This window comes from Neopoerus faecalis, assembly GCF_029218125.1.
Lineage (GTDB): Bacteria > Bacillota > Clostridia > Oscillospirales > Oscillospiraceae > Oscillibacter > Oscillibacter faecalis_A.
This window is the reverse complement of the sequence record NZ_JARFXX010000001.1, coordinates 342,420-457,762: the sequence shown is the minus strand read 5'-3', so window position 1 is coordinate 457,762 and position 115,343 is coordinate 342,420. Positions and strand designations below refer to the sequence as shown.

The window sequence follows — 115,343 nt, the reverse complement described above, 5'->3', positions numbered from 1 at the left end:
AAACACCTTGGCCTGCGCCTGATTTGCAAACATGGCGAACATTCCGCCGCCGACACCGGCAAAAAACGAGCTGATGCAGAAGGCCAGCCGCTTATGGCGGGCCAGATTGATGCCCATGGCCTCCGCCGCCACTTCATCGTCCCGGATGGCCTTGAAAGCACGGCCGTAGGTGGAGTTGATCAGCAGGAGAATAACGCTGATGCACACCGCCGCCAGCAAAAACGGCACAAAGGTGGAAAGCCGCAGCAGCACCTTGCCGCTGCCATCCTGGATATTGAAGCTGGAAAACGTGGGGAAATTCTTCAATGCGTTGGCGCCGTTGGTCACAGGCCCCAGCGGGTCCCACTGGAACACAGCCCGGATGATCTCCGCAAAGCCCAGCGTGGCAATGGCCAGATAATCGCTTTTCAGCCGCAGCACCGGCAGACCGATGAGCCACGCCACCAGCGCCGCCGCGCAGCCGCCCAGCAGCAGGGCCAGCAGTACGCCCAGCACCAGTCCCACAGCGCCGCCGCCCAGCAGCTCCGGCAGGGAGAAGTTGATGACCGAGCCGTTATAGAGATAGTACACCGCCTCCCGGTCCGCCGTGGGGATGGTGAGAATGGCATAGGTATACGCGCCCAGCAGCATAAAGCCCGCCTGCCCCAGAGAAAACAGGCCCGTAAAGCCGTTGAGCAGGTTCATGGAGGACGCCACCACCGCGTACACCGCGCCCTTTTTCAAAACCGTGAACAGCATCCCGGTGGGCTTCATGGTGTTCTCCAGCACAATGACCAGCGCCAGCAGCGCCGCCGTGCAGACAAGGGCGATCACCATGCCCCTTCTGCTCTTTTTTTCCTTCAGCACAACGCTCCCCCCTTACACCTTATCCGTGACCTTTTCGCCGAACAGACCCGTGGGCTTCACGCACAGCACCACGATGAGCAGCGCAAAGGTAAAGGCATCGGAAAATACGCTCCAGTCGGAGCCCTTGATCACACTTTCGCAGATGCCGATGAGGAACGCCCCCACCACGGCGCCGGGAATGGAGCCGATACCGCCGAACACCGCCGCCACAAAGGCCCGCAGCCCCGGCAGAGAGCCGGACAGCGGCACGATGGACTGGTAATTGGTGAAATACAGCAGCGAGCCAATGGCCGCCAGCAGCGAGCCGATGATAAACGTGACGGAAATGACGCTGTTGATGCGGATACCCATCAGCTGCGCCGTTTCAAAGTCCCGGGACACCGCCCGCATGGCCATGCCGATTCGGGTGTGGTTGATGAGCTGCGTCAGCGCCACTACCAGCACCACCACCAGCACCGGTGTAATGACGGTGACATATTTCGTGGATACCCCGGCAATGGTCAGCTGGGCGGACAGGCCCGGAATCGCGGGGTACATCTGGGGCAGACCGCCTGTAACATAGGTGGCCAGATTTTGCAGCAGATAGCTCACACCGATGGCAGAGATCATCACGGACATCCTCGGCGCTGTCCGCAGCGGCTTATAGGCCGCCCGCTCAATGATAAAGCCCAGCAGCACCGTCAGCAGCACCATCAGCGGAATGGCCGTGGCCAGCGGCAGGCTGGCGCTGAGATAGACCAGCATCAGTCCCGCCACCATAAATACATCGCCGTGGGCGAAGTTGATGAGCCGCAGAATGCCGTATACCATGGTATAGCCAATGGCAATCAGGGCGTACTGCCCGCCCAGCGAAATGCCGGAGAGCAGAATGGAAATGCCGTATTGCACGGAGGAACCCTCCCTTTTTTCATAGTTTGTTCGAAAAAGCGGAAATCCGTCTTGAAAAAAGCCGCGAAGCGGCTGTTTTCAAGGCGGTCCCCGGCCCATCCGTCATTTGTAAGACACGCCAGCGGCGGATGGGAACGCGCCTGCCGGACGGGGACACCCGTCCGGCAGGGCGGAAGTCTTCTTGGCTCAGCCGGCCTTCTGCATGGTCTCCAGCGCCCATGCGCTGTTGGCAGTGTCCGCCACCTTGATGTAGGCGGTGTCGCGGATAGCGTCGCCGATGTCGTCAAAGGCGATGACGCCGGTCACGCCGGTGTAGGTCACGCCGGGCAGAGCCGCCTTCACGGCGCCGGCATCGGTGGAGCCTGCGGCCTTCAGGGCCTCCAGCGCCACATAGTAGGCATCGTAGCCCATGGCGGTGACAGCGGCGATGGTATCGTTGCCGCCGTTGTTGGTCATGGCGGTGGAATCCTCGTTCAGCCATGCCTTGATACCGTCATCAAACTCCGGAGAGCCGCCCTCCTGATAGAACGTGGAAACATACAGCTGCACATCGGAACCGGCAGCCGCCTCCAGCACCTTGTTGCTGTCCAGCGTATCGGAGCCGAGGATGGGGATATCCAGACCCATGGACGCGGCCAGCTTGATGATCTGTGTCGCATAGGCAATGGACACCGGGCAGAAGATGACCTCAGCCCCCTGATCCTTTGCCTTGGCAAGATACGTGCTGAAATCGGAGGTGTTGGTGGGGAAAGCATCGGTGATGACCTCACCGTCAAAGGCATCGGTGAAGTATTTCACAAGGCCCTGATCGTAGTCATTGCCCAGCTCGCCCAGGCAGTAGGCCTTCTTGGCGGAAAACTTATCCTGTGCGAAGTTGGCCAGCACCGTCCCCTGGAACGGGTCAAGGAAACAGATACGGAAATAATAATCGTTGCCCGCGGTAACATTGGGGTTCGTGCAGGTCACACCGATGGCGGCAAGGCCCGCTTCACCGAAAATGGGGCCGCCGGCAATGGCGGAGCTGGAACCATAGGTACCCAGCACCAAGGAAACGTCCTTGCTCACCAGCTCAGAGGCGGCAGTAGGCGCCTTGGCGGAGTCGGAGCCGTTATCGGCGTAAACCAGCTCTACCTGATAGGTCTCACCGCCGATGTCCACCGTAGGGGTGATGTGGTTTGCATACTGCATACCCAGCATCTCCTGCTTGCCGCCGGCGCCGGAATCGCCGGTAGCCGGCTCAAACACGCCGATCCGCACCACCTTGTCCCCGGAGGCAGCGTCGCCGCTTTGGCTGCTGTCACTGTCGGAGTTGCTGGAGCTGCCGCCGCAGGCGGTCATGCCTAAGGCCATGGATAGGGCCAGCAGCATTGCAAAAAACTTTTTCATACAATTCATCCTCCTCTATCATATTGACCGCGGTTTATTCCGCGATACACGCACAAATGTCTTTGCATTTAGATATTCTGTATTTTATGCAAGTCCTTTCCTGTGTGCAAGGTCAAACCCGCACAAAATATTTTCCACATTTCCGCGCTGTCTGCTTCTCTTTTGTTTGCACAATAAGCACATTTGTTTTTTGTGCAAAGACAAACACACCCATTTATGCAATACAGTTCTCATTTTGTCCTCTCGATGAAGACATTTGTGTTCGTTATTTTGATGAATGGCCTTCCGAATTTTTTCCCGTCCCGCTTTCCTATCATTCTATTCGGCTTTTGACAAAAAAATCCCCGGAGCTTTACTCCGGGGATTTTTATACCTTTATTTACTTACCGCTTTCCGTCCATCAAAACGCGGGCAGCTTGGCTGCCACGGCGGCACAGCGGGGACACAGGCCGTTCTCGTCGGCCTTGGTGCTGTGCTTCCAGCAGCGGGGGCACTTGGTACCGGTCGCCTCGCTGACGGATACCGCCAGCTCGCCGCCCACCGTGACCTCCACCTGAGAGACAATGAGCAGGTCTGCCAGCACGGCGCTGTCCATCTCGGCAAGGAAGGCATCCTCCGCCGGAACAGTCAGGGCCACATCGGCCTCCAAGCTCTTGCCGATCTTCTTCTCGGCACGGGCGGTCTCCAGCGCGCCGTTGACGGCGTCACGAACCTCGATGATCTTTTCCCACTTGGTCATCTCGTCAGCGGAGAGGGCATAGTCGGCAAACACGCTGTTCATATCGTTGAACAGCACGTTCCGGTCGTCGTCACCCGCCTTGTGGGGCATGGCCAGCCAAATCTCGTCACCGGTGAAGCACAGGATGGGGGCCATGATCTTGGTGATGGTATCCAGGATCAGATACAGGGCCGTCTGGGCGCTGCGGCGGGCCAGACCGTCGGTCTCATCGCAGTACAGCCGGTCCTTGATGATGTCCAGATAGAAGTTGGACATCTCCACCACGCAGAAATCGTTCACCGCATGGGTGATGACCAGGAACTCATAGTCATCATACGCCTTGGCGCACTTTTCAATCAGGGCGTTCAGACGGGTGACGGCCCAGCGATCCAGCTCCAGCATATCGGCGGGAGCCACCAGGTTGTTGGGATCAAAGCCCTCCAGATTGCCCAGGCAATACCGGGCGGTATTGCGGAACTTCAGGTAGTTCTGGGAGAGCTGCTTGAAGATGGCGTCGGAGCAGCGGACGTCGGCGTGGTAATCGGCAGAAGCCGCCCACAGACGCAGGATGTCCGCGCCGTACTTGTTGAAGATATCAGCGGGGTCCACACCGTTGCCCAGAGACTTGTGCATGGCCTTGCCCTCGCCGTCCACGGTCCAGCCGTGGGTGACACACTCCTTGAAGGGCGCACCGTTGCCGAAGGCGCCCACGGCGGTCAGCAGAGAGGACTGGAACCAGCCGCGGTACTGATCGAGGCCCTCCAAATACATATCGGCAGGCCAGAAGCCCTGATCCCGCTTCATGGACGCCATGTGGGTGGAACCGGAGTCGAACCAGCCATCCAGCGTATCGGTCTCCTTTTCAAAGCCGCTCTTGCCGCCGCAGTGAGGGCAGGTCATACCGGCGGGCAGGAAATCGGCAGGGTCCTTATCAAACCACGCGTTGGAGCCCTCCTTGCCGAACAGGTCGGAGATAGCGGCGATGGTCTCGTCGGTGCACACCGGCTTGCCGCAGTCCTTGCAGTACACCACAGGGATGGGCAGACCCCACCGGCGCTGGCGGGAAATGCACCAGTCGGCGCGTTCGCGAATCATGGACTTCATGCGGTCAACACCCCAGCCCGGGACCCAGCGGACCTCGTCGCAGGCGGCGCAGGCCTCGTCCTTGAAGGCGTCCACGGAGCAGAACCACTGGGGGGTAGCACGGAAGATGATGGGCTTCTTGCAGCGCCAGCAGTGGGGATAGCTGTGGACGATCTCCTCGCTGGCCAGCAGCGCGCCGCTCTCCTTCATATCCTTCAGGATGACCGGGTTGGATTCCTCCACCAGCATTCCGGCGTACTTGCCGGCATAGTCGGTGTGGCGGCCCTGATCGTCCACAGGCACCACCATGTCCATGCCATAGCGCTTGCAGGTCTGGTAGTCATCCGCGCCGAAGCCGGGAGCGGTGTGGACGCAGCCGGTACCGGACTCCATGGTGACGTAATCCGCCAGCACCAGACGGCTGGTCTTGGGCAGGAAAGGATGGTCCGCCAGCATATTCTCAAAGAAGGCGCCCTCGTGGGTCTCCACGATCTCGTAATCGGAGATGCCCGCCACACCCATCACCTTGTCGGTGAGGGCCTCAGCCATGATATACATCTCGCCGCTGCCGTTGTCCTTCACCACGGCGTAGCTCTCGGAGGGATGCAGCGCAATGGCCAGGTTGCCGGGCAGGGTCCAGATGGTGGTGGTCCAGATCACAAAGTTCAGCTTGGACTTGTCCAGATGGCTCAGCTTGCCCTGATCGTCATGCATGGGGAACTTCACATACACGGTGGTGCAGGGATCATCCTGATACTCGATCTCGGCCTCAGCCAGAGCGGTCTCATCGTGATAACACCAGTATACGGGCTTCAGGCCCTTGTAGATGTAGCCCTTCTTGTACATCTCGCCAAAGACCTTGACCTCCTCGGCCTCAAAGCTGGGGTTCATGGTCTTGTAGGGGTGTTCCCAGTCGGCCACCACGCCCAGGCGCTTGAAGCCCTCCATCTGGATGCCGATGTACTTCTCAGCATACTCATGGCAGGCAGTACGGAAATCGGACACGCTCATGGCCTTGCGGTTGAGCTTCTGCTCCTTGATAATGGCGCTCTCGATAGGCATACCGTGGTTATCCCAGCCGGGGATATACGGGGTGTACCGGCCCCGCATGGCGTAGGAGCGGGTGATGATGTCCTTCAGGGACTTGTTCAGGGCATGGCCCATGTGCAGGCCGCCGTTGGAGAACGGAGGGCCGTCATGCAGGGAGAAACGGGGCTTGCCCTCGTTCTTCTTCAGCAGCTCGTTGTAGAGGTCCATGTCCTGCCAGCGCTTGAGCATTTCCGGCTCCCGCTTGGGCAGGCCCGCCCGCATGGGGAAGTCGGTCTTGGGCAGATTGATGGTCTTGTTGTAATCCATGATGCGTCTCCTTTTATATTTGTAAGTCTTTCTTAGTATTTGATCGTAACTGTCCGGCAGTCCCGGCAGAGGTAGGCTGCGGGCCTCATCAGCCCCATAGCTTTTCCCAGCAGCACGTCTCCCGGCCGGGTGGGCAGCGAAAAACCGGTGACCTCCTCAGACCAGAACACCGGCCCCCGGCTGGACAGGTATCCGCGCTCCATCTCTTTTCCGCAAATGGGACACTCCATCGGCTTCCTCCTTTTTGCAGTAAAAAAAGCACCCTGTCTCCTAAGAGACAGGGTGCTGAATGCACTCTGCGGTACCACTCTTCTTGTCGCCTCCCTTACGGGACACGGCCCCTCACGCCTGCCAATACAGGCTGACGGAATAACGCCCGTCACTCGTCCACGCTTACTCGCGTCGTCTTTCAGCAGGAGGCTCCAAGGGGATATTCGCCGCCGCGCCTCACCGCCTCGCACCAAACGGCGGCTCTCTTTGGGGGTCAGCAAACGGGTACTTGTCCTTTTCCACGCCGGATATTCACTTTACCGGGCTATCATACCACATTTTCGCCGTTTGTCAACCGATTTATGCGGAAAAATCAGCTCATCCGCCGCTTCCTCCCCCATCGGCCGCCTATTGATACCTGTAAAGCTGCGCCGTGTAGCCGTCAATGCACCGGAGAAACAGCTCCCGGTCCCGGAATTCCAGCAGCTCTGCTCCTCGTTCCGGGTGAAAGGACACGATTCGCCGGGCCGTGTCCACCCACAAACGGTACACCGCCTCTGCTCCGTCCTCTCTGATACGCGCCGCCCCCTTTTCGCGTTTTCTCCTATTTTATGCAAAAATCGCATAAAAGTCAATATGCGTTTTCTGCATATATTACCCTCAGACTATCCGATAGCAGGAGGTGACGCCATGTATCCCCGTATCCGGGCGCTGCGGGAGGACCGGGATTTGAAGCAGTCCGCCGTGGCCGCTCTGCTGCACATTTCGCAGGCCACCTACTCCCGCTACGAATCCGGCGCGCTGGACATTCCCACCGGAGTCCTGATCGCTTTGGCCGCCTTTTACGGCGTCAGCACGGATTACCTTTTAGGGCTGACCGCCCGCCCGGAGCCATATCCGCCCAAATAGAAAAAAGAGCGCCGCACAGCGCTCTTTTTATTTGCTCTCTATGCTTTCACTGATAGCGGTACAGCTGATTGGTATAGGAATCCACACACCGCAAAAACATTTCCCGGTCCCGGAATTCCATAAGCTGCGCCCCGGCCTCCTCGTGAAAGGAAACCACACGGCGCCGGGTATCCACCCACATTTTCCAAATCGGCTCTCTGGTCATCGTATGTTCCATCATGCAGCTCCTTTCTCCTGTTTTCGACCCGTTTACTTATAAGACGTTTTTACGCGCGGTTTTGTTGCACATTTTTGAAAAATTTCTCAAAATATTTTCACGCTATGGGGCGGCGCTCCATTTTCCGCCCCATAGCAGCGCCAAAAAGCGGGCCGGATAAATATATTCAGGCCAGCAGCGGGCGAAGCACCATGTCATTGACGATGGCGAAGCTCTCCCGCAGATAGTAGTTGGCGTCCAGCCACCACGGCAGCTTGGCCGGGACCTGCACCAGCTCTGTCGGCAGATCCCACAGCAGCCCTACCCGAGCCATGTGAAAGCCGTTGGTGATGACCGCCAGCCTTCCGCCATAGCTGTCAAAGCCCTGCTTTTCCAGCAAGGGCAGGGAATTTTTCAGATTTTGCCGGGTATTGGCGGACTGCTCCTCTAAGATCAGCCGTGCCGGGTCGATGCCCCGCTCCGTCAGGGCATCGTACATGACCCGGGCCTCGGAGATATCCTCCCCCGGCCCCTGTCCCCCGGACAGCACCGCCGGGATGTCCGGATGCGCCTTGAGATACCGCTCCGCCGCGTCGATGCGGGTCTGCAGGGCCACGGAGGGCGTGGTGCCGTTGACCCCGGCTCCCAGAACGATCACAGCGTCCGCCGGTTGGGCTGACTCGTCCCGGCAGCCGATCTGAATGACCCAGACCTCCACCGCCGACAATCCCAGAACCAGCACCGCCAGTCCTGCTTGGGCGATCCGCAGCAGGAGCTTCCATCCCCGGTGGCGGCGGCTCAGCCGGCTCAGGCCCAGCAGCACCAGACAGACCAGCGCCAGTCCCCAGCTCAGCTTTCCGGAAAAGCCCACCCCCGGCAAGCGCTGAAGTCCCAGTCCCAGCAGGCAGAACACCAGCGCCAGCACCGCCGTCAGTCTTTCGGAGCGTTTCCACTCAAAAAACGTATGCTCATTCATATCGTATATTCTCAGATCCTGTCTCCCCGGCGGTCTCCCGCCGGGGAGAGACTGTCGATAAAGTGATAAATCCTCCGCGACGGTAAGGAAGGGTGTGCGCGGGAAACCCAAGAAGGGTGTCCTGCGCCATTGAAATCCCAAGTTTTCAGAATTTTTATGAAGTTCTGAAAACTTGCTCAGCGGGGCGAAAAGACTTTTTCGACACGCTGTCCCCGGCGGTCTCCCGCCGGGGAGCGTCCTTGCGGTACAATTCTATGTCAGGCCGCAGTCGTCACCATCACCGTGGGGCCGTCCGCCCCGCCGATGATGCCGAGACCGGTGGCCTCCGCCCCGGCGGACATGCTGGGGCTGTGGCTGTTGTCCACAGTGGGAGCGGTTTCCGTCTCCGTGGACGAATCATCGCTCTCCGTGCCGAACCACCCCGCCGGGTACTCGCCGTACCGGTCATAATATTCCTCGGGGCTCATATGGAACTGCCCATAGAACTGCTCATATTGGTCCCAGCCGCCCGCGGCGTACTGCCACGGATACCGTTCCCGGTTGGTGACCAGATCGGCGTCGGTGATCAATTTCAGCTCCTTCAATGTCTGGATCGTCTCCGTCATGCCCTCCTTGACGTTGACTTGGATCTCACCATAGGCCCTGTCGAACTGGCTCTCCGGCACCTTGTATTGGAAATGAATTTGGATCTCATAGCTGTCGGCGTCATTATCCACCCGGAACCAGTTATACACGCCCCAGTCCCCATTTTCCGCGTCCTTTGCCACGGCGTCTAAGATCAGGCCCACCTCCCGGCTGCTGAGATCGCTGTAATCCCTCCATGTGTCGATCCACGCTCCATCCAGCTGGAACCCCTCATCCCGCCAGCGGATACGCTTCTGGCGCATCTCCGGGCTGTTGATGAGCTGATCCAGCAGATGGTCATAGGTGTCCTCCCGTGCCATGCGGTCAGGGGTCAGATACAGGCTGTACCGCCGCTCCACCTTCAGCCCGCTGTTGAGCATATAGGTGATCCGGATATTGCTTATGGTTGACTGCGCCCCGGCGTCCTCCACGGCCATATCCGTACTGGCAGTATCCTCATAGTAAGCTCTCGAACTGTATCCCAGAATGTAATCCTTATCGTCGATAATGGTCTGGTGCAGCGTCCGGACCTTCTCGATGAGGGCGTCGTCCTTCCCGGGTGTCAGGTAATAATTGCTGCCGGCGGCGTAGACGTTCACCAGCTTCACGCTGTCCGGCGCGGGGATGCGGCGGGTCACGCCGAACAGATCGTACTTCATGGCGCCGCACAGGGCCGCGCAGCCCAGCGCCACCGCCAGCATCCCCTTCCATGTGGTCTTGAACACCCGGGGCGTTTTCGCCAGCAGCATGGACGCCGCGTAATAGCCCACGGCGCCGCCCGCGATCATGCACAAGATCATGGGCAGAAGCGCGAAGTACTGGCCGTTCTGAAAACTCTCCCACAGCAGGGCGTACAGCAGCCGTCCGCCTAAAATGGCGGCGTAGGCGGCGCAGCCGTACCGGAACACCGGCTTCATCCAGCCCACGGCCACCACGTCCCCGGCGCTCTCGCTGCGGCGTCTGCGGTACAGCAGCCACGCCAGTCCCAGCAGCGCCGCGCCTGCGGCGGCATAGGCGGCGATGAGCCAGCCGTTTTCCAGCGTCACGGAGGTCAGCACACTGGTCTCATACCGCTGACCGCCCAGTCGATCCGTCACCCACTGGGTCTCGTAGGTGCTGTTGGGAGAGATCTTCTGTATGAGGTATACCACGGGGCTGAGCCACTCCACGGTACCGGAATAGCTGCTGTTCAGGCCAAAGCAGAAGCCCTGCGCCAGCAGGTTCACCATGAAGTCCGTCAGCACGGCGATAAAGTTCAGCAGTCCGTAAAGGGCGGGCAGCATGAACACGTTGCCCACGATGAAGGCGCAGAAGGTAGCAAGGCCGAAGAAGAACAAACTCTCCCCCATAACGCCCAAGACCGTCACCAGCACGCCCACCGGCTCAAAGCCGCCAAACAGCATCGTCACCAGCACCAGCAAAACGCCGGTGACGGTGTAGGGAATGGCCATCATCGTCAGGCCGGACAGCACATTGGTGACAAACAGCCCCTCCCGGCGGACGGGCAGCGTGTGCATCATTCCCACGCTGCGGGCGTTGTAAAGATAGTTCCACACCGCCATGGCGCACAAAATGGCGTACACGATGGAAATAACCGGCACTCCATAGGACAGCACAGTGTAATACGCCTGTCTGGTCTCCAGAGGCGACCAGAACTGGAACCCGTTGTGCAGCAGCTCCAGCAGCATCGCCAAGGGGAACATGGCCCCGCCGAAAGAGGCCAGACCCCACAGCGGCCAGTACCGGGACAGGTTTTTCTTAAAAAGCGTACCGTTAAAGTACGATGTCTTTGACCGCATAATCCGCACCTCCCAATTCGTAAATAAAGATCTCCTCCAGCGTCAGGGGCACCGCGTCCACCAGCAGCGGGTTGTAGGCCATCAGCCGCTCCGTGGCCTCCTGCGCGTTCATCCGCATGATGAGGGTATGCACCCGGCCGAGCTTCGAGGCGTGAAGCACCGGCAGCTCCGCCGGAACGTCCTCCATTCCGTCAGGGAACACCACCTGCAATTTCACCATGTTATCCTGCAACTGGGCCAGACTCCGCTCCAGCAGCACATGGCCGTGATCCATGATGCCCACGTGGTCGCACACGTCCTCCAACTCCCGGAGGTTGTGGCTGGACACCAGCACCGTAGTGCCCCGCTCCGCCACATCGCCCATCATCAGGCTCCATACCTGCCGGCGCATCACCGGATCAAGACCATCCACCGGCTCATCTAAAATAAGGTAGTCCGGCATGGCGGACAGCGCCAGCCAGAAGGCTGCCTGCTTCTGCATTCCCTTGCTGAGCCGCCGAATCTGCCGTTTTTCGTCCAATTCAAAAACTTCCTTCAGCTTTTCGTACCGCTCTGTGGAGAACTGGGGATAAAACCCCCGGTAAAAAGTCATCATATCCCGGATGGTGGCGGAGTTAAAATAGTACCAGTCGTCGGGAATGGCGGCGATTCGCGCCTTCAGCGCCGCGTTTTCCCACACATCCTCCCCGCCGATGCGGACGGTGCCGCTATCCTGTCGGAAAATGCCGGTGAGATGGCGGATGATGGTGGATTTACCCGCGCCGTTAGGGCCTACCAGCCCATAGACCGCCCCGGTGGGGACGCTGAGCGTCGCGTCATTGAGCGCCGCAAAGCCGCCAAAGCGCTTTGTGACGTTTTTCACCTCGATCATTGTTCATATACCTCCTTGATCAGCGTCATGGCCTCCTCGGCGGTCACGCCCAAATAGCGCAGCTCACCCATCAGCTTCCGCAGGTCCCCCGTCAGGGATGCCCGCCTTGCGGCGTCGGCGTCCGCCGTGCCGCTGACAAAGCTCCCCTTTCCGGCCACGGAGTAGATATAGCCCTCCGCCTCCAGCTCATTGTAGGCCCGCTGGATGGTATTGGGGTTGATGGAAAGCTGCGTGGCGAGGGACCGCACCGATGGCAGCTTTTCGTCCTGCTTCATGGCCCCGGTGACGATCATCCGCCGCAGCCCATCCTTGATCTGTTCGTAAATGGGCCGCGAATCCCTGTAATTCAGTGTCAGCACAGCAGCATTGCTCCTCCTTTTCCATAGCTTTGTCCGCCCGGTCCGATGGGCGGGTCAGCGGTGCAAAAGCACGGCGGTCAGCGAAATACCGACACCCCCGCGCCCGCAGCGCTCAGTAAAAAGCATGGCGCTCACAGCGCCCCCCTTCCTTCAGGGCTGCAAAGCCACAGCCACAAGGCCCGCGCCCGCTAAAATCAGCACCGCAAAGGCGGCGATGCCCGCAAATCCGATACTCATTCCTTCAGCGCTCCCTTCTGTCCCGGCTTCAGTAAAACGCCCACCGTCAGCGCCGCCACGGCACCCAGCACCATAAGCGCGGCGATGAGCTTTCTTACGATTTTCATATTGCTCCTCCAAACCGTATTAACTATACTATGTGTGTTAGTACAGTTAATATAACACGATGCCGCGCCCCTGTCAATCCCATTTCAAAAAATATTTTCCAATCGCTCTCCGCCCGTTTTCGCTCCCCTTTTCACTTTACATGATAAAAAATAAGAGGTTTTTTGCATTTTTCTCTTTACAACAGGATATTCCTATGATAAACTTGTTCAGCACGTAAACCGTGCACACTTCCGTGGCTTCGTTTTGCGGAGGCTTTCACCACTCCCATGGCGCAGTCTGCGGAGAATATTTTGAAAGGTGGAAATACACTATGCTGCGTAAAGATCAGAAAACGGCCGTGATCGAGGCCAACCGTACCCACGAGACCGACACCGGTTCCCCCGAGGTCCAGGTTGCCATCCTCACCGAGCGCATCAACATCCTCACCGAGCACATGCGCGCCAACCCCCAGGACAAGCACTCCAACCGTGGTCTGCTGAAGATGGTCGGTAAGCGCCGCAGCCTGCTGGACTATCTGCAGAAGAAGGATATCGAGCGCTATCGTGCCCTGATCGCCAAGCTGGGCATCCGTAAGTAAGAAGCAACGAGGGTGACGGAGCAGTTCTCCGTCACCCTTTTCTGCGAATTTCAAGCATTTCCGCCGGGGGCCGTTGCTTTTTGTGTTTGAAACTGTGCCCGAAGCTCGGACATGGTTTCAAATACGAAAAGAGCCGCTCCCGAGCACCAAAGAAAAGGAGCAATCTTATGTCAACCATTATCACCCATCGTCAGTTCCCCGGCTACCACAAGTACGAGATGGAGCTGGCGGGCCGCCCCCTGACTCTGGAGGTCGGCAAGCTGGCGGAGCTGGCCAACGCCGCCGTTATGGTGGGCTACGGCGACACCCGCGTGCTGGTGTGCGCCACCGCCTCCGCCCGTCCCCGGGACGGTATCGACTTCTTCCCCCTGAGCGTGGATTTTGAGGAGAAGATGTACTCCGTGGGCCGTATCCCCGGCAGCTTCAACCGCCGTGAGGGCCGCCCCGGTGAAAAGGGCATCCTGACCTCCCGCGTCATCGACCGCCCCATCCGTCCCCTGTTCCCCTATGACTTCCGCAACGATGTGTCCATTATGGCCACCGTCATGAGCGTGGACCATGACTGCTCTCCCGAGATTGCCGCCCTCATCGGCACCTCCGCCGCCCTCGCCATTTCCGACATTCCCTGGAACGGCCCTGTGGGCGCCGTGAAGATGGGCCTTGTGGACGGTGAGCTGGTCATCAACCCCACCAGCGAGCAGCGCAAGGTCTCCGATCTGGACGTCACCGTGGTCTCCACCGGCAAGAAGGTGGTCATGATCGAGGCCGGCGCCAACGAGGTTCCCAACGATAAGATGTTCGAGGCCATCCAGAAGGCCCACGAGGAAAACCAGAAGCAGATCGAGCTCATCAATAAGATGGTCGCCGAGATCGGCAAGCCCAAGTTCGACTATCCTCACGCCGACTTCAACTACGAGCTGTTCAACAAGATCACCGCCGACTTCATGGACGAGGCCAAGGCCGCCATGGATACCGACGATAAGAACGTCCGCGAGGCCCGCTGGAACGCCATGATCGAGCACTGGCACGAGAAGTACCTCGAGGAATATCCCAACATGGACCAGTACCTTGAGGAAATCACCTATAAGTTCCAGAAGATGATCGTCAAGGAGTGGCTGCTGCAGGGCCACCGCGTGGATGGCCGCCAGAAAAACGAAATTCGTCCTCTGGCCGCCGAGGTGGGTGTACTGCCCCGGGTCCACGGCTCCGGCCTGTTCACCCGCGGTCAGACGCAGGTGCTCTCCGTCTGCACGCTGGACACTCTTTCCGCCTGCCAGAAACTGGACACCATCTGGGAGGAGACCGAGAAGCGCTATATGCACCACTACAACTTCCCCGGCTACTCCGTCGGCGAAGCCAAGCCCGCCCGTTCTCCCGGCCGCCGCGAGATCGGTCACGGCGCTCTGGCCGAGCGCGCCCTGCTGCCCGTGATTCCCTCTGTGGAGGACTTCCCCTACGCCATCCGCGTGGTGAGCGAGGTCGTCTCCTCTAACGGCTCCACCTCTCAGGGCTCCATCTGCGGCTCCACGCTGGCCCTAATGGATGCCGGTGTGCCCATCAAGGCTCCTGTGGCCGGCATTTCCTGCGGTCTTATTCAGGACGATGACGGCGGTTTCACCACGTTTATCGACATTCAGGGCGTGGAGGACTTCCACGGCGAAATGGACTTCAAGGTGGCCGGCACCAAGAAGGGCATCACCGCTATCCAGATGGATCTGAAGAATGACGGTCTGACCATGGAGATCATCAAGAACGCGCTGGACATCACCTATGATGCCCGCTGCGAGATTCTCGACCAGATCATGCTACCTGTCATCTCCGAGCCCCGCAAGGAGGTCAGCCGCTACGCACCCAAGATGATCGTCATGCACATCAATCCCGACAACATCCGGGACGTCATCGGCAAGGGCGGCTCCGTCATCCAGAAGATCGTGGCCGATACCGGCGCCAAGATCGACATTGACGATGACGGCACCATCCACATCGCCGCGGCGGATGCCTCCGCCTGTGATGCCGCCAAGAAGTGCATCGATGACATCGTGTTCGTCCCCGAGGTAGGCAAGCTGTACTACGGCCGCGTGGTGCGCCTGATGACCTTCGGTGCCTTCGTGGAGCTGGCTCCCGGTAAGGACGGTCTTGTGCACATCTCCAAGCTGGCCGACCACCGCATCGAAAAGGTGGAGGACGCCTGCAAGATCGGTGACATGATGTGGGTCAAGGTCACGGACATTGACGAAAAGGGCCGTGTGAACCTCTCCCATAAGGATGCCATGCGTGAGATCGCCGCCAAGGAAGCCGTCGGCGAGCGCGTGAAGTAATTTTTCTCTATCAAAACAGCAAAACGCCGGACGGGGCGGGCAGTTCGCCCGCCCCGTCCTTTTCCGTTTCGGCGCAGCACAGCCCGCCCCACAACCTCCCAAGAAAAGGAGCCGCCTATGCACTCTGCCTTGGAGATCACCCTGCTCAACACCGTTTTCTGGACAGCGCTCCACTTCGGCACGGCGGAGCTGGTCACACATCTCCCTCTTGACGTCCAGCACCGCCTTTTCGATTGGCAGCGGCCCTTTTTCCATGTGTCCGAAAAGGAAATGACCCTGTACCGCCGCCTCCGGCTCCCCCGCTGGAAGGACCGTTTACCCCAGTTCAACCCGGAGTTTGATAAGCGCCATCTGGCCGCCTCTCTCACTCCGGCCTATCTGCGGGAATTTCTGGGCGTTACCTGCCACGCCGAAATTATCCACGAGCTCATCGCCCTGCTGGGCTTTTTCTCCCTGTTTTTCTGCCTGCTGTGTGAGCGCCCTCTGGATTGGCTGCCCCTCTTTTTTCTCATAGCCCTGTTCATCGGGCTGTGCAATCTGCCCTTTGCCGCTATCCAGCGCTACAACCGTTACCGCCTGCTCCGTCTGCTCCGGCGGGTGGAAGCACATGAAAGGACTTGACTCTATGGACCTCATCGCCGCCATTGCCACCGGCAGCGCCGCCACTGCCATCGGCATCGTCCGCGTGTCCGGCGCGGGGTGCTTTGCCGCCTGTGACCGGGTATTCCGCCCCCGGAACGGCAGACCCTTCGCCGACCAGCCTTCTCATAGGCTGATGTTCGGTGAAATGCTGGATTCCGCCGGTGCGGTCATTGACCGCGGCCTTGCCGTTCGCTTTGACGGAAGCCACAGCTACACCGGCGAGGATTCCGCCGAGTTCCACTGCCACGGCTCCCCGGTGGTGCTCCGGGAGCTGCTCTCCGCCCTGTTCGCCGCCGGAGCCCGGCAGGCCCGGGCCGGGGAATTTACCCGCCGCGCCTTTTTGAACGGCAAAATGGATCTGACGGAGGCAGAGGCGGTCATCGACCTCATTGACGCTCAGTCCGCCGCCGCCGCAAAAAACGCCGCCGCCCAGTTGGACGGTGGTCTCCGCCGCCGGTTAGAACCAGTGCAGGAGGCCCTTATTGACGTCACCTCCCGCTTTTACGCCGTGGTGGACTACCCGGACGAGGACATCGAGGATATCCGCCCAGAGCAGATCGAAGCCGCGCTTCACACGGCCGAATGCACCCTTTCCGCCCTGCTGGACACCGCCGGACGGGGCCGGGTACTGAAAAACGGCGTCCGCACCGCCATCATCGGTCGCCCCAACGCCGGGAAATCCTCCCTGCTCAACGCGCTGGCCGGCTATGACCGCGCCATCGTCACTGACATTCCCGGCACCACCCGGGACACGGTGGAGGAAACCGTCACCTGCGGCGGCGTGCTCCTGCGGCTCATTGACACCGCCGGCATCCGCGATACCGCCGATGCCGTGGAGCAGATCGGCGTGGACCGCAGCCGGCAGGCGGCGGAAACGGCCGATTTAGTCATTGCCGTGGCGGATGGCGGACAGTCTGTCCCCGCCGTTGACCCGGACATTCTCTCCCTTGCTGCCAAGGCCCCCCACTGGATTCTGGCTGTCAGCAAAAATGACCTGAACCCCACCGCCCCGCTGCCCCGCTGCCCGGAGGGGCTGCGCCCGCCGGAGGCCGTTCTGACCTTCAGCTCCGTGACGCCGGAGGGCCTGAAGCCGCTGATGCGCGCCATAGAACGCTGCTTCCCCGCCGGCTCTCCCGCCGAGGCCGGGTCGCTTCTGACCAACGTCCGGCAGGAATCCGCCGTTCGCCGGGGGCTGGTGGCCGTTCGCCGCGCCGCCGCCGCGCTGAAAACGGGCCTGACGCCGGACGCCGTGCTGACGGACGCCGAGGAAGCTCTGAACGCCGTGGGCGAACTGACGGGCCGCACCGCCCGGGACGAGATCGTAAACGCGGTATTCAGCCGCTTCTGTGTCGGAAAATAACGGATTTTGCCGAAAACGTTTTCCGTTCTCCTCATTCGGCATTTTATTGAACGCATGATTTCGTTTACAAAACCATACAGCCGTGCTATACTTTTCTTGATTCCAACGAAAGGAGCACCAATATGGAAGACATGACCGATTTTCGCCGCCAACTATCCTCCCGCCGCCCGTCGGACTGGGAGCATCTGCCTGATTTCCCGCTGTACATGGATCAGGTCCTCTCCTATATGGAGCGGCAGACCGTCCGGCTGGATGAGGATGACGCCCTCACCGCCTCCATGGTAAATAATTACGCCAAAAATGCCCTGCTCCCCCGGGCCGAGGGCAAGAAATACAACCGGGAGCATCTGGCCTATCTCACGTTTATCTGCATTCTCAAGCAGGTGATGTCCGTTCGGGACATGGACCTGCTCATCCGCGCTGAGCTGAAGGATGACCGCTCCGTGGAGGATGGCTACGGCGCCTTTCTTGATAGTCTTGACAGCGCCCTCACCGCCGCCGCGCAGGAGATGGAGCCCTATGAGTCCGGTGCCGACCCGGCGGACGCCGCCGTGCACTTCGGCCTTCTGAGCTATGCCGCCGGGCTTGTGAGCCGGCATTATGTGGCGCAGCTCCGCTCACAGGCCCCCACAGTCGACAAAGCCGCCAAGGCCGGAAAGGAGCGGAAGGACCATGCGTGATTACGTGCTGCTCACCGATAGCTGCTGCGACCTCTCCGCGGAAATGGCCGCGGAGCTGGGCGTGGAGATTCTGCCCCTGAGCCTTGAAATGGGCGGAAAAAGCTACCGCAACTACCCGGACGGACGGGACATCGGCTTTCAGGAGTTTTACACCCGGCTCCGCGCTGGGGAGCTGGCCACCACCTCCGCCGTGAACGTGGGCGAATTTGAGGATAAAATGCGGGCCCTCCTGCAAACCGGGCGGGACATTCTCTGCCTCAGCTTTTCCTCCGCCCTCTCCACCACCTACCAGTCCTCCGTCATTGCAGCGGAGGAGCTGCGAAGCGAATTTCCCGATGCGCGCATTGAAACGGTGGACACCCTCTGCGCCTCCTTGGGGCAGGGACTTTTGGTATACCTCTGCGCCATGGAAAAGCAGAAGGGCCGCAGTCTGGACGAGGTAAAGACCTTTGCGGAGCAGACCCGCCTCCACGTCTGCCACTGGTTTACGGTGGACGATCTCAACCACCTCAAGCGCGGCGGCCGTATCAGCGCCGCCACGGCGCTGTTCGGCACCATGCTCTCCATTAAGCCGGTGATGCACGTAGATGATGAAGGCCGCCTCATTCCCGTCAGCAAGGCCCGGGGCCGCAGGGCGTCACTGCTGGCGCTGGTGGACCGCATGGCGCAGACCGCCATCGACCCGGCAAACCAAACCGTATTCATCAGCCATGGCGACTGTCTGGAGGACGCCGAATTTGTAGCGTCGGAGCTGCGCCGCCGGCTGAACGTCCAGACAATTCACATCAACTACGTGGGACCGGTCATCGGCAACCATTCCGGCCCCGGCACCATGGCGCTGTTCTTCCTCGGCACCCAACGCTGAGAGGCGCCCACAAAAATCAGAGATAAATCGAGGCGATATCAATGGAATGGCTGGAGCTGCACATTGACACGAATCACGCCGGTCTGGAGCCGTTGGAGATCTTCCTCTCCGCCAACGGCGTAGACGGTGTGGTCATTGACGATGAACAGGATTTCCAGAGCTTTTTGGAAAACAATCATCAATACTGGGACTATGTGGACGAGGATTTAGAGGCGTCCATGAAGGGCAAGTCCCGCATCACATTCTATCTCCCGGCGGACGACGAGGGCTTTGCCCGTCTGGGCGCCCTCCGCACAGCCCTTCAGACCTTTAAAGAGGCCCACGCCGGGCAGTACGGCTCTTTGCTGATGACCATGGAAAACCTGAAGGACTCCGACTGGGAAAATAACTGGAAGCAGTATTATAAGCCCATGGAGATCGGCCAGCGCCTGCTGGTGATTCCCGAATGGGAGCAGGAAAATGTTCGCGGACAGGCGAAATACGCCGGAAAGGTCCCCCTGATTTTAGAGCCGGGCCTGACCTTCGGCACCGGCAGCCACGCCACCACCCGCCTGTGCCTCACAGCTCTGGAGCAGGCGGTCCACGGAGGGGAAAGGGTCCTCGACCTTGGCTGCGGCAGCGGCATTTTGTCCATCGCTGCCCTGACACTGGGCGCCGCCTCCGCCGCCGCTGTGGATATTGACGACAAGTGCCTGACCGTTGCCTATGAAAACGCGGCTCTCAACGGCATCGGCCGCGACCGCTACACCGTTCTCGTGGGAGACGCCGTGTCCGACCGCGCCCTGAAGGCGCAGCTTGGCGGCGGCTATGACATCGTGGTGGCCAACATCGTGGCGGACGTCATCATCGGCCTTGCCCCCTCCGTCCGGCAGTTTTTGAAGCCCGGCGGCCTGTTCCTGTGCTCCGGCATCATCGATACCCGCGCCGACGAGGTGGCAGACGCTCTGCGTCATGCCGGCTGGACCATTGAGGATACCCGCTCTGGCGAGGGCTGGTATTCCTACACTTGCCGCTGATTGGAGATGAGCCTAAACCGGTGAACCTGCAGAAAGTCAACGATTGGGTCTCTAAAAATATTCCCTTTCTCATCTTAGGTACTCTGCTTCTGGGCCTGCTTTTCCCAAAGCAGCTCGGCGCCTTCTCTCCATACGTCAGCTGGATGATGGTCTTCCAGACCTTTGCCAACAGTCTTGGCGGCGGCTTCCGGGACCTCGGGCGGGCACTGACCCACCCCAAGCCCGTGCTGCTGACGCTGGGAATCCTCCATCTGCTCATGCCCCTGATCGCTCTGGGAATCGGCTCGGCGCTGTTTCCGCAGGACCCGCTGTATACCCTGAGCCTCGTGCTGGTGGAAAGCTCCCCGGCAGCGGTCTCCACCCTCATCTGGATGACCATTGGCGACGGGAATACCGAAGTGTGCCTTTCCACCGTCCTGCTGGATTCTCTTATCTCCCCCATTGTCCTGCCCCTGACGCTGCGGCTGCTGTGCGGCTCCGTGGTGGAGCTGGACACCATGGGCCTTGTCCGCAGCCTGCTGTTCATGGTGGTGATTCCCGCCGCCGTTGCCATGCTGCTGTGCCGCTTTTGGGGCAAGGAGCCCTGCACCCGGCTCAAGCGCCGGCTGGCGCTGCCCTCCAAGCTGATGCTGCTGCTGATCGTGGGCTCCAACATCACCCGCTGCGCCGATAAGCTGCACCATCTGGACAGCGCCCTGCTGTTTTTGATGCTGGCCTCCATCCTCATGCGAATCATCGGCCTCTGCCTGGGCTATTTTGCCGGGCGGCTGTTCCGTCTGCCCTACGGCACCGGCCTTGCCGTGACCGTCAGCAGCGGAATGCGCAATAACTCCGCCGCAGCCGCGCTGGCCGCCCAGTATTTCCCTGCCGATGTGGTGTTCTCCCCCTCTATCTCCCCGGTATTTTCCCAGCTTTCGGTTTCGATTGCCATGCGCTTTCTCGTGCGCGGACGCCCGCAGCCGGAAAAAACGAAGCATAACACCCCTCAAAGCGCGGATTCCTCCGCGCTTTGATAGTTTTCCGGAATTTCCCGACAGTTTTCCCGCCATTTCCCGCCTCCTTCCGCTGTATAATCGCCTTATCAGCAGAAAGGAGGCATTTTTGTATGTTGGACACGCAGGTACTTTGGCTCCCGGTGGAGGCTATCGCCCCCAATCCCGCCCAGCCCCGGCGGGACTTTGACCCCGTTCCCCTCTCCGAGCTGGCAGACTCCATCCGCCGCCACGGGATTCTTCAGCCCCTGTCCGTCCGCCGGACGGAGGCGGGCTGGGAGCTGGTAGCGGGCGAGCGCCGCCTTCGGGCGGCAAAGCTGGCGGGCCTTTCAAGCGTCCCCTGTCTCCGGGTAGAGGCGGAGGCAGACGAATCCGCCCTGCTGGCCCTTATCGAAAATATCCAGCGCCGGGACCTGCACTACCTGGAGGAGGCCGCCGCCATCGCCGCCTATCTCCGCCGCTCCGGCGCCACGCAGGAGGAGGCCGCCGCCCGATTGGGCCGTTCCCCCTCTGCCCTTGCCAATAAGCTGCGGCTGCTGCGGCTCTCCCCGGAATGCTGCCGCCTGCTGGTGGAAAACGGCCTCACGGAGCGCCACGCCCGGGCGCTGCTGCGGCTGGAGGACGAGGAGGAACGGCTGGACGCCCTTCGTCACATGATCCGCGGCCATCTCAATGTGGCCCAGACGGAGCAGTACATTGAAAAGCACCTTGCCCGCCTTCAGGCCACGCCCCCAGCGGGCCGCCGCATCTTTCTTCTGAAGGATGTCCGCCTGTTCCTCAACTCGCTGGACCGGGGCCTTCGATTGATTCGTGAGGCCGGTGTCGGCGCGGAATCCCGCCGGGAGGACACGGAGGACGCCATTTTACTCACCATCCGCATCCCAAAGGCCGCCGGACACCCGCCCGCCCCGTGATTTTTTCGCATTTTCCCCTCTGCCCGCCTGTACTGTTACCGGATTGTAACAGCTTTTTTCCAAAAAGAATGGTATGATAGCGTTAAATGGGAGATTGTTACCAACATTGACAGGGGTAAATGATGGTCCCCACTTCACACAACCATGAAACAGGAGGGCTTCCCTATGGAACCGATCCGTGAAGCCGATGTGCAGACCCAGCCGGGAAAGCGGCTGGCGGAGAAAACAGAAAAACGCGGAAGTAAGCGGCCATGGATGATCGCCGTGGTCATTGCGGCAGTGCTGGTTGCGGCCTATCTGGCCCTGTGCGCCTACGCCGGCTCTCTCGATACCTTTTACCCCAACCGCCATATCAACGGCATTGACGTAGGCGGCCTCACCGTCAGCGAGGCCCAGTCCGCGCTGGAAACCCGGCTCCCGGCGCAGACGATCATCCTTGTCAACGAGGAACGGCAGCTTCAAACCACTCTCACCGTGGCGGAGCTGGGCTATACGGCAGAGTCCTTTGCTGGGGACGCGCAGTTCTGGATGGACGCGGAGCGGGACACGCCGTTTCTGCGGCGGGGCTGGGCCTATCTTGCCACGCTGTCCGGCCATTGGCCCGGCGGCGCTCATTGGCCGGACATGAACGAGGCCGTGCTCACAAAAACCGTCGCCCGCCTGACAGAGGTGCTGACGGAGCCTCCGGCTGACACCTCCGGCGAGCTGGACGGTCAGACCCTCCGCATCACCAAGGCCCATGACGGTTACGCCCCGGAGTCTCTCCGCCCTCTGTTATCAGACATCGCCTCGTACAGCCAGAGCGGCTACACGATTCCCGTTACCCTTGAGACCCTCCCCGCGCGGGACCTCACCGCCCAGCAGCTCCATGACCGGCTCCATGGCGAAATGAAAAACGCCTCCTACGATGCCGCCTCCGGCTCCATCGTGCCCGAGCAGTTCGGCGCGGATTTTGACGTTGCCGCCGCGCAGACCGCGCTGGATGGCGCCGTCCCCGGCGAAACAGTCTCCGTCCCCGCCGTCATTGAAGAACCTGAGGTCACCGCCTCCGATTTGAAGATGCTCCTGTTCCGGGACGTGCTGGGCGAGGCCCGCACCCACGTTTCCGGTTCCGCCGGACGCATCGGCAACGTGAAGCTCTCCGCCAAGCTCATCAACGGCATCGTCCTCAACAGCGGCGATACGTTCTCCTATAACGATTCTGTCGGCAAACGCACGGAGGCCCGGGGCTTCAAGCCCGCTCCCGCCTATGTCAAGGGCGAGACTGTGGACGAGGTGGGCGGCGGCATCTGCCAGACGTCCTCCACACTGTACTTAGCCTGTCTTTTGAGCAACATGGAAATCACGGAGCGCTATGCCCACCGCTATGTCCCCGCTTACATCGACTGGGGCATGGACGCCACCGTTTCGTGGGGCGGCCCGGACTATAAATTCACCAATAACACCCTTTACCCGGTGAAGATCGTCACCGAATACAGCAAAGGCTACCTTACCATCAAGCTCCTTGGCACCAACATCGACGGTATCCGGGTGAAGATGACCAACGAGGTTCTCTCCAAAACGCCGTGGGAAACGGTCTATCAGGAGGATTCCACCATGGCCCCCGGCTCACCGGACGTGGTGAAGGTCACGCCCTACACCGGCTATAAGGTCAAGACCTATCAGACGATTTACGATAAAAACGGCAGCGTGATCGACAGCCATTTCGAGGCCGCCAGCGACTATAAGGTGCGGAACAAGGTGGTGCTTCAGGCCCCTGCCGCCGCGCCCGGCAGCGCCCCGGCGGACCTTCCCGCCGACACGCCCGCACCGTCGGATACCCCGGCGGAAACGCCCCAGCAGCCGGAGCCTGCCCCAACTCCCGACCCGGAACCGGAGACGCCCACCATTGTTGTCACACCGGATTCTCCATCGGAGACATGAATTTTTCCATTGCAAAAAAAGAAGCGGAGGCTTACAGCCCCCGCTTCTTTCAGCGTGTCGAAAAAGTCTTTTCTCCCCGCTGAACAAGTTTTCAGAACTTCATAAAAGTTCTGAAAACTAAGGATTTCAATGGCGCAGGACACCCTTCTTGGGTTTCCCGCGCACACCCTTCCTTACCGTTGCGGAGGATTTACCACTTTATCGACAGTCTCAAAGAAGCGGAGGCTTACAGCCCCCGCTTCTTTTTCAATGTCCGAATGTCCTCGCCCACAAAGGGCAAAAGCTGATATTCCCCCTCCACGCGGGAGGCGATCTGCTCGGAGTACCGCTGTCCCAGCGCTTCCGGCATCAGGTTCGTGCTGATAATGGTGGATTTCTTTTCCAGCAGCCGCCCGTTTATGATCTGGTACAGCGCGCTCTGGACAAAGGCGGTCAGCATCTCCGTCCCCAGATCGTCCAAAATCAAGAGGTCGCAGCCCATGACCCGCTCCACATCCCGGTCGGCCTCGTCCCGGCCGAACTTCTGAGCCTCAAAGCGCTCAAAAACGTGCCCCGCCGTGTCATATACCACGGAAAAGCCCTTGCCGCTGACCTCCCGGGCAATGGCGGCGGACAGATGCGTCTTTCCCAGCCCCGGCCGCCCGAACAGTAGCAGGTTTGCCGGTTTTTTCCCGAAATTATGGGCGTATTCCACACAGGTGTCATATACCCACTCCATGTGCTCCCGGGCGGATTTGCTCTTTCCCGGCGCCCGCTGCCCATCGTACCAGTCTGTGTCAAAGGTGTCAAAGCTCTGCCCGCCCAAATCCAGCAGACGGGAAAGCTCCCGGCGCTGCTCCTCCACATAATAGGTCTTCAGGCAGCGGCACAGCTCGCCGCCCCGGAACCCGGTGTCCCCGCACAGCGGACAGGCCGGGGTGTCCTCCAGCGCGTCCTCCGGCAGTCCCAGCTCCGATAAAAGCTGCCGCCGCTCCGCCTGCAGGCCGAGATTTTCCTCCCGCAGCCGCGCGATCTCCGGCAGCGGGTCCTGTCCCCGCCGCAGCGCGGCGGCCATCACGCGGCTGGCCGTGCGGCGCAGCTGCTCCTGAATTTCCCGCAGCCGGGGGCGGCGGGCATAAATTTCCTCCCGCTGGGCGGCAAGCTCCGCCTCCCGCCGGGTGCGGTCCGCCTCATAGCGCTCCTGCGCCAGGCGCAGCAGCCTTCCGTCATATGCCATGCTGCCCCTCCCTTACACGTATTTCCACGCATCGCCGGTATCCCGGACCGGCGCCTTGCCTGCCGGGGGCCTGTCCGCGCGCTGAACGTCCTCCGGCGTATGTAGTCCCGCCTCGTGCCACCGCTTCAGAATACCGTTGCAGTACGCCCACTTCAGCTCGTGGCACTTAAGCACCGTCTTGTCGCAGGCCAACGCCACCGTTTCCGGCGGAAAGCCCATCTCCTGCCACGCCGCAAGATACTTTTCCTCCGACGCCACCGGCATCCGGTCGCCAAGGCCCAGTGCCCGCATATACTGCGGGATGGCTCCCTGCCGCTCCGTATACTTTTTCAGGTACTCCACCGCCGCCCGCTGGGTGTCGATACCTCTGCGGGCCCATGCGTAGCCCTCTTTTTCAATCTGTCGCAGCGTGGGCCGCCGGCCCGCGCCGTACTTCCGGGTAATGCGCTCTACGCAGTGGTTCACCAGCAGGAAAATAACGTCCGCCGGCAGGCCCAGATAGTCGTTCAGTCCCAGCAGCACGCCCACATCCGGCGTGGTGAGGCGCTTGCCCAGCTTTTTTTCCACCTCGGCGGTGAGCATACGGAACTCCTCGCTGCTCTCCAATCGGCGGGCAATGTCCTCCCGCTGATAATCCGGCCGCTCGTCCGCCGGCTCCGGAACGTCCTCCGCAGCCGGGGCCAGCAGCCGCAGCTCCCGCAAAACGCTCTCCGCAGCCTCGATGCGGCTCCGCTCCCAGCGCAGCTCACCGGCCAGTGACCGGGGCTGTACGCTGCCGTGGTGCCGCAGGAGCGCCAGATATAAAAGCGCCGCGTCGCCGTCGCCCCGCTCCAGCAGCCGCTTTGCGGCCTGCGCTGTCAGCGTGACGGGCTCCTCCGCCGTGTGGATGAGAATACTTGCCATCTGCCGCTCCCTCCTTTCCGCCTGTTTCTTCGGTCTTCTATTCTACACGAAATTTTCCTCCGGGGCAAGTATCTCCCACCCGGTTGTAAACTTTTTCATTTTTTTCATTTTTTGCTGATTTTACTGGAACGCTGCGCTAAATCATGTTATACTGGAAACTGTAATATCATGTGCTTTCCGCACAGAAGGATAGAAGGAGGAAGCGCGTATGGCAAACCGTGTCACCATCACGATCTGCGGAGAGGAGTACACCCTTGTGGCGGACGAATCCTCCGCTTATATGCAGAAGGTCGGCAGCTATGTCAGCGATAAGATGACGGAGGTGCTGGAGGGCGCCAAGGTCGCCCGCACCGACGCGGCGGTGCTCACCGCCGTAAATCTGGCGGACGAGCTGTTCAAGTCCCAGACCGCCGCCGAGCAGCTCCGGGTGCAGATCAAGGGCTATCTGGACGAGGCCTCCAAGGCGCAGAACGAGGTCAGCGAGCTCAAGCGGGAGGTTTTCCGCCTCCAGCAGCGCTTGGACGCCCGGAAGTAATGGCGTTGGAGCTTCTATCCCCCGCCGGTTCGCCGGAGGCTCTCCGTGCCGCCGTGCAGAGCGGCTGCGGCGCGGTGTATCTGGGCTGGGGCGCGTTCAACGCCCGCCGGGGCGCCAAAAATTTCACGGATGAGGAATTTGCTGCCGCCATTCGGTACTGTCATGTCCGGGGCGTTCGGGTCTTTCTCACCCTGAATACCCTTGTAACGGACCGGGAGCTGCCCGCCGCGCTGGACGCCGCCCGCACCGCCTGCCGTTTGGGGGTGGATTCCGTTCTCGTGCAGGACTGGGGCCTTTTTTCCCTGCTCCGGGAAACGCTGCCGGACCTCCCCCTCCACGCCAGCACGCAAATGAGCCTGTTCACCTCCGGCGGCGCCAACGAGGTGTATCACGATGGCTGTGAGCGGGTGGTGCTGGCCCGGGAGTGCTCCAAGGAGGACATCGCCGCCGTGTGCCGTGCCTGTCCTGCCGAGGTGGAGGTTTTCGGCCACGGCGCTCTTTGTATGTGCTATTCCGGCCAGTGTGCTTTCAGCGCCCTCATCGGCGGCCGCAGCGGCAACCGGGGCACCTGCGCCCAGCCCTGCCGCCTGCCCTACGGCTTCAACGCCCCCGCGAAAAACACCTACCCCCTCAGCCTGAAGGATAGCTGCCTTGCCTCCCGTCTTGAGGACATGGCGGACATGGGCGTTTCCTGCGTCAAGTTAGAGGGCCGCATGAAGCGCCCGGAATACGTGGCAGTGGTCACGGACATCTACGCCCGCTTGATTCGCGAGCGCCGCCGCCCCACTCCTGCCGAAGCGCAGGCACTGGAGCTGGCCTTTTCCCGCTCCGGCTTTACGGAGGACTACTGGCTGGGCCGCCACGGCCCTGCCATGTTCGGCATCCGGCCGGAAAATACCCCGGAGCCGAAAGAGTTGTTTGCCGCTGCCCGGGCCCGCTGTGAAAAGGACGATGCCCGGACGGTCCCCATTCACTTTTCCTGTATTTTAGCGGCGGAGACCCCCGCCTCTCTCACCGTTTCGGATGGAGACGGTCACACCGTTACCGTTTCCGGCCCCACCCCGGAGCTGGCCCAAAACAAGGCCCTGACCGCCGCCGAGGTCTCCGCCCGTCTGCAAAAGACCGGCGGCACCGCCTTCCGCTGCGCGGACTGCGCTGCACAGGTCGCGGGCGGTCTGTTCCTCTCCGCCGGGGCGCTGAACGCCCTCCGGCGGGACGCCCTCTCCGCGCTGGAGGAGGCCCGCTGCGCCGTGCCGCACCGCCGGGAGCTGCCGGTGCCGCCTTTGCCGGACCTGGACTGCGCCGCCCCCTCCCCGGCCCTGACGGTCTCCGTCGCCTCATGGGCACAGGCCGAAGCGCTGCTGCCCCTTTCCCCCGCACGGCTCTGCGTCCCCCTTGAAATTCTGGCGGAGCAAACGGCCCTCCCCGCCTTTTCCGGGGAATGGTGCGCCATTCTCCCCCGCGTCTGGCGGGATTCTGACGAACCGCAGCTCCGCGCGTGGCTGGCCCACGCCAAGGCCATGGGTGTCACCGCCGCGCTATCGGGCAACCTCGGCCACCTGCCGCTGCTGCGGGACAGCTGCCTGACCGTTTCCGGCGATTTCGGCCTCAACGTGTTCAACAGCCGCGCTCTGGACTATCTCCGGCGCAAGAATCTTGCCGCCGCCTGCCTGTCCTTTGAGCTGCGCTTCCCCCAAATGCGGGATATGCAGAAGGTGATTCCGGCAGAGGCCATTGTCTATGGCCGCCTGCCGCTGATGATCACGGAAAACTGCCTCGTGCAGAACGGTACCGGCTGCCGCCTCAGTGAACGCGGCGCCGCCGTTCCGCAGGACGCCCCCTGCCGCAAACCCAACTACCTTCAGGACCGCACCGGCGCCCGCTTTCCTCTTCTCCCGGCCTACGGCCACCGGACGGAGCTGCAAAACAGCGCCCCCCTCTGGCTTGCGGACAAGCCGGACTGGCGGCACTGCGGCCTTCGCTTTGCCCGCCTCCGCTTCACAACGGAGTCTCCGGCAGACTGCGCCGCCATTTTCCGGGCCTATGAAAACGGCGCTCCCGCCCCCGCCGCCTTTACCCGCGGGCTGTACTACCGCGGTGTGGATTGACTCTTTGCGGGCCTTGCCTGCCCAAAGTGCCGCCATGCGGCACAAAATTGTACCTCCATTTTCTTTTGCCCGGCAACATACAGCGATTCGCTGTGCGAATGCGGCGTTTCGCCGCAGAAATGCACCCCCCATTTTCTTTTTGAGACATCAAAAAGAAAATACGCCGTGCACGGTGGAAAAGAAAAAATGTTATATCCAAACTTGCACCGCTGTGCAAGTTTGGGGAAACGTGTTCTGTGAGAACTGCTATACAGATGAAAAATTGCCTGCTAAATCACGGGCGGGGTGCAAATTTTTTCCGGCCCGGTACACCGTGACGATAAAGCATCAGATTCCGGGGTGTAAGAGGACACACGCTACTACTCTTTCCGCTGCCGCTCCTGTCTATCCCGCGGTACAGACCAGCGCTTAGCGAAGCGGAAAGCTATGCTGAATCAAGTCCGATTCTCCACCACAATTTTCAACCGCACTTCCAACTGCGGGCGTACACCCCTTCGCGGAACCTTTACCAGCGCAGCCGGTAGTAGACTTCTGGATTTTCTCGCCACTCCATACCGATTATCCCCTATCCTCGGGAGGGGTTTCCAAAGGGGAGGGCCGCCGCCCGCCCCTTTGTGCCCAGAGGGGGTATGGGGGACGGCGGCGTCCCCCATGTTTCTCTTTCGGGGGTCGGGGGGACATTCTCTTTTCAAAAGAGAATATCCCCCTGACTTCGTGTGCCGCATCGCGGCACTTTCTACAGCAAACTGCTGTATTTTCAGCGCCCTTTCAGTTCTATCCGTATAATATATACGTTATAATACAAAAAGTTTTCAATTTTGGAGTTTCATATGAAAGAGATCAAGGTAAAATATTTTGTGGACGGTATCGACGAGCTGTGCTACGTGGCCGGAAAGTCGGACTGGATCGACCTTCACGCCGCCGAGGACGTGGATATGAAGGCCGGTGAGTTCCGCCTGATTCCCTTAGGCGTGGCCATCGAGCTGCCGGAGGGGTACGAGGCCCATGTGGTGCCCCGCAGCTCTACGTTTAAAAATTACGGCCTGCTGCAAGCAAATTCCATGGGCGTGGTGGACTACACCTACCGGGGAGACAATGACCAGTGGCACGTTCCCATGTACGCCACCCGGGATGTCCACATCGACAAAAATACCCGCATCTGCCAGTTCCGCATCATGGAAAACCAGCCCGCGCTGGTCTTTACCCGGGTGGAGCGCCTCACCGGCCCGGACCGGGGCGGCTTCGGCTCCACCGGCAAATAAGGAGGATCGTATGCCGCATATCGTTTTGGCCTCCGGCTCCCCCCGGCGGCAGGAGCTTCTGCGCCGCATCGGCGTCACGGAGTTCGACATTCGGGTGCCCCGGACCGATGAGCACTATCCCGCCGGGCTGACGCCCCAAGGCGTTGTAGAATATATCTCCCGGGAAAAGGCGGACGCCGCCGCAAAGCTCTGTACCCCAGAGGAAGTGGTCATCACCGCCGATACCATGGTCTTTTTAGATGACCAGCGTCTCGGCAAGCCCCGGGACGAGGCCCACGCGCTTGAAATGCTCACGGCGCTTCAGGGCCGCCGCCACACCGTCTGCACCGGCGTCACCGTCCGGCAGGGGAACCGCAGCCTGACGGAAAGCGAGTCCACCGCCGTGATCTTCCGTCCCGCCACAGAGACGGAGCTTCGCAGCTATATCGCCACCGGCGAGCCCATGGACAAGGCCGGGGCCTACGGCGTGCAGGGCAAGGGCGCTCTGCTCGTGGAGCGGCTGGAGGGGGACTTTTTCAACGTCATGGGCCTCCCTGTCCTTCGTCTGAGCCGGATGCTGGCGCAGTTCGGCATCCGCCTGCTGTAAGCGCGTTCCCGCTCATTTTTCCTGAAATTTTGAAGGAGACCTTCATTTGAAAGACTTTCTGAAAAACAATGGGCTTTGGATTCTCTTTGCCGGGGCGATCATCGCCGTGGCTCTGGCGCTGCTGTCCTACTTCAGCACCAACTCCTCCCCGTTGGTGAATTTGGCAAACACTGTCACTGCCCCGTTCCGGGCGGTCTCCGCCTCCGTTTCCGGCTGGTTTGCGGATAAGCAGAATTACTATGCCGACAACAAATCGCTGAAGGAGGAAAACGAAGCGCTGAAGCAGCAGATTGCGGAGATGGAGGCCACTGTCCGGCAGGGCGAGGCCGCCAGCCGGGAAAATGCCTTTCTCCGGGACCTGCTGGACCTGCGCCAGCAGCGCCGAGACCTCAGCGACTTTGAGACCGCCACCGTCACGGAGCGCAGTGTCACCAACTGGACGTCCTCTCTGACGCTGGACAAGGGCTCCGCCCACGGCGTCGAGGTGGGCGACTGCGTCATTGACGGCGCCGGTGCGCTGGTTGGCCGCGTTTCGCGGGTGGGCTACAACTGGTCCACGGTACTGACCGTTGTGGATACGGACACCTCGCTGGGTGCCCGGGTCTACCGCACACAGGACATCGGCATCGCCGCCGGCGATTTTGCCCTCATGGGAGACGGTCTTTTGAAGCTGGACTCCCTTCCCGCCTCCGCCCAGCTTTTAGAGGGCGATCTGGTGGTGACCTCCGGCTTCGGCGGCTATATCCCCCCCGACCTTGTTATCGGCTCCGTCACAGAGCTCCGGGCCGAGGATTCCGACACCACCGTCTACGCTGTGCTCACCCCCGCCGCGGACCTCGCGTCCTTAACAGAGGTCTGCATCATCAAATCCTTTGAGGTGGTCAACTGACCGCTTCCCCCGATTTCCCGAAAAGGAGTGATTTCCATGCTGGCCCGCAGCGCCACGATTTTTAAATGGACGCTTTACGCGCTGGCCGGTCTGGTCTGGGCCGCAGTGCAAGGCGCCGTGCTCCGGCGCTTTTCGGTGTTCGGCGTCCTCCCCTTTCTCTATCCCCTTCTGGCCGCCATTCCCGCCACGCTGGAGGGTCCCGCCCCCGGCGCGGTGTACGCCCTCGTCTGGGGCGTGGTCTGCGATTTGCTGCTGCCCTCGTCCCTCCCCTGCTTTTATACCCTGATCTTCCCGTTGGTGGGGCTGGCTGCCGGCCTTTTGTCCAAGAGCCTCATCCCCGCCGGCTATCTCTGCTCCGCCGCCTCGGCCCTCCCGGCCTATCTTCTTACCGGCGTGTTCCACTGCATCGTCCTCTGGGCGCAGGGCCACGCCGCCTGGAGCGCCGGAATGTCCGTTACCCTCCGGGAGCTGTGCGCCTCCCTTTTGTGGAGCCTTCCGATGACATGGCTGTTCCTCCGCGTCTTCCGTCGGGTCCACGCGGACGATTGACCTTTCCCCTTAAACCGATCAGCGAGGTATCTCCATGAATCAACGCCCAACTCAAATCACCCGGTTCCACATCATCGCCGCGCTGTCGCTGGCGCTGCTGTGCGTTTATCTGGTGGTGCTTTTCAATATTCAGGTTGTCCACCACAAGGATTATCTGGCCCAATCCATCCAGACCATCACCCGCGTGGAAAACGTCAAGGCCTCCCGAGGCATCATCACGGACCGTTCCGGCCGCACCCTTGTCTCCAATCAATACACCTACAGTCTGACGTTTGACCCCACCCTTCTCCGCTCCGGCGAGGACCAGAACGAGGCCATTCTCCGCCTTGTCACCCTCTGCCGGGAGCAGGGCGTCGCGTGGGAGGATAACCTCCCCCTGTCCCTCTCCGCTCCGGCCCAGTTCACGCTGGACGGCTTTACGGACACGCAGAAGGCCCGCTTTTTCGCCTATCTCCGGGATCTGAAGCCCGCCCAGTCCCTTCTGGCCGCCTACGCCCGGACACATACCGAGCTGCTCAAGCCCCCGGCAGAAGGCTCAGAGCCGCAGGACCTCACGCTCTTAAAGGATGCGGAGCTTGCAAAGCAGATCGACTCCTCCCTTCTCACCACCGCGCTGCTGGAGGACATGGGCTTCGCTCCGGCGCTTTTGATGCAGTGGATGCGTGCGGACATGAGCCTTTCCGAAGACTATACCGATGAGGAGGCCCGCCTGATTTTGGGCGTGCGGTACGAGCTGAAGCTCCGCAAGCTGGGTGCCAACAACAACGCCTACGTTTTAGCGCAGAATGTGGATGTCCCCTTCTGCTCCCTTATCAGCGACGGTGACTTCCGCGGCGCCCGCATCATCCGCTCCTCCACCCGAGCCTACAGCACCACCTACGCCGCCCATATTCTCGGCACGGTGGGCGGCATTTCCGACTATACGGACGAGCTGAAGGCACAGGGCTACAAAATGAACGATACCGTCGGCCTCACCGGCGTGGAGGCCGCCTTTGAGCAGTACCTCCGGGGCACGGATGGAAAGCAGATGATCTCCGTCAACAGCGACGGGAAGATCACCGGCGAATACTATAGCGTAGAGCCCCGCTCCGGCTACACCGTGGAGCTGACGATAGACCTGGACCTTCAGCAGTCGGTGGAGGACGCTCTGGCCTCCGCCGTGGAATCCCTGAACGCCAAGGATGGGCTGGACAGCCGGGGTGCGGCCGCCGCCGTGGTCAAGGTGGGTACCGGCGAGATTCTCTCTCTTGCCTCCTACCCCACCTTTGACCTTTCCACATGGCGGCAGGACTATGCCGAGCTTTCCTCGGACCCCGCCACCCCCATGCTCAACCGCGCCGCCTCCAGCGCCTACGCCCCCGGCTCCACCCTGAAGCCCGCCACTGCTGTGGCCGCACTGGAATCCGGCGCCACTACCCCCTCGGAAACTCTGTTCGATACCGGCTACTGGAAGTACCCCAGCACCACATGGAACGGCGGTACCTGGTGCTGGAAGCACAGCGGCCACGGCAAGGTCAACGCCACCACCGCCATCACCAATTCCTGCAACTATTACTTCGCCGAAATGGGCTACCGCATGGGGCTGGACACCCTGAACGAATACTACTCCGCCTTGGGTCTCGGTGAGCCTACCGGCATTGAGATCGGCGAGAAAACCGGCCGTCAGGCCACCAACGAGGGCGGCAGCAATCAGGCTCCTTGGGCGGCCTACGGTCAGGCAGATCAGCTTTACACCCCCTTGCAGTTGGCCAATTACATCGCCACGCTGGTCTCCGGCGGACAGCACTGCCCCGCGCATCTGCTCAAGAGCGTAAAGTCCTATGACAATTCCGAGATCATCGCCACCGGCGATACCACGCCGCTCAATACCCTGAACATCAGCGATTCTACGCTTCAGGCCGTGAAAAAGGGAATGTACGGCTACACCCAGCCCGGCGGCATGGTCTATTCCTACTTCAAGGACTGCATCGTTTCCGCCGGTGCCAAGACCGGCACGGCCCAGTTGGGCGGCGGCCTGAAAAATAACGGCGTGTTCGTGGCCTTCGCCCCCTACGATGACCCGGAGATCGCCATTGCCCTCGTGCTGGAAAAGGGCGATGCCGGCGCGGCGCTGGCCTCCACCGCCGTGACCATTCTCAATTCCTACTTCAGCCGGGAGTCCACCGGCTCCATTCTCTCTGACAACGAGCTCATTCCTTGATTTGGGAGGGTTTTCCATGCGTGACCCCTTTGTATTCGATTCCCGCAGCGAATTCTGCAAATCCCCCTACGGTGCCGCCCCCTGCGGCGGCCGTGTTACATTTCATGTCCGTCCGCTGTACGCGGAGGGCTATTCCCGCTGTGTCCTTGTGGCATGGCGGGAATTTTCCAATTCCGCCGATACGCTGGAGCTAATGCCGGAGGGTACGGACGGAGACCGCACCCGCTTTTCCGGCGTTCTCACCGTTCCCCAAGAGCCGGAGCTGATCTGGTATTATTTCCGCCTGTTTCGCCCGGATGGTTCCACCCGCGTGTTCGACCGCTCCGGCTGGCGGGACGATGGCACACCCCAAAGCTGGCAGCTCACGGTCTACGAGCCATGCCCTACGCCCCGCTGGCTGTCTCAAGGCGTGATTTACCAAATTTTTCCAGACCGCTATTGCCGCCTTTCCGGCCCGGACCCCACCGGCCTTGTGGGAGACCGCACAGTGCACGAGAACTGGTCCGACTGCCCGGACTGGCGGCCGGACGAACACGGCGAGGTCCGCAACCGGGACTTTTTCGGCGGCTCACTGGCCGGCATTACCTCTCGCCTGCCGGAGCTGGCGGCTATGGGCGTCACCGTCCTTTACCTCAATCCGATTTTTGAATCCGCCTCCAACCACCGCTACAATACCGCCGATTACTGCGCCATCGACCCTATGCTGGGTACGGAGGCAGACTTCCGGCGGCTCTGCCAAAGGGCAAAGGCTCTGGGCCTCCGCGTCATTTTAGATGGCGTTTTTAACCATACCGGCTCCCAGAGCCGCTATTTCAACGCCGATGGCTTCTACCCGGATACCGGCGCGGCTCAAAGCCAAACTTCCCCCTATTTCGACTGGTTCAGCTTTCACCCGTGGCCCACGGACTATGACGCATGGTGGGGCATCAAAACCCTCCCCGCTGTCCGGGAGGACTGCCCCTCCTACCGAAACTTCATCATCCATGACGAAAACGCCGTGGTGCGCCGCTGGCTCCGGGCCGGGGCCTCCGGCTGGCGGCTGGATGTGGCCGATGAGCTGCCGGATGATTTCATCGCCGCCCTCCGCGCCGCCGTGGAGGAAACAGACCCGGACGCCGCCCTCATCGGTGAGGTCTGGGAGGACGCCACCACAAAAATTGCCTATTCTCAGCGCCGCCGCTATCTTCTGGGCCGGGAGCTGCACAGCGTTATGAACTACCCCTTCCGCACAGCCCTCATCGCCTATCTCACCGGCGTCGATGCCGATGCGTTCCGTGAAACGCTGGAGGCTCTGCGGGAGAGCTATCCCCCGGAGGCGTTTCTCTCCCTGATGAACTTTCTCGGCACCCATGATACGCCCCGTATTCTCACGGTGCTGGGTGCCTCCGCCGTTCCGACGGAGAAAGCTGAGCGGGCCGTATACCGCCTCTCCCCCTCCGAACGCTCACTGGGTCTGGAGCGTCTGCGCCTCGCGGCGCTGGTGCTGTTCACATTCCCCGGCGTTCCCACGGTCTACTATGGGGACGAGGTCGGCATGGAGGGCTGGGAGGACCCCTTTAACCGCGCCTGCTATCCCTACGGCCATGAGGACGCGGAGCTGAAGGCCTATTTCTCCGCACTGGCCAATTTTCGCCGCCGCACAGCGGCCCTTCAGCGCGGCGGCCTCCATTGGCTCTACACCGCCGGGCCGCTTCTCATTTTTGCACGAAAACAGGGCGGACTTTCCCTCATCACCGCTGTCAACGCTGCCGACATGCCACAGAGCGTGTCGCTGCCGCAGCTTTCCTCCGCGCAGCTTTTGCTCTCCACTCGCGGGCATCTGCTTCCCGCCCCGCTCTCTGCCGCCGAGAACTCCACGCCTGACCGCGCCGCCAACGCCGCCGCACCCGATACCACCCGAACTGCCATCGCGCCCATTTCTGCCGCGCCCGGCGCCGCCCCGAACGCTGCTGTGCCGACTTGTGCCGCATCCGCATTTTCCCCTTTGTCGGATTCCGGCGATTTTCCCGCGCCGCTTTCCGGCGCCACGCTGACGCTGCCGCCCCGCACCGGCTTCCTGTTCCGCTCCAATTTCTGACTCTACGCCCCCTTTCAGCTCTGTCAACGTTACCGCGCCCAATACCACTCTGAATATCGCCGCGCCCACTTCGGTTCCAATTCATACCGCGCTCGACACCGCTCCGATTACTTCTATGCCTGCTTCAGATTCGCTCAATGCCTCCCAAAATGTCATTGTGTCCGCTTACGCTGCGTCCGCACTTTTCTCTGCGACAGTTTTCTGCGATTTCTCCGCTCCACTCCCCGGCGGTACGCCGATGCTGTCCCCCCTCTCATCCTTGGCAAAATTTTGCGCTTTTCCTCCTCGACTACCACACCGCAATTTTGCGTTCTTTTTGCGCTTTATCGCCGTTTTCTCCCATTTCTCCCGGTGCACTTCTTATAAACATCACACTACAGTTTTTCGTCTGAGGTCTTTCGCCCATTCTCATCTCTCTGAACATTGCATTGCTTTTCTTCGTTTGATTTTGCCGCATAGACCTGCAACACCCTGCCGCGCCCATTTTTTCCATTTTCCGCATCTCGCTTGTACTTTTGTCTTAGTCACAAGCCCAACAACAACCAAGATAGCTCCGCGCTCAACCCGTGCCCCCTGCAATATTCGTCATTTTTTGCACTGTTTCCAAAATGTTTCACGTGAAACCTCTCCGTCCCAGCGGAGAGGTCCTCTTTTTTGCCGCCGCAATGTTTCACGTGAAACATTGCGATCCGAACCATCTGCATATCACAAGTTTTTTTCGGATTCAGCTTGAAACGTCAGGTGCGGCTTGCTATAATAGTCTTGCTGTAAAAATTGAGCTTCGGCTCGGAAAGCAGGTGGCCTGTGGCAAAAATCATTTCCATAGTCAATCAAAAGGGCGGTGTCGGCAAGACCACCACCTGCGTCAGCCTCACCGCGGCGCTGGCAGAACAGAAAAAGCGCGTTCTGCTGTGCGATTTTGACCCGCAGGCCAACTCCACCTCCGGCATGGGCGTGGACAAAACTGTTTCCAAAGGCGTTTACGAGGTGCTGGTCTCCGACATTCCGGCGGCAGAAGCCGTAGCGCACACGCGGTTCGGCGATGTGCTGCCCTCCAACAAGGCGCTGGCAGGAGCCGGTATCGAGCTCATCGGCATGGAAAACCGGGAATATCTGCTGCGGGACGCTCTGGAAACGCTGCGGCCGCAGTACGATTACATTTTCATCGACTGCCCGCCCTCTCTGGAGCTGCTGACCCTCAACGCCCTCTGCGCATCCAACAGCATTTTGGTGCCGGTGCAGGGCGAATACTTTGCGCTGGAGGGACTCAGCGACCTGATGAACACCGTCCGCATTGTGCGGCGCTCTCTGAACCCACGGTTGGAGCTGGAGGGTGTGCTGCTGACCATGTTCGACGGGCGGACAAACCTCGCCATGCAGGTAGCGGAGGAAGTGAAGCACTACTTCCCCGGCAAGGTCTACGCCACGGTGATTCCCCGCAACGTCCGGCTCTCCGAGGCGCCCAGTCACGGAAAGCCCATCACGGCCTATGACCGCTCCTCCCGGGGCGCAGAGGCTTATACAGCACTGGCAAAAGAATTTTTATCCAAGCAGTGAGTCCATATAGAAAGGAGTGTTTCTATGGCATCAAAAAAGCCCTCCGGCCTCGGCCGCGGCCTTGGCGCTCTGTTGGGCGACGATGCAGTAAAAGCAGAGTCCAGTGGAAGCCTTTATCTGCCTATCTCACAGGTAGAGAGCTGTTCCTCTCAGCCCAGGAAGCACTTTGACCCGGAGTCGCTTCAGGAATTGGCGGATTCCATCACAGAGCACGGCATTATCCAGCCCTTGACCGTCCGCAGGCTGGCCTCCGGCTATTATCAGATCATCGCCGGTGAGCGGCGCTGGCGCGCCGCTCGGCTGGCAGGTCTCACCGAGGTGCCTGTCATCGTCATGGAGGCGGATGACCGCAAGGCGGCTGAGCTGGCCATGATTGAAAACCTTCAGCGGGAGGACCTCAACCCCATGGAGGAGGCCGCAGGCTTTCAGGCTCTCATCGAGTCTTATCACATGACACAAGACGAGGCCGCACAGCGGGTGGGAAAATCCCGCAGCGCCGTGACCAACGCGCTGCGCCTGCTGGCGCTGTCGCCGGAGGTGCGGCATCTGGTCGAAATCGGGCAGCTGTCCGCCGGACACGCTCGGGCGCTGGTCCCCCTTTCCCCTGCTTTGCAGCTGCGGGCCGCAGACACCATCATCAAGGGAAACCTGTCCGTGCGGCAGACAGAGTTGCTGGTAAAGCGGCTCTCCGCCGAGGCAGAGCCCGCCAAAAAGCCGAGGGACGCGGACACAGTGGATTATCTCACTGAAGCGCAGAACGATTTGAAGGCATGGCTGTGCCGGGGTGTGAAAATCGTTCCGGGACGCAAAAAGGGTAGAATCGAGCTGGAATACTACGGCACGGATGACCTCAACGATTTGCTGGAGGCGCTGTCGGTGATGAAGGTCAAAAAAACATCGAAAGGATCATCACAGGCATGAAATTTGAAAAACGCGCTGCCGCCGGGGAAACACCCACGGAACAGGAGCCGCAGGAGACTGGCAAAAAGCCAGTGATCGTCTACATCCTGATTTTGTTTTTGGCAGCATTCCTGCTGATGTTCCTCTCCCTGTTAGCGCACCAGCGCAGCAATTCAGAAGCGCTGGGAAAGCTGCAGAATTCCGTTTCCGCCATTCAGGAAATTCAGGCTACACAGGAGCAGATCATTGAACTGCAGGAAAAGGTAGACGCGGTGGAAAAGGAGCGGGACGAAGCCGAGGACAAGCTGAGGACCTCCGAGGACAGCGCTGCGGCTCTTGAAAAAGAAAACAATGCACTGCTGGCGCTCTACACGCTGCAGCAGGAGTATCTCACCGGGAATTTAGATGGCTGCCGCCTGACATTGCAGGAGTTCAGCGACCAGAAGCTGGACGAGCTGCTGCCGGACACCGCCCCGGAGGGCGTCACCACCCCGGCGCAGCGGTATCTTGAACTGAAGGAAGTCATTTTAAATCATCAATAAAATCATTTAATCTTAATTTAAGGAGAAAAGAAGTATGCTGGACATCAAGTTTATCCGGGAAAATCCGGAGCTGGTGAAGGAAAACATCAAGAAAAAATTCCAAGACGAGAAGCTGCCTATGGTGGACGAGGTCATTGCGCTGGACGAAAAGCGCCGCGCCAACATTCAGGAGGCGGACCAGCTCCGCGCCGACCGCAACCGCCTGAGCAAGCAGGTGGGTATGCTGATGGGTCAGGCCAAGAAGGACCCCAGCAAGCTGGCGGAGGCCGAGGCTGTGAAGAAGCAGGTCACGGATGAGGCCGAGCGGCTGGCAGCCCTTGAGAAGCTGGAGGCCGAGCTGGACGAGAAGGTCCACCACATCATGCTCCAGATTCCCCAGATCATTGACCCCTCTGTGCCCATCGGCCCGGACGACTCCGCCAACGTGGAGGTCCAGCGCTTTGGTGAGCCCAAGGTGCCCGACTTCCCCATCCCCTACCACACCGACATCATGGAGAGCTTTGACGGTATCGATATGGACGCCGCAGGCCGCGTATCCGGCTCCGGCTTCTATTATCTGCTGGGCGACATCGCCCGCCTGCACGAGGCCGTGCTGGCCTATGGCCGGGACTTCATGATCTCCAAAGGCTTTACCTACTGCATCCCGCCCTTCATGATTCACGGCAACGTGGTGGAGGGCGTCATGAGCCAGACGGACATGGACGCCATGATGTACAAAATCGAAGGCGAGGACCTGTACCTCATCGGCACCTCCGAGCACTCCATGATTGGCCGGTTCATCGACCAGATCATTCCCGCCGAGAAGCTGCCTCAGACGCTGACCTCCTACTCCCCCTGCTTCCGCAAGGAAAAGGGCTCTCACGGCATTGAGGAGCGCGGTGTGTACCGCATCCACCAGTTTGAGAAGCAGGAGATGATCGTGGTCTGCAAGCCCGAGGACTCCAAGGCGTGGTACGATAAGCTGTGGAACTTCTCCGTGGAGCTGTTCCGCTCCATGGACATCCCCGTGCGGCAGTTGGAGTGCTGCTCCGGCGATCTGGCCGACCTGAAGGTGAAGTCCTGCGACATTGAGGCATGGTCTCCTCGTCAGCAGAAATACTTTGAGGTCTGCTCCTGCTCCAACCTGGGCGATGCTCAGGCCCGCCGCCTGCGTATCCGCTACAAGGACGAAAACGGCAAGATGCAGCTCTGCCACACGCTGAACAACACCTGCGTAGCGCCTCCCCGGATGCTGATCGCCTTCCTTGAGAACAATCTGCAGGCTGACGGTACGGTGAAGATTCCCGAGGTCCTGTGGCCCTACATGGGCGGGACGAAGGTTCTGGTTCCCAAGAAGAAATAATTTTTCTGCATTTTGCAAAAATAGCATGAATCGGCCATAGTGCTACAATTTGTATTATTTCATTTAAATAATACAAATTGTAGCAGGCCGATACAGCGTATAGAGCGGGCCGGAATACATCAAAGGTACAGTTTCGCCTCTGAAAACGGCCCCATTCCGGTCTGCGCCCTGAACCCGCTGCGGCGCAACGGGTTCACGGTTTCCCATTTTTCGATAAAAAAGGAGGCTCTCCCTATGTCCTCTCCCGAAAAGGCAAAAGGCTTTATGGGCGAGTTCAAAGCGTTCATTGCCCGGGGCAATGTGCTGGATATGGCAGTCGGCGTCATCATCGGCGGCGCGTTCGGCAAAATCTCCACCTCACTGGTCAATGACGTCATTATGCCCCTGATCTCCGTGCTCACCGGCGGCGTGGATTTTTCCAACTGGAAGATCGTGCTGAAGGCCGCCGCGGCCGGCGCCGATGGCGCCATTGACGCCTCGACGGAAATTGCCATCCGATACGGCGCGTTTTTAGCGACCATTTTAGATTTCCTGATTATCGCCTTCGCGGTGTTTCTGATGCTTAAGGCCATCAACGGTTTCCACGATAAGCTGAAGAAGGCTGAGGAGGAAGCGCCCGCCAAGGAGCCCGTGCCGCCGGAGCCCTCTAACGAGGAAAAGCTGCTGACGGAGATCCGGGACCTGCTGAAAGCCCGGAAATAATGGAAGCACTTCTGAAAAAGGGCTTGGCGGAGCTGAGGCTGGACGAGGGCGCCACCCCCTCCCTGCTGCGGTTTGGAGAACTGCTGCTGGAAAAAAACAAGGTGATGAACCTCACTGCCATCACGGAGCCGGCAGATGTGGCGGCGCTGCACTTTCTGGACTCCGCCGCGCTGCTGACACTAACGGACTTTAAGGGGAAGTCCGTGGTGGATGTCGGCACCGGGGCAGGCTTTCCCGGAATGCCGCTGAAAATTTTAGAGCCGACCATCCGCATGACGCTGCTGGATTCCCTTGGAAAGCGCATCACGTTTTTGCAGGAGGTCTGCGATAATCTGAAACTGACAGACGTGGCGTGCGTTCACGCCCGGGCGGAGGAATTTGCCGCAGAGCACCGGGGGCAGTTCGATTTTGCCACCTCGCGGGCCGTGGCGAACCTGTCGGTGCTGTGTGAGCTGTGTCTGCCGCTGGTGAAAACCGGGGGATATTTCCTCGCCATGAAGTCTGTGGATTCCGACGCGGAGCTGAAGGACGCCGAGAGGGCTATCCGGACACTATGCGGCCGGGTAGAGCGGTCGGCGGACTATCGGATTCCGGGAACAGAGGTGATCCATCGGGTCATTTTCATCAAAAAAGAGGCGGAAACACCGAAAAAATACCCAAGAGCCTTTGCAAAAATCAAAAAAAATCCACTATAAGGTAAAAAGCTGTAAAAACAGTAGCTTTTACAGTTGCGAATTTCAAAACGGCACACTATAATAGCAGACAGAAGGGAGAGGGCAGCGTGAAGGGACAGAGCATTGCGGTGGTGTCCGGCAAGGGCGGCACCGGCAAGACCTCGCTGACTGCCGGCGTCGGCACGGCGCTGGCCCAGAGCGGCCGGAGCGTGTTGTGCGTGGACTGCGACATCGGGCTGCGGAATCTCGATTTGGCGCTGGGCCTGACGGACCGGGCGCTGATGGATTTTTCCGATGTGGCGCTGAAACGCTGCTCCCTGGAGTCCGCCGTGGTGGCCCATCCCAATATCCGGGGGCTGTATCTGCTCACCGCGCCGGTGCGGCTGCGGGGGCCCGCCGTGACGGAGGCGGATTTCCGGCAGATGCTGTCGGAGATTCGGGAAAAATTCGACTACTGCCTGCTGGACGCTCCGGCGGGGCTGGGCCTTGGGTTCCGTTTAGCAGTGTGCGGCGCGGACCGCTGCGTGGTGGTGACAACACAGGATGCCTCTTCCCTGCGGGATGCTCAGCACACGGTAATGGAGCTGCGGCAGTTCGGTCCGGGGCGGCTGCATCTGGTGGTGAACCGGGTGCGGAAAAAGTTGCTGCACAGTATGCACGCCACCATTGATGACGCTATGGACAAGGCGGGCCTGCCGCTCATCGGCGTTGTGCCGGAGGATGACAGCCTGACACTATCGCTCAATCAGGGCGTTCCCCTGCTGCTGACCTCATACAGCGGCGCGGCCAGCGCCTACCGCAACATTGCCGTTCGTTTGCAGGGCGGGAGAGTCCCGCTGCTGCGTATCAGATAAAGAAATCTTCAAAGGAGGGAGTCTAACAGATGAATATCGCGCTCATGTCCCATGACAACCGAAAGGATTTGATGGTTCAGTTCTGCACGGCCTATGCCGGCATCCTTTCCCAGCATCATCTTTACGCCACCAACACCACCGGACACATGGTCGCGGAGGCCACAGGTCTGAAGGTGCACTGCTTCTTATCCTACGCCCACGGCGGCAGCCAGCAAATCGGCGCCCGCATTGCCTATAATGAGTTCGATCTGGTGCTGTTTTTCAATGACCCCAGCAACGAAAAAATGGCCGGTGAAATCAGTTACATCTCCCGCCTGTGCGACCAGAGCAATGTTCCCTTTGCCAGCAACATCGCCACGGCGGAAATGCTGATTCTGGGTCTGGCACGGGGCGATCTGGACTGGCGCATGATCGTCAATCCCGCCAGCAACCGGCCTATCGCTTGACAAACCGCCGGAAAACGGCTATGATAATCAGACCGCGATGACGCCGCAGCAGTACACCGGAGGACAGGCTGACAGAGAGGGATTTCACGCTGAGAGAATCCCGCCGGCACCGGAGGAAGGACAGCGGCGGAGCGGGGACGGAAACGTCCACGGTTCCCTTCCCGTAACAGAAGGCCAAAGGGGGCAGTCTGCCCCGAATTTGGGTGGCACCACGAAGCCTTGCGCTCTCGTCCCAAAGGTATTGGGATGAGAGCGTTTTTTTCTTGCTCCCGCAAAGGGGTATTCCCATACAGGGCAAGGGGAAGGTACCTTTGGCGCATAGATACCTTCCCCTTAGACCCCCACCGGAAACATGGGGGAAATCGGGACAAGCGCCGCCAGCGGCGGATTAAGCGTCCCGATTTCGAGGAAACGGCACGATTGGCGGCCCGTAAGGGCCGAGAATCGTAATGCCGTAACGGTGTGAGCCACCGTCCCCCATACCCCCTCTGGGCACAAAGGGGCGGCGGTAAAATGAAATGCAAAAAAGACGCTCTCGGTTTCTCTTTCCGCTGCCGCTGACAGGCATTCAGTAAAACTTCGTCTGTTCCTGTACCCGCAGCTGGGGGGGCAGCGGTAAAACGAAATGCAAAAAAGACGCTCTCGGTTTCTCTTTCCGCTGCCGCTGACAGGTATTTTCTAAAGCCTCGTCTATTCCACAAAGGGGGGCGTGCCCTCAATTGAGGGGGCGGCTATGACTTGGGGTGGAAAATTGGACTTTTCAGTACAGCTTTCCGCTTCGCTCAGCGCCGGTCTGTATCGCAAGGCAATCAGGAGAGGCAGCGAAAAAAGGAGAAAAAGGCGTCCTATTCGTACCCCTGAAACTAATATTCTATCGGCGCGGCGCACAAGGCTGGATCAGATTTGCACCCCGCCCGTGATTTAGCAGGCAATTCTTCATTTGCACAAGGGTTCTCACAGAATCCGTTTCCCCAAACTTGCACTTACGTGCAAGTTTGGATATAACATTTTTTCTTTTCCACCGTGCACGGCGCATTTTCTTTTTGATGTCTCAAAAAGAAAATGGGGGGTGCATCCTGCGCGGGGAAACCGCGCTCCCTGCGGCGGAGCCGCGCAATTCCTGTGCCGTATGGCGGCACAATAAAAAGGAGAATGACTATGGCAAAAATGACCCCTCGGACGCTGTCCGGCTTTATGGAGCTGCTGCCGGCGCCCCAGCAGCAGATGGAACGCATGATGGACATTCTGCGGAAAACCTATGCACTGTACGGCTTCACACCGCTGGACACGCCGGTGATCGAGTCCAGCGAGGTGCTGCTGGCCAAGGCCGGCGGCGAAACGGAGAAGCAAATTTACCGTTTCCAGAAGGGCGACAGCGACCTCTCCCTCCGCTTTGATTTGACGGTGCCCCTTGCAAAGTATGTGGCGCTGCACTACAACGAGCTGGCCTTCCCCTTCCGCCGCTATCAGATTGGCAAGGTATACCGGGGCGAGCGGGCCCAGCGGGGACGGTTCCGGGAATTTTATCAAGCGGACATTGACATCATCGGGGACGGAAAGCTGTCCATCACCAACGAGGCGGAGATTCCCGCCATCATTTACCGCACATTCTCCACACTGGGACTGAAGCGGTTCCAGATTCGGGTGAATAACCGGAAAATTTTGAACGGCTTTTACGCTCTGCTGGGCCTGACGGAAAAATCCGGCGACATCATGCGGACGGTGGACAAGCTGGACAAGATCGGGCCGGAAAAGGTGAAGGCCATTCTGGTAGAGGATTTTGCTGTCAGCGAAAGCGACGCCGATGAAATTTTGAAGTTCATCGCCATCAAGGGCAGCAATGAGGAAGTCCTATCGGCGCTGGAGGGCTACACCGGCAGAAACGAGATGTTCGATCAGGGGCTCAGCGAACTGAACACCGTGGTGAAGTATCTGGCGGACTTCGGCGTACCTGCGGAGAATTTCGCCGTGGATCTCACCATTGCCCGTGGTCTGGATTACTACACCGGCACGGTCTATGAGACCACGCTGCTGGATCACCCGGAGATCGGCTCCGTGTGCTCCGGCGGACGGTATGACAATCTGGCGGAGTTCTACACCGACAAGCAGCTCCCCGGCGTGGGCATTTCCATCGGCCTGACCCGGCTGTTCTATGTGCTGGGCGAGCAGGGGATGCTGAATCCGGAGCTGCCCACCGCCCCGGCGGATGTGCTGATCCTGCCTATGACGGAGGACCTCTCCCCCGCCATCGCGCTGGCCACCCAGCTGCGGCAGGCGGGCATCCGCACCCAGCTCCACTGCGAGCAGAAGAAGTTCAAGGCCAAGATGAGCTATGCCGACAAGCTGTCCATCCCCTATGTGATCTTCCTGGGCGAGGACGAGATCAACGCTGGTGTGGTGGCCTGCAAGGACATGAAGTCCGGCGAGCAGACCAAACTGAATACGCAGGAGACCATCGACCGGATCAAGGCCGGTCTTGCTGAACTGGAAAAAGGACGCGTGATCGTGGAATAACCACAGAAAGGAGCCGTTATGAAGCTGACTCTGAAGCGTGACCTGCCGCTGCTGCTGGCGGCGCTGCTGGTGATCTGGGGGCTTTGGTACACCCGGCCCATCGGTGTGGACACCCTGTATCCGGAGCTGGAGCCAGACATCATTTATGTGACGCTGATCGATTTTACCGGCAGCGGCCATGAGGATCAGAATCTCAAGCTCACCGCCGGGACAGAGGAATTTGACGGTCTCTGGTCGGAAATTCGGGAATTGCGGTTCCGGCGCTCTCCCTTCAACGTGGTGGTGCAGGCCCTCCCCTTTCTGGAGGGGATCGTGGGTTCCTATGTCAAATACCCGGAGGACGATGATATAGACCACCTGATCATCGGCTTCGCGCAGGACAACGGGACTGACACATGGCGGTCGGAGGATCTGCAATTCTGGACGAATTCGTGGAGTTACCGGGACTTTGACCATGGGGTCACGCTGCCGCTGATGATGAAGAACGGCCACGAGATCGGGCAAAAAATGGCCCACGAGCTGTGGGAACAGGCGGCCGAATAAATACAATTTGTTATTTCTGATTTTAATTATACAATTCTAAATCACTTTTCATGGAAAGGAAGCAACAATATGATGCAGAATCGAACTCATACCTGTGGAGAGCTGCGCCTCAGTGACGCAGGCAAGCAGGTGAAAATTTCCGGCTGGATGGAAAACGTCCGCGTGGTCAGCGCCAATCTGGCCTTCGTGGTGGTCCGGGACTTCTACGGCACCACCCAGGTGGTGGCAGAGACCGAGGACATGGTGAACACCTTCAAGGCCATCACCAAGGAGTCCACCATCTCCGTGGAGGGCACCGTCCGGGAGCGTGACAGCAAGACCGACAAGATGGCCACCGGCGACATTGAGATCGTCCCCGCTAAGGTGGAGGTGCTGGGCCGCTGCCAGCACAGCGAGCTGCCCTTCCAGATCAACCGCAGCCGGGAGGCCGACGAAGCCCAGCGGCTGAAGTACCGCTATCTGGATCTGCGGAACCCCGTCGTGAAGAAGAACATCATTCTGCGGTGCAACGTGGTGGCCGCCCTGCGGAAGTCCATGACCGAGCACGGCTTTTTGGAGATCACCACGCCCATTCTGACGGCCTCCTCCCCCGAGGGCGCCCGTGACTATCTGGTGCCTGCCCGGAACCATCCCGGCAAGTTCTACGCGCTGCCCCAGGCTCCCCAGCAGTTCAAGCAGCTGCTGATGACCTCCGGCTTCGACCGCTACTTCCAGATCGCCCCCTGCTTCCGTGACGAGGACGCCCGTGCGGACCGCTCCCCCGGCGAGTTCTATCAGTTGGATATGGAGATGGCCTTTGCCACGCAGGAGGACGTGTTTGCCGTTTTAGAGGACGTGCTGCCGCCCATCTTCGCCCAGTACGGCGCTTACAACCGGGCCAGCGGCGCACCCTTCACCCGCATCCCCTACACCGAGGCCATGGAGAATTACGGCTCCGACAAGCCCGACCTGCGGATCGACCTGCGGGTGCAGGACGTCACTTCTGTTCTGGGCGGCTGCGGCTTTGAGCCCTTTGCCGAGGGCAATCTGGTGAAGGCCGTGAAGGTCAGCGATTTCCACGAGACCCGGAAGTTTATCGACAAGACGCTGGCAGATGTGGAAACTGTGTCCGGCGGCAAGGCCTATTGGTTCCGCATGGACGAAAACGGCGAGCTGGTGGGCGGCATTTCCAAGTTTGTCACCCCCATCAAGGAGAAGGTCGTCGAGGCCCTGGGGCTGAAGGCCAACGACTTCGTGGCGCTGTCCGCAGGCAAGCGGGACGCCGCCCTCAAGACCGCCGGTGTGCTGGTCAAGACCCTGGGCGCTGCCGTTCCCGGCCACATGGACAAGGAGCAGTACGCCTTCTGCTGGATCGTGGACTTCCCCATGTACGAGATCGGCGACGAGTCCGGCGAGCTGGAATTCTGCCACAACCCGTTCTCCATGCCCTCCGGCGGTCTGGATGTGCTGCTGAAGGCCGAAAAGGGCGAAATCGACCCCCTGAGCATCACCGCTGACCAGTACGATCTTGTGTGCAACGGCGTGGAGCTCAGCTCCGGCGCTGTGCGGAACCACGATCCTGAGATCATGATCAAGGCCTTTGAACTGGTGCGTCTGGGCGAGGATGATGTGAAGGCCAAGTTCCCCGCTATGTACAACGCCTTCACCTACGGCGCGCCCCCCCATGCCGGTATCGCGCCGGGCGTGGACCGCATGGTGATGCTGCTGGCCGGCGAGGACAGCATCCGTGAGATCATCCCCTTCCCCATGAACAAGAACGCTCAGGACGTGATGATGAGCGCCCCCAGCGAGGTAACGCAGAAGCAGCTGGACGAGCTGCACATCAAGGTCACGGCTCACGAGGAGTAAGGGAACACATACAACAGTATAAAAAGGAGGGCAAATGCCCTCCTTTTTATACTGTTAAGTTAGGGATGAGCAAAACTCCGATTTGCTCATAAGACCACACAATAAATAGTGCTATCCGACTTGACTGCGGCCTATATATTGTGACTCGACTTTGCAAAACTTGCGTTTTGCTCATCCCTATACTGTTAAGTATACAATACGGATTCTGAACACAATTTTATTCTCAGTACCTATTCCGAATCAGCACTTCACGCAAAAAGCCAAACAAGACGGCAAATAAAAAGCGTATCATTTCGCTTCTCTATACGCTTCGGTGAGAATCAATTCGCCGCGTCCATTTATAACAATTCCAGCCCATTCCAAAACTGCGGCCAAAACAAACACCGGGTCAAAAACAGAATCCCCTATCTTTCGATCGTGATCGCGACAAAGTGCAACCGTTCCAACAACCGTATTTTCCTCGCAGCCGGGTTCACCGAGCTTATGGTTCCTTCCATTGCCCTTCCGCGCTCTGCCGCCTTGCTTGATAAGGAGATCTACAATCGCATCAAACACCTCATACTTATATGCGGGTTTAACCGGCAGCTTATCGCTTGTAAATGTTGTTCCATCCGGCTCGGCATAAATTTCGCATGGAAGTCCTCTGGCGGTAAATACCGTAACATGACCGCCGTGTTCTTTCAGCTTTGCCTTGATCATTTCGGATGCACTTTTACTCGTATAATCCACATTCATACGGCTTACATCGATCTCCTTTGGAATTATATTTTCTGTTGTGCTGCTGAGATTTAAGGCGGCAAGCAATTCATCCAATTTCTTTTTTGCTGTTGGATAAGATATCTGCATCTCAGACTGCACCTCCTTGAGATTTCCTCTGTTCTTCAAAAAAGTAATCAAGAACTCAAATTGTTCATTGTCAAGCAGATCAAAGGGGCTAAGATCAAATGTATTTTTCAGTTCCATACCGCAATCCGGACATTTTAATGTTGTAACTTGCAGCGTTTCATGACAAGCGGGACATTTTGAAATAAGACGCTTCACACGTAGCACCTCCTTTGCCTAAATAGTACAATAGAAACATATATTTATCAATATAGTATTAAATTATTTTTATACTATTTTGTATATACTCTCAATCCACACAGTCAAATACGTAATCACCAGCAAAAAGGAGGGCAAATGCCCTCCTTTTTGCTGTAATTTTGAAAAGCATCGGCGTGCTCTACCGCTTTTGCTCGCTTCGCTCCAGCAGATAGTCCAACGAAACATTAAAATAATCGGCAATCCGAATCAATTCCTTAATGCCGGGCTCCCGCTCTCCGTTTTCATAACGGCTGATGGTATTCTGCGTCATGGAAAGCTCCATCGCCAATCGCTGCTGCGACATATTTCGTTCTAAACGCAATTCTCGTAATCTCATGCTATCACCTTGACACTATTATGCCGTTTTGGTATATTAGATATATCCCGATATGGTATAACGAGGTGATTTTATGGAGGATTACAAAACCATGTACCTGCACCTGTTCAACCGCGTGTCGGACGCCGTGAATGCACTGGAAGCAATGAATTACGGACAGGCAAAGGAGCTTTTGATGCGTGCACAGCAGGAGGCTGAGGAGCTCTATTTAACCGAAGCCACTGCACAAAAATAACCGACAGTCCGATCAATCGGACTGTCGGTTCAGCGTGTCGAAAAAGTCTTTTCTCCCCGCTGAGCAAGTTTTCAGAACTTCATAAAAGTTCTGAAAACTTAGAATTTTAATGGCGCGGGACACCCTTCTTGGGTTTCCCGCGCACACCCTTCCTTACCGTCGCGGAAAATTTATCACTTTATCGACAGCCTCGGTTTTCTTTATAGTCCACCTTTCAGCGCCAGCGAAAAAAGACACAGAGAGTGTCCTATTTGCAGCACGAATTGCTGCCGCACCTTGATTGCGGGAACGCACTCTTTCAAAGCAAGGGTACAGTGCAGCCGCCAGCGGATTTGCAGGCCCAGTCGGCAGTCCGTACCGGTCAGCCCCCCGTTTTGGGTGAGTTGACCGCTTCGCCGGTCAACTCATCCCTAAAAGGTTTTCTTTTCCACCGCTGCGGCCTCCACTTTTCTTTTGCCAAGACAAAAGAAAAGTGGGGGCCGCAATGCTGTGCCGCATAGCGGCACTACCCGTGGTAAGCCTGCAAATTTGGTGGTTCCAATTTTTGTTTTCGTATGGTAAACTATCGGAAAGAAGCGGAAGAATAATTCGAAACGGAGGACGCCATGAGACGATTTTTAGCCGCAGTTATAGCAGCGCTGACCTTATTTTCCCTGTCGGGCTGTGCAAAAGTGGAATGCCCCACAGAGCCGGTGACACCGGGACAGGGGGAGGAACCCGCCGCACCCACGGAACCGGAGCTGACGCCGGAGGAAATCGCGGAGCAGGAGCGTCTGGCGGCGGAAAAGGCCCGTGAAGAACGGCTGCAGGCCCTGCTGGACTCCATGACCTTAGAGGAAAAGGTGGGACAGCTATTCTTTGTCCGATGCCCGGAGACCAACGCCGTGGAGGATATTTCCACCTACCATTTAGGAGGCTATCTGCTGTTCGGCCGGGACTACAAGGACGGCGACATCTGGCTAACCCGGGACCAGTTCACCCAGAAGCTCCAGAGCTACCAGGACGCGGCCTCCATCCCCCTCTTCATCGGCAGCGACGAGGAGGGCGGCACCGTCACCCGGGCCAGCCGGAACCCCAACCTCTTCTCCGAACCGTTCAAATCCCCCCAGGCGATTTACAGCACCGGCGGCATGGAGGCCCTGGCTCAGGACGCCCTGGATAAAAGTCAGTCCCTGCTGGACCTGGGCATCAATGTGAACTTTGCCCCGGTGTGTGACGTATCCACCGACCCCAACGACTTTATCTATGACCGCACCCTTGGCCAGGATGCGGAGACCACGGCGGACTACATCACCCGGACGGTGCTGACCATGGGCGACGCCGGAGAAATGGCCGTGCTAAAACACTTCCCCGGCTATGGAAACAACGCCGACACCCACACCGGCATTGCCGTGGACGAGCGGCCCATGGAGACCTTTGAGACCTCTGACCTGCTGCCCTTTAAGGCGGGGATCGAGGCCGGGACTCCTTTTGTGCTGGTGAGCCACAACATCGTCAACTGCATGGATACGGAGCTGCCCGCCTCCCTGTCTCCGGCGGTACATAAGGTTCTGCGGGAGACTTGCGGCTTTGAGGGCATTGCCATCACAGACGATTTAGCCATGGACGCCGTAAAAGCCTATGCCAAGGAAGGCGCTGTGGCGGTGATGGCCCTTCAGGCCGGGAATGACATGGTCATTACCACGGACTACCGCACCCAAATTCCCGCCGTGATTGCGGCGGTGCAGGAGGGGACGCTGGCGGAAAGCGTCATCGACAGCGCGTGTCTGCGGGTGCTGAAATGCAAGGATGACCATATATACATCCCCAGCTTATATTCCTGATTGGAATATTTTTTGTAAATATTGCAAATTGTATTATTTTAAGTGTTTAGGAACAAAGTCCCCCCCTTTTTCGTCTATCTTATGGAAGGGCCGCCAAAAAGTGTGGCACGGAGAAAAGGAGTAATTCTATGAAAAGGTCTCTGCGTTTTTACATTTTAATGGTCTTGGCCGCCGCACTGCTGACAGTCTCCGCCTTTGCGGACACGGGGCCGAAGGCGCAGTTAAAGGTGCTGGTGAAAAACGCCCCGGAGGAGCCATACTACCTCGATCTTTTGGAAAAGGGGGATTATCAGGGGCACACCTATGGCTCAGGAGACGGGGATGACACATACAGCGGGCTGGATTGGAGCTACTCCGAGGAGGAGATCGCTGCACTGGACAGCGAGCTGCTGGACGCGCTGCGGGCGGCGGTGCCGGAGGGCTGGCACGCCTGCACCGCGCAGGGCACCAACGGTGTGCCCATGTGGGGCGACCTGATCGGCAGCGACGCAGGCGGGGTGCGGCTCCATTCCTTCCGTTACCATGGCGTACCGGATACGTATCGGATCATTCTCGTAACAAAAAGCGGCGAAAGCTGGGTATCCGGAGTCCTGCACCGGGCAACGCTGCAATCCAGCGCAACGGTGGATTGGGCGGCAAGGATCGCCAACGCGCCCAGTCCGGCCATGGCCTATGCGCTGCAATTCCTGTGCACCCTCCTCCCTACCCTGCTGATTGAGGGTGTCCTGCTGTTTCTATTTGGCTACCGGAGCAAAAAAAGCTGGTACAGCTTCCTGCTGGTAAATCTGATAACGCAGGGAGGCTTCTCCGTCTATCTGGCGGTCAGCGTTTTGCAGAATGGTGCCAACGCATGGATGACCATATTCTTCTACCTGCCGATTGAGATCGTCATTACATTAGTAGAGCTGCTTTTGTACCGCCGGCTGCTGACGGAAAAAAGCAAGGCCCGCGCCGCCGTGTATGCGATCACCGCCAATGTCTGCTCCGCGGCCTTTGGCCTGTGGCTCATTGATCCTCTGTGGCATTTCTTAGTCACCATCTCATAAAACGAAAGGAATTTTCCCCATGGAAACGGAAAAGCTATTCTACAAGGACCCCTTTCTGACGGAATTTACCGCAACGGTGCTGGACTGCCAGCCGGGCAAAAACGGCTATATCGTGACGCTGGACCGCACGGCCTTTTACCCGGAGGGCGGCGGTCAGCCGGCGGACCACGGCACGCTGGACGGCATTGCCGTGACGGACGTTCATGAAAAAAGCGGCGTGGTTCTCCACAATGTGGAAGCCGCCGTGGAAATTGGGAAAACCGTGGTGGGAAGCATCGATTGGGCGCGGCGGTTCGACCATATGCAGCAGCACTCCGGGGAGCACATCTGCTCCGGGCTGATCTGTGAGCGGTTCCACTGCGATAATGTGGGCTTTCACATGGGCGCGGACATCGTGACCATCGACTTCAACGCGGATATTTCATGGGAGGCGCTGCTGGAAATTGAGGCGGCGGCCAACCAATACATTTATGAGGATCATCCCATCGACATTCAGCTCCACCGGGGCGCGGAGCTGGAGGCCATTGATTACCGCAGCAAGAAGCCGTTGGAGGGGGACGTCCGCATTGTGACATTTCCCGGCGCAGACTGCTGCGCCTGCTGCGGCACCCACGTGCTGCGGAGCGGACAGGTGGGACTTGTGAAGTTCCTGTCCGTACAGAAATTCCGAGAGGGCGTTCGCATTGAGCTGCTGTGCGGCAAACGGGCGCTGGACTATCTCTCCCGCACATGGGCGCAGGCCCGGGACATTGGGCAGAACCTCAGCGTCAAGCCCGTAGACGCCGGGGCGGCTGTGGAACGTCTGAAGGGGGAGCTGGCGGAGACCAAGGCCCGGTGCGCCGCGCTGGAGGAGGCCGTGTTCGCCGCCGACGCCCGGGAGTACACCGGAAAGGGCGATGCGCTGCTGTTCCGCCCCGCCATGAAGCCGGACAGCGTGCGGCGTCTGGCGGACGCCGTAAGCAAGACCTGCGGCGGTTTGGCAGCGGTATTTGCAGGTGAAAACGGATACTTCCATTACGCGCTGGGACGCGCGGACGGGACGGATATCAGCGCGCTGGTCAAGACCATGAACGCCGCGCTCCATGGACGGGGCGGCGGGCGGAACGGCTTCGCGCAGGGCAGCGTGGAGGCGGAGCAGGGCGCCATTGAAGCGTTTTTCAAGGAGAAGTGACATGGAGTATATCGTAAAGGAGCTGCTGCACCCAGAGGAGGACGATGAGGCGAGGTACGTCTACTCCGAACTGGACAGTGAGCGCAAAGAGACCCGGCGGGTGGAATTTTATCCCGGCGGCGTATGCTTTGCCTACGGCGGGGACATGGGACACGACGAGGTTCTTGATTCGACGCCGTTTCCGGCGGAGCTGCGGACGCTGAACCGCCCCGGCGAGTGCGAGGTGCGGAGCATTTCCCGGCAGATGTTCTTAGAGGTCTGGGGACAGGCACAGGAGCGGCCGGACGGATTTATGGGGATGTTTTTCTGAGAAAGAGGGCTTTCCTCCCCTATCAAGCGTTATGCGGATATAAAAGCAACCCCGGCGGAGCCTTCGCTCTGCCGGGGTTGCTTGATTGCTTTTTAAAATCAGAACTTGACCTTCTCCTCAAGGAAGCTCTTGACCTCGCTGATGGGGATTCGCACCTGTCTTCCCACCAAACGAGTTTGGCGGGAGCCCTGTTATTTTACCTGTGCAGGGTGAAATCAATCCACCCTGCACCAAGGTTTTGCGCTGCAAAACGCTTGTACGCCGCATTTGCGGCCATAGTCGCAGGTGCAGGCAGTCTGTTCTTTTCTCAGAACTTGACCTTCTCCTCAAGGAAGCTCTTGACCTCGCTGATGGGGATTCGCACCTGCTCCATGGTATCACGCTCACGGATGGTGACACAGTGGTCGGCGGGGGTATTCTCATCGCCCACGGTCTCAAAGTCCAGCGTGATGCAGTACGGCGTGCCGATCTCATCCTGCCGGCGATAGCGCTTGCCGATGGAGCCGGTCTCGTCATAGTCCACCATGAAGTCCTTGGAAAGCTCGTTGTAAAGCTCCATGGCGGGGCCGGAGAGGACCTCCTTCTTGCTCAGGGGCAGAATGGCGGCCTTGAAGGGGGCCAGCGCGGGGTGGAAGTGCATGACCACACGAATATCATCCTTGCCGTTCTTGTCCTGACCGACAACCTCTTCATCGTAAGCGTCGCACAAAACCGCCAGTACGCTGCGTTCAACGCCCAGAGAGGGCTCGATGACATAGGGGATATATTCCACCATATCCTTGCCCTCGCCCTCGCGGTAGACCAGCTTCTGGCCGCTGACGTTGGAGTGCTGGGTCAGGTCATAGTCAGTACGGTCGGCCACGCCCCACAGCTCGCCCCAGCCGAAGGGGAACAGGAACTCAAAGTCCGTGGTGGCCTTGGAGTAGAAGCAAAGCTCCTCGGGGTCATGGTCACGGAGGCGGATATTTTCGTCCTTCAGGCCGATGGACAGCAGCCAGTTATGGCAGAACGTGCGCCAATAGTTGAACCACTCAAGGTCCGTGCCGGGCTTGCAGAAGAATTCCAGCTCCATCTGCTCGAACTCGCGGACGCGGAAGATAAAGTTGCCCGGAGTGATCTCGTTACGGAAGGACTTACCGATCTGACCGATGCCGAAGGGCAGCTTTTTCCGGGTGGTACGCTGGACATTGTTGAAGTTCACAAAGATGCCCTGTGCCGTTTCGGGACGGAGGTACACAGTGTTCTTGGCGTCCTCCGTGACGCCCTGAAACGTCTTGAACATCAGGTTGAACTGACGGATGTCGGTGAAGTTGTGCTTGCCGCAGGTGGGGCAGGGAATGTTGTGCTCCTCAATGAAGTCTTTCATCTCGGCCTGAGAGAAGGCGTCCACCGCCTTGGGCAGTTCAAAGCCCGTTTCGGCGCACCAGTCCTCAATGAGCTTATCGGCGCGGAAGCGCTCGTGGCACTCGCGGCAGTCCATCAAAGGGTCGGAGAAGCCGCTGAGGTGACCGCTGGCCACCCAAGTCTGAGGGTTCATGAGGATAGCGGCATCCAGACCCACGTTATAGGGGTTCTCCTGCACGAACTTCTTCCACCAGGCGTTCTTGATGTTTTTCTTCAGCTCCGCGCCGAGGGGGCCATAGTCCCAGGTGTTGGCAAGGCCGCCGTAAATTTCGCTGCCGGGGAACACGAAGCCCCGGTTCTTGCACAGGGCAACGATTTTGTCCATAGTCTTTTCGGTGTTGTTCATGATACAGTCTCCTTTTCTGATTTTCTGGCTCAAGGAGTAAAAAACGCCCTGAGCCGAATATCGGCTCAGGGCGAACAAATTCTTGTCCGTGGTTCCACCTGAATTCCCCGTTGGAGGCGGGGCACTTCATTCCCGGTAACGGCGGGGGCCGACGGAACATTTCCGTTCCGCAGCTCAAGGGCGCCATCCCGGCGTGACTTGGAGCGCTTTCACCGACCGCGCTCTCTCTGAAGCAAATCAACAGGGGACTTCCCTTTCACAGCTTTTCTAACGGCCACTTTAGCACGGTTTTTCCCCATTGTCAAGGAGAACCGCCGAATAAAGGCCAAAAACAGACAATGCAATGAAAAAAGTGCGCCGTTTTTCAACAATGTGGAAGCGTTTGGTGAAAAATTGAAAAAAGCAGCCCTATCCGGTGGACAGGGCTGCTTTTCATTACTTTTTCTCCCGGTCAAAGGCAACAATGACGCGGCGGTTGGGGTCAACACCGGTAGAGTAGGTGGTAACGCCGGGAACCTCCTGCAGCGCGGTGTGAATCACATGGCGTTCATAGGCGTTCATAGGCTCCAGCGTGACGCTGCGGCGGTACTTGACTACCTTTCCAGCTACCTTGTTTGCAAGGCGCTCCAGGCTCTGCTCCCGCTTGGCACGGTAATTTTCCGCGTCCAGCTGGATACGGACCCGGCTGCCGGTACGGTTGACGGAATAACTGGTGAGCTGCTGGATGGCATCCAGCGTCTCGCCCCGGCGGCCGATGATGGCACCGAGGCCCTGCCCCTCCAAAAAGACCTTATAACGGCCCTTTTCGGGAAGGTATACCTTGATTTCCGCCTGCACCTCCAACTGCTGAAGGAGGCCGGAGAGGAACTTTTTGATTTCCTGTGCGCGGTCATCATTGACCTCTTCGCCCAGTTCCTCCGTTTTTACGCTCTGAACAGGCTCCTGCTTAGGCTCCTCGCGGTGCTGAGGCTTTTCCGCAGGCTTCTCGACGGTTTTTTTCTCAGGCCGGGGCGCTCTGGGCTTTTCCACCCGTTCCTCCCGGACCTTTTCCGCCCTGGGCTGCTGAGAGGCAGACTCCTCCTCGGGTCCGTAGCTGACACGGACCTTGGCGGGACAGCTGCCGAGACCCAAAAATCCGGCCTTGGCACGCTCCAGAATCTCTACGGATACATCGTCCCGATCCAGCCCCAGCTGCTCCAGAGCACGGCTGATGGCCTCATCCTCCGTCTTGCCCGTTACATCAATAAACTGTCTCATAACGACTCCTTATTTGTTGTCATCATAACGGTCAGCCTTGTAGGAACGGCCCCGGGCATAGGGACGGTCTCCCACCCGGCCTGCCTCCGTGGTGCTGACAGCAGCGCGGGCAGCCTTGGCGGCCTTAGCCTCCTGTGCGGCCTGCTGCTTTTCACGCAGGGTCTTTTTCTTCTGTTCCTCCTGCTTTCTCTGCTGCTCCTGTACCCGGGCCTCCTCCATACGGCGGCGGCGATCTGCCTGCCGGGCCTGGAACGCGGCTTCTTCCTCCTCGGCCATCTTTGCGCTCAGCGTTTTGTTGAGCGCAAGCTCCTGAATGAGAGAGAACACGCTCTGGGCAATCCAGTAAACGCCGAGAGCGGCGGGCATGATAAAGGCGATGTACACGCTGAACAGGGGCATGGTATACATCATGGACTTCATGGAGTTACCGCCGGCATTGGCCTGCGGCTGGCTATTCATGGTGATCTTGCTGAGCACAAACTGGCTCAGGCCCGCCAGAATGGGGATGAGAATCACGCCGATGACCGCCCAGGTGAACGTGAAGTTCTTTACCAGCGTCCAGGGGGTCTCGGCAAGGTCCATACCGATGAACTTATAGTTCACGTTGAACCAGCCCTCCGGGGTGGGAAGGCCCAGCTCCTGCACGGTCTTGACCAGATTGATCTGACCGTAGGACGCCATCTGATAGAGACCGTCCTTTAGGGCCGGGGCACCGGTTGCCTTATCCATCATGACGATGTTCGTCAGGTCAACGCCGGCGTCTGCGACAGTCTGCACCACGGATTGCAGCACATCCTTGGAGAGCATCATGAAGTGGGTGATGGGCTGACGAATGATGGAGTACAGCGCCATGAGAATCGGCAAGGGGAGAAAGCCCCAGAGGCATCCGCTCATGGGATTGACGCCCTCTTCTTCATAGATCTTCTGCATTTCCTCCTGCAGCTTGACCTGATTATTGGCGTAGCGCTTCTGGATATCCTGCATCTGGCCGGAAACACGGCTCATACGCATCATGCTCTTCTTGGATTTCATCTGGAAGGGCAGCATAATGAGCTTGATGACCAGCGTGAACAGAATCAGAGCCACACCATAGGAGCCCGTCAGATTATAAAAAAGACGGACCAGCCAGGCAAAGGGTACGCAAATGTAGTAGCCAATGGTGGACATTCTTGTTTTTCCTCCGATATTCTTTTGAATCAGGGAACGGGATCGTAGCCGCCTTTGTGAAAGGGGTTGCAGCGCAGGATACGGCGAAAGGCCAGCCAGCCGCCCTTCAGGGCACCATACTTTTCAATGGCCTCCAGCGCATATTGGGAACAGGTGGGCGTGAAGCGGCAGCAGGGTGGCCGGTAGGGAGAGATCGCAGCGCGGTAAAAGCGCACCAGCGCTAAAAGCACATGCTTCATGGCTCCTCCTCCAGCAGATCCAGCTTGCGGCAGAGTCTTCGGAACTGCCTTTGCAGCTCTGGCCACGGGGCCGTGGCTGTCCGGGTACGGGCCACCAAAATGATGTCATAGCCCTGCCGGAGCCGGGGGGTCTCCAGACGGTAAACCTCTCTTAAGCGCCGCCGGCAGCGGTTGCGCACCACGGCGTGGCCCAGCTTTGTGGACGAGACCAGTCCCAAACGGTTATGTCCCAGACGGTTTTTCCGGCAATAGAGCACCATGACGGGACTCACAGCCGAAGCGCCCTTCTGGTAAAGCCGCCGAAACTCATAATTTTCCTTCAGAGTGACTGCTGCTCTCATGCTTTTCCCTGTCCTTTCCGCCTGAACGCAGTCCAGATATAATAGATACAACCTAAGGGACGGAGGACGCTCACAGTCCCACCGTCCCTAAAGGACATTGTTCAGGTGTCTCCCGCGCATTGAGCCTCTTAGTAGCTCAGGCGGGCACGGCCCTTGGCGCGGCGGCGGGAGAGGACCTTGCGGCCGTTAGCGGTCGCCATTCTCTTGCGGAAGCCGTGGACCTTCTGGCCATGGAGCTTCTTGGGCTGATAGGTACGTTTCGTTGCCATGTTGAGACACCTCCTGTCAGATTTCCGTCCGCCTTGCGGCGGCATTTACTCGACACCGCCGGGATACGGCGGCGCAGTAAGCAGTTCAGTGCGCCAGCTTATGACGCACCGAATAGTATACAGACTTTTTTACTTTCTGTCAAGAATAAGTTGTAATTTGCTGAAATTTTTCTTTATTTCGCCCTCTTTTCGTTTCTTTTTGGAAGATGTTGTGGCATTTTTGCCGGAGATACCCACATTTTGTTTCTTCATATCTGTTTGCTTTTTGGATTTTTAATTTAGAAGAGGTGTTGCCTGAAACGGCGTTTTCTGGTATAATGTATGAGGTATATTTTTGTCCGAAATAAAAAGAGAGGTGTTCTGATTTGAATTCCGTCGCTGACGTATGGGCAAATGTCCTGCAGCAGCTAAAGAAGGACCTCTCGGAGACCACCATTGCCACATGGTTTGATGAGCTGTCGGCAGTGGACATCCGTGAGAATACCTTCCTGCTCTACTGCCCCAACGACTTCAAGAAACGATATATCGAATCCCTGTTCCTGAAAAACATCAAGGCCGCCCTGCAGGATATTTTCTCCATAGAATTTGAGGTGGAAATCTTAGATGAAAAGGGCCTTGCCGAATTTCAGGGCAATGCCCCCAAGCACCAGAGCGAGCGGTTTACCTCCGCAGAGTTTACCTTTGATACCTTCGTGGTAGGCCCCAGCAACAAGCTGGCCTACGCCGCCTCGCAAGCTGTGGCGGAGCACCCGGCTCAGAACTATAACCCCCTGCTGATCTACGGAGATTCCGGCCTTGGTAAGACTCATCTGCTCTATGCCATTGCCAACGTTATCCGCCGGAACGATCAAAACGCCAAGATCGTCTACATCAAGGGCGACGATTTCATCAACGAATTCATCGAGCTGATCCGTGCCGGCCGGGGCAGCGAGTTCCGTGCCAAATATCGGGAAGCGGACCTGCTGCTGGTGGACGATGTGCAGTTCGTAGCCGGCAAGGAGCAGGTACAGAACGAATTCTTCCATACGTTCAATAACCTCTATGAGTCCGGCAAGCAGATCGTACTGACCTCGGACCGTCCGCCCTCTGAAATGACGCTGCTGGACGATCGGTTGCGGACAAGGTTTGAATGGGGCCTTTTGGCAGATGTGACGCCCCCCGATCTGGAAACACGGCTGGCCATCGTGAAAAACAAGGCGGCGGCTCTCGGCATGGACCTGCCGGATAAAATTGCAAGCTACATTGCCGAAAATGTCACCTCCAACGTCCGGCAGCTGGAGGGTACGGTCAATAAAATTCTGGCCTACAAGGACCTGCTTGGCAGCGAGGCCGACGAGGAAACCGTGACCCGGGCCATGCAGGATATTATCAAGAGCAGCCGGGAGTATATCCCCACGCCGGACAACATTCTTGACTACATCAGCAAATACTATGGCGTGGATAAAGAGGTCATCTGTGGCCAGCAGCGGGTGAAGGACGCAGTGGCTGCCCGCCAGATCGCCATGTACCTCATCCGCAGCATCACAAAGCTGTCGGTGGTGGATATCGGCAAGGTGTTTGACAACCGCGACCATTCCACGGTGCTTTACTCTTTAAAGCAGGTGGAAAAGCAGATGAAAACGGACCCCGCCTTTGCCGAAACTGTGAAGGAAATCAAGGCAAATATCAATAACCGAAGCTGATCGGTTTTCCACGGTTTTTATGTGGAAAAGGAAAAGTACTGTGTTGAAAAGTTGGAGCCGTGGAAAGAGCTGCCTGTTTTTTCTTTGTTTTCCACAAAAGGGGCGGGAGAGGAAACCATTGAAAAACCTGACGGAAAGAGAGATATCCACAGTTTTGATACCCTACGTATACTTGTACTAAAAAAATTTGTTTTTTTATTTTAAAAGACATTTTTCAAATTTTTTGCCGGATTCAGGGCGGGCCGCAACGGCGGTTCTCGCGGTCCCGATTCTGCGTCGGTGGATTCCCCGGAACTCCGTCCGATAGGGGCGGGCATCCGAAATTGCAAACAGAAAGGAAGCGGTCTCTATGATCAAATTTTCTTGTGAAAAGGTATTCCTGCAAAATGCCATCGCCGTTACCAGCCGCGCCGTGGCCCAGAAAAGCTCCATTCCCGCGCTGGAGGGACTGCTGATTCACGCCGACCAGCAGTTGACCATCTCCGGCTACAATATGCAGACCGGCATCCGCACCAACGTGTTCGCCAACGTGGTAGAGGGCGGCGACATTGTGCTCAATGCCCGTCTGTTCGGTGATATTATCCGCCGGATGCCGGATGATATGATCACGTTTACCGCCGACGAGAAAATGATGGTCCACGTTTCCTGCGGCGACGCGGATTTTGATATTCTCGGCCTTTCCGCCGCGGATTACCCGGAGCTGCCGGAGGTGGAGGACGAATACGCGGTGTCCATGAAGCAAAGTGTGCTGCGGCGGATGATCGAGGAGGTGGCCTTTGCGGTTTCCACCAACGAGAGCCGCCCGGTGCACACCGGCGCGCTGTTTGAAATTGAAAATATGTGCCTGAACATGGTGGCGGTGGACGGGTTCCGTTTGGCCTTCCGGCGGGAGAAGCTGGAAAAGCTGGAGGGCGGCGCGTTCTCCTTCGTCTGCCCCGGCTCCGCACTCAACGAGGTCAAGAGCATCTGCGGCGATACGGAGGATCTGGTGACGGTGACGCTGGGTAAGCGGCATATCCTATTTGAAATTGGTGATACCCAGCTGATCTGCCGCCGGCTGGAGGGTGAGTTCCTGGATTATAAGAATGCGATTCCTCGGAAGAATCCCATTCAGATCGTGGCAGAGACCAAGGCGCTTATTGAGAGCATCGACCGTGTGTCCGTCGTCATCTCCGACAAGCTGAAAAGCCCGGTGCGGTGCCTCTTTGACCATGATAAGGTGATGCTTTCCGCCAAGACCGGCAACGGCGAGGCCAAGGATGTGTGCCGTGTCAGCGGCGACGGAAACAAGCTTGAGATCGGCTTCAATAACCGCTATCTGATGGAGGCGCTGCGGTACGCCCCGGCGGACAAGGTGAAGATCGAACTGAATACGGGGGTCTCCCCTGCCATCATCGTCCCCGTGGAGGGCGAGGAAAACTTCCTTTATATGGTATTGCCTGTACGGCTGAAGAGCGCGGAGTAAACGAACATGAAAACAATGACCATTACAACGGAATATATCAAGCTGCAGGACCTTTTGAAGCTGGCAAACGCCGTGGAGACCGGCGGCGAGGCCAAGGAGTGCATCCAGGGCGGCGAGGTAAAAGTCAACGGCGAGGTGTGCACCATGCGGGGCAAGAAGCTGCGCCCCGGCGATACAGTGACGTTCCGGGGCGAGGAATACGCGGCGGCTTATGCGGATTGACGCGTTAAGTCTGGATTTTTTCCGAAATTATGTCCATCTGGACGCTGTGTTTGACCCCAATATCAATGTGATCTACGGCGATAACGCCCAGGGAAAAACGAATTTGTTGGAGGCGGTGGCGTACCTCTCTGGCGTCAGTCACCGGGCAAGGTATGATAAGGAGCTCATCGGGTTCGGCGTGGACCATGCCTTTTTAAAGGGGACGGTCTTTTCCCGGGAACGGGAATTTATATTGGAAGCGGAGCTGCACCGGGGCGCCCGACGGGTTCTGCGGTCCAACGGCGTGAAGCTAAAAAACGGCGGCGAGCTGGCCGGTATTTTTCAAAGTGTGCTGTTCTGCCCGGAGGATCTGTATTTAATTCGGGAGGGCGCGGCCGCAAGGCGGAGCTTTCTGGATGAATGCATCTCACAGCTCCGGCCCCGGTACGCGCTGGCGCTGGCGGAATATAAACGGCTCCACGAGCACAAGATTCGCATTCTGCGGGACAGCGAGGAGAAGCCCTCCCTGCTGGACGCGCTGGATGAATTTTCTATGGGCATGGCCAAGGCGGGAGCGCTGCTGATTCATTACCGGGCGCATTTCATCAAGCGGCTGTGCCAGACAGCCCCGGCCATTCATGGAGATTTTTCCGGGAACCGGGAGCAGCTCACATTGAAATACGAAACAGTGTCCACGGTCACGGACCCGGAGGCAGGGCCGCAGGTTATTTACCGTCAGCTTTTAGAACATCAGGAAGCTCATCGGGCGGCGGAGATCGCCAGCCGGCAATGCCTGTCCGGGCCGCACAAGGATGATTTATCCGTGGAGATTGATGGACGGAGCGCCAAGAGCTTTGCCTCACAGGGGCAGACCCGCACGGCGGCGCTGAGTCTGAAGTTGGCCGCCCGGGAGATCTTTCAGCAGGACACAGGGGAGTATCCGGTGCTGCTGCTGGACGATGTGCTCTCGGAGCTGGACCCCCGGCGGCAGGAGTTTGTACTGAACCGCATCCGGGGTGGGCAGGTGTTTATCACCTGCTGCGAGGATGACCGACTGCCGCAATTACTGGGTGGAAGGATATTTCATGTAAGGAACGGAAGTATCGGGTGATAAACACCGCGACTGAGCGGAGCGATAGGAGCCGCACGTCAGTGCGTTTTTAATCGCCGCGCCGCAACGCGGCGTATCACCTGCTGCGAGGATGACCGACTGCCGCAATTACTGGGTGGAAGGATATTCCATGTGAGAAACGGGAGCATTCAAGCATAGTTGCCTTTGATAGAAAGGACCATGAAATGAAATTAAAGTTTAAGAAGCCGACCGGAATTGGAATCGTAAAGATCATATTGTGGGCGGCTATGATTGGTCTGTTTATCCTATATATTGTAAAAAGGCAGGAATGGATATCTTTTATTATCAATCTTCTCTTTGTGTTTTTTTGCATTCTTTTGGTTACAGACAAGAAGGAAACATGGGGAGAAAAAGCGGTATGGTGGATTCTTATGATCTTAAAAATTATTGATATTGCGGGGCAAATAAGGGACGGGATATTTTGATTTTGTAAAATATAGCAGTTGCTGCGAGAAACGCGGCTTTGCCGCGTGGAATGTCCCCCACATTTTCTTTTTGCCTTGCCAAAAAGAAAACCCTCCAGAGGGGCTTCTCTTGCCCCTTTGGGGCAATTCACCTTCTGTGCCGGACACGGTACAAAAGAAAAAACGTTTGAGGATGAGTTGACACAAGAGTGTCAACTCATCCGAAACGGGGGGCTGATTGGTACGGACTGCCGACCAAACCTGAAGTCTCCTGTCGGCTGCGCCGGTAAATGTTCCGCGAGGAGGCGTACCCGCATTTAGTGGTGCGGAGGTAAAGCAGAATGCAAAGAGTACACTTTTAACTTCTATTTCCGCTGCCGCTGATGGGCATTTTGAAATGCGGTTGAAAATTAAGGTGGAGAAGCGGATTTGCTTCGGCACAGTTTTTCGCTTCGCTAAGCGCTGGATGGTTCTAAAACAAAATTGTTTTCTGCAAATGTATATCAGCGGCAGCGGAAAGAGGAGAAAAGGGTGTCCTGTTTGCAGCATGTCGGCACGGGGTACAAGTTTGGAGTTTGTATACACTGCGCCCGTGCTACGTAAGGGAAAACAATTATTTGAGCAGAACAGTTAAGAACCGTATTTCCCAAACTTGCACAGCGGTGCAAGTTTGGATATAACATTTTTTCTTTTCCACCGTACACGGCCCATTTTCTTTTCGGTCTTGCCGAAAAGAGAATGGGGGGTGCAATGCGGTGCGACATAGCCGCACATCTTCACACCGATTTGGTGTATTAGAGATAAGAAAATGTAGGTGTATCTCTGCGGTGAAATGCCGCGCTTTTGAAAGGAGCTTCAGATGAAAAATCAGCTTAACGGCATTGCCCTGCTTCTGCTGGGAATCCTGCTTACGCTGGCGGGCGAGCAGTTGGATGTCCTCGGCATCACCGGGCTTGGTATTATTGCGGGCCTTTTCGGTGCGCTGGTGGTCTACTGGAACAGCGGCGAGGAATCGAAATAAGCGTTTTATAATGGGCGTATGCGGCGCAGACAAGGCGCGCCGCGGGAGGTAACTTATGTTTCATGCTTTATTGGTGCTGCCGGCAGTGGCCGTTTTTGGGACGGTAGCCGGAACGGTGCTGACGGTATTATTTGGATTATTGGGTCTGGCATTCATCGCGGAGCTGCTGTTTGGCTTTGTGTTCCAGACGGTGAAGTGGCTTTTATGGCTGCCCGGCGTACTGGGAATGGTGGTTTTAGGTGTGCTGGGAGCCGTATTCGGCGCGGTGCCTCTGACGCTGATGCTGATTTTCGGGTGTCTGTACGGCGCAGTGCTGCTGGTAGGACGGTGCGCGGTGCACCTGCTGCGGTGGCTGCTTTCTTTGTTGTTCTGAGGGACGCCGATGTATTTGCATTTAGGACAAAACGAGATCGTGCCGGAGCGGCGCATCATCGGTATTTTTGATTTGGACAAATGCAGCTATGAAAAAAGGACCCGGGACTATCTGGCCCGGGCAGAGCGGGAGGGCGTGGTGCTGGACGTGTCCGGTGAGCTGCCGAAATCCTTTGTGGTGTGCGACCACCCTTACCACGCCCAAATCGTATATCTGAGCCAGCTCAACACCTCTACCCTGAAAAACCGGGCGGAGAGTGAAAAGCCGGTACTTTAAAAGCAGTTTCCCGGCGCGGAGAGCGCCGTTTCCATTCAATCAGAAACACATTCAGTCAGGGCATGAAGAAACGGACCGGAAACGGTTCCGGGCCGGCTCTTAATGCCCTGCCGCGAAAGGAGAACCTGTATGGCAGAGAACGAAATTCTGCAATCCACGGCGGTGGACGCCGCCAACGAGTATGACGCATCGGAAATTCAGGTGCTGGAGGGGCTGGAGGCCGTGCGGAAGCGGCCGGGTATGTATATCGGCTCCACCTCTACCTCCGGATTGCATCATCTGGTATACGAGATCGTGGACAACGCCATCGACGAGGCGCTGGCCGGCTTCTGCACGGAGATCTCCGTGACCATCAACGAGGGCAACACCATCACCGTTGTGGATAACGGCCGGGGCATCCCGGTGGATATTCAGGCCCAGACCGGTAAGCCCGCGCTGGAGGTGGTATACACCGTGCTCCATGCCGGCGGCAAGTTCGGTGGAGGCGGCTATAAGGTGTCCGGCGGACTCCATGGTGTGGGCGCCAGCGTGGTGAACGCCCTGTCCGAATGGCTGACGGTGCAGGTGCACCGGGACGGGAAAATCTATGAGATGAAATTCGCCCGGGGCCATGTGACAGAGCCGATGACCGTGGTGGGTACCACGGACCATACCGGCACCACTGTGACATTCAAGCCCGACCCGGAGATGTTTGAGGACACGGTTTACAATTACGATACGCTCCATACCCGGATGCGGGAGGAGGCGTTTTTGAACGCGGGTCTGCGAATCACCATTGCGGACGAGCGTGCGGCCTCTGCCGACAAGCCGGAGGAGGAGCGCTATCACTCCATGCACTATAAGGGCGGCATTCGGGAATTTGTGGAATATCTCAACCGCACGAAAACGCCGCTCCATGACGAGGTCATTTACGTCAGCGGCCAGAAGGGCGATTCCATGGCGGAGATCGCCTTGCAGTATAACGATGGATACAATGAAACAACCCTTTCATTCGCCAACAACGTGCACACGCCGGAGGGCGGTATGCACGAGGAGGGCTTCAAGCGGGCGCTGACTACCGTGCTGAATAACTACGGCCGGAAAATCAAAATGCTCAAGGACGATGAAAAGGTCTCCGGCGAGGACTGCCGGGAGGGCCTGACCTGCGTGATTTCCGTGAAGCTGACGGACGCCCAGTTTGAGGGCCAGACGAAGGCAAAGCTGGGCAACAGCGAGATTCGCACGCTGGTCAACGCAATCGTGACGGAAAAGCTCAACGATTTTCTGGAGGAAAACCCGCAGGTGGGCCGGATGATTCTGGACAAGGCCCTCACTGCCAACCGCGCCCGGGAGGCCGCGAAAAAGGCCAGAGAGTCCATCCGCCGGAAAACGGCGCTGGGCGGCGCGGCCATGCCGGACAAGCTGCGGGACTGCAACGAAAATAACCCGGAGCTGACAGAAATCTATATCGTGGAGGGCGACTCCGCAGGCGGCTCCGCCACCCAGGGACGGGATTCACGCTTTCAGGCAATCCTTCCCCTGTGGGGCAAGATGCTGAACGTGGAAAAGGCCCGGGCGGACAAGGTTTACGGCAACGATAAGCTCCAGCCGGTCATTACGGCACTGGGCGCCGGCATCGGCGAGGAGTTTGACGCGGCGAAGCTGCGGTACCATAAAATCATCATCATGGCCGATGCGGATGTGGACGGCGCCCATATCCGCACGCTGCTGCTGACGTTCTTCTTCCGATTTATGCGGCCCTTAATTGAGCGGGGCTATGTGTACTCCGCCGTGCCTCCCCTGTTCAAGCTGAGCCGGGGCAAGACCACCCGGCTGGCCTTCAGCGAAGAGGAACGGGACGCCATTTCCGCCGAGCTGCGGGGCGGCAATCCCAATGTGAAGATCGATATTTCCCGGTTCAAGGGCCTGGGCGAAATGAATCCCCACGAGCTGTGGGAGACCACCATGGACCCGGAGAAGCGGACACTGCGCCGCATCACGCTGGATGACGCCGTGCGGGCGGACGAGACCTTCAATATCCTCATGGGTGAGAAGGTGGAGCCCCGGAAGGAGTTCATTGAGCGGCAGGCCAAGTACGCTGTCAATCTGGATTATTGATTCCCCAAGGAGGAGAAAAAATGAGTAAAAAGCCCCAATACGATCCGGAGGAGATTCGTTACCCGGATCAAAAAATTGTGGAGTCTCCTCTGGTGCCGGAGATGGAGAACTCCTATATCGAATACGCCATGAGTGTCATTGTGGGCCGCGCCCTGCCGGATGTGCGGGACGGTCTGAAGCCGGTGCACCGGCGTATTCTGTACGCCATGTACGAGGACAATCTGACCTCTGACAAGCCCTTTAAAAAGTCCGCCACCTGCGTGGGCGACGTGCTGGGCCGGTACCATCCCCATGGCGACGCCTCTGTGTATGACGCGCTGGTGCGTCTGGCGCAGGACTTTTCCATGCGCTATATGCTGGTGGACGGTCACGGCAACTTCGGCTCCGTGGATGGCGATCCCCCGGCAGCCTACCGTTATACGGAGGCCCGGCTGAGCAAAATTTCCGATGAAATGCTGCGGGACATCGAAAAGGACACCGTGGACTGGGACCCCAACTTCGACGAGAGCCGGAAGGAGCCCCGTGTCCTTCCCTCCCGCTTCCCCAACCTGCTGGTAAACGGCTCCAGCGGCATTGCCGTTGGTATGGCCACCAATATCCCGCCCCACAATCTGCGGGAGGTCATCGGCGCGTGCATCTGCGTGCTGGATGACCCCAATGCCTCCCTCACCGATTTGATGGAGCACATCAAGGGACCGGATTTTCCCACAAAGGGCATTATCATGGGCCGGTCCGGTATCCGGGCGGCCTATGCAACAGGCCGGGGCCGCATTGTGGTCCGGGCGCGGCATGAATTTGAGGAGTTTGGCCATGACCGCACCCGCATCGTTATTACGGAGCTTCCCTATCAGGTCAATAAGCGGATGCTGATCAAGAGCCTTGCCGATCAGGTGGAGGACAAGCGGCTGGAGGGCATTTCCGATATCCGGGACGAGTCCGACCGCAACGGTATGCGGATGGTCATTGAGCTGAAGCGGGACGCTAACCCGCAGGTGGTGCTCAACCGCCTGTTCAGCCAGTCCCAGCTTCAGACCACCTTTTCCATCAATATGCTGGCACTGGTGGATAACCAGCACCAGCCGAAGATTTTGTCCCTGCGGCACATCATTGATGAGTATTTGAGCTTTCAGGAGGAGATCATCGTCCGGCGGACGCGCTTTGATCTGCGGAAGGCACAGGAGCGGGCCCATCTTCTTGAGGGTCTGCTGGTGGCGCAGGACAATATTGATGAGGTTATCAAGATCATCCGCACCAGCTACGATAACGCCAAGGAAAACCTGATGAGCCGCTTCGGGCTGGACGATGTGCAGGCACAGGCCATTCTGGATATGCGTCTGAAAGCATTGCAGGGCCTTGACCGGGAAAAGCTGGAAAACGAGTACAAAGAATTGGAGGAGCGTATTGCCTACTTCAACCGCGTGCTGTCCGACGATGGTCTGGTGCGTCAGATTCTCAAGGAGGAGCTGACCGCCATTGCCGAGAAGTTCGGCGATAACCGCAAGACGGAGATTCAGGATGTGGAGGACGAGATCGACATCGAGGACCTCATCGAGGAGGAGCAGTGCGTCTTTACCCTGACAGAGGCCGGCTACATCAAGCGGACGCCGGTGAGCGAGTATACCGCCCAGTCCAAGGGCGGCATGGGTAAAAAGGGCATTACCACCCGGGAGGAGGACACTGTGGTGGATGTGTTCACCGCCTCTACCCATGACTATATCCTGTTCTTTACGGATACCGGCAAGGTGTACCGCAAGAAGGGCTATCAAATTCCCGAGTCCGGCAAGACCGCCAAGGGGACGAACCTCATCAACATTCTGCAGATCGAGCAGGGCGAGCGGGTCCAGACCATGCTCCACTTCCGGGAGATGGGCGAGGAGCACCTCTACTTGATGATGGTGACCCGGAACGGCACCGTGAAACGTCTGCCGGTTGAAACGCTGAAAAACCTGCGGAACAACGGCATCCGGGCGCTGACCATGGACGAGGGCGACGAGCTGGTGTCCGTCCGGGAGACGGATGGCAATCAGAAAATTCTGATCGCCACCCATGACGGTATGGCGGCCGTGTTTGATGAGAATGATGTCCGCCCCATGGGCCGTGCGGCCGTGGGCGTCCGGGGCATCCGGCTCCGGGAGGGTGACTATGTGGTGGGCGCCGCCCGGGCAAGAGAGGGCAAGAGCGTGCTGACCATTACAGAAAAGGGCTACGGCAAGCGGACGCCGGTGGAGGAATACCGGGTGACGAACCGCGGCGGCGTTGGCATCAAGAACTATCAGGTCACGGACAAGACCGGCAAGATCGTGGGCGTGAAGGTAGTGGATGGCAGCGAGGACCTGCTGCTGGTGACCCAGAGCGGCATTCTGATCCGCACACCGGTGGAGCACATCAAGGAAACGGCCAACCGCGCAACCCAGGGCGTGATCGTCATGCGGTTCAAGGAGGACGGCGACCGGGTCATTTCCATGGCGCTGACCGAGCATGAGGATATGGCGGAGCCAGTCCAGACTTCGGATGTGGAAGTACCTGAGGAGGATATTTCTCCAACTTCTCTGGATGATGTTCTCTAAAAATAGCCACTAATAAAGTAAAGGACCGGCCTGCGGGCCGGTCCTGAGGCTGTCGATAAAGTGATAAATTTTCCCGACGGTAAGGAAGGGTGTGCGCGGGAAACCCAAGAAGGGTGTCCCGCGCCATTAAAATCCTAAGTTTTCAGAACTTTTATGAAGTTCTGAAAACTTGCTCAGCGGGGAGAAAAGACTTTTTCGACACGCTGAGGACCGGCCTGCGGGCCGGTCCTTTTGCTGTGCTGTTGATAAAATTTGATATTGGAATCCATAAACCTTTAAATTTTTACTTTTCAAGGCGGGGAAATCTATGCTATCATGAGCTTCAAGAGGACAGGCAACCGGATTCAACAGAAAATGCGGAGGATGGATATGAAAAAATACCGTGGCTGGGTCATTGCTTTGCTCCTGATCTTGCTCTGTATCGGCGGTGTGCGGCTGGTGCTGCGGGCCACCGCGGAATATCCCGCGCTGGGCGAGCCGGTCTCCTACCCGGTCAATCAGGTGGAGGGCTTCACGCTGTCCATTGAAACGCCGACATGGTCACCTTTCCGGGGCTATACCATCAGATGGGCGGTTTCCGCGGAGTCTGAGGACATCTATACGTTTTCCACCGAGAATGCGGACTTTTCCAACCTTGAGCGCTGTGTGGACGGACAGTGGTACCGGCTGAAGCGGTCCCAAGACAGGGAAAATCTCAGCCATCTGGATTTTCCGCTGGGCGGGGACAGCACCGGCCTGCAGGGCAGCATTGTGCAGAAATTCGACAATTACGGCACCCGCTTGGAACCGGGGACCTATCGGGTGACATTGGAAATGCAGGCGGAGGACGGAACACCGCACTATTTAGCGGCAGAATTTGACATTGCATAGAAAAAGACGCGTCCCGCTGTAAGCGGGACGCGCGAGACTGTCGATAAAGTGGTAAATCCTCCGTAACGGTAAGGAAGGGTGTGCGCGGGAAACCCAAGAAGGGTGTCCTGCGCCATTGAAATCCTTAGTTTTCAGAACTTTTATGAAGTTCTGAAAACTTGTTCAGCGGGGAGAAAAGACTTTTTCGACACGCTGACGCGTCCCGCTGCAAGCGGGACGCGCTTTTTAAAAAGCAATCAAAGCTCCTGTACGGAGAGAATACCGCTGAGCTGCGAGATTTGTGTCAGTAGCTCGTCCACGGAAACGCCCCGGTTGAAGCGCAGAGAGAAAATGGCGCAGGCACGATGGTCCTCGCTGCCGGAGGGGCGGGTGATCTCCATATCCTGTATGGTGACGCGGTGGGCCCGCAGAAGCTGGAGCACGGCATCCATGGCGGTCCGGGCCTCGTATTCCATATAGAGGTTGATTTCTGGCGCATGGTCCATCATCCAATATTCCAGCTTGGAGAGGAAGGCCTCCGCCAAAAGAACCAAGACCGTAGCCAGCAGAGCGCCCTCATAAAAGCCGCTGCCTACCGCAAGACCGATGATGGCGGCGGCCCAGAGACCCGCCGCAGTGGTCAGACCCTTGACCCGCTGCTGCCGGGTGACGATGATGCTGCCGGCGCCGATGAAGCCGATACCTGCCGTTACGCTGGCGCTCATGCGGGAGACATCCAGATAGTAGTGCATATTCAAAAACAGAAATTGACTGGTCAGGCTGACCATGGCCGCGCCGAGACAGATGAGAATATGGGTGCGGAAGCCGGCAGGACGCCGCTTATACTCCCGCTCAATGCCGATAAGTCCGCCGCAGAGAACAGACAGCAGCATCCGCAGTGTAATGGACGCCATGGTCACGGCGCGCAGAGAATCAAAGATCGATAACAAGGCTGCCTTTCCCCCTTTCAGATTTCATCAATGGTCATAACGTCATCCAGTTCGGAAATGGCGGCGATGACCTGTGCGTGGTGCGTGTTGGGCGCCAGACGAATGGTGAACACGGCGCTGGGATACTGGCCCTTCCGCTCCGAGTTCCGGTCGATGTTGACCTCGTAGATTTGAGCGCCCTGCGCCTTGATCTTGCCGATAATGAGGCCGATATTGTCAAAGGACGCATATTCTATGTAGAGGTTCATGTTCCTTGCCCGCTCGACCATGTAATTTTCCAGATACGGAAGAAGACGGATGCAGAGGAACATCAGAAGAAAGGCGAGAATCACACATTCGTAGAAGCCAGCGCCGATGGCAAGTCCCATACACGCAGAGGCCCAGAGGCCCGCCGCCGTGGTCAGGCCCTTGACCTCCTGCCGGTCCGTGACGATGATGGTGCCGGCACCTAAAAAGCCAACGCCGCCGATGACTTTAGCGCCGATTCTGGTGACGTCCGTATTGCGGCCGATTTCACTTGCGATGTCCGCAAAGACCGTATTGATCATGACATAATTGTACTGGCTGATGATGCCCGCCAGCGTAGCGCCCAGACACACCAGCATATAGGTGCGGAAACCGGCGGGGCGGCGCTTTTTTTCACGCTCTATGCCGATCATGCCGCCGAAAAACATGGCAAGCGTCAGCCGCAGAAAAACGGAAGCGAGATTCAGCTCCCTTAAATAGTCGATCATCAATGCCGTATTCCCTCCCGCGTGTGACATTTGCGCCATTATACAACAATTTTCTTGCTGCCACAAGGGCAGGCGGGACTGAAAATGCTGCCGTATGGAAAAACTGTATGACCTTATGTCGGACGCCGTGCGGCCTCTTGACAATCCGGCGGCGACTGTTATAATAAATTGCCATTACCGGCCGTTAGCAGGCGGTTTTGCCCTTGTTGAGCGGCGGTAAAAATATTTAGATACAGAGACGGGACGGAGCAATGGAGAGCGAATTTTTCGGGACGGAGCGCATCAGCCGGATTTTGATGCGGCTGGCACCGCCGGTGATGCTGGCGCAGTTGATTCAAGCGCTTTATAATATTGTGGACAGCTTTTTCGTGGGGCGGTTTTCAGATACGGGCCTCACGGCCCTGTCCATTGTATATCCCCTCCAGCTTTTGATGATCGCGCTGGCCGTGGGGACCGGCGTGGGAATCAATACGGCCATGGCCTACTTTTTAGGAATCCGGGACCGGAAGCGCTCCGACGAGGCAGCGGGAATCAGCACGGCGCTGTCGCTGGTGATGTGGGCGGTATTCGCACTGCTGGCGGCGGTGCTGATGCCGGCCTATGCCCGGATGTCCACGGAGTCTGAGGCGGTGATTGCGGACGTCATCGTCTATGGGCGTATTGTGTGCGTATGCAGCATCGGGCTGTTTTTGGAGAGCGGCTGGACCAAGGTTTTGCAGGCGGAGGGCAACATGAACCGCCCCATGGCGGCGCAGATCTTAGGCGCGGTGACAAATATCGCGCTGGACCCGCTGCTGATTTTCGGACTGTTCGGCCTTCCGGCGCTGGGTATTGCCGGTGCGGCTATTGCCACCGTGGCGGGGCAGATCGTGGCGGCGGCCATCGTGTGGAGAGGCGGCTATCGCCGTTCCCCGGCGCGGGCGCTGTATCCGGCGCTGGTGCGGCGGGTCTACCGGCTGGGAATTCCCAATATTTTAATGCAGTCCGCCTACACGTTTTACATTCTGGGCTTGAATTTGATCTTGAGCACGTTTTCGGATCAGGCTGTTACGGCGCTGGGCCTTTACTATAAGTGGCAGACATTTTTCTTTATCCCGCTGGGGGCCATGCAGACCTGCATCGTGCCGGTCATCAGCTATAACTATGCCGCGGGAAGTCTGGACCGCTGCCGCAAAACACTGCGGGAGTCCATATTGGCGGGCATGGCGCTGATGCTCATCGGGACGCTGTGCTTTGAGCTGATTCCCGGCCCGATGCTCCGATTCTTCTCCCGGGATGCCGAGGTCATCGCCATCGGGACCTATGGGTTCCGGTGGATCGGTCCCAGTTTTTTACCCATGGTGACATCCCTGATTTTCCCGGTATTCTTTCAGGCAGTGGGCAGCGCCGGGAAAAGCTCCCTGCTGACGATTTTACGGACGGTGGTGCTGTTTGTGCCGCTGGGCTGGCTGTTCGCCCATTGGGGGCTGCACGCCTTCTGGCTCACATATCCCGTTACGGAGCTGATTACAACGGCGGTGGGCTTTCTATTTTACCGGCAGTTCCTCCGGGCTGAGGCGGCGGACGGAGCCGCCGCGCCGCAGACTGCGGAGTAAAAGATACCATCAGTTGACAAGGGCAAATATGCTTTCCAGCGGCCTAAATAGCCGCTGATTTTGTCATTGTCCTTGGCTTGCGCCAGCAAGCCTTCGTCCGCTTCCGCATCAGCGCCCATTTTTGCTCGCTGGAAAGTCCTTCGGAGTTTTTCGGAATCGGGAACGACGGCTCAGCGAGGCTGACGAAGCAGCCTGGCTGCCGCCCGGCAATGAGGAAAACGAAGCTGAATGTTGTTTCAGTTCCGAAAAACCGTGTTTGCCCTTATCAACTGATGGTATTTTAAAAAGATGAAACAAAAAACCGCCCAATGGGCGGTTTTTTGTTCTGTTTATTTTGCCTGCTTCATGCTGAGGCTGATGCGCTTTTTCGCCTCGTCCACTTCCAGCACAGCGACCTTCACCACATCGCCGACAGAAACAACCTCTGAGGGGTGCTTGATGAATTTGTCCGATACCTGTGAGATGTGCACGAGACCGTCCTGATGGACGCCGATGTCAACAAACACACCGAAGTCGATGACGTTCCGCACGGTGCCGGTGAGCACCATACCGGGCTTCAGGTCCTTCATTTCCAGCACATCCGTGCGAAGGATGGGCTTTGACAGCTCATCACGGACGTCCCGCCCCGGCTTCATCAGCTCGGAGACGATATCCCGCAGCGTGGGGACGCCCACGCCCAGCTTTTCCGCCGCCTGCGCCTCGCCGCAGGCGCGGATTCGGGCGGGCAGCTCTGTCAGCGCGCCGTTTTTCACATCGCTCAGCGTGTAGCCCGTCAGCTCCAGCAGCGCCTTGGCGGCATCATAGCTCTCCGGGTGCACGGCGGTGTTGTCCAAAACGTTTTTGCTCTCCGGCACCCGCAAAAAGCCCGCGCACTGCTGGAAGGCCTTCGGTCCCAGCTTCGGCACCTTTTTGATCTGACTGCGGGCGGTGAAGGGTCCGTTTTCCTCCCGGTAGGCCACCACGTTTTTCGCTGTGGTGCCGTTCAGGCCAGCTACCCGCTGCAAAAGGGACGGCGACGCAGTGTTGATGTCCACGCCCACGGCGTTGACGCAGTCCTCCACCACGCCGTTCAGGGCCTCGTCGAGCTGCTTTTTGGGGCAGTCATGCTGGTACTGCCCCACGCCGATAGCCTTGGGGTCGATTTTCACCAGCTCTGCCAGCGGGTCCTGCAAGCGCCGGGCAATGGACACGGCGGAGCGGAGATTCACGTCATACTGGGGAAATTCCTCGGCGGCCAGCGGACTTGCGGAGTACACGGAGGCCCCGGCCTCGGACACGATCATATAGCTGACGTGGGCCCCGGCATCGTTTACCTGCCGAATCAGCTCCACGGCCATCTGCTCTGTTTCCCGGCTGGCGGTACCGTTGCCGATGGCGATGTGCTCTACGCCATATTTGCGGATGAGCTTTGCCAGCGCGGCGATGGCCTCGTTTTTCTGGCGCTCCCCATAGGTGGGGTACACCACGGCGGTGTCCAGCGCTTTGCCGGTCCCGTCCACCACAGCCACCTTGCAGCCCATGCGGTAGCCGGGGTCCAGCCCCATGGTGACCCTGCCCTTTACCGGCGGCTGCATCAAAAGCGGCTTTAAATTCAGGGCAAACTGGCCGATGGCGCCCTCACCCGCTTTCTCCGTGAGAAGATTGCGGACCTCCCGCTCCAAGGAAGGATAAATGAGGCGGTCATAGGCGTCCTCCGCGGCGGATTTTACAAAGTCCATGGCGGCGGAGCCGGGCTTCACAACGGCGCGGCGCAGCAGCGGCAATGCCTGCTCCCGGTCGGTGACAACGGAAACGGAGAGTATCCCCTCCCGCTCGCCCCGGTTCATGGCGAGAATCTGGTGTCCCTGCACCCGGCTGACGGATTGCGAAAATTCGTAATACAGGCGGTAAACGCTGTCCTCCTCCGTGACCGCGCGGCTGACGATCTGACCCTGACGGAGAATCAGCGCCCGGAGCTGTTTGCGGACAGCGGCATCGTCGCTGATCCATTCGGCGATGATGTCACTGGCTCCATGTAGAGCATCAGAAAGGGTCTCTACCCCTTTTTCCGGGTCAATGTAGTCCCAGGCGGCCTCCTCCGGCTGGGGGCAGTTTCGCTCCTGCGCGAACAGCAGCGCCGCCAGCGGCTCCAGCCCCTTTTCCTTTGCCGCAGTGGCACGAGTGCGGCGTTTTTGCTTGTAGGGCCGGTAGAGGTCCTCCACCTCCGCCAGCGTTTTAGCGCTGTTGATGGCGGCGGCCAGCTCATCTGTCAGCTTGCCCTGTTCGTCAATGGAGCGCTTCACGGCCTCCCGGCGCTCCTCCAGTCCCCGGAGGTATTGGAGGCGTTCCTCCAGCGTTCGGAGCGCGGTATCGTCCATGGCGCCGTGAAGCTCCTTGCGGTAGCGGGCGATGAAGGGGATGGTGTTGCCCTCGTCCAGCAGGCGCACCACGTTTTCCACGTGCTGCGGGGCCTTGTCCAGCTCCTGCGCCAGCGTTTGAATGATGTCCATACGTTGATTCCTTTCAAAAGGGCACCGCTGTGCGGTGCCCTCAGCGTGTCGAAAAAGTTTTTTCGCCCCGCTGAGCAAGTTTTCAGAACTTTATAAAAGTTCTGAAAACTTAGGATTTTAATGGCGCAGGACACCCTTCTTGGGTTTCCCGCGCACACCCTTCCTTACCGTTGCGGAAAATTTATCACTTTATCGACAGCCTCAGGGCACCGCTGTGCGGTGCCCTTTTCGTATTTTGTTTACCGGTGGTAGAGGCGCTTTGTTTCGTATTTCGGCTCACAGCTCACCCGGACGCCCAGCCGCTTGAAAATCTTTAAATCCTCCTCGCTGATGATAACGGAGAAGTGGGCCTCGCTGCCCCGGAGACCCGGAAGCTGCCGCTTGGCAAGGTCTGCCAGCGGGTTGGTCAGGGCGGAGATGGCCAGCGTCAGCAGCACCTCATCGGTGTGGAGCCGGGGGTTGCGGTGGTCAAGGTAGGTGGTTTTCAGGTGGCAGACCGGCTCCAGGACCTGCTTGGAGATCAGCTCAAACTGATCGTCGATATGGCCCAGCGCCTTCAGGGCGTTCAGCAGCAGCGCCGCGGCGGCCCCCAGCGTGCCGGAGGTCTTGCCGGTGACGACCTGACCGTCCGGCAGCACCATGGCGCCGGCGGGAGCGCCGGTGGTCTCCGCTTTTTCCAGGGACGCCGCCACGGCGGGGCAGATGTCCGGCGTGACCCCGCCCTGCTGCATCACCAGCTCCAGCTTGCGGACGGTCTCCTCCGTCCCCTTGCCTTGAACCAGCTCCATTTTCGCGGTGTAGTACCGCCGCAGAATTTCCATTTTGGATGCGGCGCGGCACACCTCATCGTCCACAATGCAGTTGCCCGCCATGTTCACGCCCATGTCCGTGGGAGATTTATAGGGAGACTTGCCCTGAATTTTTTCAAAGATGGCGTTGAGCACAGGGAAAATCTCCACATCCCGGTTATAGTTCACAGTGGTGACGCCGTAGGCCTCCAGATGGAAGGGGTCGATCATGTTCACATCGTCCAGATCGGCGGTGGCGGCCTCGTAGGCCAGATTGACCGGGTGCTTCAGGGGCAGGTTCCAGATGGGGAATGTTTCAAATTTGGCATAGCCGGCGTCGATGCCACGCTTATGGTCATGGTAGAGCTGGCTGAGGCAGGTGGCCATTTTGCCGCTGCCGGGGCCGGGGGCCGTTACCACGATGAGGGAATGGCTGGTCTCAATGTAATCGTTCTTTCCAAGGCCATCATCGCTGACGATGTGGACTACATCCGAGGGGTAGCCGGCAATGGGATAGTGCCGGTAGCAGCGGATGCCCAGCTTTTCCAGCCGGTGCAAAAAGGCGTTTGCCGCCTCCTGTCCGCTGTAGCGGGTCAGCACCACGCTGCCCACATACAGCCCCATGTCCCGGAAAATATCAATAAGGCGGAGCACATCCTCGTCATAGGTGATGCCCAGATCCCCCCGCATTTTATTCTTCTCAATGTCACCGGCGTTGATGGCGATGACGATCTCCACATCGTCCTTCAACTGCTGAAGCATCCGAATCTTGCTGTCCGGCTCAAAGCCCGGCAGTACCCGGGAGGCGTGGTAATCGTCAAACAGCTTGCCGCCGAATTCCAGATACAGCTTACCGCCGAACTGATGAATGCGCTTTTTGATCTGCTCGGACTGTGTGGTGAGATACTTTTGATTATCGAAGCCAATGGCTCCCATGCTGACCGCCCCTTTATCTCTTATTTGAAAACATACGTATACAATATAGCACAAGAGAGCGGACAGGGAAAGAGGAAAAATCCGATTTGGGGAAAATACAAATTTTGCTTGCATTCGGCAGCAGCTTCCCGTATAATAGGTCGTAGGCGAAGTAGGGCGAATTGAATAGGGCAAACCCGCCGAAAGACGGGGACGCAAAGTTAAGTGTCTAACCGGAGCTTTCCGTATGATCGACTGGCCGCAATCTCATTGAAGGATGCGGCCAGTCTTTTTTTATAGACCCCTTCGGCTCTCTCGATGGAACGCCGCCCCGCCGTTTACCGTGCTTCCCCATAGCTCCGGCCCCGCTCGCCGCGGAGCTTCTCATCCCCTGCGCTTTGTGCCCCACACAAGGTGTTCCGCATTTCCCACACACTTCCCAATGTCTGTTCCGCAGGCGGCGTTGCTTCATGCGGCCCCACCGCGCAGACCGGCCGGAGCTGAGCAAATGTCCGCCGGGACCTTTCGGTCCCGGCGGGCGCTTTTTCTATATGGAACAGCTATTTAGATTTTTTTCTAAATAGCTGTTGACATTTAAGCCGCGATATGGTATATACTATTTAGAAATTCTTCTAAATACTTTTGGAGGGAATGCCATGGCCTTTGCCGAGACCTTCAAGGCCCTGTCGGACCCGGTGCGGCGGGAGATATTGAATCTGCTCAAGGGCGGACGCTTAACGGCAGGCGAGATCGCCGGGCGTTTCGATATGACTGCCGCTACGGTGTCCTATCACCTGTCCCAACTGAAAAAGGCGGGACTGATTTTTGAGAGTCGGGAGAAAAACTATATCTACTACAGCCTTAACGCCTCTGTGCTGGAGGAAGTCCTGCTGTGGTTACAGGACTTGAAGGGGGAAGGAAAAAAATGAAGAACAACAAGAGGGAAATGCTGCTGACTTCGCTGGTCTGCCTACTGCCGCTGTTCGCGGGCGCGGCGCTCTACCCGCGTTTGCCGGAGACCATGGCGACACATTGGGACTTTGCCGGCAACGCAAACGGCTGGTCGTCGCGTGCCGCCACTGTGTTCGGCCTGCCGCTGTTTATTTTGGCACTGCATCTCGTCTGCTTTTACGCCGAGAGCCGTGAGACGAAGAAAAATAGGAATCCTGTGCTGCGGACGGTGCTGCTGTGGTCTTGCCCGGCCGGATCGCTGCTCGGCGGAGCGGTCACCCTCGGCACAGGGCTGGGCTATGAGATGCACATCAGCACCGTGGTACCTGTGTTTGTGGGACTACTGTTTCTGATCCTTGGTAACTACCTGCCAAAAATCCGGCAGAACCGCACCGTGGGTATCAAGCTGCCGTGGACGCTGCAAAGCGAGGAAAATTGGACCAGGACCCACCGGTTGAGCGGCTTTCTGTGGGTGCTGTGCGGTCTTGTGATGATCCCCCTCTCCCTGCTGCGGCTGTGGAGCGGCTGGCTGTTTGGGGCGCTGCTGGCGGTGATGGTTCTGATCCCTACCGTCTATTCCTACGCACTTCACAGAAAAGGCATCTGACACAGAATAAAAGCGAGAACCCCCTGCGAAATGGATGCGTCCATTCCGCAGGGGGTCGTTTCTTGCTGTTTTTGCGTCGATCCTGATGTTACACAGAGAACAGCAGGTCACTGTACACCGGGAAGGGCCAACAGTCCTTCGGTGTCAGCGTTTCCAGCTCGTCGGCCAGCGTGCGGGCCTTTTCCATATCCGGCACCAGCGTAGTATGGCTGTAGGTCATGGCCTTTTTGGCATCGGCGGGAATTTTAGCGAGGTCGCGCTCCAGCTTTTCTGTTACGGCAAAGAGCTTGTCGGTAAGCTGGCCCATGTCCCGGGCCACAGTGTCATCCGCCTTGTGGCTGACACCCATCTGCTCCTTCTTCCAGCCCCGCTCGCACAACTCCGCTGTCACGGCGGATACGGCGGGCAGGATCTGCCGCCGCAGCATATCCGCCATGGTGCGGGCCTCAATCGAAATCACAGTGGTGTAGTTTTCAATGTGAATTTCCGACCGGGCGTTGATTTCCTCTTTCGTGTAGATGCCGTGCTTGACAAAGAGGTCCACATTCTTCTTGGCGGTGTAGACCGGCAGGGCGTCCGCCGTAGTAGGCAGATTGCAAAGACCGCGCTTTTCCGCCTCGGCCAGCCATGCGTCATCATAGCCGTTGCCGTTGAAGATGATGCGCTGGTGGTCCGTGAAGACCTTTTTGATGAGCTTATCAAGGTCGGTCTGGAAATCCTTGGACTTTTCCAGATGGTCGGCAAACTGCTGAAGTTCTTCGGCCATGATGGTGTTCAGGGCGATGTTGGGGCCGGAGATGGACTGGCTGGAGCCCAGCATCCGGAACTCGAACTTGTTGCCGGTGAACGCCATGGGCGAGGTACGGTTGCGGTCCGTGTTGTCCTGCGGGATGGGCGGCATGGCGTCCACGCCGATCTGGAGGGTCCGCTTGCCGGAATCCTTGAACTCCGTGCCCCGGATGATGGACTGCACCACGGCGTCCAACTCATCGCCGAGGAAGATGGAGATCACGGCCGGAGGCGCTTCGGAGGCACCCAGACGGTGATCGTTTCCGGGGAAGGCCACTGTGGCCCGCAGGAAATCCTGATATTCGTCCACACCCTTGACAAAGGCCGCCAAAAACAGCAAGAACTGCGCGTTCTGGCTGGGGGTCTTGCCGGGCTTGAACAGGTTCTTGCCGGTATCGGTGTTCAAGGACCAGTTATCGTGCTTACCGGAGCCGTTGACTCCGGCAAAGGGCTTTTCATGGAGCAGGCAGACCATGTCATGCCGGTCGGCCGTCTTTTTCATGATCTCCATGGTAAGCTGGTTATGGTCACAGGCGGTGTTGGCGTCCGTGTAGATGGGGGCCATCTCGTGCTGGGAGGGCGCGACCTCGTTGTGCTTGGTCTTGCTGTAAATACCCAGCGCCCAGAGGTTTTCATCCAGATCCTTCATAAAGGACGCCACACGGGGCCGGATGGCGCCGTAGTAGTGATCGTCCAGCTCCTGTCCCCGGGGAGGCTTGGCGCCGAACAGCGTGCGGCCGGTCATCCGCAGGTCCTCACGCTGGTTGTAGAGCTTTTTGTCCACAAGGAAATATTCCTGCTCCGGGCCGACACAGGGAATGACCTTATGGGTCTCTGTGTCCCCGAACAGCCGCAGAATGCGGACAGCCTGCCTGCTGACATCCTCCATGGAGCGCAGCAGCGGCGTCTTTTTGTCCAGCGCGTGTCCGCCGTAGGAGCAGAGGATGGTGGGGATGCACAGCGTCCCCTCCTTCACAAAGGCAAAGGAACTGGGGTCCCACGCGGTATAGCCACGGGCCTCAAAGGTGGCCCGCAGGCCGCCGGAGGGGAACGAGGAGGCGTCCGCCTCGCCGCGGACCAGATTCTTGCCGGAAAATTCCAGAATGGCCCGGCCATGCTCGCCCTGAGCGATAAAGCCCTCGTGCTTTTCCGCCGTAAAGCCGGTCATAGGCTGGAACCAGTGGGTGTAATGGGTGCAGCCCTGCTCCACGGCCCATGTCTTCATGGCACCGGCAATTTCATTGGCGGTGGCCAGCTCCAGCGGCGCACCGTCAGTGACGCAGCGCTTCCAAGCCTGATAGCAGGCGTCGGACAGGCGCTCCTTCATGGTCTCCTCGTTGAATACCCTGCTGCCGAACAGCTCGGGCAGCTTTCGTTCGCTCATAGCAGTCCCTCCGTTCAAGATATTGAAATCTCAAGGTCTATCCTATCATAAATCGGGCCAAACGCAAGAAAAACATGGAAAAATATGTGTCAGAGTGTAGCACGGCGGATAGGCCCTGTCAAACGGTAAACTGCACAAATTCCGGCCGCTTTTGCGGTCTGTTTCCGCGTAAGTCCGGCTTTTCCTCAGCGATGGGGAACGTGCCAGATGTTGTCGGCATATTCCGCAACAGCCCGGTCGGCGGCAAAGCTGCCGCTGCGGGCGATGTTAAGAAGGCTCATACAGTTCCACTGCTCGCGGTTTTCGTAGGTCTCGGCCATGCGGCGCTCGGCGTCGCAATAGGCCCGGTAATCCGCCAGCAGCAGATATTCGTCGCTGCCGATGAGCCGCTGGTAGAGGTCCTCATAGCTCACCCCGTCCCGGAAGCCCCGGCGCAGGGAGTTCAGACAGCGCTCCAACTGCGGGTCATGGCTGACATACCGCTGGGGCACATAGCCCTCCCGCCGGAGCTGCGCGGCCTGATCGGCGTGGAGGCCGAACAGGAACATATTCTCATCGCCCAGCAGATCGTGCATCTCCACATTGGCACCGTCCAGCGTACCGACGGTCAGAGCACCGTTCATCATGAATTTCATGTTGCCGGTGCCGCTGGCCTCCTTTCCGGCAGTTGAAATCTGCTGAGAGACCTCGCTGGCGGGCATCAGGTGCTCGGCAAGGGACACCCGGTAGTTTTCAAGAAATACCACCTGCAGCTTGCCCCGGCAGCGGGGATCGTGGGAAATATCGTCCGCAAGGGAGTTGATGAGGTGGATGATCCGCTTGGCTACGGCATAGCCCGGTGCGGCCTTGGCACCGAACAGGAACGTGTGGGGCCGGGTGATGCAGCCCGGGTCATCCTGAAGCCGCTGGTAGAGCGTGATGATGTGGAGCACGTTCAAAAGCTGGCGCTTATATTCGTGGAGCCGCTTGACCTGCACATCAAAGATAGCGTCCGGCGACAGTGTGACGCCCTGCGCCTTTTTGATATATGCGGCAAAGTCCTCCTTGTTCTGCCGCTTGATGTCCTCCAGCCGCTGAAGCACGGCGGCGTCTTCGGCATGGTCCTCCAGCTTTTTCAGCGCCTGCGGGTGCAGGAGGTACTCGTCCCCGCCGGTGAGGTCCCGGACAAGGGCGTCAAGGCCGGGATTGATCTCGCTGAGCCAGCGGCGGTGGTCGATGCCGTTGGTGACGTTGGTGAATTTCCAGGGCTCCATGACGCAGGCGTCATGGAACACATCTTTTTTCAAAATCTCGGAGTGCAGGCCGGACACGCCGTTGACAGACATTCCCCCGGCGATGCACAGATTGGCCATACGGACCTCGCCGCCCCAGACGATGGCCATTTTCTCTGTTTTGCCGTTGTCATGGTAGAAGCTCTCCACCTTTTCCTGCCAGCGGTGGGCAATCTCCAGCACGATCTGCCAGATGCGGGGCAGCAGTGTTTCAAAAAGGCTCTGGGGCCAGCGCTCCAGCGCCTCGGACAAAACGGTGTGGTTCGTGTAGGCCACGGACTGGGTGGTGATGTCCCATGCCTCATCCCAGCTCATACCGGCCTCGTCCATGAAAATCCGCATCAGCTCCGGAATCACAAGGGCCGGGTGGGTATCGTTGATTTGAAGAACGTTCTTTTTGTGGAAATTTTTCAGCGTGCCGTAGGTTTCCAAATGCTTGGTGATAATGGACTGCACCGTGGCGGAGACAAAGAAATACTGCTGCTTTAAGCGAAGGGACTTTCCCTCCATGTGGTTATCCTCGGGATAGAGCACCTTGGCGATGGTCTCCGCCATGGCCTCGTCCTCGGAAGCCTTCAGGTACTCGCCCTGGGAGAACAGCGCCATGTCCACCGGGCGGGTGGAGCGGGCGTCCCACAGCCGCAGCGTGTTCACATGATCCGTACTGTAGCCCGCCACTACCATGTCACAGGGAACGGCCTGCACCGCCGTGGCATTTTCGTTGACGATGTGGAGATGACCGTCCTGCCAGAATTCCCGCAGCGTGCCGCCGAAACGGACGATTTGGGCCTCGTCGGGCTTTGGCAGCAGCCATGCCGAGCCAACGCCCTTCCAGTCGTCCGGCAGCTCTACCTGCTGGCCCTCCACAATCTTCTGCTTGAAAATACCCAGCTCGTAGCAGATGGAATAGCCGGTGGCGGGAATTTCCAGTGTGGTCATGGAGTCCAGATAGCAGGCGGCCAGCCGCCCGAGACCGCCGTTGCCGAGGCCCGCGTCCGGCTCCAGCTCAAAGAGGTCTGCCGCCTTGAAGCCCATGCCCTCCAGCGCTTCTTTTAATTGGGGCAGAACGCCCAAGTTGTAGGCGTTTTTCATAAGGCTGCGGCCCATGAGAAATTCAAGGGAGAGATAGTGGACCTGCTTTTTCTGCTCTTTTTTCGTTTCCTTGGCGGTCTGCACGCCCCGGAGGGCCATTACATCCCGCAAAACGAGGGCGCAGGCCTTCAGCATCTCCTGATCCGTGGCCTCGCCCGGCTCCGTGCCGAAGTTCAGCGCCAGCTTGGCGGTGAGGGTCTCTTGCAGTGTCTGCGTGGTAAATGGAATGCTCATAGGGATTACTCCGCCGCCTTCCTGGCGGCGCCTTTCTTTTTGGGTTTGGAGGCGGAAGCGGCCTTTTTCGCAACCGATCCAGCCGTTTTTCTCGTTTTTGTGGATTTTTCGGCGGTTTTTGGAACTCTTGCACCATCATCCGGCGCGGCGGGCACCGCTTTTTTCGCGGAGGCCGCCTTGACCGGCTTTGCGGCCTTTCCGGACACCGCTTTCCGGGCGGAGGTCCGCTTTTTGGCCGGTTCAGCCGCAGCTGTCGGCACCTCTGCTTTCAGTGCTTCGGTATCGTCTGACTCCGATGCGGCAGCCGCTGCGCCAGTAACGGCGGCATAAATTTTCAGATAGTCCCCCGCGCTGCGGTTCCAACTGAAATCCCGCTCCATGGCCCGGCGGCGGAGCCGCGCAAAGGCGTCCGGATAGTCCTTATAAAGATAGATCGCCTCCCGGATGACATGGAGCATATCGGCGCTGGAATAATTGGCGAAGGTAAAGCCGGTGCCGGCATCCCGCCACGCCTCGTAGGGCTGAACGGTATCCTTCAGCCCGCCGGTCTCCCGGACGATGGGGACCGTACCGTAGCGCATGGCAATCATCTGGGAAAGGCCGCAGGGCTCGCTGCGGGAGGGCATTAAGAATAGGTCCGCTCCGGCGTAAATGGCCATGGACAGCGCCTCGTCATACCCGAGGCGAATGGCCATCCGCTCCGGCCAGCGCTCCGCCGCATGGCGGAAGAAATCTTCATAGGCCGCGTCTCCGCTGCCCAGCAGCACAAACTGCACCGGAAGCTCCATGATGTCTCCCATGACCTCCCGAATGAGGTCGAGGCCCTTGTGGGTCACAAGGCGGCTCACCATGGCGATGATGGGCGTTTCCGGCTCCGGCCGCAGCCCCAGTGCCTTTTGCAGCGCCGCTTTGTCGGCGGCTTTGCCGGAAATGTTCTCCGCCGTGTAATTCGCGGCGATGCGGGGGTCCGCCGCCGGGTCATAGAGCTTCATGTCAATGCCGTTGAGCACGCCGGAGAGCTTATAGCCGCACTGGGTCAAAATCCCCTCCATGCGGTGCGCAAAGTAGGGATTTTTCAGCTCCTGAGCGTAGGTGGGAGACACGGCGTTCACTGCGTCCGCCGTGAGAATCGCGCCCTTGAGAAGATTGAGGTCGCCATCCAGCAGCAGCGTCCCATCGTCCACCCAGCCCCGGTCCAGACCGAACAGGTCGCCGAGGCAGTAGGGGTCATAGCGACCCTGGTACTCGATGTTGTGAATGGTCAGTACCGTGCGGACAGAACGATAACGTTCCTCTCGGACACCGTCATCCTTCAGATAAATGGGAATGAGGGCGGTCTGCCAGTCGTTGCAGTGAATCACATCCGGCCAGAAATCCAGATGGTCCAGCATTTTCACAACGGCCCGGGAGAAAAAGCCGAAGCGTTCTCCGTCATCCGCGCAGCCGTACAGCTCCGGGCGGCCGAAATACTGCTCGTTATCCAGAAAATACCACGTGACACCGTCCTTTTTCAAGGAGAACAGGCCGCAGTAGGCGTGCCGCCACGCAAGATCGACATAATCGTAGCACAAAAAGGTGAGCTGGTCGGCGAAGCGCTCCTTCACCCGCCGGTACAGCGGCAGAATCACCGCCGTTTCTACCCCCTGCGCCGCAAGGGCCGGAGGCAGGGACCCGGCAACGTCCGCAAGGCCGCCGGTCTTGCAGAAGGGCACCGCCTCGCTGGCTGCGTATAAAACCTTCATGAAATGCTCCTTTCGGAAGAAAAAATCAGACAACACTGTTTTTCGCAATGACAATGGGATAGTTGGCGTGGCCCATCATGGTGCGGCCCGGCAGTAGCTCTACGTGTTTGTCAGTAATGACATGGGCCAGCCGTGCGTTCCGTCGGACGCAGGTGCCCCGGAACAGGATGCAGCCCTGCACTTCCGCTCCCCTTTCCACCGTGACGCCAGGGAACAGAATGGAATTGACCACGGTGCCCTCAATGCGGCAGCCCTCGGCCACCAGAGAGTTCAGGCACACACCGTCCGGCCCGATGTAGGTGGAGGCCTTGTCGGCCCCCTTGGCCCGGATGGGCCGTTCCGGCGTAAAGAGGTCCGCCCGGATGTCTTTATCCAGAAGCTGCATGGAGCGGTCATAGTATTCCTGCACGGAGCGAATCTGCGCGGCAAAGCCGCCCCATGTGTAGCTTTGCAGGTTCAAAAGCGCCTGCTTTGCCTGCAAAACGTCCCGGCGGAAGCTGTATTGGTCATGGGCCTGACATTCGTCCACCAGTGACCGCAGCAGCTCTGTGGAGAGAATGAACACATCAAGGCTCCGGTAGCCCCGGGGCCGGTGCATATTGATGAGCACCTCCCGGATATGTCCGTCCGGGTCCTTTTCAAAGTAGGTGCCGTTTTCCGTGGCAAAGCTGTCATCCCCGCAGACAGCGGTGATATCGGCATGGGTGCGGAGATGGTGGGCGAAAATATCCGCCATAGGGAGATTGGCCACAAGGTCCCCCTCCATGAGCACCACATAGTCCTGCCGAATCTCGTCCAAGTAGTCCCGGACACCGGCCAGCGCCTCCATTTTGCCCCGGAACGGCGTTACGCCCCAGTCATGGAGATAGTTGAACGGCGGCAGCAGGTGTAGTCCGCCCCGCTTCCGGGACATATCCCACACCTTTCCGCTGCCTACATGGTCCAGCATACTCTGATACCGGCCATGGAGCACCAGCCCCACATCGGTGACGCCGGCGTTGAGCAGATTGGAAAGGGTAAAGTCCACCGCCCGGTAGCGGCCGCCGAAGGGAATGGAGGCCGCGGTGCGGCGCTCTGTCAGCTCACGGAGCTCCGGACGCTGCTCATAAGCGAAAATGATTCCATGCAGACGGTTCATTTCAGCACCTCCTTGCCGTAGCGGTCCAGCATGACGCCGGGGGCGATCTCACGGCCATCCTCCAGCGCGCAGTCCGGCGCCAGCACGGTCAGGTTCCATTTTCCACCGGGCGCGGAATCCGGCGTGCCGCCCACCCGGCATTCCCGGCCGATATGGCAGCCCTCGCCGATGATGGCGTATTCGATGACAGACCCGGCCTCCACGGTGACGCCGGGGAGAATCACGGAGTAGCTGACCCTTGCCCCCTTTTCAATGGTGACGCGGGGCGAGAGCACGGAGTTTTCCACCGTTCCCTCAATGTCGCAGCCCCGGTTGATGGCACTGTGGCTCACATGGCTGTCCCCGCCCATGTAGATAGGCGGCGCATCCACGCTGCGGGCGTAAATGGGCCACGATTCGTCGCTGAGGTCCAGACCGGAGTCCGGGGAGAGCATATCCATGTTGGCGTCCCACAGGGAGGTCAGTGTTCCCACGTCCTTCCAATAGCCCTGGAAGCGGAACGCTGCCATCCGCTGTCCGTCCGCAAGCATTTTCGGGATGACGTTTTTGCCGAAATCATTGTCGGAGGCGGGATCGGCCTCGTCCTCGGTGAGATAGCGCCGGAGGGCCTTCCACGAAAAGACGTAGATACCCATGGAGGCGAGGTTGCTTTTCGGTTCCCGGGGCTTTTCGGCAAATTCGGTGATCATATCGTTTTCATCCACCGCCATGATGCCAAAGCGGCTGGCCTCCTCCCACGGAACCTCCATGACGGAGATGGTGCAGGCGGCCTCGGCCTCCTTATGGCGGCGAAGCATTTCGGAGTAATCCATTTTATAGATGTGGTCGCCGGAGAGAATCACTACATACTCCGGCTGGTACTGGTCGATGAAGCCCATGTTCTGATAGATGGCATTGGCGGTGCCCTTGTACCACGTACCGCCCTTGCTGCCCATGTAGGGCGGCAGGATGTGAACGCCGCCGTTGCTGCTGTCAAGGTCCCACGGCTGGCCGGAGCCGATGTAGCTGTTGAGCTCCAGCGGGCGGTATTGGGTCAGCACGCCCACGGTGTCAATACCGGAATTTGTGCAGTTGGACAGGGGAAAATCAATAATGCGGAACTTGCCGCCGAAGGGTACGGCGGGCTTTGCCATGGCACCGGTGAGGACATAGAGGCGGCTGCCCTGTCCGCCGGCCAGCAGCATGGCGATACATTCTTTTTTCACGGGTGTACCAGCTCCTTTTTCCTGTTTTCTGCGAATCAAATTTATTTTGGAGAAACGGCCCGCTGATAGAGGGGCCGCCGGGAAGCGCGAGAATTGTGCCTAACACTTGGACTTTTGCGCCGCCGCAGCGTGAGAGGCTGCCTTTTTCTGTGGCTTTTCCGGGAGTTGCCCCTCCCCCCGGAGGAACACCGCGCCGAAGGCGGGGATTTTCAAAAGGGCGGAGTGAGGCCTGCCGTGGGAGGGCACAGATTCCACTGCGACAGGTATCTTGACAGGTGTAAAGCCGCTGCCGCCGAATTCCGGCGCGTCCGTGGTGAATACGGGAACGTATTGACGCCGGGGCGGAACGCCCACCCGGTAATCGGCGTAATCGTTGGGGGAAAAGTTCACGGCGCACAGCAGCTCGTTTCCCGCCCGGTCCCGGCGAAGGAACACGATGACGTTATTGTGGTTATCGTCCGGCACCAGCCACTCAAAGCCCTGCCAGTCAAAGTCGATGTCCCACAGAGCACTCTCCGCCTTATAAAAGGCGTTGGCAGCCTTGAAAAACGCGTGGAGCTGCCGGTTTTCCTCATGCTCCAATAAGTACCAGTCCAGTTGGCCGCCGGAATCCCACTCGTGCCACTGGCCGAGCTCCGGCCCCATGAACAGCAGCTTTTTACCGGGGTGAGAGAGAAGATAGGCATAGAAGCCCCGGGTGCAGCGAAGCTGATTTTCATAGTCGCCCGGCATCTTCCCTACCACGCTGCCCTTCATGTGCACCACCTCGTCATGGGAGATGGGCAGCACGTAGTTTTCGGAAAAGGCGTACATCATGGAAAACGTCAGGTCCCGGTGGTGGTCCTGCCGGAACCACGGGTCCAGCTTTAAATAGTGGCAGATGTCATTCATCCACCCCATGTTCCACTTGAGGTTGAAGCCGAGGCCGCCGATATCGGCGGGCTTTGTCACCAGCGGCCACGCCGTGGATTCCTCGGCGATCATCAGCACGTTGGGGTCCACAGAAAACGCCGTGGTGTTGAGCCTTCGCAGAAAGTCAATGGCCTCTAAATTTTCCTTGCCGCCGTGGAGATTGGGCGTCCACTGCCCCGCTTCCCGGCCATAGTCCAGATACAGCATGGAGGCTACGGCGTCCACCCGGAGGCCGTCGATATGATACATTTCCAGCCAGAACCGGGCGGAGGAAAGGAGAAAGCTCACCACCTCCGGCCTGCCATAGTCAAAGACACGGGTGCCCCAGCCGTTGTGCTCCCGCTTTTTCGGGTCGGTATATTCGTAGCAGCACGTACCGTCAAATTCGTACAGGCCCTGCTCATCCTTGCAGAAGTGGGCCGGCACCCAGTCCAGAATCACGGAAATGCCCTGACTGTGGAGATGGTCCACGAACCACATGAAGTCCTCCGGCGTACCAAAACGGGAGGTGGGGGCAAAATACCCCGTGCACTGATAGCCCCAGGAATCGTCCAGCGGGTGCTCCGTCACCGGCAGCAGCTCCACGGCATTGTAGCCCATGTCGGAGACATAGGCCGCCAGCTGCCGGGCCATGTCCCGGTAATCAAGAAAGTCGCCGTTTTTATGCCTGCGCCACGAGCCGAGATGCACCTCGTAAATGTTCAGCGGCCGGTGGTACACCGGCTGCTTGGCACGGCGGAAGGCATCGTCTGTCCAGTGAAAATGCTCAATGTCATAGAGCTTGCTGGCGGTGCCGGGGCGGGTCTCCGTGTGGAAACCGTAGGGGTCGGCCTTGTAGCGCACAGCCCCGTCCGCGCCGGTCACGGCGTATTTATAGGCGGTATAGACTGGCAGATCCGGGATAAAGCCCTGCCAGAACTCCCCCTTGGGGGCAAGGGCGTTGGCCCCCGTGTCCCAGCCGTTGAAGTCCCCCACCACGGAAACGGCCCGGGCGTGGGGAGCCCAGACGTTGAACCACCAGCCGTGGACGCCGCCCTCCGTAGCGGGATGGGCGCCGAACAGCTGCCAGCCATCCGTCAGGCGGCCGCTGTGGTATAACTGTGTCTGGTCCATGGGCAGACCTCCTGTTCTCAAGGCCGCAAAACGTTTGCGTCAGCGAACTGACCGCGCGCCGCGGGCCCTGATTTCTGATACTTTATTATACCGCCCGGGGGTCGGAAGCGTCAAGGCGGGAGGCTGTCGAAAAGCATAGAAGGAATTTGGAGGATATGTCACCGGATTTTGCCGGGGCCTGTATTTTCTTGTGCGCTTCGCCAATGCACATTCGCCTGCGGGTCTGTTAAGATGAAAACAAATGTCCGTGGAATTTCCCTCCGGCCAACGGCGCCGGAGGCCGGGAGGCTGCAATGGGTACAGTTTTGACGCAATTTACCGTGGACGGTGTGGCGCTGTGGGTAGTGCTGCTGATCTGCGGCGGCGTGTTTTTGGGGTCATTTATGGACGCCATCGCCGGGGGCGGCGGTATCATCACCGTTCCCACCTATCTGATGGGGCTTTCGGACTTCCCTATTTACAACGCGCTGGGGACCAATAAGCTGTCCTCCGGCATCGGCACCGTTTTTTCCACGGTGCGGTTCATCCGGCAGGGCTATGTGGACTGGGCGCTGTTCGCCCCGGCCATCGTGCTGGCGCTGGGCGGCTCTGTGTGCGGAACGTGGCTCCAGCACCACACTCCGGCGGTGGTGCTGAAGTATTTGCTGCTGCTGGTGCTGCCGGTGGTGGCGTTCATCACGCTGCGGACCCGCAAATGGCCGGACGAGCCGGAGCCGCTGGACCCAAGGCTCCGCCGCCTCATTGTCTGGGCCGCCGCCTTTGTCATCGGCGGGTATGACGGCTACTACGGTCCCGGAACGGGGACGTTCCTGATGATCATTTTCGTCCGCTTTGCCAGGCTGGATACCCGCCATGCGGCCGGCGGCGTGAAGGTCATCAATCTTTCCAGTAACCTCGGCAGCCTGTTTACGGCGCTGCGGGCCGGATATGTACTGGTGGGCGTGGGACTGATCTCCGCCGTGGCGGCGATTTTGGGCCATTACATCGGCGCGGGGCTGGCCATTAAAAACGGCAGCAAAATCGTGAAGCCCACGGTGATTCTGGTTTTGCTGCTGCTGACGGTAAAGGTGGGGAGCGAGCTGCTGTTCCCTGAATTTTGGAATTGAGTATGGAGGCGCTTTCGATGAACGGAAAAAAGACCATCGGCATTTTGGGCGGCATGGGCCCTCTGGCTACCGCAGACCTGTTTGAAAAGATCACGCTGCTGACGAAGGCGGAGACGGACCGAGACCACATCCGGGTGTATATCGACAGCAACACCAATATCCCGGACCGCACCGCCGCTATTTTGAACGGCGGCGCCGACCCGGTGCCGGAAATGGCGGACGCGCTGAAGCATTTGGAGCAGTGCGGCGCGGACTGCGTCATCATGCCCTGCAACACGGCTCACTATTTTCTACCCCGGCTTCAGGCCATGACGAAGCTGCCGTTTCTCAGCATCCTCACCGCCGCGGCGGAAGCCTGCGCCCGGCAGTTCCCCGGAAGGACCGTCGGAATTCTGGCGACCCGGGGTACGCTGGCGGCTGGCCTCTATCAGCAGGCGCTGGCGGTGCAGGGCGTAGAATACCTTGTCCCGGACGAAGCGGAGCAGGACGCATTGATGCGCGTTATCTATGACGGGGTAAAGGCCGGACGGGGGCCGGAGGTCTACGGCCCGGTGTTCCGCGCTGTGACGGAGGGCATGGCAGCCCGGGGTGCGGAGGTATTTTTGCTGGGCTGCACAGAGCTGCCGATGGCGGCGGCAGGCGCCGGTCTGACAGCCCCCACCGTTGACCCCACGGCGGAGCTTGCCAAGGCGGCCATTCGCTTTTGCGGCTTTTCCGTGCGGACAGATAAGGACTGAAGCGCTCTTTCACAAGTTAAATTGACGGAGCAATGTAAAAATATTGTTTCGATTTGTGTCAAATCACCAAGATTTTTGGCAATATCTTTACAAACATCGGCTTGTTTTGTATAATAAACCTATTATTCCAAATTTCTGCGAATTTTTTAGAGGGAGCGACTTTATGGAAAAGAAAAAGATGGGTCTGCCGATGCAGATATTCTTAGCCCTGATTTTTGGCATCGTGGTGGGTTTGGTGCTGTATTTTGCAGGCGCCGCAGAGTTCACCACCAGTTACCTCAAGCCGTTCGGTGATATTTTCGTAAACCTGCTGAAGTTCATTGTGGTGCCGGTGGTGCTGTTCTCCATGATCGACGGTATCATCTCCATGGGCGACATGAAGAAGGTCGGCTCCGTGGGCTGGAAGACAGTGGCCTACTTCATGGTCACCACCGCCATCGCCTGCGTCATCGGCCTTGTGCTGGCTACGCTGTTCAACAACGCAGGCCTGTTCCCCAACCTTGCCGAAGCGGCGCAGTCCGCCGAGTATGAGGCCAAGGAGTACGCGGGCTTCATGAGCACGCTGGTGTCCATCTTCCCCACGAATATGTGGAAGTCCTTCACGGAGGCCAATATGCTGCAGGTCATTGTCATTGCCCTGCTGTTTGGCGGCGCTATCATGGCGGCCGGCGAGAAGGCCAAGCTGTGCCGGGATATTGTTACCTCCTTCTACGCGGTCATTGACAAGCTGATGACCTTCGTGATTTCCCTTGCCCCCATCGGCGTGTTTGCCTACATGAGCTGGGTGGTAGCCACACAGGGCGCGGCGATTCTCGGCTCTTTGGCGCTGGTGATTCTCTGCGCTTACATCGGCTACATGATTCACGCCGTGGTGGTGTATTCCGTTTCCGCCCGCGTGTTTGCCGGCATCAGCCCGTGGGCCTTTTTCAAGGGCGCTTCTGCCGCGATGATCTTCGCGTTCACCTCTACCTCCTCTGCCGCAACGCTGCCGGTATCCAAGGAGTGCGCTGCCGATATGGGTGCGGAGGATGACATTGCTGCCTTCGTGCTGCCGCTGGGCGCGACCATCAACATGGATGGTACGGCCATCTATCAGTGTGTGGCGACGGTGTTCCTTGCCACCTGTGCCGGTATGCACCTGACGCTGGGCCAGATGGTTCTGGTAGTCGTTACGGCAACTCTGGCCTCTATCGGTACGGCGGGCGTGTCCGGCGCCGGCATGATCATGCTGGCCATGGTGCTGGAGGCCATCGGCATTCCTGTGGCGTACATCGGCCTTATTGTGGCGGTGGACCGTCTGTTCGACATGGGCCGTACCTGCCTGAATGTCACCGGTGATATTGCCTGCACCCTCTGTGTGACCAAGTGGGAGAGCAAGAAGTAAAGAAAGCTGCATGATAAAAAAGCGGACCGCTGTGCGGTCCGCTTTTTTTATCTCATTGCTGCACAGCCTTTACCGGCTGCCCCGGCTGAGGCGTATGGCTTCCCGGGTGTAGCTCACCGTCAGCACGGCCCAGACCAGCAGAACCACGGTGCTGGGCAGGATGCCGTAATGGAAGACCATGTTTCCCAGAAACAGCACGATCCAGCAATAGGGGCAAAACTTATTCAACGTGGTATACGCCTTGTAGCTGGCCTGACCGATCTGGCGGCGCTCCGCCTCATCACAGCTTTCCCACCAGCGCTCCTGAAACTTCATATCGTAGACGCTGCCCCGCTTCTCCGGGTTAATCTCCTTGGTGAGATCCACAGTCTTCTGCTGAAGCAGAATCGACAGTGCAATGACAACCAAAAAAATCGCCAGCAGTGGAATCATGGCGCTGTCGACCTCCTGCGGCAGATAAACGATTCCGGCATTGAAAAAGAAGAAGCTGGCGATCACCGTCAGGCTGTCCAGCAGCAGTGTCAGGCTCAAGCGTTCCTCTGCGCGCTGAATGACGTCCTCGTTTTCGCTATCCCAGCTGCGGAAGGCGGTTCTGGCACGGCGGTACTGGTAGAATCCGCTGCCCAGCAGCACGGTGGCGCATAGGGCCATGGCCCACGGGGATGCGGTGCTCAGCAGCCGGGTAATGGCCGCGCCCAGTTCCTCGCCCTTCAGGAAATACCCGGCCGCGCCGGATAATCCGCCCAGCACACCGCCGACGAGACTGGCAATCACTAAAATGCCTAAAAATTTCGGAAGCGCCTTTTGATTTTCACTTTTCTGCTTCATGCTTATCCTCCTCATAGCTGAAAATGTCCTCCACGGACACCTGACAGAGCTTTGCCAGCTTCAGCGCCAGCGTGACGGACGGGGAATAATCGCCCCGCTCGATCTGGCTGATGGTCTGCCGGGATACCCCGGCCAGCCGGCCCATTTCCTGCTGATTGACGCCCAGACGGGCGCGGTATTCCTTCAATCGGTTGTACAGGGGCATGGCCGCCCTCCTTTCTGCTAAGTGCGCTTGTCAAAATGACAAGTATCATTGTCAAAACGGATGATAGCACTGACAAGGAAACTTGTCAAGCTAAAATTTGCGCGGCAGAGAAAAAATTAGCGATGAGAGACAAAAAAGTGCCCGATAAATATAGATTTCGGCGGAAATAGCATTGCGAACCGCGGGGTAAACTGATATAATATAATAACCTATCGGTAAAACCCAGGGTTGTCTTTCGGGCAGCAAATTTTTCGCGATGGTAAGGTAAGGATATGCACGGGAAACCTGGGAGTGGCGTCCTGCGCTGCTTCCATCAAGAATATTCAGAACGTTTGAAACGCTCTGAAATTGTACAGCGGGCGAAATTTTTTTGGCACGCTGATACGGGACCCGGCGGGCCGGGCCTGATAAAAAACGAGGTAATGCATGAATAATAAAAAGCTATCCCGTCTTTTGGAACCAAATCTGAAGTTCTATTTCTTTTTCATGCTGCTGTTCGTGGCGGCGGCAGTCCCGGTGAGCTGGAAGCTGGCCGTGCTGGAGGCTGCGGTGACGGCGCTGCTGTATGTCTACTTCCGCCAGAATAACCAGAAGCGGCGGCAGGGCGTTTTGCAGTATATCGACTCTGTGACCGGCAGCGTGGATACCGCCAGCAAGTCCACTCTTATCAACTCCCCCCTCCCTACGCTGGTGTTCCGGCCGGACACCGGGGAGATCATCTGGAGCAACGAGAGCTTTCTGCAGTTAGCCGGCGTCCGGGAGCATCTGTTTGAAATGCGGCTTTCCGAGGCTGTGCCGGAGTTCCAGACCCAGTGGCTTCTCAGCGGCAAGCAGGAAAGCCCGGAGCGGGTGACCATGAACAACCGCCGCTTCCGGGTGTACGGCAGTCTGGTGCGCTCCCGGAGCAAGGGCGGCGCACAGAGCATGGTGGCGACAACCTATTGGGTGGAAACCACGGAGGCCGACCGCCTGAAGGATGTTTACGAGGCCAGCCGCCCGGTGGCGGCGATTCTGATGCTGGATAATTACGAGGATCTGATGAAGGCCTGTGAGGACACCCAGCGCAGCGCCGTGCTGGCGCAGATCGATGAAAAGCTCCGCACATGGGCGGAGGCCGGACACGGCATTCTGCTGAAAACGGACCGGGACCATTACCTGTTCCTGTTTGAGGAGCAGTATTTCCAGCATTTTGTAGACGAGAAGTTTTCCATTCTCGATACGGTCCGGGCCATTAAGGTAACGGAGAGCACGAGTCCCACGCTCTCTATCGGCATCGGCAAGGACTCCCCCAGCATTCCGGAGCTGTATAAAAATGCCAAGCTGTCGCTGGAAATGGCCCAGAGCCGGGGCGGTGATCAGGCTGTGGTCCGCAATCAGGTGGACTTCGCGTTCTACGGCGGACGGAGCAAGTCCACGGAAAAACGGACGAAGGTGAAGTCCCGGGTCATGGCCAATGCCCTCCGGGAGCTGATGAATGACGCTGGCGAGGTCTATGTCATGGGCCACGCCTTTGCGGATATGGACGCCGTGGGCGCGGCGGCGGGCATCTGCTGCGCCGCCCGAAAGCGGGGCAAAACAGCGCATATCGTCATTGATGGGAATCATACCGCCGCTGTGCCCCTGCTGAAAAAGCTGGGCGCGCTGCCGGAATACGAAAACGTATTTCTGACACCGGCGGACGCCTTTTTGCAGATGCGGGCGGACACATTGCTGGTGGTGGTGGACACCAACCGGCCGGACATGGTGGAAAGCCCCCAGCTTTTGGAGTCCTGCAACCGGGTGGCGGTCATCGACCATCACCGCCGCGCCGCCAGCTACATAGAAAACGCCGCGTTCAGCTTCCACGAGCCGTATGCCTCCTCGGCCTGCGAGCTGGTGACGGAGCTGCTGCAATATCTGGTGGAGCCCGCCGACCTTCTGCGGGAGGAGGCGGAGGCCCTGCTGGCCGGTGTTGTGCTGGACACGAAGCACTTTACCCAGCGAACCGGCGGGCGGACATTTGAGGCGGCGGCGTTCCTGCGCCGCGCCGGGGCCGACACGGCGGAGGTCCAGCGGCTGTTCCAGAATGACCTCAAGGACATGGTGACAAAATACGATATTATCCGCCGGGCGGAAATGTACCGGGAGAATATCGCCGTTGCCGTGGTGGAGGAGCCGGGTGTGGACCGCGTGGCGGCGGCACAGGCGGCGGACGAGCTGCTGACGCTCAAGGGCGTGCAGGCGTCCTTCGTCATTTACGCCGCAGACGGTGCGGTGCTGATCTCCGCCCGCTCCCTGGGCGAGATCAATGTGCAGGTAATCTTGGAGGCGCTGGGCGGCGGCGGAAACTCCACCACCGCAGGCGGCCGTGTGGAGGATTCCGACCCGGAGAGCGTCCGCCAGCAGCTCATTGGCGTGCTGGACGCTTACTTTGAAAAGTGAGGTGGCCTATGAAGGCGTTTTTGAAGGCGTATGTGGTCTGCCTGATCCTGATGGAGGTATTTATCTTCTTTGGTGGGTGGATGCTGTTTGATCTCAGAGGTACCGGCATCTATCGGGCAGGCGCTGTGATCGCACTGATTCTGGCGATTGCTGTCTGCGCGTGGAGCAGCACGGCACAAAAGGTCGAAGCGCTGGAAGCGGAGCTTCAGGAGTTAAAAAAGCAAATCAATTCGGAACCATCAGAAAGTGAGGATATATAACATGAAAGTGATTTTACAGCAGGACGTGAAGGGTCAGGGCAAGAAGGGCGAGATGATCGAGGTCTCCGAGGGCTACGGCCGGAACTTCCTCCTGCCCCGGAAGCTGGCGATTCCCGCCACGGCGGACGCCATCAACACCATGAACCTGAAGGAAAAGGCCCGGAAGGCCGAGGAGGCCCGGCTGAAGGCCGAGGCACAGGAGATCGCCGGTAAGCTGGAAAATTGCCCGGTGAAGCTCAGCGCCAAGGCCGGCAACGGCGGCAAGCTGTTCGGTGCCGTGACCACCAAGGAAATTTCCGAGGGCCTGAAGACCCAGTACGGCGTGGACATCCCCAAGCAGAAGCTGGTGCTGGACGAGCCCATCAAAGCCTACGGCAGCTATCAGGTAAAGGCTAAGCTGGGCTTTGAGGTCAGCGGCACGGTGTATGTCACCGTCTGCGAGGAGAAGTAAGACTAATTCAAGGGGGATCAGGATACACCGTCGCGGCAATACGATTTGCAGTCTCTATGATAAGACTGCAAATCGTGCCGCATCCTCGAAACAGCCTTGCTTATTCCGCCACTGGCGGCGCTGCGGCGGTTTCCCCTTGAGCAACCCCCGCACCAGTGAGATCCACTCACTGGTGAGCGCTGCCCAAGGCAGCTGAGTCAATGTATTTTTGTCAGGTACGCGCCCTGACAAAAATGATTGTATGTCTAACTTGTGCTTCCGGGGAAGCGGAAAGGAGAGCACCGTGGCAAATGAAGACCTGCTTTTGCGGCAGATGCCCCACTCCTTAGAGGGGGAACAGGCGGTCCTTGGCTCCATGCTCATTGATGAGGGCTGTGTCAAGGAGGTAATGGATAAGCTGGTGCCCTCGGATTTTTACCTCCGCCAGAACCGGGAGATATTCGAGACCATTTACACCATGTTCACCTATGCCCGGCCCATTGACGGTATCACCGTCTGCGAGGAAATGCGGAAGGCCGGGACCTACGATGAAAATACCACCCGCTCCTACCTGGCGCAGCTCATGGAGATCACGCCCACCAGTGCCAACGTCATGGAGTATGTGGCCATTGTGCGGGACAAAGCGCTGCTGCGGGGCGTAGCCCAGGCGGCAGGCGAGATCACGGCGCTGGTGCAGGAGGGAATCGGTGAGGCGGGCGAAATTTTGGAGGCCGCCGAGCAGAAAATCTATGCCGTGCGCCGGGGCCAGAGCGCGCAGGACATGGTGCCGCTGCGGATGGTGCTACCGGAGGTGCTGGACCGCCTCAGCGAAATGAGCGAGAGCGAAAGCCGCCTGCCGGGACTTTCCACCGGCCTTTCCGCCGTGGACCGCAAAATCACGGGTCTGAACAAGTCCGACCTGATTTTGCTGGCGGCCCGACCCGGTATGGGCAAAACATCCTTTGCACTGAATGTGGCGCTGAACGTGGCAAAGTCGGAGAAAAAGACCGTGGCCGTGTTCTCTCTGGAAATGTCCCGGGAGCAGCTGGCCACCCGGCTTTTAAGCTCCGAAGCCTGCGTGGAGAGCGGGCGGCTGCGGACCGGCTCCCTCCGGGAAACGGACTGGGAAAAGATCGCGGCGGCGGCCAGTGTATTGAACAAGGTGGACATCCGAATCGATGATAACCCCATGCTGTCCGTGGCGGATATGAACGCCAAGTGCCGCCGCATCGACGGGCTGGCGCTGGTGGTCATCGACTATTTGCAGTTGATGACCTCCGCCTCCGGCAATAACCGGGGCGGCGAGAACCGGCAGCAGATGGTCAGCGATATGTCCCGTATGCTGAAGATCATGGCAAAGGAACTGAACGTGCCGGTGATCTGTCTGAGCCAGTTGTCCCGTGCCAACGAAAAGCGGGATGATAAGCGGCCCATGCTCTCTGACCTGCGCGAATCCGGCGCCATCGAGCAGGATGCGGATATTGTGCTGTTTTTGTACCGGGACGATTACTATAATGAAGATTCCGAAAAGCGGAACATTGCCGAGTGCATCGTGGCGAAGAACCGCCATGGCGAGACCGGCAAGGTGGAGCTGCGGTGGATGCCCGAGTACACCACTTTTGCCACGCTGGAAAACCGATATGACGAGGACGAATGAGCCTGACTTTTTCCTGCCGGAGCGGGGCGCGCTGTGCGCGGTTTCCGGCGGGCTGGACTCCATGTGCCTTTTGACCATGGCGGTCCAATGGGGACAGGCACAGGGACGGCGGGTCGCTGCCGCCCACTTTAACCATCAACTGCGGGGTGGGGACGCCGACCGGGACGAGCGGTTTGTCCGGGACTGGTGCGCCGCCTATGCTATTCCCTTTTTCGCCGGCCGGGGCGATGTCCGGGCCAAGGCGGAACGGGAGGGGCTTTCCGTTGAGGAGGCCGCCCGGACACTGCGGTATGCCTTTTTGGAGGAGGTGCGGCAGCGGGAGGGCTTTGACTGTATCCTGACCGCCCACCATGCCGATGACAGCGCCGAGACCATGCTGCTGAATTTGCTGCGGGGCACGGGGCTCCGGGGCCTTACCGGTATTCCGCCGGTGCGGGGAAGAATCCGGCGTCCGCTACTGGGGATGACCCGGGCGGAGCTGGCGCGGTATGCAGAGGCGCATCACGTTCCCCATGTGGAGGACGCTACCAATGAAAAGGACGATATGACCCGCAATCTCCTGCGGCACCGGGTAATGCCGGTGCTGCGGGCAGCCAATCCCCGGGCCGTGGAGAACATGGCCCGAACGGCGGCGTTGCTGGCGGCGGACGAGGCGGCGCTCCATGAAGCGGCGGAGATACTGCTGAAAAAAGCGGAACTGGTACCCGGCGTGTCCGCCGCGCTGCCTGTGTCGGCGCTGGACAGCACCCCGGAGGCGGTGCGGAGCCGGGCGGTACAGATTGCTATTGCCGCCGTGGCGGGCCGGGAAAAGGACATCGGCTATCTCCATGTGCACTCCGTGCTGGAGTTGGAGCGAGGACAGGTTTCCCTTCCCTACGGCGTTATCGCGGTGCGGGAGGGGGAAACGCTGCGGCTGCTGCGGCAGGCGGAGCCCCTGGCGTCACAGCGCATTCTGCCGGGGCAGACTGTTTTCTTCGGCCCCTGGCGGGTAAGAATAGCGGCGGACACAGATGAGGGTCTTCCCCTCTCCGTTCCTCCCGGCGCGGCGTTGAGCGTGACGGGCTGGGAGGCGCGGGACCGGCTGAACGGAAGAACGCTCAAGAGGCTCTGCGCGGACCGGGGAATTTCCCCGATGGAGCGGGATGCTTTGCCGGTGCTGCGGGTGAACGGACGGGCCGCGGCGGTCCCCGGATTTGAAGCGGAAGCGGATTTTGCGCCGGGCCGGCATGAAATGCCGGTGCGGGCAGTATTTTTGAAAGAGACAGAGGAGAATGAGCATGACGAGTGAGATGGAAAAGGATATCCTGAAGGTATTGGTATCCGAGGAGGAGCTGAAAAAGCGGGTGCAGGAGCTGGGCGCACAGCTCCATGAGAAGTATCAGGGCCACAGACCCCTGTTTTTAGGCGTTCTGAAGGGCTCCTTCATCTTCATGGCCGATCTGGTGCGGGCCACGCAGATCATGTGCGACATTGAGTTCATGTCCGTCAGCTCGTATCAGAACGGCACGGTGTCCAGCGGACGGGTGCAGATTCGCCACGATCTTCAGCAGGACGTTACCGGCCGTGAGATCGTCATTGTGGAGGACATTCTCGATTCCGGCAACACGCTGGCTTTCTTGAAGAACTATCTTCTGGCAAAGGGCGCCAAGAGCATTTCCATCGTGACGCTGCTGGATAAGCCCGCCCGACGGGAAAAAGCGGTAAGCGCGGACCTGTCCGGCTTTGTGGTGCCGGACGAATTTGTGGTGGGCTACGGACTGGACTATGCCCAGCTCTACCGCAACCTGCCCTATATCGGCGTACTGAAGCCGCAGGTTTACGAAAAGGCGTAAGACTCAAACAAAACGGAAGGGGGGCGCATGACCCCAATGGGAAAGAAAAGGCCCGGCATCGGCATTTTGCCGCTGCTGATGATCGTATTTTTGTGCATTAGCTGGCTGACAGCCCTGAACCGGCAGGACGAGATGACCTATGACCAGATGGTGCAGCTTTTTGAGCAGCAGAAGGTGGAGTCCTTCCAGTTCACGGATTCCAGCACGCTGGTGATGCAACTTCATGACGGAAGCACGGCCCGCTGCCGCATTCATGACTATACCCTTTTTTACAATGACCTCAATGATTTGGTAAAGGAGCAGAAGGCCGCGGGCATCCTGACCTCCTACAGCTATCCCCCGCCGGATGGAACGGATTGGCTGGAGATCATTCTGCCCTACGTGGTAATGGCGGTGGTGTTCGGCGCCATGTGGTACATGATGAGTGTCCGGGCGCAGGGCGGCATGGGGCCGGACCGCATGGCAAAATTCGGCTCCGCACAAATCAGAACGCTGAACGATCAGGATAAGAAGGTCACGTTTGACGATGTGGCCGGCGCCGATGAGGAAAAGGCGGAGCTTCAGGAGATCGTGGAGTTTTTGAAGGACCCCAAGAAGTATATCGACTTGGGCGCCCGAATCCCCAAGGGCGTACTGCTGGTAGGCCCTCCGGGCACCGGCAAGACGCTGCTGGCCAAGGCTGTCGCCGGAGAGGCCGGCGTGGGCTTTTTGTCCATTTCCGGCTCCGACTTTGTGGAGCTGTACGTGGGCGTGGGCGCAAGCCGCGTCCGGGACCTTTTTGAACAGGCGAAAAAGCAGTCCCCGGCCATTGTGTTCATCGACGAGATCGACGCCGTGGGCCGCCAGAGAGGCACGGGCCTCGGCGGCGGACATGACGAGCGGGAGCAGACGCTCAACCAGCTTCTGGTGGAGATGGACGGCTTTGCTGCCAATGAGGGCGTGGTGGTCCTTGCTGCCACGAACCGGGCGGATGTACTGGACCCTGCCCTGCTGCGTCCGGGCCGCTTTGACCGGCAGATCTATGTGGGCCTGCCGGACATCAAGGGCCGGGAGGAAATTCTGAAGGTCCACGCCAAGGGTAAGCCTCTGGCGGAGGATGTGGATCTGAGCTGTCTGGCTCGGGGCACCGCCGGCTTTACCGGCGCGGATCTGGAAAATCTCATCAACGAGGGCGCGCTGCTGGCCGCACGGAAAAATCAGCACTTTATCACCATGCAGGATCTGAAGGACGCGGAGATCAAGGTCATCGCCGGTCCTGAGAAAAAGAGCCGGGTCATCCCGGAGCATGAGCGGGAATTGACTGCCTATCACGAGGCGGGCCATGCCGTTGTGATGCACGCTCTGCCGGGGCAGGACCCGGTGAGCCAGATCACCATTGTCCCCCGGGGACAGGCGGGCGGCATGACCGTTTCTCTGCCGGAGGAGGACCGTTCCTACCTCTCCAAGCACTATATGGAGGACCAGATCGTGGGTCTGCTGGGCGGCCGCGTGGCGGAGAAGCTGTGTCTTGGGGATATTTCCACCGGGGCCAGTAACGATATTCAGCGGGCCACGGCTATCGCCCGGAAAATGGTGACGGTGTACGGTATGAGCGAGCGGCTGGGGACCGTGTCTTTTGACAGCGGCCATGACGAGGTGTTCATCGGCCGCACCATGGGCCACAGCCGGGGCTATTCCGAGGCCGTGGCGGCGCAGATCGATGAGGAGGTACGGGCGATCGTGGACGGTGCGTACAGCCGTTGTCAGGAAATTCTGACCGCCCAGCGGGATAAGCTGGACGCCGTGGCACACTATCTTTTAGAGCACGAGACCATGGAGCGGGAAGCGTTCCTGACCGTATTCGGCGAAACAGCGCCGGCGGAGACCGGCGCGGACGCATAAGCGGAAAGCGAGGTATTTTATGACAGGAGCGGAGCTGAAGGCGCAGGCCAGAGCGCAGCTTGGCGGCGGTATTTTTAAAAACGAGTGGCTGACAGCGCTGGCGGTATGCTTCATTGCCATGGCCATCTGCTCGGCGGCAGGCGGACTGCTGTCCGGCATCGGCGCGCTGATTTTGAGCGGCCCCATGACATACGGGGTGGCGTATGTGTTCCTCAAGCAGAGCCGGGACGGTCAGCCTATGAACGTGGCGGACGTGTTCCGGGGCTTCCCGGAGGATTTCGGGGGCACGCTGCTGCTGGGCCTGTTGAGCAGCCTTTTTACGTTCCTGTGGGGCTTGCTGCTGGTGGTTCCCGGTATCGTGAAGGCATATTCCTATTCGCAGGCATTTTTTGTAAAAGTCGACCGCCCGGAGTATGACTGGCGGGCCTGCATGGATGAGAGCATCCAGCTGATGGACGGACATAAGATGGACCTTTTTATACTGGATCTCAGCTTTTTGGGCTGGTATATCGTGGGCGCGCTGTGCATCGGCGTGGGAACGCTGTGGGTCTATCCCTATCACATGGCCGCCCGAACGAAGTTCTACGAGGAGCTGACGCGGTATCAGATGCGGTAAAGAGGACGCCGGAGGAGCGCTGCGCCTCCGGCGCCGCATTTGGCGCGTATTCTGAAAAATTCTGCAAAAGCGCGAACGGCGGTTCGCGGCAAGGAGAGGGTATGTACTATTGGATTTTCGGCCTGCTGGGGCTGGCCGCACTGGGACTGGACCAATGGGTCAAGGCGTGGACCACGGCGCATCTGGCTTTGGGAGAGACTACTCCCCTGCTGCCGGGCCTTGTGGAGCTGATGCGGGTCCACAATTACGGCGCCGCATGGTCCAGCTTTTCAGGGCAGAAATGGCTGCTGCTGGGCGTTACCGGCGTGATCGTTCTGGCGGTGGCGTGGCTGTTGGTGCGGAAAGTGGTGCGGCATCCGGTGGGGATTCTGGCCTGCTGCCTCATCCTCTCCGGCGGCATCGGCAATATTCTCGACCGGCTGCGGCTGGGCTATGTGGTGGATATGCTGCATTTCCAGTTCTGGCCCAGCTATCCCACGTTCAACGTGGCGGATATGTGTATCGTTTCCGGCGCCGTTTTAGGGGCGGTCTACTATGTGTACCTTTATGAAAAGCATGACAGGAGGAAGCCGAATGGAGCCGATGACGCTACAGGCAACGGCTGAGGATGCGGGAAAGCGTCTGGATGCGTGGCTGGCGGAACAGACGGGGCTGAGCCGCTCCGCCCTTCAGCGCTTGGCGGAGGAGGGGCGAATCACCTCGGAGGGCCGCCCGCTGGCGAAGAATGCCCGGCTGACCGGCAGCGAGACCGTGACCGTTTCCCGGCCCGCGCCGGAGGCGATAGATGTGGTTCCTCAGAACATCCCGCTGGAGGTGGTATACGAGGACGCGGACGTCATTGTTGTCAATAAGCCCAAGGGGCTGGTGGTACACCCAGCACCGGGACACCTGGACGGTACGCTGGTCAATGCGCTGCTCTACCACTGCGGGGAGAGCCTTTCCGGCATCAACGGCGAACTGCGGCCGGGTATCGTCCACCGCATCGACCGGGATACCTCCGGCCTTATCATCGCGGCGAAAAATGACACGGCCCATGTGCGCCTCGCGGAGCAGCTTCAGGATCACACGCTGGCCCGGACCTACCGCTGCATTGTGGTGGGAGGACTCCGGGAGGACAGCGGCACGGTGGACGCGCCCATCGGCCGGTGCCCCACCGACCGAAAGAAGATGGCGGTGGTGTCCGGCGGGCGGCGGGCCGTGACCCACTGGACGGCGCTGGAGCGGTTCCCGGGGGCAACGTATGTGGAGTGCCGTCTGGAAACAGGCCGGACCCACCAGATTCGCGTTCACATGGCCTACATCGGCCATCCGATTCTGGGAGACACGGTGTACGGCAGCAAAAAAGCGGTGCCGGGCCTACAGGGTCAGTGCCTTCACGCGGTGGGTCTGCGGTTCCTCCACCCCCGCACCGGGGAGATGGTGGAGCTTTCCTGCCCGCTGCCGGAGGAGTTTGAGCGGCAGCTGAAAAAATACAGAGGTATGACATGAAAAATGCTCTGATTTCGCAATGAAATCAGAGCGTTTCTTTATTTTTTATAGGGTTCAAGCGCCTACCAGCGCCTCCATGCGGCTTGCGATATAGGGCTGCACCTCATCGTAGGGAATGTCCAGCGCGGCGGACAGCTCGCCGTATAAAAGCTGTTCCGCCTGCTTCATGAACCGCTCGTCCACCATGCCGAGACGGCGTTTTTGGGCCTCCGCCTGCGCCTGCTTGGCGTGGATGGACATGGTGAGCTGTAAAAGGCTGCGACAGCTATGCTGGCGGAGATTGGCCTGATAGAGCTGGGTCAGGGCCTGCGTGGTGGGCGCCTTGCAGACCATGGGCTGCAGCGTTGGAATGGTGTCGATGAGGGCCTCGGCCTCCTCCCGTGAGATCACGGGGCGCATGACCACCTTGCTGTTGTCCACCGGCGTATAGATCACGCCGCCTTGGTGGAGGGGCTTGAGCTGGTAATAGAGCTTGTCCTGCTTGATGCCATCCACATAGTCCTGCCGCCGGTCGATGGACAGAACGCGGCAAACGCCGGTGCTGCCATAGATCAGCAGATCGCCTGTTTGATACACGGGAAAGGGCCTCCTTTCTGAAATGAAACAATATTGTGGTAATTTAACTTAATTTTACCATATTTTTTGCAAATATGGCAAGAATAATTCACACTTCAAGAAAAAATCTCTGTTTTTCTGAAAATGGACGGTGAATTTTTGGGCAAAAATACAAGAAAGCAACAAGAAAATCCGTAAAACAGGGAAAAGCCGCTGCGGCAGTTCCTGTTTTACGGATTTTTTCATAATGTGGAAACAATGTCCCGAACCAGCCGGGCGGTCATGCCCCAGACAGCGTGGCCGTTATACGTCCAGACTGGGACCTCGACCCTGCCGTGGTCCCACGGATAGCTCCGGGGGATGCCCACGGTCTCGTAGGGAAAGTCCTTCGGCACACTGGGAATCAACTCGTAGCTGTAAAGCGCCGGGGGCGTGGCGCGGAAAAACGCCAGCGGTACGGTGAAGACCTCCGCCACCTCAGCGGGGGCGGGATGCAGCGCGGCTATCCCGGCAGCGGAGACCAGACCGAGGACAGGACGCAGCAAAAAGCCCCGCTGATTGCAGATAAAGTCCCCCCGCCCCAGTATTTGAATTTCAGAGGGCGGAATAGCCAGCTCCTCCATGGTTTCCCGCAGGGAGCAGTCTGTCGGGGACTCCCCCGGCTCCATTCGTCCGCCAGGAAAGCAGGTCTCTCCTGCCTGTCGGATGGCGGAGGCCCGGACCTCAAAGAGAAAATGCAGACCGTCCGGCTGCTCAAGCAGTGGGCAGAGCACGGCGTACTCGTGCCGGGCGCCCAACAGCGTGGGCATATGGCCGCCGTACCGGCGGCGCAGCAGCTCTAACTCCCTCATAGCAGCATCGTCAGGGCGCGCTGACGGTTGGTGATGTCCACAGCGGGGCGGCTGGGGGCGTATTCTCCATCCAGCGACCATGGCAGGTCCTCGTCCGTTTCCACATGGAGGGCGGTGACATGGCGGAAAATGAGCCCACCGGCATCATACTGCTGATTTAAAAGCGCCCAAATGAGATTTTGCAGCTCCGCGGCGTTTTTGGGATTTGGCACTAAAAGCAGCTCGAACCGGCCATCGTCCAGCACCACCTGCTCCCCGTCCAGCTTCATCATGCCGGCGATGGAGGTGGAATTGGCTACGGCGCCGAACAGGTAGTCTCCGTCCAGCCGCTCCCCATCGGCGGTGATGCGGACACGGCAGGGCCGCAGTGTGTTCAGGTCCCGGATGCCCTCCACCAGGTAGCCGAAATGGCCCAGCGCGTTTTTCATGCCCTGTGAGGCGGCGTAGGAGACCTTGGTAAACGCGCCGAAGGAGGCTACATATACAAAAATGCGCTCATCAAAGCAGCCAATGTCCAGTTGCCGGGTCTCGCCCCGGACGATGGCTTCGGCGGCCTTGGCGGGGTCAGAGGGGATTTTCAGGCTGGCGGCGAAATCGTTGGTGCTCCCTTGAGGCAGATAGCCCACAAGAGGCTGTTTTTCCAGTACTTGCAGACCGGAGATGACCTCGTTGAGCGTACCGTCCCCACCCACGGCCACCACGGTATCGTACCCGCCGCCCTCATTTTCCGCGATGCGGCGGGCATCCCCGGCAGCCGCTGTGCGGCGGATACACAGGGTATAGCCGGCGTCGCAGAAGGCGGCGGCAGCGTCATAGAGCGGCCCCCGGGGCTTGCTGCGGCCCGCCCGGGGATTGACGATCATCAGCAGCTTTTTTTCGGACATAAAGATTCCTCCCATTATGGAAGCAACGGCGTATCGGTCAAATAAAATGGTGTAAAGATTGGATAAAAATCAGTATAGCATGGGAAAATCAGGATTGCAATTCCATGGGGCGGCGTGTAGAATAAAGTTTGTATCAAGGATTTGCCGTTCCGTTTCAAAAAATGAGCGGCGGCGCGGCAGGGAGGCGGCAGATGAAGGACAAGAATAACGCGATTCGCTGGGGACTGACCGTTTTTGCGACGGTGGCCGCCATTTTGCTTTTTTATGATACCCTGTTCGGCCGCAGAGTTCTGCTGAATATCACGCGGCAGTTCCTCCGAGCCTTACAGCCGGTGATTATCGGCGGTCTGCTGGCCTATCTGCTGGCCCCGGCCATTGATTTTATTGAGGACGCGCTGTTTTCCGGGCGGCTGAAAAAGGCCCGGGAGGGCGGAAAGCTGATCTCCCGGGGCGCCCGGGCGGTGAGCCTTGTGCTGGTTTGGGTCATGATCGGGCTGCTGCTGTACCTGCTGGGCCATGTGCTGCTGCCGCAGCTCTATCAGAGTGTGGTGCAGTTGGTCTCCAGTGTGGAGACGTATTACAACACTGTCAGCGGATGGGTGGAACGCCTGCTGGAGAGCAATCCGGAGGTGGAGGCATGGGTGGCCGCCCAGATGGACACATTTTATGAGACCGCGACCGCATGGCTGAAAAGCGAGGTCATCAGCCGGACGCAGGCATTGATGATCGCCGTGTCCGGCGGCGTGCTCAGCACGGTGAACTTCCTGAAAAATCTGCTGGTGGGCGCTATCGTCTCCGTGTACTTTATGGCGACGAAGGAGCGCTGCACCGCCCATGCAAGAAAGCTGACCTACAGCCTCTTTTCAAGAGATCAGGTCTATTGGATTTTCCGGGGCGCCGCCAGAGCGGACAGCATTTTCGCCGGCTTCGTCCGGGGCAAGCTGCTGGACTCCCTTATCATCGGCGTGCTGTGCTTTATCGGCTGCTCTGTGCTGAAAATGCCCTATACGCCGCTGGTGTCCGTGTTTGTGGGCGTGACGAATGTCATCCCCTTCTTCGGACCGTTTTTGGGCGCGATTCCCAGCCTGTTCCTGATTTTACTGGTAAATCCGCTGAAGGCGCTGTATTTTCTGCTGTTTGTACTGGCGCTGCAGCAGTTGGACGGAAACGTCATCGGCCCGAAAATTCTGGGCGACAGCACGGGCCTTTCAAGCCTGTGGGTCATTATCGCCATTTTAGTGGGCGGCAGCTTTTTCGGTGTGGCGGGTATGTTCTTCGGCGTGCCGGTGTGCGCGTGCCTTTATAATCTGGTGGCCTTTATGGTGGACCGGCGTCTGGCGGAAAAGGACCTGCCGGTGGAGTCCACGCACTATACCGCGCCGCTGCCGGAGAGCGAAAAGCAGGAAAAGCTGTAGAAAAGACTTGCAATTACGGATACTATCTTGTACAATACGGCCTTGTGGGTACACTGTTAGAAAAATAACAATCAGTGCCCGCAGGGCCGTTTTTTAGCAATGCCGCCGTGCGGCGGCGCGGCTTTGGAACGGTAAGCACACTGACTCATTGCGAGCAGTGATGAAAAAGGAGAATTGTATATGAAAAAGCGGATTGCAGCACTGCTGGCGGCTTTGAGCCTCCTGAGCGCCGTACTCACCGGATGCGGGGGCGGCAGCAACGGAAACGGCGGCCAGACAGACAACAACGGGGCTACGGACGCCGTAACGGCCCGTGCCGCGGCGGGCGAGTTGAATGTCGGCATCGCCCAAGACCTCGACAGCAGCCTTGACCCTCACAAGACCGTGAAGGCGGGGACCCGTGAGGTCATGTTCAACGTATTTGAGGGTCTCTTGAAGCCCGACAGCACCGGCGACCTCAAGCCGGCTCTGGCAGAGAGCTATACCGTTTCCGATGACCATTTGCTTTATACTGTCCGTCTCCGCTCCGGCGTAAAGTTCCACAACGGACAGGACGTGACGCCGGAGGACGTGATCTGGTCCTATCAGCGCTGCGGAAATCCGGACAGTGCGGATATTATTCAGGTGGCGGCCTTTGCCGACGCGGAAATTTATCAGGAGGGCGAGAACACCGTTTGCTTCCGCCTCTCCGAGCCCAGCAACGAGTTTATCTCCTATCTGACCACGGCTGTGCTTCCCAAGGACTACACGGAGCAGGACACCGCGCCTGTAGGCACCGGCCCGTTCAAGTTTGTGTCCCGGACCGCGCAGGACTCTGTGGTGCTGGAGCGCTTTGACGATTACTGGGGTGAAAAGCCCAGTTTGAGCAAGGTGACCTACAAGATCATCGAGAACGCGGACAGCGTAGTGATGAGCCTCCAGAGCGGCGCGGTGGACCTGTTCGCCCACCTGACCGCCACACAGGTGGCGCAGCTTGGCGAGGGCTTCCATGTGGAGGAGGGCACCATGAATCTGGTGCAGGCGCTGTATCTCAACAACGCCGAGGCGCCCTTTGACGATGTGCGGGTGCGGCAGGCATTGTGCTATGCCATTGACCGCCAGCAGATTCTGGATTTGGCCTTTGACGGCTACGGCACACTGCTGGGGTCCAGTATGTATCCCGCGTTCAGCAAATATTTTGATGATTCCCTGACCGATTACTACAGCTATGACCCCGAAAAGGCCAAGGAGCTGCTGACGGAGGCCGGATACCCCAACGGCTTTGACATGGACATCATCGTGCCCAGCAACTATCAGCCCCACATGGATACCGCGCAGGTCATTGTGGAGCAGCTGAAGGCGGTGGGCGTCAACGCCACCATCCAGCCCGTCACTTGGGACAGTTGGGTCAGCGATACCTATGTGGGCCGGAACTTCCAGTCCACCGTGGTGGGCGTGGATGCTTCCACCATGACTGCCCGGGCCATGCTGGAGCGGTTCGTCTCCTCCGCCGGGAATAACTTCATCAACTACAGCGACGCGGCCTATGACGATATGTTCGCCTACGCCCAGAGCTGCTATGATGATGCGGAACAGACCGCCGTTTATAAGGACATGGAGCGCAACCTGACGGAAAACGCCGCCAATGTCTACATTCAGGATATGGCGGATCTGGTAGCGGTGCGGGACGGTATCACCGGTCCCACCTTCTACCCCATCTATGTGCTGGACCTCAGCACGATTTCCTACGAAAAATAAGAGATGAACAGCGGACGCTTTGACGCCGCTGACCCGGAAGGGAGATGACTGCCATGAGGTATGCGGCGAGAAAGCTATTGACGCTGCTGGTCACCATGGTCGTTGTCTCCTTTCTGACGTTTGCGGCCTTTGATTTGATTTCCGGCGACCCGGCCACCGCCATGCTGGGAACGCAGGCCACGCCTGAGACTGTGGCGGCTCTGCGGGCGCAGCTTGGGCTGGACGCGCCCCTGCCGGTGCGGTACAGCCAGTGGCTTTTGGGCTTTTTCAACGGCGATTTGGGAATGTCTTTCCAATACCGCCTGCCGGTGCGGGAGCTGCTGGCCAGCAAGATCATGGTAACGCTGGGGCTGAGCCTTGTGAGCTTTGCGCTCATTACAGTTGTGTCGCTGCCGCTGGGGCTGCTGACCGCCAACGGCAGGCTGGACGGGCTCCATACGGCGGTGAACCAGTTCTGCATGGCGGTTCCCCCCTTCTTTACCGGCATTTTGATCTCGTGGGTGTTCGGCATTACGCTCCACACCTTTGTCCCCGGGGATTTTCCGGGGCTGCGGGAAAATTTTGGACGCTCCCTTGTTTACCTCTTTTTCGCGGCGGTCTCCATCGCCATCCCCCGGGTGGCTATGACGGTGCGGATGCTTCGCAGCACGGTCATTCATGAGATGAACAAGCCCTATGTCCGAACGGCCATCGCCCGGGGCAATGACCGGCGGCAGGTGCTCTGGGGCCATGTACTGAAAAATTCCATGGTCTCCACGGTGACGTTTTTAGGGCAGACCATGGCGGAGATCGTGGCGGGCAGCATCGTGGTGGAGCAGGTTTTTGCCATTCCGGGCTTGGGGCGGATGCTGGTGGCCTCCATTTCCAATCAGGATTACCCGGTGGTGGAGGCCATTGTGGTGATTCTGGCATTCTGGGTGGTGCTCTCCGGCACGCTGGCGGACCTCATCAACCGCTGCATCGACCCACGGATGGGAGGCGCTGCGGAATGAAAAAACGAAATCCCTATTTGACAGCGGGCCTGATATTGACAGGTGTCTTGACAGGTGTCATTATTCTTGGATTTTTCTGGACGCCCTATGACCCTAACGCCATGGCGGCGGGGCCGAAGCTGGCGGCGCCCTCTCTGGCGCACCTGATGGGAACGGACAGCTTTGGCCGGGATATTTTCAGCCGGGTGCTCAAGGGCGCCGGCACAACGTTCTGCATCGCGCTGGCCACCGTGGCCATCGGCAGCGTGTGCGGCGTGGCGCTGGGGGCTGTGACCGGCTATTTCGGCGGCCTTGCGGACGATATTCTTATGCGGCTGGGCGATGTGCTCACCGCCTTCCCCAGCATTTTGCTGGCGCTGGTGGTCATCAGCCTGTTAGGCCCCGGAAAAACGGAAAATGTTATCATTGCGCTGGGATTGGTGTTCATTCCCAGCTTTGCCCGCGTGACCCGTGGCGCTTACGCGGGGCTGCGGGATGTGAACTATGTGAAAAGCGCCCGGCTTATGGGGGCCTCCAGCGGGCGCATCCTCTGGCGGCATATCCTGCCCAATACGGCAAGCGTTCTGCTGCCGGCGCTGACCATCGGCTTTAATAACGCGGTTTTGGCGGAGGCGTCCATGAGCTACCTCTGCATCGGCGTGACCCCGCCGGATGCCTCCTTGGGCTATATGCTCTCCGAGGCGCAGGGAATGTTCCTCAGCGCCCCGTGGTACGCCATCGGCACCGGGCTGACCCTTGTGTGGATGGTATTCGGCGTGGGCCTCATCGGCGAGGGCCTGCAGCGCCGGAGAGGGGGCGGAGCATAATGCTGGAAATTCGCGATCTGCACGTAAGGTTCCACAACCGGGACCGGGAGGCGGTCAGCGGCGTGAGCCTGACCATTCGGAACGGAGAGATTCTGGGCCTTGTGGGAGAATCCGGCTCCGGCAAATCCGTCACTGCCATGAGCGTGGCGGGCCTTTTGCCCCGGAAGCAGTGCGACTATTCCGGGGAGATTCTGCTGGACGGACAGGAGCTGCTCCACGCTGACCGGGCCGCTCTGCGGAAAATTCAGGGCGCGGACATCGGCGTGGTGTTTCAGGAGCCGCAAAGCTGCATGGACCCGCTGATGCGAATCGGCGCACAGGTGGAGGAGGCACTGCGCCTGCATACGCAGCTCTCCCGTGCAGAGTGCCGGGAGGCGGCGCTGGCCGCCATGCGGGCGGCAGAGCTGCCGGACCCGGAGGGCGTGTATGAAAAATACCCCCACCAGCTCTCCGGCGGAATGCTTCAGCGGGCTATGATCGCGGCGGCCATTGTGAACCGCCCGAAGCTGCTGCTGCTGGACGAGCCGACAACGGCGCTGGATGTGACGATTCAAGCGCAGATATTGGAAATGCTGAAAAAGCTGAACCGGGAGAGCGGCATCTCCATGCTGTTTATCTCCCACAACCTCAATGTGGTCCGCAAGCTGTGCCGCCGCGTGGCGGTGATGCAGCGGGGCGTTCTGGTGGAAAATGGCGAGACCGAGCAGGTCTTCTACCATCCCCAGCACCCCTATACCAAGCGGCTCATTGAGGCCATCCCCACCCGGGAGCGAAAGGAGGAGCGGCCATGACCGAGGAGCTGGTGCTGTCCCTCCGCCATGTCACTGCCGGGTACCGGGAGGGCGGCGTATTGGGACGCAAGCGCTTTCACGAGGTGCTCCACGATGTATCCTTTGATGTGCACCGGGGAGAAATCTGCGGCCTTGTGGGAGAATCCGGCACGGGAAAATCCACGCTGGCCCGGACGATTCTGCAGATGGTGAAGCCGGAGCAGGGCGAGGTTATCCACTATACCAAGCGCCCGCAGATGATCTTTCAGGACCCCTACAGCTCCCTGAACCCGGCGTACCCGGTGGAATGGCTGCTGGAGGAGCCGCTGCGGATTTACGGAAAGTATGACGCCCAGGAGCGGCGCCGCCGGGTGCGGGAGATGCTGCGGCGCGTGGAGCTGCCGGAGGAGGTTTTATCCGCCCGGCCCTCGGAACTCTCCGGCGGCCAGCGGCAGCGGGTGTCCATCGCTATGGCGCTGATTCAGCGGCCCCGGTTCCTTATTGCCGATGAGCCGGTGTCCGCGCTGGATGTGACGATTCAATCGCAGATTCTCAAGCTGCTGAAAAATCTGCGGGACGAGCTGGATCTGAGCTATCTGTTTATCTCCCATGACCTGAATGTGGTCTATCAGTTATGCGACACGGTCCTTGTGATGAAGCAGGGCCGCATTGTGGAACGGGGCACGGTGGCGGAGATTTTCGACCATCCGCGAGAGACGTACACAAAGCAGCTTTTGGCGGCGGCAGAATGAAAAAAGTGGTGAATTTTTGGAACCGGCATAAAAAGCTGCATAGCTGGCTGGCGGCGGACGCGGCGCTTTTGGGACTGTACCTTGCGGCGCGGCATGACCGGGAGCTGATGAATGCCTTTGCAGACAGCGTGACCACGCCGCTGAAGGCGGCGCTGGGGCGGCTGTGCGCCCTGACGAATGCTTCGGTCATGGAGGCGCTCTATGCGCTGGCGGCTGTCGGCGCGCTGGCATATATTGTTTGGAGCATCGCGGCGATTTTTCGGGCCAGGGGACACAGAAAGGACCGGGCCTACAGCGCCGCGCTGGGCGCGGCGGACATCTGCCTGACGGTGTATGTGCTGTTCTGCCTGATGTGGGGCGTGAACTACTGGACGGACAGCTTTCAGGACCGCGCCGGCATCACGGCCCAGCCCGTAACGGAGACGGAGCTGGAGGCGGTGACACGGTATTTTGCCGAGCAGCTCACTGCCGCGGCGGACAGCGTGCCCCGGGATGAAAATGGACTGTACGCCGTACCGAAAGTGCAGATTTTAGAGGAAAGCACAGCGGTCTACGGCGGCGTGACAGAACTGTACCCCTTCTTGCGATTCCGGGATACCGGCGTCAAGGCGGTGCGGTGCTCCCGGCTCATG

106 protein-coding genes, 1 riboswitch and 1 other annotated feature (2 of these 108 cut by a window edge) are annotated in these 115,343 nt (G+C 58.8%); of the genes, 68 read left to right on the top strand and 38 right to left on the bottom strand.

Features of this window, described 5'->3' with window-relative positions; all coding sequences use genetic code 11:
• The 6 genes from PY311_RS02090 to PY311_RS02065 form a co-directional block, all read right to left on the bottom strand.
• A protein-coding gene (locus tag PY311_RS02090) for a branched-chain amino acid ABC transporter permease (protein WP_286147021.1) crosses the window boundary here: on the bottom strand, positions 1 to 846 show its 5' portion. 309 nt of this gene lie to the left of the window's left edge; 846 of the gene's 1,155 nt are visible here — the first part of the coding sequence; its start codon is at positions 844 to 846; its stop codon lies beyond the left edge, outside the window.
• A 12-nt stretch (positions 847 to 858) separates the two neighbouring features.
• Positions 859 to 1,734, bottom strand: a complete 876-nt coding sequence (locus PY311_RS02085; RefSeq protein WP_286147020.1) for a branched-chain amino acid ABC transporter permease — start codon at positions 1,732 to 1,734, stop codon at positions 859 to 861.
• A gap of 186 nt (positions 1,735 to 1,920) precedes the next feature.
• A complete protein-coding gene (locus PY311_RS02080) occupies positions 1,921 to 3,120 on the bottom strand; it encodes an ABC transporter substrate-binding protein (protein ID WP_286147019.1) in 1,200 nt (399 codons plus the stop codon).
• Positions 3,121 to 3,520: 400 nt separating this feature from the next.
• Complete coding sequence (gene ileS, locus PY311_RS02075) at positions 3,521 to 6,277, bottom strand: isoleucine--tRNA ligase (RefSeq protein ID WP_286147018.1); 2,757 nt, start codon at positions 6,275 to 6,277, stop codon at positions 3,521 to 3,523.
• A 32-nt stretch (positions 6,278 to 6,309) separates the two neighbouring features.
• Entirely contained in the window at positions 6,310 to 6,507 is a 198-nt protein-coding gene (locus PY311_RS02070) for a PF20097 family protein (RefSeq protein ID WP_286147017.1), read from the bottom strand.
• A gap of 388 nt (positions 6,508 to 6,895) precedes the next feature.
• A complete protein-coding gene (locus tag PY311_RS02065; protein ID WP_286147016.1) occupies positions 6,896 to 7,039 on the bottom strand; it encodes a hypothetical protein in 144 nt (47 codons plus the stop codon).
• Between the two features lie 138 nt (positions 7,040 to 7,177).
• On the opposite strand from PY311_RS02065, the gene PY311_RS02060 reads away from it, so the two are divergent.
• Positions 7,178 to 7,396, top strand: coding sequence for a helix-turn-helix domain-containing protein (locus PY311_RS02060; RefSeq protein ID WP_286147015.1), 219 nt, complete (start codon positions 7,178 to 7,180; stop codon positions 7,394 to 7,396).
• A gap of 46 nt (positions 7,397 to 7,442) precedes the next feature.
• Here PY311_RS02060 and PY311_RS02055 read toward each other — a convergent pair whose 3' ends face one another.
• The 5 genes from PY311_RS02055 to PY311_RS02035 form a co-directional block, all read right to left on the bottom strand.
• Positions 7,443 to 7,616, bottom strand: coding sequence for a hypothetical protein (locus tag PY311_RS02055; protein WP_286147014.1), 174 nt, complete (start codon positions 7,614 to 7,616; stop codon positions 7,443 to 7,445).
• Between the two features lie 163 nt (positions 7,617 to 7,779).
• Complete coding sequence (locus PY311_RS02050) at positions 7,780 to 8,568, bottom strand: YdcF family protein (RefSeq protein WP_286147013.1); 789 nt, start codon at positions 8,566 to 8,568, stop codon at positions 7,780 to 7,782.
• 257 nt (positions 8,569 to 8,825) lie between these two features.
• Complete coding sequence (locus PY311_RS02045; protein WP_286147012.1) at positions 8,826 to 10,991, bottom strand: ABC-2 family transporter permease; 2,166 nt, start codon at positions 10,989 to 10,991, stop codon at positions 8,826 to 8,828.
• The gene (locus PY311_RS02040) at positions 10,966 to 11,862 is read right to left on the bottom strand and encodes an ABC transporter ATP-binding protein (RefSeq protein ID WP_286147011.1); all 897 of its coding nucleotides are present in this window, start codon (positions 11,860 to 11,862) and stop codon (positions 10,966 to 10,968) included. Before PY311_RS02040 ends, PY311_RS02045 begins: the two co-directional genes overlap by 26 nt.
• Positions 11,859 to 12,221 (bottom strand): GntR family transcriptional regulator, encoded by a 363-nt coding sequence (locus PY311_RS02035; RefSeq protein WP_286147010.1) that lies wholly within the window; start codon positions 12,219 to 12,221, stop codon positions 11,859 to 11,861. The genes PY311_RS02040 and PY311_RS02035 overlap by 4 nt, the downstream gene beginning before the upstream one ends.
• A gap of 655 nt (positions 12,222 to 12,876) precedes the next feature.
• On the opposite strand from PY311_RS02035, the gene rpsO reads away from it, so the two are divergent.
• The 10 genes from rpsO to PY311_RS01985 all read left to right on the top strand — a co-directional run bounded on the left by rpsO (position 12,877) and on the right by PY311_RS01985 (position 23,853).
• The gene (rpsO, locus tag PY311_RS02030; protein WP_187014233.1) at positions 12,877 to 13,143 is read left to right on the top strand and encodes a 30S ribosomal protein S15; all 267 of its coding nucleotides are present in this window, start codon (positions 12,877 to 12,879) and stop codon (positions 13,141 to 13,143) included.
• A gap of 167 nt (positions 13,144 to 13,310) precedes the next feature.
• Positions 13,311 to 15,461, top strand: coding sequence for a polyribonucleotide nucleotidyltransferase (locus tag PY311_RS02025; RefSeq protein ID WP_286147009.1), 2,151 nt, complete (start codon positions 13,311 to 13,313; stop codon positions 15,459 to 15,461).
• Positions 15,462 to 15,578: 117 nt separating this feature from the next.
• Positions 15,579 to 16,082: a glycosyl-4,4'-diaponeurosporenoate acyltransferase CrtO family protein gene (locus PY311_RS02020; protein ID WP_286147008.1), complete on the top strand. Its 504-nt coding sequence runs from the start codon at positions 15,579 to 15,581 to the stop codon at positions 16,080 to 16,082.
• On the top strand, positions 16,069 to 17,463 hold the full coding sequence (gene mnmE, locus PY311_RS02015) for a tRNA uridine-5-carboxymethylaminomethyl(34) synthesis GTPase MnmE (RefSeq protein WP_286147007.1): 1,395 nt from the start codon (positions 16,069 to 16,071) through the stop codon (positions 17,461 to 17,463). Before PY311_RS02020 ends, mnmE begins: the two co-directional genes overlap by 14 nt.
• Before the next feature lie 122 nt (positions 17,464 to 17,585).
• Entirely contained in the window at positions 17,586 to 18,143 is a 558-nt protein-coding gene (locus tag PY311_RS02010; protein WP_286147006.1) for a DUF1836 domain-containing protein, read from the top strand.
• On the top strand, positions 18,136 to 19,008 hold the full coding sequence (locus PY311_RS02005) for a DegV family protein (protein WP_286147005.1): 873 nt from the start codon (positions 18,136 to 18,138) through the stop codon (positions 19,006 to 19,008). The genes PY311_RS02010 and PY311_RS02005 overlap by 8 nt, the downstream gene beginning before the upstream one ends.
• A 41-nt stretch (positions 19,009 to 19,049) precedes the next feature.
• A complete protein-coding gene (prmA, locus tag PY311_RS02000) occupies positions 19,050 to 20,024 on the top strand; it encodes a 50S ribosomal protein L11 methyltransferase (RefSeq protein WP_286147004.1) in 975 nt (324 codons plus the stop codon).
• Positions 20,025 to 20,044: 20 nt separating this feature from the next.
• Positions 20,045 to 21,037 carry a bile acid:sodium symporter family protein gene (locus tag PY311_RS01995; protein ID WP_286147003.1) on the top strand — a complete coding sequence of 331 codons (993 nt, stop codon included), beginning with the start codon at positions 20,045 to 20,047 and terminating at the stop codon, positions 21,035 to 21,037.
• A gap of 92 nt (positions 21,038 to 21,129) precedes the next feature.
• Entirely contained in the window at positions 21,130 to 21,930 is an 801-nt protein-coding gene (locus PY311_RS01990; RefSeq protein WP_286147002.1) for a ParB/RepB/Spo0J family partition protein, read from the top strand.
• 165 nt (positions 21,931 to 22,095) lie between these two features.
• Positions 22,096 to 23,853, top strand: a complete 1,758-nt coding sequence (locus PY311_RS01985) for a VanW family protein (protein WP_286147001.1) — start codon at positions 22,096 to 22,098, stop codon at positions 23,851 to 23,853.
• A gap of 226 nt (positions 23,854 to 24,079) precedes the next feature.
• On the opposite strand, the gene PY311_RS01980 is transcribed toward PY311_RS01985, so the two are convergent.
• The gene (locus PY311_RS01980; RefSeq protein ID WP_286147000.1) at positions 24,080 to 25,069 is read right to left on the bottom strand and encodes an ATP-binding protein; all 990 of its coding nucleotides are present in this window, start codon (positions 25,067 to 25,069) and stop codon (positions 24,080 to 24,082) included.
• Between the two features lie 12 nt (positions 25,070 to 25,081).
• Positions 25,082 to 25,972: a DnaD domain protein gene (locus PY311_RS01975; protein ID WP_286146999.1), complete on the bottom strand. Its 891-nt coding sequence runs from the start codon at positions 25,970 to 25,972 to the stop codon at positions 25,082 to 25,084.
• 208 nt (positions 25,973 to 26,180) lie between these two features.
• On the opposite strand from PY311_RS01975, the gene PY311_RS01970 reads away from it, so the two are divergent.
• From PY311_RS01970 to PY311_RS01935, 8 genes are all read left to right on the top strand, one after another.
• A complete protein-coding gene (locus tag PY311_RS01970; protein ID WP_286146998.1) occupies positions 26,181 to 26,507 on the top strand; it encodes a cell division protein ZapA in 327 nt (108 codons plus the stop codon).
• On the top strand, positions 26,507 to 28,615 hold the full coding sequence (locus PY311_RS01965) for a U32 family peptidase (protein WP_286146997.1): 2,109 nt from the start codon (positions 26,507 to 26,509) through the stop codon (positions 28,613 to 28,615). The genes PY311_RS01970 and PY311_RS01965 overlap by 1 nt, the downstream gene beginning before the upstream one ends.
• 830 nt (positions 28,616 to 29,445) lie before the next feature.
• Positions 29,446 to 29,877, top strand: coding sequence for a dUTP diphosphatase (locus tag PY311_RS01960; RefSeq protein WP_286146996.1), 432 nt, complete (start codon positions 29,446 to 29,448; stop codon positions 29,875 to 29,877).
• Between the two features lie 10 nt (positions 29,878 to 29,887).
• Positions 29,888 to 30,463 carry a Maf family protein gene (locus PY311_RS01955; RefSeq protein ID WP_286146994.1) on the top strand — a complete coding sequence of 192 codons (576 nt, stop codon included), beginning with the start codon at positions 29,888 to 29,890 and terminating at the stop codon, positions 30,461 to 30,463.
• 46 nt (positions 30,464 to 30,509) lie between these two features.
• Positions 30,510 to 31,352 (top strand): rod shape-determining protein MreC, encoded by an 843-nt coding sequence (gene mreC, locus PY311_RS01950; protein WP_286146993.1) that lies wholly within the window; start codon positions 30,510 to 30,512, stop codon positions 31,350 to 31,352.
• Positions 31,353 to 31,388: 36 nt separating this feature from the next.
• A complete protein-coding gene (locus PY311_RS01945; RefSeq protein WP_286146992.1) occupies positions 31,389 to 31,901 on the top strand; it encodes a hypothetical protein in 513 nt (170 codons plus the stop codon).
• Between the two features lie 34 nt (positions 31,902 to 31,935).
• Positions 31,936 to 34,101 carry a penicillin-binding transpeptidase domain-containing protein gene (locus PY311_RS01940; protein WP_286146991.1) on the top strand — a complete coding sequence of 722 codons (2,166 nt, stop codon included), beginning with the start codon at positions 31,936 to 31,938 and terminating at the stop codon, positions 34,099 to 34,101.
• A gap of 16 nt (positions 34,102 to 34,117) precedes the next feature.
• The gene (locus PY311_RS01935) at positions 34,118 to 36,178 is read left to right on the top strand and encodes a glycoside hydrolase family 13 protein (RefSeq protein WP_286146990.1); all 2,061 of its coding nucleotides are present in this window, start codon (positions 34,118 to 34,120) and stop codon (positions 36,176 to 36,178) included.
• A gap of 289 nt (positions 36,179 to 36,467) precedes the next feature.
• On the opposite strand, the gene PY311_RS01930 is transcribed toward PY311_RS01935, so the two are convergent.
• A complete protein-coding gene (locus PY311_RS01930) occupies positions 36,468 to 36,671 on the bottom strand; it encodes a hypothetical protein (protein ID WP_286146989.1) in 204 nt (67 codons plus the stop codon).
• Positions 36,672 to 36,982: 311 nt separating this feature from the next.
• Between PY311_RS01930 and PY311_RS01925 the strand changes: the two genes are divergently transcribed.
• The 11 genes from PY311_RS01925 (at position 36,983) to aspS (ending at position 48,100) form a co-directional block, all read left to right on the top strand.
• Positions 36,983 to 37,735: a ParA family protein gene (locus PY311_RS01925; protein ID WP_286146988.1), complete on the top strand. Its 753-nt coding sequence runs from the start codon at positions 36,983 to 36,985 to the stop codon at positions 37,733 to 37,735.
• A 24-nt stretch (positions 37,736 to 37,759) separates the two neighbouring features.
• A complete protein-coding gene (locus PY311_RS01920) occupies positions 37,760 to 38,656 on the top strand; it encodes a ParB/RepB/Spo0J family partition protein (RefSeq protein ID WP_286146987.1) in 897 nt (298 codons plus the stop codon).
• Positions 38,653 to 39,177, top strand: a complete 525-nt coding sequence (locus PY311_RS01915) for a hypothetical protein (RefSeq protein WP_286146986.1) — start codon at positions 38,653 to 38,655, stop codon at positions 39,175 to 39,177. The genes PY311_RS01920 and PY311_RS01915 overlap by 4 nt, the downstream gene beginning before the upstream one ends.
• A 34-nt stretch (positions 39,178 to 39,211) precedes the next feature.
• Positions 39,212 to 40,519: a serine--tRNA ligase gene (serS, locus tag PY311_RS01910; protein ID WP_286146985.1), complete on the top strand. Its 1,308-nt coding sequence runs from the start codon at positions 39,212 to 39,214 to the stop codon at positions 40,517 to 40,519.
• Positions 40,520 to 40,753: 234 nt separating this feature from the next.
• The gene (gene mscL / locus PY311_RS01905) at positions 40,754 to 41,221 is read left to right on the top strand and encodes a large-conductance mechanosensitive channel protein MscL (RefSeq protein ID WP_286146984.1); all 468 of its coding nucleotides are present in this window, start codon (positions 40,754 to 40,756) and stop codon (positions 41,219 to 41,221) included.
• The gene (gene rsmG / locus PY311_RS01900) at positions 41,221 to 41,916 is read left to right on the top strand and encodes a 16S rRNA (guanine(527)-N(7))-methyltransferase RsmG (protein ID WP_286146983.1); all 696 of its coding nucleotides are present in this window, start codon (positions 41,221 to 41,223) and stop codon (positions 41,914 to 41,916) included. Before mscL ends, rsmG begins: the two co-directional genes overlap by 1 nt.
• A gap of 86 nt (positions 41,917 to 42,002) precedes the next feature.
• Positions 42,003 to 42,749 (top strand): septum site-determining protein MinD, encoded by a 747-nt coding sequence (gene minD, locus PY311_RS01895; protein ID WP_286146982.1) that lies wholly within the window; start codon positions 42,003 to 42,005, stop codon positions 42,747 to 42,749.
• A 29-nt stretch (positions 42,750 to 42,778) separates the two neighbouring features.
• On the top strand, positions 42,779 to 43,195 hold the full coding sequence (locus tag PY311_RS01890) for a methylglyoxal synthase (RefSeq protein ID WP_286146981.1): 417 nt from the start codon (positions 42,779 to 42,781) through the stop codon (positions 43,193 to 43,195).
• A 1,158-nt stretch (positions 43,196 to 44,353) separates the two neighbouring features.
• Positions 44,354 to 45,709: a histidine--tRNA ligase gene (gene hisS, locus PY311_RS01885; protein WP_286146980.1), complete on the top strand. Its 1,356-nt coding sequence runs from the start codon at positions 44,354 to 44,356 to the stop codon at positions 45,707 to 45,709.
• An 18-nt stretch (positions 45,710 to 45,727) separates the two neighbouring features.
• Complete coding sequence (locus PY311_RS01880; RefSeq protein ID WP_286146979.1) at positions 45,728 to 46,252, top strand: hypothetical protein; 525 nt, start codon at positions 45,728 to 45,730, stop codon at positions 46,250 to 46,252.
• A 69-nt stretch (positions 46,253 to 46,321) separates the two neighbouring features.
• The gene (aspS, locus tag PY311_RS01875; RefSeq protein WP_286146978.1) at positions 46,322 to 48,100 is read left to right on the top strand and encodes an aspartate--tRNA ligase; all 1,779 of its coding nucleotides are present in this window, start codon (positions 46,322 to 46,324) and stop codon (positions 48,098 to 48,100) included.
• Between the two features lie 288 nt (positions 48,101 to 48,388).
• On the opposite strand, the gene PY311_RS01870 is transcribed toward aspS, so the two are convergent.
• On the bottom strand, positions 48,389 to 49,141 hold the full coding sequence (locus tag PY311_RS01870) for a DUF2089 domain-containing protein (RefSeq protein WP_286146977.1): 753 nt from the start codon (positions 49,139 to 49,141) through the stop codon (positions 48,389 to 48,391).
• Positions 49,142 to 49,322: 181 nt separating this feature from the next.
• The gene (locus PY311_RS01865) at positions 49,323 to 49,505 is read right to left on the bottom strand and encodes a helix-turn-helix domain-containing protein (RefSeq protein ID WP_350309692.1); all 183 of its coding nucleotides are present in this window, start codon (positions 49,503 to 49,505) and stop codon (positions 49,323 to 49,325) included.
• 88 nt (positions 49,506 to 49,593) lie between these two features.
• On the opposite strand from PY311_RS01865, the gene PY311_RS01860 reads away from it, so the two are divergent.
• The 5 genes from PY311_RS01860 (at position 49,594) to PY311_RS01840 (ending at position 54,105) form a co-directional block, all read left to right on the top strand.
• Positions 49,594 to 49,755 (top strand): hypothetical protein, encoded by a 162-nt coding sequence (locus PY311_RS01860; RefSeq protein WP_286146975.1) that lies wholly within the window; start codon positions 49,594 to 49,596, stop codon positions 49,753 to 49,755.
• A 605-nt stretch (positions 49,756 to 50,360) separates the two neighbouring features.
• Complete coding sequence (locus PY311_RS01855) at positions 50,361 to 51,578, top strand: glycoside hydrolase family 3 N-terminal domain-containing protein (protein WP_286146974.1); 1,218 nt, start codon at positions 50,361 to 50,363, stop codon at positions 51,576 to 51,578.
• 128 nt (positions 51,579 to 51,706) lie between these two features.
• Positions 51,707 to 52,624: a hypothetical protein gene (locus PY311_RS01850; protein WP_286146973.1), complete on the top strand. Its 918-nt coding sequence runs from the start codon at positions 51,707 to 51,709 to the stop codon at positions 52,622 to 52,624.
• A 19-nt stretch (positions 52,625 to 52,643) separates the two neighbouring features.
• Complete coding sequence (locus PY311_RS01845; RefSeq protein WP_286146972.1) at positions 52,644 to 53,795, top strand: alanyl-tRNA editing protein; 1,152 nt, start codon at positions 52,644 to 52,646, stop codon at positions 53,793 to 53,795.
• Position 53,796: 1 nt separating this feature from the next.
• Positions 53,797 to 54,105 carry a DUF6881 domain-containing protein gene (locus PY311_RS01840; protein ID WP_286146971.1) on the top strand — a complete coding sequence of 103 codons (309 nt, stop codon included), beginning with the start codon at positions 53,797 to 53,799 and terminating at the stop codon, positions 54,103 to 54,105.
• Between the two features lie 307 nt (positions 54,106 to 54,412).
• Here PY311_RS01840 and PY311_RS01835 read toward each other — a convergent pair whose 3' ends face one another.
• The 6 genes from PY311_RS01835 to rpmH all read right to left on the bottom strand — a co-directional run bounded on the left by PY311_RS01835 (position 54,413) and on the right by rpmH (position 59,128).
• Complete coding sequence (locus PY311_RS01835; protein WP_286146970.1) at positions 54,413 to 55,855, bottom strand: glycine--tRNA ligase; 1,443 nt, start codon at positions 55,853 to 55,855, stop codon at positions 54,413 to 54,415.
• A 63-nt stretch (positions 55,856 to 55,918) separates the two neighbouring features.
• Positions 55,919 to 56,124: a binding site (T-box leader), on the bottom strand.
• A gap of 166 nt (positions 56,125 to 56,290) precedes the next feature.
• Positions 56,291 to 57,112 (bottom strand): RNA-binding cell elongation regulator Jag/EloR, encoded by an 822-nt coding sequence (gene jag, locus PY311_RS01830; protein WP_286146969.1) that lies wholly within the window; start codon positions 57,110 to 57,112, stop codon positions 56,291 to 56,293.
• A gap of 9 nt (positions 57,113 to 57,121) precedes the next feature.
• Positions 57,122 to 58,279, bottom strand: a complete 1,158-nt coding sequence (locus tag PY311_RS01825) for a YidC/Oxa1 family membrane protein insertase (RefSeq protein ID WP_286146968.1) — start codon at positions 58,277 to 58,279, stop codon at positions 57,122 to 57,124.
• A gap of 29 nt (positions 58,280 to 58,308) precedes the next feature.
• On the bottom strand, positions 58,309 to 58,518 hold the full coding sequence (gene yidD, locus PY311_RS01820) for a membrane protein insertion efficiency factor YidD (protein WP_286146967.1): 210 nt from the start codon (positions 58,516 to 58,518) through the stop codon (positions 58,309 to 58,311).
• A complete protein-coding gene (gene rnpA / locus PY311_RS01815; protein ID WP_286146966.1) occupies positions 58,515 to 58,859 on the bottom strand; it encodes a ribonuclease P protein component in 345 nt (114 codons plus the stop codon). Before rnpA ends, yidD begins: the two co-directional genes overlap by 4 nt.
• 128 nt (positions 58,860 to 58,987) lie before the next feature.
• On the bottom strand, positions 58,988 to 59,128 hold the full coding sequence (gene rpmH / locus PY311_RS01810; protein ID WP_286146965.1) for a 50S ribosomal protein L34: 141 nt from the start codon (positions 59,126 to 59,128) through the stop codon (positions 58,988 to 58,990).
• Between the two features lie 365 nt (positions 59,129 to 59,493).
• Here rpmH and dnaA point away from each other — a divergent pair, with 365 nt between their 5' ends.
• The 4 genes from dnaA to recF all read left to right on the top strand — a co-directional run bounded on the left by dnaA (position 59,494) and on the right by recF (position 63,587).
• Positions 59,494 to 60,810: a chromosomal replication initiator protein DnaA gene (dnaA, locus tag PY311_RS01805; RefSeq protein ID WP_286146964.1), complete on the top strand. Its 1,317-nt coding sequence runs from the start codon at positions 59,494 to 59,496 to the stop codon at positions 60,808 to 60,810.
• 349 nt (positions 60,811 to 61,159) lie between these two features.
• Positions 61,160 to 62,275: a DNA polymerase III subunit beta gene (gene dnaN, locus PY311_RS01800; protein ID WP_286146963.1), complete on the top strand. Its 1,116-nt coding sequence runs from the start codon at positions 61,160 to 61,162 to the stop codon at positions 62,273 to 62,275.
• A gap of 6 nt (positions 62,276 to 62,281) precedes the next feature.
• Positions 62,282 to 62,497 carry an RNA-binding S4 domain-containing protein gene (locus tag PY311_RS01795; protein WP_286146962.1) on the top strand — a complete coding sequence of 72 codons (216 nt, stop codon included), beginning with the start codon at positions 62,282 to 62,284 and terminating at the stop codon, positions 62,495 to 62,497.
• Positions 62,487 to 63,587: a DNA replication/repair protein RecF gene (gene recF / locus PY311_RS01790; protein ID WP_286146961.1), complete on the top strand. Its 1,101-nt coding sequence runs from the start codon at positions 62,487 to 62,489 to the stop codon at positions 63,585 to 63,587. The genes PY311_RS01795 and recF overlap by 11 nt, the downstream gene beginning before the upstream one ends.
• Before the next feature lie 398 nt (positions 63,588 to 63,985).
• On the opposite strand, the gene PY311_RS01785 is transcribed toward recF, so the two are convergent.
• Entirely contained in the window at positions 63,986 to 64,453 is a 468-nt protein-coding gene (locus PY311_RS01785; RefSeq protein WP_286146960.1) for a hypothetical protein, read from the bottom strand.
• 418 nt (positions 64,454 to 64,871) lie between these two features.
• Here PY311_RS01785 and PY311_RS01780 point away from each other — a divergent pair, with 418 nt between their 5' ends.
• The 6 genes from PY311_RS01780 (at position 64,872) to PY311_RS01755 (ending at position 71,216) form a co-directional block, all read left to right on the top strand.
• Positions 64,872 to 65,033 (top strand): hypothetical protein, encoded by a 162-nt coding sequence (locus tag PY311_RS01780; protein ID WP_286146959.1) that lies wholly within the window; start codon positions 64,872 to 64,874, stop codon positions 65,031 to 65,033.
• Between the two features lie 55 nt (positions 65,034 to 65,088).
• Positions 65,089 to 65,406, top strand: coding sequence for a hypothetical protein (locus tag PY311_RS01775; RefSeq protein WP_286146958.1), 318 nt, complete (start codon positions 65,089 to 65,091; stop codon positions 65,404 to 65,406).
• A gap of 9 nt (positions 65,407 to 65,415) precedes the next feature.
• Positions 65,416 to 65,682 carry an extracellular matrix regulator RemB gene (gene remB, locus PY311_RS01770; protein ID WP_286146957.1) on the top strand — a complete coding sequence of 89 codons (267 nt, stop codon included), beginning with the start codon at positions 65,416 to 65,418 and terminating at the stop codon, positions 65,680 to 65,682.
• A gap of 129 nt (positions 65,683 to 65,811) precedes the next feature.
• On the top strand, positions 65,812 to 67,779 hold the full coding sequence (gene gyrB, locus PY311_RS01765) for a DNA topoisomerase (ATP-hydrolyzing) subunit B (protein ID WP_286146956.1): 1,968 nt from the start codon (positions 65,812 to 65,814) through the stop codon (positions 67,777 to 67,779).
• Positions 67,780 to 67,799: 20 nt separating this feature from the next.
• On the top strand, positions 67,800 to 70,346 hold the full coding sequence (gene gyrA, locus PY311_RS01760) for a DNA gyrase subunit A (protein WP_286146955.1): 2,547 nt from the start codon (positions 67,800 to 67,802) through the stop codon (positions 70,344 to 70,346).
• Between the two features lie 369 nt (positions 70,347 to 70,715).
• On the top strand, positions 70,716 to 71,216 hold the full coding sequence (locus PY311_RS01755) for a hypothetical protein (RefSeq protein WP_286146954.1): 501 nt from the start codon (positions 70,716 to 70,718) through the stop codon (positions 71,214 to 71,216).
• A 236-nt stretch (positions 71,217 to 71,452) separates the two neighbouring features.
• On the opposite strand, the gene PY311_RS01750 is transcribed toward PY311_RS01755, so the two are convergent.
• Positions 71,453 to 72,145 carry an MgtC/SapB family protein gene (locus PY311_RS01750; protein ID WP_286146953.1) on the bottom strand — a complete coding sequence of 231 codons (693 nt, stop codon included), beginning with the start codon at positions 72,143 to 72,145 and terminating at the stop codon, positions 71,453 to 71,455.
• Between the two features lie 17 nt (positions 72,146 to 72,162).
• Positions 72,163 to 72,879, bottom strand: a complete 717-nt coding sequence (locus PY311_RS01745) for an MgtC/SapB family protein (protein WP_286147066.1) — start codon at positions 72,877 to 72,879, stop codon at positions 72,163 to 72,165.
• A gap of 251 nt (positions 72,880 to 73,130) precedes the next feature.
• Between PY311_RS01745 and PY311_RS01740 the strand changes: the two genes are divergently transcribed.
• Complete coding sequence (locus tag PY311_RS01740; RefSeq protein ID WP_286146952.1) at positions 73,131 to 74,474, top strand: MATE family efflux transporter; 1,344 nt, start codon at positions 73,131 to 73,133, stop codon at positions 74,472 to 74,474.
• Positions 74,475 to 74,803: 329 nt separating this feature from the next.
• Here the strand turns inward: PY311_RS01740 and PY311_RS01735 are convergent, their stop codons facing one another.
• Positions 74,804 to 76,963 (bottom strand): Tex family protein, encoded by a 2,160-nt coding sequence (locus PY311_RS01735; protein WP_286146951.1) that lies wholly within the window; start codon positions 76,961 to 76,963, stop codon positions 74,804 to 74,806.
• A 239-nt stretch (positions 76,964 to 77,202) separates the two neighbouring features.
• A complete protein-coding gene (locus tag PY311_RS01730) occupies positions 77,203 to 78,687 on the bottom strand; it encodes a DUF1846 domain-containing protein (RefSeq protein WP_286146950.1) in 1,485 nt (494 codons plus the stop codon).
• A 159-nt stretch (positions 78,688 to 78,846) separates the two neighbouring features.
• A riboswitch (cyclic di-GMP riboswitch) is annotated at positions 78,847 to 78,933 on the top strand.
• 389 nt (positions 78,934 to 79,322) lie between these two features.
• On the opposite strand from PY311_RS01730, the gene PY311_RS01725 reads away from it, so the two are divergent.
• Positions 79,323 to 79,595 carry an autorepressor SdpR family transcription factor gene (locus tag PY311_RS01725; protein ID WP_215688449.1) on the top strand — a complete coding sequence of 91 codons (273 nt, stop codon included), beginning with the start codon at positions 79,323 to 79,325 and terminating at the stop codon, positions 79,593 to 79,595.
• On the top strand, positions 79,592 to 80,224 hold the full coding sequence (locus PY311_RS01720; protein WP_286146948.1) for an SdpI family protein: 633 nt from the start codon (positions 79,592 to 79,594) through the stop codon (positions 80,222 to 80,224). Before PY311_RS01725 ends, PY311_RS01720 begins: the two co-directional genes overlap by 4 nt.
• An 88-nt stretch (positions 80,225 to 80,312) precedes the next feature.
• Here the strand turns inward: PY311_RS01720 and PY311_RS01715 are convergent, their stop codons facing one another.
• From PY311_RS01715 to glgB, 6 genes are all read right to left on the bottom strand, one after another.
• Positions 80,313 to 82,397, bottom strand: a complete 2,085-nt coding sequence (locus tag PY311_RS01715; RefSeq protein ID WP_286146947.1) for a glutamine synthetase III family protein — start codon at positions 82,395 to 82,397, stop codon at positions 80,313 to 80,315.
• 185 nt (positions 82,398 to 82,582) lie between these two features.
• Positions 82,583 to 84,994: a glycogen/starch/alpha-glucan phosphorylase gene (locus PY311_RS01710; RefSeq protein WP_286146946.1), complete on the bottom strand. Its 2,412-nt coding sequence runs from the start codon at positions 84,992 to 84,994 to the stop codon at positions 82,583 to 82,585.
• Between the two features lie 5 nt (positions 84,995 to 84,999).
• On the bottom strand, positions 85,000 to 86,736 hold the full coding sequence (gene glgA / locus PY311_RS01705) for a glycogen synthase GlgA (protein WP_286146945.1): 1,737 nt from the start codon (positions 86,734 to 86,736) through the stop codon (positions 85,000 to 85,002).
• Positions 86,737 to 86,761: 25 nt separating this feature from the next.
• Entirely contained in the window at positions 86,762 to 87,874 is a 1,113-nt protein-coding gene (gene glgD, locus PY311_RS01700; protein ID WP_286146944.1) for a glucose-1-phosphate adenylyltransferase subunit GlgD, read from the bottom strand.
• The gene (locus PY311_RS01695) at positions 87,871 to 89,079 is read right to left on the bottom strand and encodes a glucose-1-phosphate adenylyltransferase (protein WP_286146942.1); all 1,209 of its coding nucleotides are present in this window, start codon (positions 89,077 to 89,079) and stop codon (positions 87,871 to 87,873) included. Before PY311_RS01695 ends, glgD begins: the two co-directional genes overlap by 4 nt.
• Positions 89,080 to 89,178: 99 nt before the next feature.
• Positions 89,179 to 91,104 (bottom strand): 1,4-alpha-glucan branching protein GlgB, encoded by a 1,926-nt coding sequence (gene glgB, locus PY311_RS01690; RefSeq protein ID WP_286146941.1) that lies wholly within the window; start codon positions 91,102 to 91,104, stop codon positions 89,179 to 89,181.
• A 293-nt stretch (positions 91,105 to 91,397) separates the two neighbouring features.
• Here glgB and PY311_RS01685 point away from each other — a divergent pair, with 293 nt between their 5' ends.
• The 3 genes from PY311_RS01685 to PY311_RS01675 all read left to right on the top strand — a co-directional run bounded on the left by PY311_RS01685 (position 91,398) and on the right by PY311_RS01675 (position 94,331).
• On the top strand, positions 91,398 to 92,210 hold the full coding sequence (locus PY311_RS01685; RefSeq protein ID WP_286146940.1) for a sulfite exporter TauE/SafE family protein: 813 nt from the start codon (positions 91,398 to 91,400) through the stop codon (positions 92,208 to 92,210).
• 17 nt (positions 92,211 to 92,227) lie between these two features.
• Positions 92,228 to 92,947: a cysteate racemase gene (gene cuyB, locus PY311_RS01680; RefSeq protein ID WP_286146939.1), complete on the top strand. Its 720-nt coding sequence runs from the start codon at positions 92,228 to 92,230 to the stop codon at positions 92,945 to 92,947.
• 163 nt (positions 92,948 to 93,110) lie between these two features.
• A complete protein-coding gene (locus PY311_RS01675; RefSeq protein ID WP_286146938.1) occupies positions 93,111 to 94,331 on the top strand; it encodes a dicarboxylate/amino acid:cation symporter in 1,221 nt (406 codons plus the stop codon).
• A 69-nt stretch (positions 94,332 to 94,400) separates the two neighbouring features.
• Here PY311_RS01675 and PY311_RS01670 read toward each other — a convergent pair whose 3' ends face one another.
• Together PY311_RS01670 and PY311_RS01665 are read right to left on the bottom strand one after the other, a co-directional pair.
• Positions 94,401 to 95,159, bottom strand: a complete 759-nt coding sequence (locus PY311_RS01670; protein WP_286146937.1) for a DUF3169 family protein — start codon at positions 95,157 to 95,159, stop codon at positions 94,401 to 94,403.
• Entirely contained in the window at positions 95,143 to 95,364 is a 222-nt protein-coding gene (locus PY311_RS01665; RefSeq protein ID WP_286146936.1) for a helix-turn-helix transcriptional regulator, read from the bottom strand. The genes PY311_RS01670 and PY311_RS01665 overlap by 17 nt, the downstream gene beginning before the upstream one ends.
• Before the next feature lie 426 nt (positions 95,365 to 95,790).
• Between PY311_RS01665 and PY311_RS01660 the strand changes: the two genes are divergently transcribed.
• The 10 genes from PY311_RS01660 to PY311_RS01615 all read left to right on the top strand — a co-directional run bounded on the left by PY311_RS01660 (position 95,791) and on the right by PY311_RS01615 (position 105,949).
• Positions 95,791 to 97,785: a DHH family phosphoesterase gene (locus PY311_RS01660; protein ID WP_286146934.1), complete on the top strand. Its 1,995-nt coding sequence runs from the start codon at positions 95,791 to 95,793 to the stop codon at positions 97,783 to 97,785.
• Positions 97,786 to 97,793: 8 nt separating this feature from the next.
• Complete coding sequence (locus PY311_RS01655; protein ID WP_286146933.1) at positions 97,794 to 98,045, top strand: hypothetical protein; 252 nt, start codon at positions 97,794 to 97,796, stop codon at positions 98,043 to 98,045.
• Between the two features lies 1 nt (position 98,046).
• The gene (gene rplI, locus PY311_RS01650; protein ID WP_286146932.1) at positions 98,047 to 98,496 is read left to right on the top strand and encodes a 50S ribosomal protein L9; all 450 of its coding nucleotides are present in this window, start codon (positions 98,047 to 98,049) and stop codon (positions 98,494 to 98,496) included.
• 283 nt (positions 98,497 to 98,779) lie between these two features.
• Entirely contained in the window at positions 98,780 to 100,132 is a 1,353-nt protein-coding gene (gene dnaB, locus PY311_RS01645) for a replicative DNA helicase (RefSeq protein ID WP_286146931.1), read from the top strand.
• Complete coding sequence (gene tilS, locus PY311_RS01640; protein WP_286146930.1) at positions 100,116 to 101,420, top strand: tRNA lysidine(34) synthetase TilS; 1,305 nt, start codon at positions 100,116 to 100,118, stop codon at positions 101,418 to 101,420. Before dnaB ends, tilS begins: the two co-directional genes overlap by 17 nt.
• Entirely contained in the window at positions 101,410 to 101,964 is a 555-nt protein-coding gene (hpt, locus tag PY311_RS01635; RefSeq protein WP_286146929.1) for a hypoxanthine phosphoribosyltransferase, read from the top strand. The genes tilS and hpt overlap by 11 nt, the downstream gene beginning before the upstream one ends.
• Before the next feature lie 36 nt (positions 101,965 to 102,000).
• Positions 102,001 to 103,845 (top strand): ATP-dependent zinc metalloprotease FtsH, encoded by a 1,845-nt coding sequence (gene ftsH, locus PY311_RS01630; protein ID WP_286146927.1) that lies wholly within the window; start codon positions 102,001 to 102,003, stop codon positions 103,843 to 103,845.
• A 19-nt stretch (positions 103,846 to 103,864) separates the two neighbouring features.
• Positions 103,865 to 104,461, top strand: coding sequence for a DUF975 family protein (locus tag PY311_RS01625; RefSeq protein ID WP_286146926.1), 597 nt, complete (start codon positions 103,865 to 103,867; stop codon positions 104,459 to 104,461).
• Between the two features lie 101 nt (positions 104,462 to 104,562).
• Positions 104,563 to 105,066: a signal peptidase II gene (gene lspA / locus PY311_RS01620; protein WP_286146925.1), complete on the top strand. Its 504-nt coding sequence runs from the start codon at positions 104,563 to 104,565 to the stop codon at positions 105,064 to 105,066.
• Positions 105,035 to 105,949 (top strand): RluA family pseudouridine synthase, encoded by a 915-nt coding sequence (locus PY311_RS01615; protein WP_286146924.1) that lies wholly within the window; start codon positions 105,035 to 105,037, stop codon positions 105,947 to 105,949. Before lspA ends, PY311_RS01615 begins: the two co-directional genes overlap by 32 nt.
• 54 nt (positions 105,950 to 106,003) lie before the next feature.
• Here PY311_RS01615 and PY311_RS01610 read toward each other — a convergent pair whose 3' ends face one another.
• From PY311_RS01610 to PY311_RS01600, 3 genes are all read right to left on the bottom strand, one after another.
• Positions 106,004 to 106,525 (bottom strand): CarD family transcriptional regulator, encoded by a 522-nt coding sequence (locus PY311_RS01610; protein ID WP_286146923.1) that lies wholly within the window; start codon positions 106,523 to 106,525, stop codon positions 106,004 to 106,006.
• A gap of 221 nt (positions 106,526 to 106,746) precedes the next feature.
• A complete protein-coding gene (locus tag PY311_RS01605; RefSeq protein ID WP_286146922.1) occupies positions 106,747 to 107,355 on the bottom strand; it encodes an NUDIX hydrolase in 609 nt (202 codons plus the stop codon).
• On the bottom strand, positions 107,352 to 108,239 hold the full coding sequence (locus tag PY311_RS01600; RefSeq protein WP_286146921.1) for a diacylglycerol/lipid kinase family protein: 888 nt from the start codon (positions 108,237 to 108,239) through the stop codon (positions 107,352 to 107,354). The genes PY311_RS01605 and PY311_RS01600 overlap by 4 nt, the downstream gene beginning before the upstream one ends.
• A 191-nt stretch (positions 108,240 to 108,430) precedes the next feature.
• Between PY311_RS01600 and PY311_RS01595 the strand changes: the two genes are divergently transcribed.
• The 7 genes from PY311_RS01595 to PY311_RS01565 all read left to right on the top strand — a co-directional run.
• Positions 108,431 to 109,654 (top strand): AI-2E family transporter, encoded by a 1,224-nt coding sequence (locus PY311_RS01595; RefSeq protein WP_286146920.1) that lies wholly within the window; start codon positions 108,431 to 108,433, stop codon positions 109,652 to 109,654.
• Between the two features lie 180 nt (positions 109,655 to 109,834).
• Entirely contained in the window at positions 109,835 to 111,391 is a 1,557-nt protein-coding gene (locus PY311_RS01590) for an ABC transporter substrate-binding protein (protein ID WP_286146919.1), read from the top strand.
• Positions 111,392 to 111,444: 53 nt separating this feature from the next.
• Entirely contained in the window at positions 111,445 to 112,383 is a 939-nt protein-coding gene (locus tag PY311_RS01585) for an ABC transporter permease (protein ID WP_286146918.1), read from the top strand.
• Positions 112,380 to 113,189 carry an ABC transporter permease gene (locus PY311_RS01580; protein WP_286146917.1) on the top strand — a complete coding sequence of 270 codons (810 nt, stop codon included), beginning with the start codon at positions 112,380 to 112,382 and terminating at the stop codon, positions 113,187 to 113,189. The genes PY311_RS01585 and PY311_RS01580 overlap by 4 nt, the downstream gene beginning before the upstream one ends.
• Complete coding sequence (locus PY311_RS01575) at positions 113,189 to 113,980, top strand: ATP-binding cassette domain-containing protein (RefSeq protein WP_286146916.1); 792 nt, start codon at positions 113,189 to 113,191, stop codon at positions 113,978 to 113,980. Before PY311_RS01580 ends, PY311_RS01575 begins: the two co-directional genes overlap by 1 nt.
• Positions 113,977 to 114,711, top strand: a complete 735-nt coding sequence (locus PY311_RS01570) for an ABC transporter ATP-binding protein (RefSeq protein WP_286146915.1) — start codon at positions 113,977 to 113,979, stop codon at positions 114,709 to 114,711. Before PY311_RS01575 ends, PY311_RS01570 begins: the two co-directional genes overlap by 4 nt.
• Positions 114,708 to 115,343, top strand: partial view of a DUF3810 domain-containing protein gene (locus PY311_RS01565; protein WP_286146914.1) — the 5' portion only. Its footprint extends 471 nt past the window's final position; the window shows 636 of its 1,107 coding nt (coding positions 1-636); the start codon lies at positions 114,708 to 114,710; the stop codon falls past the right edge of the window. The genes PY311_RS01570 and PY311_RS01565 overlap by 4 nt, the downstream gene beginning before the upstream one ends.

Bases quoted from the DNA above. Each gene is read 5' to 3' on its own strand.
- PY311_RS01990 (WP_286147002.1), top strand. From the start codon at position 21,130: ATGTTGGACACGCAGGTACTTTGGCTCCCGGTGGAGGCTATCGCCCCC.
- PY311_RS01845 (WP_286146972.1), top strand. From the start codon at position 52,644: ATGGAAACGGAAAAGCTATTCTACAAGGACCCCTTTCTGACGGAATTT.
- gyrA (WP_286146955.1), top strand. From the start codon at position 67,800: ATGAGTAAAAAGCCCCAATACGATCCGGAGGAGATTCGTTACCCGGAT.
- cuyB (WP_286146939.1), top strand. From the start codon at position 92,228: ATGAACGGAAAAAAGACCATCGGCATTTTGGGCGGCATGGGCCCTCTG.
- PY311_RS01665 (WP_286146936.1), bottom strand. From the start codon at position 95,364: ATGCCCCTGTACAACCGATTGAAGGAATACCGCGCCCGTCTGGGCGTC.
- PY311_RS01985 (WP_286147001.1), top strand. From the start codon at position 22,096: ATGGAACCGATCCGTGAAGCCGATGTGCAGACCCAGCCGGGAAAGCGG.
- PY311_RS01965 (WP_286146997.1), top strand. From the start codon at position 26,507: ATGGCGTTGGAGCTTCTATCCCCCGCCGGTTCGCCGGAGGCTCTCCGT.
- PY311_RS01670 (WP_286146937.1), bottom strand. From the start codon at position 95,159: ATGAAGCAGAAAAGTGAAAATCAAAAGGCGCTTCCGAAATTTTTAGGC.
- PY311_RS01980 (WP_286147000.1), bottom strand. From the start codon at position 25,069: ATGGCATATGACGGAAGGCTGCTGCGCCTGGCGCAGGAGCGCTATGAG.
- PY311_RS01605 (WP_286146922.1), bottom strand. From the start codon at position 107,355: ATGAGGGAGTTAGAGCTGCTGCGCCGCCGGTACGGCGGCCATATGCCC.
- rpsO (WP_187014233.1), top strand. From the start codon at position 12,877: ATGCTGCGTAAAGATCAGAAAACGGCCGTGATCGAGGCCAACCGTACC.
- dnaN (WP_286146963.1), top strand. From the start codon at position 61,160: ATGATCAAATTTTCTTGTGAAAAGGTATTCCTGCAAAATGCCATCGCC.
- PY311_RS01710 (WP_286146946.1), bottom strand. From the start codon at position 84,994: ATGAGCATTCCATTTACCACGCAGACACTGCAAGAGACCCTCACCGCC.
- PY311_RS01585 (WP_286146918.1), top strand. From the start codon at position 111,445: ATGAGGTATGCGGCGAGAAAGCTATTGACGCTGCTGGTCACCATGGTC.
- PY311_RS01580 (WP_286146917.1), top strand. From the start codon at position 112,380: ATGAAAAAACGAAATCCCTATTTGACAGCGGGCCTGATATTGACAGGT.
- PY311_RS02005 (WP_286147005.1), top strand. From the start codon at position 18,136: ATGCGTGATTACGTGCTGCTCACCGATAGCTGCTGCGACCTCTCCGCG.
- PY311_RS01730 (WP_286146950.1), bottom strand. From the start codon at position 78,687: ATGGGAGCCATTGGCTTCGATAATCAAAAGTATCTCACCACACAGTCC.
- rpmH (WP_286146965.1), bottom strand. From the start codon at position 59,128: ATGGCAACGAAACGTACCTATCAGCCCAAGAAGCTCCATGGCCAGAAG.
- PY311_RS01675 (WP_286146938.1), top strand. From the start codon at position 93,111: ATGGAAAAGAAAAAGATGGGTCTGCCGATGCAGATATTCTTAGCCCTG.
- PY311_RS02050 (WP_286147013.1), bottom strand. From the start codon at position 8,568: ATGAATGAGCATACGTTTTTTGAGTGGAAACGCTCCGAAAGACTGACG.
- ftsH (WP_286146927.1), top strand. From the start codon at position 102,001: ATGGGAAAGAAAAGGCCCGGCATCGGCATTTTGCCGCTGCTGATGATC.
- PY311_RS01945 (WP_286146992.1), top strand. From the start codon at position 31,389: ATGCTGGCCCGCAGCGCCACGATTTTTAAATGGACGCTTTACGCGCTG.
- PY311_RS01755 (WP_286146954.1), top strand. From the start codon at position 70,716: ATGAAAAAATACCGTGGCTGGGTCATTGCTTTGCTCCTGATCTTGCTC.
- PY311_RS02080 (WP_286147019.1), bottom strand. From the start codon at position 3,120: ATGAAAAAGTTTTTTGCAATGCTGCTGGCCCTATCCATGGCCTTAGGC.
- ileS (WP_286147018.1), bottom strand. From the start codon at position 6,277: ATGGATTACAACAAGACCATCAATCTGCCCAAGACCGACTTCCCCATG.
- PY311_RS01725 (WP_215688449.1), top strand. From the start codon at position 79,323: ATGGCCTTTGCCGAGACCTTCAAGGCCCTGTCGGACCCGGTGCGGCGG.
- hisS (WP_286146980.1), top strand. From the start codon at position 44,354: ATGGCAAAAATGACCCCTCGGACGCTGTCCGGCTTTATGGAGCTGCTG.
- PY311_RS02045 (WP_286147012.1), bottom strand. From the start codon at position 10,991: ATGCGGTCAAAGACATCGTACTTTAACGGTACGCTTTTTAAGAAAAAC.
- PY311_RS01880 (WP_286146979.1), top strand. From the start codon at position 45,728: ATGAAGCTGACTCTGAAGCGTGACCTGCCGCTGCTGCTGGCGGCGCTG.
- PY311_RS01840 (WP_286146971.1), top strand. From the start codon at position 53,797: ATGGAGTATATCGTAAAGGAGCTGCTGCACCCAGAGGAGGACGATGAG.
- PY311_RS01600 (WP_286146921.1), bottom strand. From the start codon at position 108,239: ATGTCCGAAAAAAAGCTGCTGATGATCGTCAATCCCCGGGCGGGCCGC.
- PY311_RS01915 (WP_286146986.1), top strand. From the start codon at position 38,653: ATGAAATTTGAAAAACGCGCTGCCGCCGGGGAAACACCCACGGAACAG.
- PY311_RS01825 (WP_286146968.1), bottom strand. From the start codon at position 58,279: ATGTCCACCATTGGCTACTACATTTGCGTACCCTTTGCCTGGCTGGTC.
- serS (WP_286146985.1), top strand. From the start codon at position 39,212: ATGCTGGACATCAAGTTTATCCGGGAAAATCCGGAGCTGGTGAAGGAA.
- PY311_RS01960 (WP_286146996.1), top strand. From the start codon at position 29,446: ATGAAAGAGATCAAGGTAAAATATTTTGTGGACGGTATCGACGAGCTG.
- PY311_RS01570 (WP_286146915.1), top strand. From the start codon at position 113,977: ATGACCGAGGAGCTGGTGCTGTCCCTCCGCCATGTCACTGCCGGGTAC.
- PY311_RS01575 (WP_286146916.1), top strand. From the start codon at position 113,189: ATGCTGGAAATTCGCGATCTGCACGTAAGGTTCCACAACCGGGACCGG.
- PY311_RS02040 (WP_286147011.1), bottom strand. From the start codon at position 11,862: ATGATCGAGGTGAAAAACGTCACAAAGCGCTTTGGCGGCTTTGCGGCG.
- rsmG (WP_286146983.1), top strand. From the start codon at position 41,221: ATGGAAGCACTTCTGAAAAAGGGCTTGGCGGAGCTGAGGCTGGACGAG.
- PY311_RS02020 (WP_286147008.1), top strand. From the start codon at position 15,579: ATGCACTCTGCCTTGGAGATCACCCTGCTCAACACCGTTTTCTGGACA.
- tilS (WP_286146930.1), top strand. From the start codon at position 100,116: ATGACGAGGACGAATGAGCCTGACTTTTTCCTGCCGGAGCGGGGCGCG.
- PY311_RS02010 (WP_286147006.1), top strand. From the start codon at position 17,586: ATGGAAGACATGACCGATTTTCGCCGCCAACTATCCTCCCGCCGCCCG.
- PY311_RS01615 (WP_286146924.1), top strand. From the start codon at position 105,035: ATGGAGCCGATGACGCTACAGGCAACGGCTGAGGATGCGGGAAAGCGT.
- PY311_RS01740 (WP_286146952.1), top strand. From the start codon at position 73,131: ATGGAGAGCGAATTTTTCGGGACGGAGCGCATCAGCCGGATTTTGATG.
- PY311_RS01835 (WP_286146970.1), bottom strand. From the start codon at position 55,855: ATGAACAACACCGAAAAGACTATGGACAAAATCGTTGCCCTGTGCAAG.
- PY311_RS01935 (WP_286146990.1), top strand. From the start codon at position 34,118: ATGCGTGACCCCTTTGTATTCGATTCCCGCAGCGAATTCTGCAAATCC.
- glgB (WP_286146941.1), bottom strand. From the start codon at position 91,104: ATGGACCAGACACAGTTATACCACAGCGGCCGCCTGACGGATGGCTGG.
- PY311_RS01735 (WP_286146951.1), bottom strand. From the start codon at position 76,963: ATGGACATCATTCAAACGCTGGCGCAGGAGCTGGACAAGGCCCCGCAG.
- PY311_RS01970 (WP_286146998.1), top strand. From the start codon at position 26,181: ATGGCAAACCGTGTCACCATCACGATCTGCGGAGAGGAGTACACCCTT.
- PY311_RS02060 (WP_286147015.1), top strand. From the start codon at position 7,178: ATGTATCCCCGTATCCGGGCGCTGCGGGAGGACCGGGATTTGAAGCAG.
- PY311_RS01860 (WP_286146975.1), top strand. From the start codon at position 49,594: ATGGAGGATTACAAAACCATGTACCTGCACCTGTTCAACCGCGTGTCG.
- yidD (WP_286146967.1), bottom strand. From the start codon at position 58,518: ATGAAGCATGTGCTTTTAGCGCTGGTGCGCTTTTACCGCGCTGCGATC.
- PY311_RS01660 (WP_286146934.1), top strand. From the start codon at position 95,791: ATGAATAATAAAAAGCTATCCCGTCTTTTGGAACCAAATCTGAAGTTC.
- PY311_RS01775 (WP_286146958.1), top strand. From the start codon at position 65,089: ATGTTTCATGCTTTATTGGTGCTGCCGGCAGTGGCCGTTTTTGGGACG.
- PY311_RS01930 (WP_286146989.1), bottom strand. From the start codon at position 36,671: ATGGAAAAAATGGGCGCGGCAGGGTGTTGCAGGTCTATGCGGCAAAAT.
- PY311_RS01850 (WP_286146973.1), top strand. From the start codon at position 51,707: ATGAAAAGGTCTCTGCGTTTTTACATTTTAATGGTCTTGGCCGCCGCA.
- mscL (WP_286146984.1), top strand. From the start codon at position 40,754: ATGTCCTCTCCCGAAAAGGCAAAAGGCTTTATGGGCGAGTTCAAAGCG.
- recF (WP_286146961.1), top strand. From the start codon at position 62,487: ATGCGGATTGACGCGTTAAGTCTGGATTTTTTCCGAAATTATGTCCAT.
- aspS (WP_286146978.1), top strand. From the start codon at position 46,322: ATGATGCAGAATCGAACTCATACCTGTGGAGAGCTGCGCCTCAGTGAC.
- PY311_RS01920 (WP_286146987.1), top strand. From the start codon at position 37,760: ATGGCATCAAAAAAGCCCTCCGGCCTCGGCCGCGGCCTTGGCGCTCTG.
- PY311_RS01685 (WP_286146940.1), top strand. From the start codon at position 91,398: ATGGGTACAGTTTTGACGCAATTTACCGTGGACGGTGTGGCGCTGTGG.
- PY311_RS01715 (WP_286146947.1), bottom strand. From the start codon at position 82,397: ATGAGCGAACGAAAGCTGCCCGAGCTGTTCGGCAGCAGGGTATTCAAC.
- glgA (WP_286146945.1), bottom strand. From the start codon at position 86,736: ATGAAGGTTTTATACGCAGCCAGCGAGGCGGTGCCCTTCTGCAAGACC.
- jag (WP_286146969.1), bottom strand. From the start codon at position 57,112: ATGAGACAGTTTATTGATGTAACGGGCAAGACGGAGGATGAGGCCATC.
- PY311_RS01745 (WP_286147066.1), bottom strand. From the start codon at position 72,879: ATGATCGACTATTTAAGGGAGCTGAATCTCGCTTCCGTTTTTCTGCGG.
- rnpA (WP_286146966.1), bottom strand. From the start codon at position 58,859: ATGAGAGCAGCAGTCACTCTGAAGGAAAATTATGAGTTTCGGCGGCTT.
- mnmE (WP_286147007.1), top strand. From the start codon at position 16,069: ATGAAAGGACTTGACTCTATGGACCTCATCGCCGCCATTGCCACCGGC.
- PY311_RS01955 (WP_286146994.1), top strand. From the start codon at position 29,888: ATGCCGCATATCGTTTTGGCCTCCGGCTCCCCCCGGCGGCAGGAGCTT.
- PY311_RS01655 (WP_286146933.1), top strand. From the start codon at position 97,794: ATGAAGGCGTTTTTGAAGGCGTATGTGGTCTGCCTGATCCTGATGGAG.
- PY311_RS01590 (WP_286146919.1), top strand. From the start codon at position 109,835: ATGAAAAAGCGGATTGCAGCACTGCTGGCGGCTTTGAGCCTCCTGAGC.
- PY311_RS02070 (WP_286147017.1), bottom strand. From the start codon at position 6,507: ATGGAGTGTCCCATTTGCGGAAAAGAGATGGAGCGCGGATACCTGTCC.
- glgD (WP_286146944.1), bottom strand. From the start codon at position 87,874: ATGAACCGTCTGCATGGAATCATTTTCGCTTATGAGCAGCGTCCGGAG.
- PY311_RS02025 (WP_286147009.1), top strand. From the start codon at position 13,311: ATGTCAACCATTATCACCCATCGTCAGTTCCCCGGCTACCACAAGTAC.
- PY311_RS01940 (WP_286146991.1), top strand. From the start codon at position 31,936: ATGAATCAACGCCCAACTCAAATCACCCGGTTCCACATCATCGCCGCG.
- gyrB (WP_286146956.1), top strand. From the start codon at position 65,812: ATGGCAGAGAACGAAATTCTGCAATCCACGGCGGTGGACGCCGCCAAC.
- hpt (WP_286146929.1), top strand. From the start codon at position 101,410: ATGACGAGTGAGATGGAAAAGGATATCCTGAAGGTATTGGTATCCGAG.
- prmA (WP_286147004.1), top strand. From the start codon at position 19,050: ATGGAATGGCTGGAGCTGCACATTGACACGAATCACGCCGGTCTGGAG.
- PY311_RS01625 (WP_286146926.1), top strand. From the start codon at position 103,865: ATGACAGGAGCGGAGCTGAAGGCGCAGGCCAGAGCGCAGCTTGGCGGC.
- PY311_RS01795 (WP_286146962.1), top strand. From the start codon at position 62,282: ATGAAAACAATGACCATTACAACGGAATATATCAAGCTGCAGGACCTT.
- PY311_RS01720 (WP_286146948.1), top strand. From the start codon at position 79,592: ATGAAGAACAACAAGAGGGAAATGCTGCTGACTTCGCTGGTCTGCCTA.
- PY311_RS01780 (WP_286146959.1), top strand. From the start codon at position 64,872: ATGAAAAATCAGCTTAACGGCATTGCCCTGCTTCTGCTGGGAATCCTG.
- PY311_RS01855 (WP_286146974.1), top strand. From the start codon at position 50,361: ATGAGACGATTTTTAGCCGCAGTTATAGCAGCGCTGACCTTATTTTCC.
- rplI (WP_286146932.1), top strand. From the start codon at position 98,047: ATGAAAGTGATTTTACAGCAGGACGTGAAGGGTCAGGGCAAGAAGGGC.
- lspA (WP_286146925.1), top strand. From the start codon at position 104,563: ATGTACTATTGGATTTTCGGCCTGCTGGGGCTGGCCGCACTGGGACTG.
- PY311_RS01975 (WP_286146999.1), bottom strand. From the start codon at position 25,972: ATGGCAAGTATTCTCATCCACACGGCGGAGGAGCCCGTCACGCTGACA.
- PY311_RS01890 (WP_286146981.1), top strand. From the start codon at position 42,779: ATGAATATCGCGCTCATGTCCCATGACAACCGAAAGGATTTGATGGTT.
- PY311_RS02055 (WP_286147014.1), bottom strand. From the start codon at position 7,616: ATGATGGAACATACGATGACCAGAGAGCCGATTTGGAAAATGTGGGTG.
- remB (WP_286146957.1), top strand. From the start codon at position 65,416: ATGTATTTGCATTTAGGACAAAACGAGATCGTGCCGGAGCGGCGCATC.
- PY311_RS01595 (WP_286146920.1), top strand. From the start codon at position 108,431: ATGAAGGACAAGAATAACGCGATTCGCTGGGGACTGACCGTTTTTGCG.